Annotated in this window: 99 protein-coding genes, 1 tRNA gene and 1 pseudogene (1 of these 101 running past the window's edge); 39 read left to right on the top strand and 62 right to left on the bottom strand. The window is 63.7% G+C overall.

Annotated features, from left to right (window positions below; all coding sequences use genetic code 11):
• The 6 genes from KNN17_RS07015 to KNN17_RS06990 form a co-directional block, all read right to left on the bottom strand.
• Positions 1–972, bottom strand: partial view of an inositol monophosphatase family protein gene (locus KNN17_RS07015; protein WP_241708081.1) — the 5' portion only. It extends 576 nt beyond the left edge of the window; only the first 972 of its 1,548 coding nucleotides appear in the window; it begins with the start codon at positions 970–972; the stop codon falls past the left edge of the window.
• Complete coding sequence (locus tag KNN17_RS07010; RefSeq protein ID WP_241708080.1) at positions 969–2,048, bottom strand: ABC transporter ATP-binding protein; 1,080 nt, start codon at positions 2,046–2,048, stop codon at positions 969–971. The genes KNN17_RS07015 and KNN17_RS07010 overlap by 4 nt, the downstream gene beginning before the upstream one ends.
• Before the next feature lie 35 nt (positions 2,049–2,083).
• Positions 2,084–2,935 carry an ABC transporter permease gene (locus KNN17_RS07005; RefSeq protein ID WP_241708079.1) on the bottom strand — a complete coding sequence of 284 codons (852 nt, stop codon included), beginning with the start codon at positions 2,933–2,935 and terminating at the stop codon, positions 2,084–2,086.
• Complete coding sequence (locus tag KNN17_RS07000) at positions 2,935–3,897, bottom strand: ABC transporter permease (protein WP_241708078.1); 963 nt, start codon at positions 3,895–3,897, stop codon at positions 2,935–2,937. Before KNN17_RS07000 ends, KNN17_RS07005 begins: the two co-directional genes overlap by 1 nt.
• A complete protein-coding gene (locus KNN17_RS06995) occupies positions 3,894–5,054 on the bottom strand; it encodes an extracellular solute-binding protein (RefSeq protein ID WP_241708077.1) in 1,161 nt (386 codons plus the stop codon). Before KNN17_RS06995 ends, KNN17_RS07000 begins: the two co-directional genes overlap by 4 nt.
• A gap of 164 nt (positions 5,055–5,218) precedes the next feature.
• Entirely contained in the window at positions 5,219–6,037 is an 819-nt protein-coding gene (locus KNN17_RS06990) for a COG4705 family protein (RefSeq protein WP_241708076.1), read from the bottom strand.
• A 116-nt stretch (positions 6,038–6,153) separates the two neighbouring features.
• On the opposite strand from KNN17_RS06990, the gene KNN17_RS06985 reads away from it, so the two are divergent.
• Positions 6,154–6,468, top strand: coding sequence for a hypothetical protein (locus KNN17_RS06985; RefSeq protein ID WP_241708075.1), 315 nt, complete (start codon positions 6,154–6,156; stop codon positions 6,466–6,468).
• 19 nt (positions 6,469–6,487) lie between these two features.
• On the opposite strand, the gene KNN17_RS06980 is transcribed toward KNN17_RS06985, so the two are convergent.
• The 8 genes from KNN17_RS06980 to KNN17_RS06945 all read right to left on the bottom strand — a co-directional run bounded on the left by KNN17_RS06980 (position 6,488) and on the right by KNN17_RS06945 (position 13,957).
• Positions 6,488–6,805: an ArsR/SmtB family transcription factor gene (locus tag KNN17_RS06980; RefSeq protein ID WP_241708074.1), complete on the bottom strand. Its 318-nt coding sequence runs from the start codon at positions 6,803–6,805 to the stop codon at positions 6,488–6,490.
• A complete protein-coding gene (locus KNN17_RS06975) occupies positions 6,802–7,284 on the bottom strand; it encodes an SRPBCC family protein (protein WP_241708073.1) in 483 nt (160 codons plus the stop codon). Before KNN17_RS06975 ends, KNN17_RS06980 begins: the two co-directional genes overlap by 4 nt.
• Before the next feature lie 66 nt (positions 7,285–7,350).
• Entirely contained in the window at positions 7,351–8,532 is a 1,182-nt protein-coding gene (locus KNN17_RS06970; protein WP_241708072.1) for a hypothetical protein, read from the bottom strand.
• A gap of 84 nt (positions 8,533–8,616) precedes the next feature.
• On the bottom strand, positions 8,617–9,288 hold the full coding sequence (locus KNN17_RS06965) for a response regulator (RefSeq protein WP_241708071.1): 672 nt from the start codon (positions 9,286–9,288) through the stop codon (positions 8,617–8,619).
• On the bottom strand, positions 9,285–10,913 hold the full coding sequence (locus KNN17_RS06960) for an ATP-binding protein (protein WP_241708070.1): 1,629 nt from the start codon (positions 10,911–10,913) through the stop codon (positions 9,285–9,287). Before KNN17_RS06960 ends, KNN17_RS06965 begins: the two co-directional genes overlap by 4 nt.
• Before the next feature lie 80 nt (positions 10,914–10,993).
• The gene (locus tag KNN17_RS06955; RefSeq protein ID WP_241708069.1) at positions 10,994–12,376 is read right to left on the bottom strand and encodes an amidase; all 1,383 of its coding nucleotides are present in this window, start codon (positions 12,374–12,376) and stop codon (positions 10,994–10,996) included.
• The gene (locus KNN17_RS06950) at positions 12,369–12,557 is read right to left on the bottom strand and encodes a hypothetical protein (RefSeq protein WP_241708068.1); all 189 of its coding nucleotides are present in this window, start codon (positions 12,555–12,557) and stop codon (positions 12,369–12,371) included. Before KNN17_RS06950 ends, KNN17_RS06955 begins: the two co-directional genes overlap by 8 nt.
• Positions 12,554–13,957, bottom strand: coding sequence for an amidohydrolase family protein (locus KNN17_RS06945; RefSeq protein ID WP_241708067.1), 1,404 nt, complete (start codon positions 13,955–13,957; stop codon positions 12,554–12,556). The genes KNN17_RS06950 and KNN17_RS06945 overlap by 4 nt, the downstream gene beginning before the upstream one ends.
• Before the next feature lie 95 nt (positions 13,958–14,052).
• Here KNN17_RS06945 and KNN17_RS06940 point away from each other — a divergent pair, with 95 nt between their 5' ends.
• Complete coding sequence (locus KNN17_RS06940) at positions 14,053–14,973, top strand: polysaccharide deacetylase family protein (RefSeq protein ID WP_241708066.1); 921 nt, start codon at positions 14,053–14,055, stop codon at positions 14,971–14,973.
• On the opposite strand, the gene KNN17_RS06935 is transcribed toward KNN17_RS06940, so the two are convergent.
• The 15 genes from KNN17_RS06935 to KNN17_RS06865 form a co-directional block, all read right to left on the bottom strand.
• Entirely contained in the window at positions 14,963–15,643 is a 681-nt protein-coding gene (locus KNN17_RS06935; RefSeq protein WP_241708065.1) for a maleate cis-trans isomerase family protein, read from the bottom strand. The genes KNN17_RS06940 and KNN17_RS06935 overlap by 11 nt on opposite strands.
• Before the next feature lie 41 nt (positions 15,644–15,684).
• Positions 15,685–16,302: a helix-turn-helix domain-containing protein gene (locus tag KNN17_RS06930; protein ID WP_241708064.1), complete on the bottom strand. Its 618-nt coding sequence runs from the start codon at positions 16,300–16,302 to the stop codon at positions 15,685–15,687.
• Positions 16,303–16,460: 158 nt separating this feature from the next.
• On the bottom strand, positions 16,461–17,195 hold the full coding sequence (locus KNN17_RS06925) for an aldolase/citrate lyase family protein (RefSeq protein WP_241708063.1): 735 nt from the start codon (positions 17,193–17,195) through the stop codon (positions 16,461–16,463).
• Complete coding sequence (locus KNN17_RS06920; RefSeq protein ID WP_241708062.1) at positions 17,195–17,596, bottom strand: cupin domain-containing protein; 402 nt, start codon at positions 17,594–17,596, stop codon at positions 17,195–17,197. The genes KNN17_RS06925 and KNN17_RS06920 overlap by 1 nt, the downstream gene beginning before the upstream one ends.
• Positions 17,597–17,625: 29 nt before the next feature.
• Positions 17,626–18,549 (bottom strand): polysaccharide deacetylase family protein, encoded by a 924-nt coding sequence (locus KNN17_RS06915; protein WP_241708061.1) that lies wholly within the window; start codon positions 18,547–18,549, stop codon positions 17,626–17,628.
• 85 nt (positions 18,550–18,634) lie between these two features.
• A complete protein-coding gene (locus tag KNN17_RS06910; protein WP_241708060.1) occupies positions 18,635–19,459 on the bottom strand; it encodes an MBL fold metallo-hydrolase in 825 nt (274 codons plus the stop codon).
• Entirely contained in the window at positions 19,456–20,181 is a 726-nt protein-coding gene (locus KNN17_RS06905; protein WP_241708059.1) for a hypothetical protein, read from the bottom strand. The genes KNN17_RS06910 and KNN17_RS06905 overlap by 4 nt, the downstream gene beginning before the upstream one ends.
• Before the next feature lie 29 nt (positions 20,182–20,210).
• Positions 20,211–20,885 carry a cysteine hydrolase family protein gene (locus tag KNN17_RS06900; RefSeq protein WP_241708058.1) on the bottom strand — a complete coding sequence of 225 codons (675 nt, stop codon included), beginning with the start codon at positions 20,883–20,885 and terminating at the stop codon, positions 20,211–20,213.
• 103 nt (positions 20,886–20,988) lie between these two features.
• On the bottom strand, positions 20,989–22,581 hold the full coding sequence (locus tag KNN17_RS06895; RefSeq protein WP_241708057.1) for an ABC transporter substrate-binding protein: 1,593 nt from the start codon (positions 22,579–22,581) through the stop codon (positions 20,989–20,991).
• Positions 22,582–22,654: 73 nt separating this feature from the next.
• Entirely contained in the window at positions 22,655–23,470 is an 816-nt protein-coding gene (locus tag KNN17_RS06890) for an MBL fold metallo-hydrolase (protein ID WP_241708056.1), read from the bottom strand.
• A 10-nt stretch (positions 23,471–23,480) separates the two neighbouring features.
• On the bottom strand, positions 23,481–24,305 hold the full coding sequence (locus KNN17_RS06885) for a hypothetical protein (RefSeq protein ID WP_241708055.1): 825 nt from the start codon (positions 24,303–24,305) through the stop codon (positions 23,481–23,483).
• Positions 24,306–24,369: 64 nt separating this feature from the next.
• On the bottom strand, positions 24,370–25,431 hold the full coding sequence (locus KNN17_RS06880) for an ABC transporter permease (protein WP_241708054.1): 1,062 nt from the start codon (positions 25,429–25,431) through the stop codon (positions 24,370–24,372).
• The gene (locus tag KNN17_RS06875; RefSeq protein WP_241708053.1) at positions 25,428–26,240 is read right to left on the bottom strand and encodes an ATP-binding cassette domain-containing protein; all 813 of its coding nucleotides are present in this window, start codon (positions 26,238–26,240) and stop codon (positions 25,428–25,430) included. Before KNN17_RS06875 ends, KNN17_RS06880 begins: the two co-directional genes overlap by 4 nt.
• Position 26,241: 1 nt before the next feature.
• The gene (locus tag KNN17_RS06870; RefSeq protein ID WP_241708052.1) at positions 26,242–27,132 is read right to left on the bottom strand and encodes an ABC transporter ATP-binding protein; all 891 of its coding nucleotides are present in this window, start codon (positions 27,130–27,132) and stop codon (positions 26,242–26,244) included.
• Entirely contained in the window at positions 27,129–28,031 is a 903-nt protein-coding gene (locus KNN17_RS06865; RefSeq protein WP_241708051.1) for an ABC transporter permease, read from the bottom strand. The genes KNN17_RS06870 and KNN17_RS06865 overlap by 4 nt, the downstream gene beginning before the upstream one ends.
• A 273-nt stretch (positions 28,032–28,304) precedes the next feature.
• On the opposite strand from KNN17_RS06865, the gene KNN17_RS06860 reads away from it, so the two are divergent.
• The 5 genes from KNN17_RS06860 to KNN17_RS06840 all read left to right on the top strand — a co-directional run bounded on the left by KNN17_RS06860 (position 28,305) and on the right by KNN17_RS06840 (position 33,630).
• On the top strand, positions 28,305–29,282 hold the full coding sequence (locus tag KNN17_RS06860) for a branched-chain amino acid transaminase (RefSeq protein WP_241708050.1): 978 nt from the start codon (positions 28,305–28,307) through the stop codon (positions 29,280–29,282).
• Between the two features lie 32 nt (positions 29,283–29,314).
• Positions 29,315–30,220, top strand: a complete 906-nt coding sequence (locus KNN17_RS06855; protein ID WP_241708049.1) for an acetamidase/formamidase family protein — start codon at positions 29,315–29,317, stop codon at positions 30,218–30,220.
• Positions 30,221–30,253: 33 nt separating this feature from the next.
• Positions 30,254–31,678 (top strand): amidohydrolase family protein, encoded by a 1,425-nt coding sequence (locus tag KNN17_RS06850; protein WP_241708048.1) that lies wholly within the window; start codon positions 30,254–30,256, stop codon positions 31,676–31,678.
• Positions 31,679–31,863: 185 nt separating this feature from the next.
• Positions 31,864–32,862 carry an aldo/keto reductase gene (locus KNN17_RS06845; protein WP_241708047.1) on the top strand — a complete coding sequence of 333 codons (999 nt, stop codon included), beginning with the start codon at positions 31,864–31,866 and terminating at the stop codon, positions 32,860–32,862.
• A gap of 153 nt (positions 32,863–33,015) precedes the next feature.
• On the top strand, positions 33,016–33,630 hold the full coding sequence (locus KNN17_RS06840; protein WP_241708046.1) for a PepSY domain-containing protein: 615 nt from the start codon (positions 33,016–33,018) through the stop codon (positions 33,628–33,630).
• Positions 33,631–34,177: 547 nt separating this feature from the next.
• Here the strand turns inward: KNN17_RS06840 and KNN17_RS06835 are convergent.
• Genes KNN17_RS06835 through KNN17_RS06825 form a run of 3 tightly spaced genes read right to left on the bottom strand, consistent with a single transcriptional unit; the run spans position 34,178 to position 36,563 of the window.
• The gene (locus KNN17_RS06835) at positions 34,178–34,465 is read right to left on the bottom strand and encodes a YciI family protein (RefSeq protein WP_241708045.1); all 288 of its coding nucleotides are present in this window, start codon (positions 34,463–34,465) and stop codon (positions 34,178–34,180) included.
• 8 nt (positions 34,466–34,473) lie between these two features.
• Entirely contained in the window at positions 34,474–34,938 is a 465-nt protein-coding gene (locus KNN17_RS06830) for an SRPBCC family protein (protein ID WP_241708044.1), read from the bottom strand.
• A complete protein-coding gene (locus KNN17_RS06825) occupies positions 34,938–36,563 on the bottom strand; it encodes a putative bifunctional diguanylate cyclase/phosphodiesterase (RefSeq protein WP_241708043.1) in 1,626 nt (541 codons plus the stop codon). The genes KNN17_RS06830 and KNN17_RS06825 overlap by 1 nt, the downstream gene beginning before the upstream one ends.
• Positions 36,564–36,825: 262 nt before the next feature.
• Here KNN17_RS06825 and KNN17_RS06820 point away from each other — a divergent pair, with 262 nt between their 5' ends.
• Complete coding sequence (locus KNN17_RS06820; RefSeq protein ID WP_241708042.1) at positions 36,826–37,449, top strand: PadR family transcriptional regulator; 624 nt, start codon at positions 36,826–36,828, stop codon at positions 37,447–37,449.
• Positions 37,450–37,506: 57 nt separating this feature from the next.
• On the opposite strand, the gene KNN17_RS06815 is transcribed toward KNN17_RS06820, so the two are convergent.
• Genes KNN17_RS06815 through KNN17_RS06785 form a run of 7 tightly spaced genes read right to left on the bottom strand, consistent with a single transcriptional unit; the run spans position 37,507 to position 46,511 of the window.
• Positions 37,507–38,046 (bottom strand): hypothetical protein, encoded by a 540-nt coding sequence (locus KNN17_RS06815; RefSeq protein WP_241708041.1) that lies wholly within the window; start codon positions 38,044–38,046, stop codon positions 37,507–37,509.
• 28 nt (positions 38,047–38,074) lie between these two features.
• A complete protein-coding gene (locus tag KNN17_RS06810) occupies positions 38,075–39,955 on the bottom strand; it encodes a glycoside hydrolase family 3 protein (RefSeq protein ID WP_241708040.1) in 1,881 nt (626 codons plus the stop codon).
• 31 nt (positions 39,956–39,986) lie between these two features.
• A complete protein-coding gene (locus KNN17_RS06805; protein ID WP_241708039.1) occupies positions 39,987–41,903 on the bottom strand; it encodes an ABC transporter ATP-binding protein in 1,917 nt (638 codons plus the stop codon).
• Position 41,904: 1 nt separating this feature from the next.
• Positions 41,905–42,810, bottom strand: coding sequence for an ABC transporter permease (locus KNN17_RS06800; RefSeq protein ID WP_241708038.1), 906 nt, complete (start codon positions 42,808–42,810; stop codon positions 41,905–41,907).
• Complete coding sequence (locus KNN17_RS06795) at positions 42,810–43,802, bottom strand: ABC transporter permease (RefSeq protein WP_241708037.1); 993 nt, start codon at positions 43,800–43,802, stop codon at positions 42,810–42,812. Before KNN17_RS06795 ends, KNN17_RS06800 begins: the two co-directional genes overlap by 1 nt.
• Before the next feature lie 15 nt (positions 43,803–43,817).
• A complete protein-coding gene (locus tag KNN17_RS06790) occupies positions 43,818–45,476 on the bottom strand; it encodes an ABC transporter substrate-binding protein (RefSeq protein WP_241708036.1) in 1,659 nt (552 codons plus the stop codon).
• 36 nt (positions 45,477–45,512) lie between these two features.
• On the bottom strand, positions 45,513–46,511 hold the full coding sequence (locus KNN17_RS06785; protein WP_241708035.1) for a LacI family DNA-binding transcriptional regulator: 999 nt from the start codon (positions 46,509–46,511) through the stop codon (positions 45,513–45,515).
• Positions 46,512–46,629: 118 nt separating this feature from the next.
• Here KNN17_RS06785 and KNN17_RS06780 point away from each other — a divergent pair, with 118 nt between their 5' ends.
• The 3 genes from KNN17_RS06780 to KNN17_RS06770 all read left to right on the top strand — a co-directional run bounded on the left by KNN17_RS06780 (position 46,630) and on the right by KNN17_RS06770 (position 51,528).
• Complete coding sequence (locus KNN17_RS06780) at positions 46,630–49,122, top strand: beta-galactosidase (protein WP_241708034.1); 2,493 nt, start codon at positions 46,630–46,632, stop codon at positions 49,120–49,122.
• A 3-nt stretch (positions 49,123–49,125) separates the two neighbouring features.
• Complete coding sequence (mgrA, locus tag KNN17_RS06775; RefSeq protein ID WP_284762511.1) at positions 49,126–50,169, top strand: L-glyceraldehyde 3-phosphate reductase; 1,044 nt, start codon at positions 49,126–49,128, stop codon at positions 50,167–50,169.
• A gap of 135 nt (positions 50,170–50,304) precedes the next feature.
• Positions 50,305–51,528 carry an amidohydrolase gene (locus tag KNN17_RS06770; protein WP_241708033.1) on the top strand — a complete coding sequence of 408 codons (1,224 nt, stop codon included), beginning with the start codon at positions 50,305–50,307 and terminating at the stop codon, positions 51,526–51,528.
• A 384-nt stretch (positions 51,529–51,912) separates the two neighbouring features.
• Here KNN17_RS06770 and KNN17_RS06765 read toward each other — a convergent pair whose 3' ends face one another.
• On the bottom strand, positions 51,913–53,526 hold the full coding sequence (locus tag KNN17_RS06765; RefSeq protein ID WP_241708032.1) for a phospholipase D family protein: 1,614 nt from the start codon (positions 53,524–53,526) through the stop codon (positions 51,913–51,915).
• Positions 53,527–53,636: 110 nt separating this feature from the next.
• On the opposite strand from KNN17_RS06765, the gene KNN17_RS06760 reads away from it, so the two are divergent.
• The gene (locus KNN17_RS06760; RefSeq protein ID WP_241708031.1) at positions 53,637–54,494 is read left to right on the top strand and encodes a phosphatase PAP2 family protein; all 858 of its coding nucleotides are present in this window, start codon (positions 53,637–53,639) and stop codon (positions 54,492–54,494) included.
• Between the two features lie 36 nt (positions 54,495–54,530).
• Here KNN17_RS06760 and KNN17_RS06755 read toward each other — a convergent pair whose 3' ends face one another.
• The gene (locus KNN17_RS06755) at positions 54,531–54,722 is read right to left on the bottom strand and encodes a hypothetical protein (RefSeq protein WP_241708030.1); all 192 of its coding nucleotides are present in this window, start codon (positions 54,720–54,722) and stop codon (positions 54,531–54,533) included.
• 63 nt (positions 54,723–54,785) lie between these two features.
• On the opposite strand from KNN17_RS06755, the gene KNN17_RS22390 reads away from it, so the two are divergent.
• Positions 54,786–54,908 (top strand): hypothetical protein, encoded by a 123-nt coding sequence (locus KNN17_RS22390; protein WP_264637437.1) that lies wholly within the window; start codon positions 54,786–54,788, stop codon positions 54,906–54,908.
• On the opposite strand, the gene KNN17_RS06750 is transcribed toward KNN17_RS22390, so the two are convergent.
• The 6 genes from KNN17_RS06750 to KNN17_RS06725 form a co-directional block, all read right to left on the bottom strand.
• On the bottom strand, positions 54,905–55,882 hold the full coding sequence (locus KNN17_RS06750) for an NAD-dependent epimerase/dehydratase family protein (protein ID WP_241708029.1): 978 nt from the start codon (positions 55,880–55,882) through the stop codon (positions 54,905–54,907). The genes KNN17_RS22390 and KNN17_RS06750 overlap by 4 nt on opposite strands.
• On the bottom strand, positions 55,879–58,575 hold the full coding sequence (locus KNN17_RS06745) for an alpha/beta fold hydrolase (RefSeq protein ID WP_241708028.1): 2,697 nt from the start codon (positions 58,573–58,575) through the stop codon (positions 55,879–55,881). Before KNN17_RS06745 ends, KNN17_RS06750 begins: the two co-directional genes overlap by 4 nt.
• Complete coding sequence (locus KNN17_RS06740) at positions 58,569–59,621, bottom strand: 3-oxoacyl-ACP synthase III (RefSeq protein WP_241708135.1); 1,053 nt, start codon at positions 59,619–59,621, stop codon at positions 58,569–58,571. The genes KNN17_RS06745 and KNN17_RS06740 overlap by 7 nt, the downstream gene beginning before the upstream one ends.
• Positions 59,622–59,706: 85 nt before the next feature.
• Complete coding sequence (locus tag KNN17_RS06735) at positions 59,707–60,999, bottom strand: MFS transporter (protein ID WP_241708027.1); 1,293 nt, start codon at positions 60,997–60,999, stop codon at positions 59,707–59,709.
• Positions 60,996–61,454: a MarR family winged helix-turn-helix transcriptional regulator gene (locus tag KNN17_RS06730; RefSeq protein ID WP_241708026.1), complete on the bottom strand. Its 459-nt coding sequence runs from the start codon at positions 61,452–61,454 to the stop codon at positions 60,996–60,998. Before KNN17_RS06730 ends, KNN17_RS06735 begins: the two co-directional genes overlap by 4 nt.
• Before the next feature lie 93 nt (positions 61,455–61,547).
• On the bottom strand, positions 61,548–62,432 hold the full coding sequence (locus KNN17_RS06725; protein ID WP_241708025.1) for an SDR family oxidoreductase: 885 nt from the start codon (positions 62,430–62,432) through the stop codon (positions 61,548–61,550).
• A gap of 84 nt (positions 62,433–62,516) precedes the next feature.
• Here KNN17_RS06725 and KNN17_RS06720 point away from each other — a divergent pair, with 84 nt between their 5' ends.
• On the top strand, positions 62,517–63,089 hold the full coding sequence (locus tag KNN17_RS06720) for a TetR/AcrR family transcriptional regulator (protein WP_241708024.1): 573 nt from the start codon (positions 62,517–62,519) through the stop codon (positions 63,087–63,089).
• Positions 63,090–63,397: 308 nt separating this feature from the next.
• Positions 63,398–63,925 (top strand): hypothetical protein, encoded by a 528-nt coding sequence (locus KNN17_RS06715; RefSeq protein ID WP_241708023.1) that lies wholly within the window; start codon positions 63,398–63,400, stop codon positions 63,923–63,925.
• A 1,241-nt stretch (positions 63,926–65,166) separates the two neighbouring features.
• Here KNN17_RS06715 and KNN17_RS06710 read toward each other — a convergent pair.
• The 4 genes from KNN17_RS06710 to KNN17_RS06695 all read right to left on the bottom strand — a co-directional run bounded on the left by KNN17_RS06710 (position 65,167) and on the right by KNN17_RS06695 (position 69,296).
• The gene (locus KNN17_RS06710) at positions 65,167–66,129 is read right to left on the bottom strand and encodes a carbohydrate kinase family protein (protein WP_241708022.1); all 963 of its coding nucleotides are present in this window, start codon (positions 66,127–66,129) and stop codon (positions 65,167–65,169) included.
• A gap of 118 nt (positions 66,130–66,247) precedes the next feature.
• Positions 66,248–67,042 (bottom strand): ATP-binding cassette domain-containing protein, encoded by a 795-nt coding sequence (locus KNN17_RS06705; RefSeq protein WP_241708021.1) that lies wholly within the window; start codon positions 67,040–67,042, stop codon positions 66,248–66,250.
• Positions 67,039–68,085 (bottom strand): ABC transporter permease, encoded by a 1,047-nt coding sequence (locus KNN17_RS06700; protein WP_234750546.1) that lies wholly within the window; start codon positions 68,083–68,085, stop codon positions 67,039–67,041. Before KNN17_RS06700 ends, KNN17_RS06705 begins: the two co-directional genes overlap by 4 nt.
• A 95-nt stretch (positions 68,086–68,180) precedes the next feature.
• Complete coding sequence (locus tag KNN17_RS06695) at positions 68,181–69,296, bottom strand: substrate-binding domain-containing protein (protein WP_241708020.1); 1,116 nt, start codon at positions 69,294–69,296, stop codon at positions 68,181–68,183.
• 166 nt (positions 69,297–69,462) lie between these two features.
• Here KNN17_RS06695 and KNN17_RS06690 point away from each other — a divergent pair, with 166 nt between their 5' ends.
• Together KNN17_RS06690 and KNN17_RS06685 are read left to right on the top strand one after the other, a co-directional pair.
• Positions 69,463–70,461: a LacI family DNA-binding transcriptional regulator gene (locus KNN17_RS06690; RefSeq protein ID WP_241708019.1), complete on the top strand. Its 999-nt coding sequence runs from the start codon at positions 69,463–69,465 to the stop codon at positions 70,459–70,461.
• Positions 70,462–70,507: 46 nt separating this feature from the next.
• Positions 70,508–70,801, top strand: coding sequence for a putative quinol monooxygenase (locus tag KNN17_RS06685; RefSeq protein WP_241708018.1), 294 nt, complete (start codon positions 70,508–70,510; stop codon positions 70,799–70,801).
• Between the two features lie 543 nt (positions 70,802–71,344).
• Here KNN17_RS06685 and KNN17_RS06680 read toward each other — a convergent pair.
• Positions 71,345–73,951, bottom strand: coding sequence for a GH32 C-terminal domain-containing protein (locus KNN17_RS06680; protein ID WP_308196776.1), 2,607 nt, complete (start codon positions 73,949–73,951; stop codon positions 71,345–71,347).
• A gap of 377 nt (positions 73,952–74,328) precedes the next feature.
• Here KNN17_RS06680 and KNN17_RS06675 point away from each other — a divergent pair, with 377 nt between their 5' ends.
• From KNN17_RS06675 to KNN17_RS06640, 8 genes are all read left to right on the top strand, one after another.
• Entirely contained in the window at positions 74,329–75,399 is a 1,071-nt protein-coding gene (locus KNN17_RS06675) for a LacI family DNA-binding transcriptional regulator (protein ID WP_241708017.1), read from the top strand.
• A 78-nt stretch (positions 75,400–75,477) separates the two neighbouring features.
• Positions 75,478–77,154, top strand: a complete 1,677-nt coding sequence (locus tag KNN17_RS06670; protein ID WP_241708016.1) for an ABC transporter substrate-binding protein — start codon at positions 75,478–75,480, stop codon at positions 77,152–77,154.
• A gap of 127 nt (positions 77,155–77,281) precedes the next feature.
• Positions 77,282–78,259 (top strand): ABC transporter permease, encoded by a 978-nt coding sequence (locus KNN17_RS06665; protein ID WP_241708015.1) that lies wholly within the window; start codon positions 77,282–77,284, stop codon positions 78,257–78,259.
• Positions 78,260–78,269: 10 nt separating this feature from the next.
• Positions 78,270–79,196, top strand: a complete 927-nt coding sequence (locus KNN17_RS06660) for an ABC transporter permease (RefSeq protein WP_241708014.1) — start codon at positions 78,270–78,272, stop codon at positions 79,194–79,196.
• On the top strand, positions 79,193–80,155 hold the full coding sequence (locus KNN17_RS06655; protein WP_241708013.1) for an ABC transporter ATP-binding protein: 963 nt from the start codon (positions 79,193–79,195) through the stop codon (positions 80,153–80,155). Before KNN17_RS06660 ends, KNN17_RS06655 begins: the two co-directional genes overlap by 4 nt.
• The gene (locus KNN17_RS06650) at positions 80,152–81,222 is read left to right on the top strand and encodes an ATP-binding cassette domain-containing protein (RefSeq protein WP_241708012.1); all 1,071 of its coding nucleotides are present in this window, start codon (positions 80,152–80,154) and stop codon (positions 81,220–81,222) included. The genes KNN17_RS06655 and KNN17_RS06650 overlap by 4 nt, the downstream gene beginning before the upstream one ends.
• Complete coding sequence (locus KNN17_RS06645; RefSeq protein WP_241708011.1) at positions 81,219–82,775, top strand: glycoside hydrolase family 32 protein; 1,557 nt, start codon at positions 81,219–81,221, stop codon at positions 82,773–82,775. Before KNN17_RS06650 ends, KNN17_RS06645 begins: the two co-directional genes overlap by 4 nt.
• A gap of 233 nt (positions 82,776–83,008) precedes the next feature.
• Entirely contained in the window at positions 83,009–84,502 is a 1,494-nt protein-coding gene (locus KNN17_RS06640) for a glycoside hydrolase family 32 protein (RefSeq protein WP_241708010.1), read from the top strand.
• Positions 84,503–85,174: 672 nt separating this feature from the next.
• On the opposite strand, the gene KNN17_RS06635 is transcribed toward KNN17_RS06640, so the two are convergent.
• A complete protein-coding gene (locus KNN17_RS06635; RefSeq protein WP_241708009.1) occupies positions 85,175–86,161 on the bottom strand; it encodes a response regulator transcription factor in 987 nt (328 codons plus the stop codon).
• 358 nt (positions 86,162–86,519) lie between these two features.
• Here KNN17_RS06635 and KNN17_RS06630 point away from each other — a divergent pair, with 358 nt between their 5' ends.
• The 4 genes from KNN17_RS06630 (at position 86,520) to KNN17_RS06615 (ending at position 92,359) form a co-directional block, all read left to right on the top strand.
• Positions 86,520–87,683, top strand: a complete 1,164-nt coding sequence (locus KNN17_RS06630) for a LamG domain-containing protein (protein ID WP_241708008.1) — start codon at positions 86,520–86,522, stop codon at positions 87,681–87,683.
• Positions 87,684–87,806: 123 nt separating this feature from the next.
• Complete coding sequence (locus tag KNN17_RS06625) at positions 87,807–89,213, top strand: APC family permease (protein WP_241708007.1); 1,407 nt, start codon at positions 87,807–87,809, stop codon at positions 89,211–89,213.
• 438 nt (positions 89,214–89,651) lie between these two features.
• The gene (locus tag KNN17_RS06620) at positions 89,652–89,999 is read left to right on the top strand and encodes a hypothetical protein (RefSeq protein ID WP_241708006.1); all 348 of its coding nucleotides are present in this window, start codon (positions 89,652–89,654) and stop codon (positions 89,997–89,999) included.
• Positions 90,000–90,004: 5 nt separating this feature from the next.
• Positions 90,005–92,359 (top strand): N,N-dimethylformamidase beta subunit family domain-containing protein, encoded by a 2,355-nt coding sequence (locus KNN17_RS06615; RefSeq protein WP_241708005.1) that lies wholly within the window; start codon positions 90,005–90,007, stop codon positions 92,357–92,359.
• A 432-nt stretch (positions 92,360–92,791) separates the two neighbouring features.
• On the opposite strand, the gene dctA is transcribed toward KNN17_RS06615, so the two are convergent.
• Positions 92,792–94,102 carry a C4-dicarboxylate transporter DctA gene (dctA, locus tag KNN17_RS06610; RefSeq protein ID WP_241708004.1) on the bottom strand — a complete coding sequence of 437 codons (1,311 nt, stop codon included), beginning with the start codon at positions 94,100–94,102 and terminating at the stop codon, positions 92,792–92,794.
• A gap of 57 nt (positions 94,103–94,159) precedes the next feature.
• Positions 94,160–95,299, bottom strand: coding sequence for a PrpF domain-containing protein (locus tag KNN17_RS06605; RefSeq protein ID WP_241708003.1), 1,140 nt, complete (start codon positions 95,297–95,299; stop codon positions 94,160–94,162).
• Between the two features lie 125 nt (positions 95,300–95,424).
• Between KNN17_RS06605 and KNN17_RS06600 the strand changes: the two genes are divergently transcribed.
• The 5 genes from KNN17_RS06600 (at position 95,425) to KNN17_RS06580 (ending at position 102,301) form a co-directional block, all read left to right on the top strand.
• The gene (locus KNN17_RS06600) at positions 95,425–96,360 is read left to right on the top strand and encodes a LysR family transcriptional regulator (protein ID WP_241708002.1); all 936 of its coding nucleotides are present in this window, start codon (positions 95,425–95,427) and stop codon (positions 96,358–96,360) included.
• A 167-nt stretch (positions 96,361–96,527) separates the two neighbouring features.
• The gene (locus KNN17_RS06595; protein ID WP_241708001.1) at positions 96,528–96,818 is read left to right on the top strand and encodes a single-stranded DNA-binding protein; all 291 of its coding nucleotides are present in this window, start codon (positions 96,528–96,530) and stop codon (positions 96,816–96,818) included.
• Positions 96,819–97,087: 269 nt separating this feature from the next.
• Positions 97,088–100,762: a MobF family relaxase gene (gene mobF / locus KNN17_RS06590; protein WP_241708000.1), complete on the top strand. Its 3,675-nt coding sequence runs from the start codon at positions 97,088–97,090 to the stop codon at positions 100,760–100,762.
• 107 nt (positions 100,763–100,869) lie between these two features.
• Positions 100,870–101,082, top strand: coding sequence for a helix-turn-helix domain-containing protein (locus KNN17_RS06585; protein WP_241707999.1), 213 nt, complete (start codon positions 100,870–100,872; stop codon positions 101,080–101,082).
• A 25-nt stretch (positions 101,083–101,107) separates the two neighbouring features.
• Complete coding sequence (locus KNN17_RS06580) at positions 101,108–102,301, top strand: site-specific integrase (RefSeq protein WP_241707998.1); 1,194 nt, start codon at positions 101,108–101,110, stop codon at positions 102,299–102,301.
• A 116-nt stretch (positions 102,302–102,417) separates the two neighbouring features.
• On the opposite strand, the gene KNN17_RS06575 is transcribed toward KNN17_RS06580, so the two are convergent.
• Positions 102,418–102,491: transfer RNA gene (locus tag KNN17_RS06575), tRNA-Thr, on the bottom strand.
• A gap of 150 nt (positions 102,492–102,641) precedes the next feature.
• Positions 102,642–103,520 (bottom strand): DsbA family protein, encoded by an 879-nt coding sequence (locus KNN17_RS06570; protein ID WP_078106406.1) that lies wholly within the window; start codon positions 103,518–103,520, stop codon positions 102,642–102,644.
• A gap of 181 nt (positions 103,521–103,701) precedes the next feature.
• Here KNN17_RS06570 and KNN17_RS06565 point away from each other — a divergent pair, with 181 nt between their 5' ends.
• The 4 genes from KNN17_RS06565 to KNN17_RS06550 all read left to right on the top strand — a co-directional run bounded on the left by KNN17_RS06565 (position 103,702) and on the right by KNN17_RS06550 (position 108,792).
• Positions 103,702–105,192 (top strand): alpha,alpha-trehalose-phosphate synthase (UDP-forming), encoded by a 1,491-nt coding sequence (locus tag KNN17_RS06565; RefSeq protein WP_274619670.1) that lies wholly within the window; start codon positions 103,702–103,704, stop codon positions 105,190–105,192.
• Positions 105,182–106,006: a trehalose-phosphatase gene (gene otsB / locus KNN17_RS06560; protein ID WP_241707997.1), complete on the top strand. Its 825-nt coding sequence runs from the start codon at positions 105,182–105,184 to the stop codon at positions 106,004–106,006. Before KNN17_RS06565 ends, otsB begins: the two co-directional genes overlap by 11 nt.
• A 194-nt stretch (positions 106,007–106,200) precedes the next feature.
• Positions 106,201–107,283, top strand: a complete 1,083-nt coding sequence (locus KNN17_RS06555; RefSeq protein ID WP_059388327.1) for an ABC transporter ATP-binding protein — start codon at positions 106,201–106,203, stop codon at positions 107,281–107,283.
• 99 nt (positions 107,284–107,382) lie between these two features.
• Positions 107,383–108,792, top strand: coding sequence for a DUF4032 domain-containing protein (locus tag KNN17_RS06550; RefSeq protein ID WP_078106409.1), 1,410 nt, complete (start codon positions 107,383–107,385; stop codon positions 108,790–108,792).
• Positions 108,793–108,801: 9 nt separating this feature from the next.
• Here KNN17_RS06550 and KNN17_RS06545 read toward each other — a convergent pair whose 3' ends face one another.
• Positions 108,802–109,473, bottom strand: a complete 672-nt coding sequence (locus KNN17_RS06545; RefSeq protein WP_241707996.1) for a GntR family transcriptional regulator — start codon at positions 109,471–109,473, stop codon at positions 108,802–108,804.
• Positions 109,474–109,754: 281 nt separating this feature from the next.
• On the opposite strand from KNN17_RS06545, the gene KNN17_RS06540 reads away from it, so the two are divergent.
• The gene (locus KNN17_RS06540) at positions 109,755–110,981 is read left to right on the top strand and encodes an amidohydrolase family protein (protein WP_241707995.1); all 1,227 of its coding nucleotides are present in this window, start codon (positions 109,755–109,757) and stop codon (positions 110,979–110,981) included.
• A 53-nt stretch (positions 110,982–111,034) separates the two neighbouring features.
• Here the strand turns inward: KNN17_RS06540 and KNN17_RS06535 are convergent, their stop codons facing one another.
• The 4 genes and pseudogenes from KNN17_RS06535 to KNN17_RS06520 form a co-directional block, all read right to left on the bottom strand.
• Positions 111,035–112,366 (bottom strand): MFS transporter, encoded by a 1,332-nt coding sequence (locus tag KNN17_RS06535; protein WP_241707994.1) that lies wholly within the window; start codon positions 112,364–112,366, stop codon positions 111,035–111,037.
• A 121-nt stretch (positions 112,367–112,487) separates the two neighbouring features.
• Positions 112,488–113,906, bottom strand: a complete 1,419-nt coding sequence (locus tag KNN17_RS06530; RefSeq protein WP_241708132.1) for an FAD-binding oxidoreductase — start codon at positions 113,904–113,906, stop codon at positions 112,488–112,490.
• Positions 113,907–113,960: 54 nt separating this feature from the next.
• Positions 113,961–114,326: pseudogene (locus tag KNN17_RS22385) on the bottom strand (GNAT family N-acetyltransferase); the annotation flags it as partial.
• 73 nt (positions 114,327–114,399) lie between these two features.
• Entirely contained in the window at positions 114,400–114,894 is a 495-nt protein-coding gene (locus tag KNN17_RS06520; RefSeq protein ID WP_241707993.1) for a hypothetical protein, read from the bottom strand.
• Positions 114,895–115,343 lie beyond the last annotated feature (449 nt).

Genomic DNA, 115,343 nt, shown 5'->3' with positions numbered 1-115,343 from the left:
TGCGCCGGGCACCGCGACTCCACCCATTTCCTCGCCAACCACTGTGTGGCCGGGAAGGCGGGCGGCAATCACTTCGCGGACGTGGCGCTCGACGGCGACATCGACTTCCGTGACCAGGTCGGCAGGGTGCGCCTTGGTCGAGACCTGGCCGCGATCGGCGTCGCGCATGTACCCGACGACCCATTCGGCCAGCTCCAACGCGACTTTCCGGGACTCAAGAACTTCATCTCCGGCGAGTCCCCCGGGAGCCCGGGCCGAATCCCACACCTGCGGGTCTTCGGCGATGGCGCTTTGCAACAGGTCCAGCTGGTTGCTCGTGATCGAATCCACGCCGAGTCCCAAGGCCCAGCGCATTGTTTCGAGATCATCAATGGTCCAGCACGCAACTTTGGCCCCCGCGGCGTGGATCTGTTCCACCATGTCCTTGCTGAGGACCACGTGCTCGGAATTGACGAACTCGGGATTCAGCTCGGCGAGCAGCTCGTCCGGCGGGGCCGTCCTCTTGCTCCAGGGCAGCCAAATCCGGGCGTCCTGGTCGAGGGCACGGATGATCCGCATTCCGTCCAGGTTCCCGCACCAGGCCACTTCGATGCCGCTTTCGCGCACGACGGCGGCAGCCGCCCCTGCGGGGCCGGGCTCGTCCATGTCGATGAGCAAGGTTGACCGGCGGCCGCGGAAAAGCTCTATGGCTTCGGAAAGCAGGGGAATCCGCTCCTCGCCGGCGCCCAGTTGCCTGATGCGGTCATAGTCGACGTCTGCAGCGTCGGCGTCGAGGCTCCAGATCCTGAGCAGGGAGGCATCGTGGAGCAGGATCACCTGCCCGTCCTTCGTGACCCGGACGTCCACCTCCACCAGGTCCGCACCCGCGTCGACGGCAGAGGCGATGGCGGGCAGCGTGTTCTCCAGATGTTTGCTGGAGTCGCCGCGATGGGCCGTGGCGCGGGTCCTTGTGGTGTCAATGGTGTTGCTCACAGTGAGGCACCTGCCTCTGCTACCAGGCGTCCGTCCCGGAAGGTCATGGCCTTGCGGATGCCGGCATAGAGCTGTTGGCCTGGCCGCATGGGCTCGCCGCTGACAAAGCTGCGGAGCTGGGCGTCGGCCCTGCGCACGTACACTTCCTGGAAGTGTCCGCGCGGGACAACCCTTTCGACCGTCGCCGGAACCGCACCCGCGAAGGGCGCGTCCGCCAGGATGACGTCCTCGGGTCGGATCCCGAGAATGTCCGGGCCCGTGGCAATAAGTCCGTTGTTGAGCGAGCCTTCGATGCGGTTCATGCTGCCGATGAACGTGGCCACAAACTCGGTTTCCGGGCGGGCATAGAGGGCTTCCGGTGTGCTGTATTGCTCGATCCGGCCAGCATTCATGACGGCGATGCGGTCGGACATGGACATCGCTTCTTCCTGGTCATGGGTGACGATAACCGTGGTGATGCCCAGTTCCTGCTGGATCTTGCGGATGTCTTCACGCACTTTGACCCGCAGTTTCGCGTCCAGGTTGCTCAAGGGTTCGTCCAGGAGCAAGAGCTTCGGCTCCTGAACGAGTGCCCGGGCCAAAGCCACGCGTTGCTGCTCGCCGCCGGAAATGCGGGCGGGCTTGGAATCCCTGTGATGCAAAAGGCTGACCAGCTCCAGGACGGCTTCCACCCTGTCCTTGATCTCCGCCTTGGACATTTTGCGGAGCTTCAGCGGGAAGCCGACGTTTTTGGCCACGGTCATGTGGGGCCACAGCGCGTAGTTTTGGAACACCATCGCGCTGGGGCGGTTCTCCGCGCCGAGGTGCGATACCTCTTGGCCTTCCACCTCGATGGAGCCGGAGTCCGGTTCCAGGAAGCCGGCGATCATGCGCAGCGTGGTCGTCTTGCCGCAGCCGGAGGGCCCCAGCAAGGACACCAGTTCGCCCTCCTTGACCGAGAGATCGAGGTTGTCGATGATGGTGCGGCCGCCGAGGACCTTGTGGAGGCCGCGGATGGCCAGGCCACCGCCCGACGCCGGTGTGCCCGGCTTTGTGGGGCTGGCGGGCAGTTCGGTCAATGGTTCATGGATTGTCATGGGTAGGTTCTCTGTCTGACATTGAGCGCGGGGCGCTATTTGATCTGGAAGCCTTCGGCGAGCTGGCCGCCGAGGATGTGCTTGTGCGCCGCGAGCATGAGGGCCACGGAGGGGATGGCCAGCAGGATCGAGAACACGGCGGCCACTTGGGTGGGGTAGTTCAGCACCAGGCTGTACATCTGGGTCGGCATGGTCATGAACGCCGGGGCACCCACCAAGTACGTTCCTTGCGCTTCGTCGAAGGACGCCAGGAAGGACATCACGGCCGCGACGATAATCCCGGGCAGTGCCATGGGGAGAGTCACTGAGGCGAACACGCGCAATGTGGAGGCTCCGGCGTCGCGGGCTGCTTCCTCAAGGTTCCGCGGCACGGCAGCGAACGCTGCAGCCGGGATCCACGTCATGAAGACCACTGTGCCCAGCACGTGCACCACGAGGATTCCCAGCACCGTGTTCATCAGGTTCAAGGCGTAGAAGAGCGCCGCAAGGGTAACGAACAAGCCCATCTTGGGAAAGGCGTTGGTCGCGAAAAGGCTGATCAGGAAGAAGCGTCGGCCGGGAAAATCGAAGCGGGCGAAGGCGTAGGCGGCGGGCAAGCAGATGATCGCGGACACGAGCACCGTCAGCGGGGCGAAGAACAACGAGTTCTGCACCGCGATGCCGAGCGCGCCGTCGTTGACCACCACCTGCCACCAGCGCAGCGTCCAGTCGTCGGGAAGGAGGTTGGGGAAGGTCCAGTTGCCCGCGAAGGCGCGGACGCCCAGCCAGAGCAGGGGGCCGAGGATGAACACGACCATAAGGACCACGAACAGGCCCACGACGGCACCGCGCACAATCGAGCCCAGCGTGAGCGGCCGGCGGGTGCGTGAGGCAGTAGTGACAGCCATCAGGCTTTCCCCTGTTCCTTGGCCGAGCGGAAGTTTGCCCACACGTAGAGCGCGGCGATTCCGGAAGCGATCAGGAAGACAGTGAAGGCCATGACCGCGGACTGCTGGGGCTGGTTGAAGGCAGAGAAGTAGTTGGACATGTCCACTCCGAGCATGTTCGGTGAATTGGGCCCGGTGAAGTACGGCACCGTGAACGAGCCAACAATTCCAATGGCCGTAAACGTCGTCGCGATGATGATGGGAACTGCCGCCATGGGAACGATCACCGAGACGATCGTGCGCAAGGAGCCGGCACCGGCGTCGCGGGCTGCTTCGATCATGGCGTTCGGCACGGACTGCAGTCCGGAGGAGACCATGAGCACGGCGAACGGAAGCGACGTCCAGACCGAGCCGATGATGACCGTGACCATGGTGAAAGCCCATACCGGGAAGTCAAGCCCGAACAGGGCAAAAACGCTCCGCAGGAAACCCGTGCCGGAGTAGAAGGTCAGGATCGCCCACGAGGCGATGACCACCGGGATGAACAGCGGCACGATCGCCAGTCCGGAGAGGAGCCGGGCCATTCGACCGCCCTTGAGCTTGAGGTAGAGCCCAATGCCGAGGGCCAGGAAGATGACCGTTGCCGTGCTGGCCAGCGTCACGATGACCGTGACCAGAAGGTCTCCGAGGAAACGCTTGTTGGTGAACATCTCCTGGTATGCCGCCAGCGTTCCCCACCATGAGTCCGCCTCGTGCACGTTCTGGCCAATGGTGGCAATGGTGTGGTTCAACCCACCGGTGAGGCCGATGCTGAAGCCGAAGGCAAGCACGATCGGGAAGCCGACGAAGATCGCGATCAGCAGGATCGGCGGCAGGGCCATGAAGAATCCGACGGCGCGCTGGCCCAGGCGCTTAGGGCGCGTGGTACGGGCCGGCGGAACTGTTTGTTCCAGTTCCGCCGGCTTGTGAAGCGTGGTTGTCACTGGCCGGGAACCTTCTGGTCCCAGAGGTTGTTCAGGTCTTTGCCCATCTGGTCGAAGTAGCCCTTGCGCAGGTTGTTGGTGTCTGCGTCCTTGAACTTGTCCTTCACGTCAGCCGGCAGTTTGTCCAGGCTGATGGCCGGGAAACCGGACATGTCCTTGATGATCATGGTCTGCGCGTCCGGAGAGAGGACGAAGTTGGCAAGCTTCAGTGCCGCTTCCTGGCGGGGCGAGGACTTGGGAATGCCGAGGTAGGCGGCACCGCCGGTGAAGGACGGGTTGCTGATCTGCGTGGCCTTCACGGTGGACGGGATCTGGCCATTGGTCAGGCCGGTGATGAACTGGTCGGACCACACCGGGGCCATGGAGATCTGTCCCTTGGCGAGCAGGTCAAGGGTCTGCTGGTTGCCGTTGGGGTAGACACCGCTCTGGAAGACGGATGAGTTGAGGTCCTTCAACGTCGCGAAGCCCTGGTCCCAGTACTTCTCGAGGTCCTTCTCGTAGCCCACCGTCATCTTGGCGCGGGCGTCGGCGGGAACGAACTTGTCCAGGACCGTGGCAACGAATGCGCCACCGGACCCTCCCGACTTGGGCGAGTTGTAGGTGAACTTGCCCGGGTTTGCCTTGATCCAGGCGAGCAGATCGTCGAGGGTCTTCGGCGGAGTGGCAACTGTCTTGGTGTCATATGCGAGGAGCACCGCGGAGCCGCGGTACGGGATGCCACCGGTGCCGCCGGCCTTGATGACATCCTGCGGTACATCGTTCAGTGCCGGAATCGTCTGCGAGCTCACGGAGGTCAGCAGATTGGCCGCAGAGGCCTTGGAGACAAAGCCGCCGTCCACGAGGTCGAAATCAGGTTCCTTGTTCTGCTCCGTGGCGCTGGTCAGTTTCGCCAGGGTCTGGGCATCGTGCTCGCCGTGCAGATCGAGGGTGACCTTCACGTTGTAGCCGGGGTTGGCCTTCTCGAAGGCGGGAACGAGGCTCTTTTCCCACAAGTTCTGGACGTTCGTGTCCCCGCTGATGAACACGGTGATCGTCTTGTCCGGAGATGCGCTGGCGCCATTGTTCTGCGCCGAAGCAGTACTGCTTTGCGCGCAGCCGGTCACAGCGGTGGCTGCAACGACGGCGACGGCGGCCGCTGCTAGAAAGCGGTTGGTCATGGGTGTTCCTTCATCTTGTCTCGAAAAGTCCCCCAAGTGCAGGAACTACCTTCCAAGGGCAAGGTGAAGGAGCGGGTCTTCCCCCATGAATCCGTGGTGAACCGCAGACAGAATTAACGCAAATATGTCAGGACATACGAACAACCATAAGAAGCCGGAAATCCCTACTTTTCGGCACGCTTCCACTTGATGGTCAGGAACGTGACGAGGACGGCTATCGCCGCAGCGAGGGCCAGGCTGACGGGGCCGGTGCCCCAGTCGAGTCCCCCTCGGTCAGGGGAAACAGCGGTCCAGTCAGAGAAGGACGCCCCCAAGGGACGGGTCAGGATGTACGCGAACCAGAAGGCGGGGATCGCCGCCAGCAGGCGACGCCAGTGGGCCAGCGCCGGGATGGCGATGACAACCGCGAACATGATGCCCGAGGCAAGGTAGCCCAGGCCCAGCGAGTAGGCGGTCAGGTCTCCGGTCGCCGTTCCGAGCGCGAACGTGGTCAGCACCGCAGCCCAGTAGAAAAGCTCCCGACGCCGGGTGGTGATGCTGTGGATGGAGAGGGTCTTCTCGCTCCGGTGCCAAAGCAGGAAGACGACAGCGAGCGCCACGGTGAAGAAGAGGGTCGACGCCAGATAGGGGACGCCAAGTCCGACGTGGACTGCGTCGGCAGCCATGGTCCCGAACACGCTGACCATCGCGACGGCGGTCCAATACACCCAGGGGATGTACCGGCGGACGCGGAACTGCAGGACCAGCGAAATCGCCAATGCCGCGAACCCGAGGCCCAGGGCGATCTCGGGTTCGAATCGGTGCACCAGGAAATCGGACGTCGTTTCGCCCATCCCGGTAGTGAGGATCTTCACGACCCAGAACAAGACGGTGACCTCGGGTACTTTCGAGGCGGAGGCTCGTGAGACGGCGTTTTGCAGTTGATCGCCAACAGCTACGGTGTCCTTGGCCCGCGGGCTAGCGGTGACTTCTTCGGGCATCATGGCCCCCATTGTTCACGGCCTTCCCGAGCGTTTCCCGAATGTGACGCATGTGGCCACGCCTTGACACGGTGACGAAGCCCCAAGCCACCCGGCCCCATTCGCGGGATAATGGAGCCATGGCCGATCAGGATCAGGATCCTTGGGATGAGTTCGACAGGCTCAAGCCCGCAGGACACGATCGCGTCCAAGGCTATCCCGGAGGAGAACCCTTGGGCTTTGGCTTCCGCACGGGCGTGCGGAGCGCACGAGTGGCCCTGGGTTTCGCCGTCTACGCGCTGGTCCTTGGCACCGTGCTTGTCCTCGTCGGGATCATCGACTTCATCGGCACGGGCGAGGTGCTCTGGCTGGCGTTGATGGTGCTTATCGAGGCCGTCTTCATCTATGGCTTCATCCAGTTGGCGCACCAGGCGCGCAACCGGCGTTCGACGTAGAGCACTCTGCTCCGAAGAACTACAGTCCTTCCGCGATCTGCTTGATAGTGGACAGGCGGCGGTCCCATTCGGCGCCGATGCGGTCGAGGTTGCGTGCCGTTTCGCTCAGTTGCGAGCCGAGCACCCTGTAGCGCAGTTCGCGGCCCACGCGCAGCGATTCAACGAGCCCGGCCTCCTGCAGCACGGCGAGGTGCTTGGCGATGGCTTGTCGCGTTACCGGGAGCCGCCCGGCGAGGGCCGACGCCGATGCGTCGCCTTCGCCGAGGGCAGCCAGAATGCTCCACCTCGTCTCGTCTCCGAGCGCGGCGAATACTGGAACCAGGGTGCTCGTGGTCACGACCCACCCTCGACATAAGCGGCCAGTTCGTCCAACTCCGAGTCCCAGCCTTGGCGGTGGCTCTCCATGTTGAAGGCCGGATCGCTCGTCGTGTCGAAGCCGGTCTCGACGACGGTGAGTTGCGTTCCGCCGTCGAGCACTTCAAGCGTGAAGCGGAACACGGTCGAGTGGTCAGGGTCGACCTCGGCCGGCCGGGTGCCGCGCGCGTCGTCGTTGCTCCAGCGGTAGGCGATCGTTCGCGGCGGGTCGAGTTCCTCGATCAGCACCGGGAAGGCGCCGTATCCCTCGAAAGAAAAGACACCGCGGCCTCCAACGGCCACCTCGTCAAGGACGGCGGTTTGTCCGAACCAGCGCGCAATGTGCTCGGCTTCGGTGATCGCAGCCCACACCTTCTCGATGGGTGCCGCGATGGTGATGGTGCGCCTCACGGTGAATTCGCCGGCGTCGACGACGGAGGCCTGGTTTGCAGTCATAGTCATGATTCTGGTCCTTTCTTTCAGTTACTGCAACTAAAGGGTTGCAGTAACTGAAAGAAAGAGCAACCCTTAGGTTGCAGATCGAGGCTTACTGGGGTCGCCAAGGGCGGATCTCCTGCGGCGTCCCGCGGCCACGATGAAGACCGCGACGGCGATTGCCACTATCGCGGCGCCGCCGCCGATTGCGGTGATGATGCTCCAGGGGCTGAGAGTCCCGACGCCCGATGGCGTTCCGGGGACGGCGGGTTTCGAGGCTGTGGAGGTTGTTGCGCCCGGGGCAACCGCGGCGTAACGGGACACCGAGCCGTCACCGATACCGCTGCCCGGGCTTGTCACGATGAGCGTCCCGTCCGGGGCCACCGCCAGATGCCCGGAGTTCTTCTCAGTTGGGATGGCGGATCCCACAGCTGTTGCGCCCGGCGGGATGACTGACAACACGCGGTCTTGGACCGTGGTCACAAAGACGGTACCGTCCTGGCCGACGACTGCCTCTTGGGGTCCTCCCGGGACGAAGATACGGTATGCGACCGTGTCAGCGCCCGGTTTGATGACCGCGAGCTGATTGGAACTGATGTTGGTGACATAAATTGTTCCGTCAGGGCCCGCGGCGATCCCGTGGGGATTCTCTGTGCTTCCTGACGTCGCGCTGACCTGAATGGTCCGGGAGACGGCGCTCGCTCCGGAAGGAATGACCGAGACAGTCCCCGCGATTTGGTTTGCTACGAACGCGGTGCCGTCCCTCGTGACCGCGACCTCCACCGGTCCTTCTCCGACAGGTACCGTCCGGTCCACGGTCGATCCGTTCGGCGCGATGACCGACACGGTGTGCTCCAACGAGTTCGGAACATAGATCGTCCCGTCAGGTCCGGCGGCGATCAGATGGCTCCCGCTGGAAACCGGAATTCGTCGCGCGACACCGGTCGCGCCGGCAGGAATGACGCCCACGTCGTACTGATTGCTGGCGCTGTCTCGTTCAGCGACGTACAGGGTGCTGTCCGGGGCCATTGCCAGGCCTGACGTGAACCCTCCCGTGCTGATGGTCCGGGATGGCCGGACCGCTCCGGGAGGTATCACGCTGATGCCGCCGGCCGCTCCGTAGTTGCCGACATACGCAGTGCCGTCAGGACCGACCACCACGCCAACGGGCACCCCGCCCACGTCAAGAACGTCCGAAGGTGCCGCCATCGCAGGCACAGCGCCCAGATAGGCGAACGCGGTCGCGGCCACGACGGCCAGGCTCCAAATTTTCACTTTCTCCCCCAAGAATCCCCAACGGCGCTCGACGCCGACCCAGCGGAGCGAGCTCCGCGTCTGCAGCATATCCCGCCGCCGCCCTCAACCCTTGCGCGGCAAGTACGTGTTCACCGGCCGCCCGGTCGATCCGTAGGCCAAATGCAGGTCAACGAGTCCTTTGCGTTCGAGTTCACTGAGATAGCGCTGCGCCGTAGGGCGGCTGATTCCGACGCTGCCCGCGATCTCCGAGGCACCCAAGGGTTCCGTGGAATGAACAACCATGTCGAGGACTTTTTGCATCGTGGGTGGCAGCCGCCGGGTCGCTTTGGAGGGCGGAGCCGTCCGGCGCAGGCTGAACAGCTGGTCAACGGTCGCCTGGTCGGCCACCGTCCGGGATTCCGCCTCCTGCCGCCAACGCCGATATGCTTCGAGCTGGGTCTGCAGCTGCTCGAAGCCAAACGGCTTGACGAGGTAGTACACCGCTCCCCCGCGCATGGCGGCCCGTACGGTCTCAAGGTCGCGCGCGGCGGTGATCATGACGGCGTCGAGTTTTTCCCCGGCCCCCTGAAGGGACCGCAACAGGCTGATTCCGTCTTCATCGGGGAGGTAGACATCGAGGAGAAGAAGGTCCGGTTTGAGCCGCTGCACGGCTTCCCTGGCCTCTGCCGCGGTGTGGGCCTCGCCGACGCATTCGTATCCCTCGATTTTGGCCACGCGGCTTGCGTGGATGCGGGCTACGCGGAAGTCGTCGTCGACCACCAAGGTACGGATCATTCGATTGATTGTCCTGTCATGACCGGGGTTTCGGATTCCATGTGGGGTTCCGGCAACCAGATTTCAAAGCGTCCCCCGGGGCCCGGGAAAACATCCATGGTGCCTCCTGCACGGTGAACGATCCTGCTCACCAGCGCAAGGCCTATCCCGCGTCGCATTCCCGGCCGCGGTTCCTTGGTGGTGAACCCGTCGGCGGTGATCGTGCCCACCAATTCTGCGGGGACACCGGGCCCATTGTCGGTCACGCAAATGAAAATGCCCGAGGAATCGTCCAACTGGATGCTCACCTCACGGGGCGTGGGCTGCTCGGCGAGGATCTCGACAGCGTTGTCGAGGAGGTTCCCCACGATCGTCAGCAGCGCTTGCGTTTCGAGGAACGGTTGGCGCAGCTGCGAGTCGTCAGTGACCGATATCGTGACGTCCTGCTCAGCAGCCACGGTGATTTTCGCGAGCAGCAAAGCCGCGAGCTCCGGCGGCTCGATCCGCGAGCGCAGGCCTTCGCCCAGCGAGCGCGAGGTGTCCGAAATCCGCGAGACGAAATTCCGCGCCTGGTCCACATCTCCGAGTTCCAGGAGTCCGTCCACCACGTGGAGACGGTTCGCGTACTCGTGCTCCTGGGCGCGCAGGGCCTCCATGAGGCCTTCGACAGAGCGAAGGTCTCGCACCAGCCCCTCAACCTCGGTGCGGTCGCGCAGGGTGACCACCGAGCCTATGCTCCTTCCGGCCAAGGCAACGGACATCCGGTTCACCACCAGCAGGGCGTCCTCGGTGATGACGATCTGGTCGGTTCCGCTGATCTGTCCGGTCAACAGGGAACGCAGCCTCCCGGCCGGCAGCAGATCCTCGATCTTCTCCCCCAGCACGTTTTCTTCCAAGTGGAGCAGGGAGCGCGCTTCGGAGTTGATGACGGTGACCCGGCCGTCGTCGTCGAACCCGATCATCGCTTCGCGGATGCCGTGCAGCAAGGCTTCGCGCTCCTGCAACAGGGACGCGATCTCCACCGGTTCGAGATCGAAGGTGACCCTCTTGATCCTGCGCGCCAGCAGGGCAGAACCCATGGCGCTGATCACGAGCACAACGGCTGAATAGCCGGCAATCAGCAACACCTGTTTGGTGAGCTCGCTGCTTTCGGTGGTCTCCAGGATTCCCACTGAAACCTGCCCGACGACGGTCCCGTCTGCCGCGCGCACCGGCGCCTTGGCGTTGACTGAGTCGCCGAGGCTGCCTTTGTCGATGCCGACATGGGTCTGCCCGTCGAGGACTGCGACGGGTTCTTCCAAGGTCTGCCCGATGAGGTTTGGATTCGGGTGGGAGTACCGGACACCTTTCCGGTCGGTGACCACGACGTAGTCCGGCTGTGCCTGGGACTGGACCTTGCTCGCGATCGCCTGAATCGAGTGCGTGGGATCTCCGTTCCCCAGGGACGTCACGATTTCCGGCATCTGCGCCACCGTCGTGGCGATCCCCAGCGCCCGGAGCCGGTATTGGTCCTCGAGGGTCTGGTTGCTGATCTGGGTGTAGAGAAGCGCGCCCAACGTGACTGTCACAAAGAGGATGCAGAGCAACCACACGAGGATCTGGGAGGCAAGGGGCCGCGCCTTCCAGCGCGCGCCGAAAAATCGCAAGCCACGCAACTCTGGGTGCACCGCCAACCTCTTCCTACTCTCCTAGTAGCTTATGTGACAAAGTTCACGGCTACTACGGATCAGTGCAGGACCGGCACACGGGCGTGCCACGAAGTGTGTTTCTCGTAGACGTGCGCGATGCCCAAGAGATCTGCCTCCGCGAATTCCCGGCCCAGGAAATGCATCCCGACCGGCTGTCCTCCGGCAAATCCGCAGGGGATGCTCAATCCGGGCATCCCTGTGAGGTTGGCCGGCGAGAGCATCATGAGTGCGCTGGAGAGGGAATCCTTCCCCGTTGAGCCGGTCAGCGAATGGGACATGTCCGCTTCGATCGGCGCGATGGACGGCAGCGTCGGGGAAACCAAGGCCTGGACCCCTGCGTTGTCCATGGCAGTCCGCAGGGAGGCCCGAAGATACGAGCGCACCTGATGCGCGAACTGGACGTCCTCGCGCGGCACCAAGGCACCGGTTTCGATCATGATGCGGGTTCCGCGAAGATACTTGTCAGCGCTCCCGGCCAGCAGTTCGCGATGGTGCTCGACCGATTCGGACAACGAAATCGCCAAGCTCGCGGGCAGGGCCATCTTCAGTTCGGGGAGGGACACCTCAACTACCTCCACTCCGAGTCCTTGCAAAACAACCAAAGCCTGTTCAAGGACCGCATCCACTTCCGGAGTGACCTCCCACTCGGCCCAGGCGCCACGATCCACCGCCACGCGGGTCAGGGCCGGCATCGCCTGTGGGAGCACCATCTCCGGCAGCCGGGCCGCGTTCTCCGGCCCCACCATGCCACGGAGCATGGCCGCACAATCCGCCGCGCTTCGAGCGATGGGACCGATGTGGTCGAGAGTATGGCTGACGTTGAGCACGCCTGAACCGTCCACCAGTCCGGCCGTGGCTTTGAGGCCCACCAGCCCATTCACCGAAGCCGGATTCCGCACCGATCCGCCGGTATCCGTGCCCAGGGCGCCCGGCGCACTCCCGACGGCCACGGCCACACCCGAACCGATGCTGGACCCGCCGGCGTAGCGCTCCGCCCCCCAGGGATTTTTCGACGGCGGGGTTCCCTGTCCGAAGGCGAACTCATGGGTCACCGTCTTGCCCAGGATCACCGCCCCGTTCCGCCGCAGGTGCCGGACCACGCCGGCGTCGTCGGACGCAACGCGGCCCTTGAGCGCCGACGAGCCGCCTTCAGCAGGCATCCCCCGCACATCGATGACGTCCTTCACACCCAGCGGAATCCCGTGGAGCAATCCGAGGAACCCGCCGCGCGCCGCGCTATTGTCCGCGGAGCGCGCCGCGTTTCGAGCGCCGTCCCGGTCGACGTAGGCCCAGGCATGCACTGCATCTTCCGTGGCTTCAAGCCGTCCGATGACGGATTCGACGAGTTCGGCCGCCGAGAGCTCGCCGCGGCGCAGGAACCCTGACGCCTCGGCGATTCCCAATTCCCATGCTTCAGTCATTCGCTCCACCTTCCGGGGCTTCCTGCAAACGTCCGGGGTCGAAATCGGCCCTCAACGCGGCCATGCCGCGCTGAAAGTCATTGAATGAGCGTTCGACGGCGGCGGCGTCCTCTTGCTGGATCGCCTCGCCGACCAGCTCGATGAGCCGCGCGGACTGCTCCGGAGTCAGCTGCCCGCTCACCGGCGCGCCGCCGGAGTCAGGCGACCGTCCCGCACCACGCAGACGCCACCGACGAAGACGAAGCGTACGTCCCGGAAGTCCGCAGCGCTGGCGATGACGACGTCGGCATCGCGCCCGGGCTCAATCCGCCCACCGTTCGGCGCAATCCCCGGAATCAACCCGGCCACTGCCGACGTCGCCATGGCCACCGCTCCGGCCAAGTTTCGGTAACCGCGCTCGGCCACATCCTGCACGGCCGAGATCAGCTCGTCGTGATGGCCCTCGTGGCCGTAGTCGGTGGCGAGGACCTCGACGAGTCCGGGCTCCTGGAGCAAGACATCCCAGTGCTCCCGCGTGGTCACGGTCTGTTTACGGTGCAGGAGGTCGAAAACGGAAACTTCGGCATACCAGCCACGGTCCCTGCCTAGCTTGGCCAGCGCGAGGGCTTCCGCCGGAGTGTGCGAGGGGTGGTTGGCGTGGGAAGCGATGACACTCGCCGCCGCCCCAGACGTCTTGGGGCCGCCTGACGTGATCCCGGGTGCCCCATCCATCAGTTCGCGCATGACCCGAGCTGTCGCGGCTGCACTGTGCAGGATCACCGGCACGCCATATCGCGCCGCGGCCTGGACGCCTTCCCGGATGCCGTTGAGTGCCGGTTCGATGGAAGGCAACACGGAATCCGCGATGATGTTCCGCAATTCGACGAGCTCGATCTGACCCTCCAAGCCGGCTTCGGCGGCCGCGACGCGGAGTTCGGCCATGTCGCATGCGTCCGGGTCGATGAACCGGCCAAGCACGGCTTCCTTCATGCGCCGGGCCTGCGCCGAGTGCACGCGAACCCCGCTCGCACTTTCAATGGCGCGAGGGATGTAGCTCAGGTCCTGCCCTCCCCCGCCGAGGGTCTGACCGCCGCCGAGCTCACCGATCGCAATCGCGCCATCGTCGAGCATCTTCTCCACAGTGCTGTGGCCGGACTGCGCAGGCAGCCCCCTGCCGTCGGCCATACGGGCGGCCCGCTCGGCTTCGGGCAAGTAGGTCGTCGCTCCCCGGACGTGGACAGCATGGCGCCGGTCCGCCTCCCGGACATGGTCCATGGTGCAAAAGCCGCAAAGGTTCAACACCGTGGTGGTTCCCGCAAGAAGGTGGCGGTCAAGATTCGCCAGCCACTCGTCGTCGGGCAGCGCGGGGGCACCGCTGGGCATGAGCGGGCCCGGAGTCACCCCGTGGACGTGGCTATTGATGAGACCGGGCATCACGACGCATCCGCTCGCATCGATGACCTCGCCGTCGAAGGCGTGATCGAGGTCCCAACGCTCAAGAACGTCGGCGACGCGCCCGTCACGCAGGATGACCGCTCCTGATTCGACCACCGTCTTGCCTGTACCTGGCACGACGGTGCCACCGAGGATGAGCGTAGACATTCGACTCCCTATCGATTACGTTCATAATATCGAAGTATCTTCACTATAACCACAGAGTGCAAGTACCAGGGTATAAGGACAGAGGAGATTCCACAGTGCCACTCCCCACCACCGCTCGGGATTTCGTAGGCTACGGCGAACATCCACCGGAGTTCAGCTGGCCTGGCGGTGCGCGCGTCGCCGTGTCCGTGGTCATCAATGTCGAAGACGGAGCCGAGCGCAGCATCGCCCGCGGAGGACCTGCAGACGATCTTGGCGCCCACTGGATCAAGCACCCCGCCCACCCTACGGTCCGGAACCTCACGCTGGAATCGGCTTTCGAATACGGATCCAGGGCAGGCATTTGGCGGGTGTTGCGCATTTTGAGGCACCACGACGCAAGAGCAACCGCTTTCTGCTGCGCCACGGCACTCGAGCAAAACCCGCAGATCGCGGCTGCGCTCGTCAGGGATGGCCATGAAATTGCCGACCACGGCTACAACTGGGACACGCACGCCGGGCTCGCTCCCGAGGAGGAGCGCGCGCTCATTGCCGCGTCCCGCGACTCGATCTCCAAGAGCACCAGCGTTCCGCCCACGAGCTGGTACTCCCGAGACGGACTCAACCCGGGCACGCGGGACACTCTCGCCGCCGCTGGATTCACGTATGAGTCCAATTGCTTCAACGATGACTTGCCGCATTTTGGAACCGGGATGGACAACGCGGGGAAGGACGGAGCCGGGTTGCCGGTGTTGCCCTACGCCGGTGACACCAACGACTCGGGCCTCTTCAGGCAGTTCCCCACGGCCACCGATTTCGCCCGCCAATTGTGCGGCACGCTGGACATGATGCTCACTGACGGCAGGCCCGGCCCGTCCGTCATGAACGTGGGCCTCCACCCGCGCCTTATTGGCCGGCCTGCCTACGCAGCCGCCCTGGACACGTTCCTGTCCCATGCGGGCAGCAGCCCGGCGTGGATTGCAACCCGATCGCAGATCGTCCAGGCCTGGCTGCTCACAACGAGCCCTAGGCGCTAGCGAGCAGCGCGCCCCATCCCGTGATCCGGCGCGCAGTTCCGGCCAGCCGGAGGAGATGCCACAGGGTCGCTGTTGCGCTGTCGACGACGGGCACTCCGAATTCGGATTCGAAGCCGGCCGCCAGATAGGCCGAGCGAAGGTTCGTCCCAATACAGACGACGGCATCGACGTCGGAGCCAAACGCGGGCCTCATCAGCGCGCCGATTTCCGCGCCGGACAATCTCGAGATTTCCGGGTTGGACATTGACGTCATGGGCACCGAGGAGCGGACTACTTCGAGGCCGCTGGCGGCGTACTCACGTTCAATAAGCGCCATGATGCTCGCGGGGCCGGGAAAAACGACGGCGACCCGTCCGGCGTCGAGCGCGTCGAGTGCGGCCACAAGAGCCAAGGATGCGGTGGTGGCCGGCGCACCGGTGGCCGCCGTCAATGATTTGGCGAGTGCCCGGTCCCCTTCGAGGCCGGTCCAGGAACCCGACGTTCCGTGGAACGCGATGGCATCCAGCTCCGCATCGCTGAGCAGTGACGGCGCATCGCCGAGAACCTTCGCATCGATGCGGTCATCGAGGTCTGCCGGGAGCCGGAAACGGCTGTAGTGGACCCCGACGTCCGGCGATCCGGCCAGGATATCGGAAGTCAGCGACTCCGCGTTGGAGTTCGACGACGGCACAAGCATCCCCAAGCGGGAAGAGGGGCCGGGCGGGCGGTTCGTCAATGGGACTTACCCAGCGACGGCGGCGTCGAGATCGCCACCATGACTGCCGCGGTGTCCGTGTGGTTGCTCCACCAATGCGGCAGGGTTGCGTCATAGGTCAGGCTGTCGCCCTCGCCTAAGGTGAATTCCTGCCCGCCGACGCTCGCCACGAGCGTGCCGGTCTGGACAACAACACATTCCTCACCCTCGTGCGAGTGCGGAACCTCTGCGCCGTCGAAATGCGCAGGGATAGTCATGTTGATGACGCCAAGCTTCCGGTCTGCATCGGGCACGATCAGTTCCATAACGATCCCTTGGGAAGGAATCTCAATGCGGCGGCGATCGGCTCGGCGCACCAGCATGTGGTTCTGCGTCTCGCTGGGGTCGGTGAACATGCTCGCCAGCGGCACCCCGAGGGAATTGGCCAGGCGAAGGAGCGTGGCGAATGACGGATTACCGATACCGCGCTCGATCTGGCTAATCAGGCCGGCGCTCACACCGGCCCGGTCGGCCAACTCTTCCACCGTGAATCGCCCGGCACGCTGCTCCTTGAGCATGGCGCCCAAGTGGGTGATCCACAGGTTGCGGTGCAGAGTGTCATCGTCGTCGACTTTAACAACTTCCGTGCTTCCCAATACAGCTCCTCAGTGTTTCAGCACTCATCAGTATATCGAAGAATCGTCAACTAAACGAAGAATCCTGGCAGGATCCTCCGGCGTCGAGCCCGTCTTCATCGTCACAGCATGCCAGCATCGGTGTCGCTGCAGAAGAACCACGCGGCTCATTTTCGGGACTAACACCTCGTCACGCGCGTCTCGGGAGCGACGGCATCAGCCAGCTGCGCGATCCTCGAGGCAAGCTCCCGCTCCCAATACACCGCGGCCCGATCGGCGCCCCGGGCATGGACATCACCGGCACTGGCAATGTCGGCCGCGGGAAGGCCCACGCTTTGGCCGGCAGCCCCGAGGATATCGACGACGCGCTGGACGGATTCTTCGAGGGGGACCGCCCCCGGCCTCCCTTGTTTCAGCAATTCGCCGGCAAGGTCCGTGGGACCCACCCAGCCGCCGTCGAAACACTCCAAAGCCACGAAATCCTCGACGGCATCGACGGACTCCGTTGTCTCAAAAAGCACCGTGAGCCGGGGCTCCAGCGAATAGTCCGCACCAAACGCCGAGGCGAAGGAAGCCTGTTTCGGCCTGGACCCGTGAGGACCGAACCTCGTCGCCCGGTGAGCCCGTTCAAGTTCTTTCGGATGCCGCACCCTGGGCAGGACAATCTCGTCCACGCCGGTGTTGGCGAACGCCACCAGGGTCATGTCATCAAGGTCAGGGACACGGACAGCGACCCGGGTATTGGCGCCGGACAGCCGCTGCACCGCATCCGCGCATTGCTGCAGCGTCAACGTTGTCTGCTCTGCGTCGAGGACCACGAAATCCAGGTTTCGGTAGGCAACCACGGACAACAGCGTGGGAGTCGGCTCGGCCGTAATGAGTCCGACCTGGCGGACCAGCGATGGCGCCGCCATCACTCGTCCGCCACGAACTGCCAGTCGGCGGGCTTGCTGACGCCGACAACCATGTTCACGTCGTCGTCGCCGTCGTTGGTAATGCCATGGGTGGTGCCTCGGGGAATGTAGATGCCATCGCCAGGCTTGGCCCGGTACTCGGCATCGCCCAGATGGACGAGGGGCTCGCCCGAAATGACCACGTAGAATTCCGAGGCATCGGGGTGGTGATGGCACAAGTGATGTTGCCCGGGGAGGATCCTGCCCCAACTGACGCACAGATCGTCGGAGCCGCTCAGGTCACGCGAGATGAGCGTGGAGACGAGGCCTTGGTCCCTTTGTCCGCGAAGTCCCGTTTTCTCCAGCGCCGTGAAGCCTTGTTCATCCACGTTGTGGACCAGGCGTGAAATATCCGTGGCCATCGGAGTCCTTTCTCGCGGCATTGACGTCTTCACGCGCGGCCTTCGTACGCTGCTTCGAGCTGGCCGGCGGCAGGCGGGTTGGCGATCCACCATCGGGCAATTTCCTCCCTTGTGGCAAACCAGACATCGTTCCGAGCACGGGCATACTCCAGGAAGCGCCTGACCCCCAAGGCGACGCTCGGCCGCCCGCCGATGCGCAAGTGCACTCCCACAGACATCATCCTGGGCACGGTTTCCCCTTCGATCAGAAGGCAGTCGAGGCTGTCCTTCAGTACGTTGAAGAAATCATCCGCGGTTCCGAGGCTTCCCGGGCCCCAAAACCTCGCATCATTCGTGTCGCCCGAGTAAGGGACAACGAGGTGGCGGGATTCCCCGGCGGAGACGAAGTACGGCAGGTCGTCCGCATAGGAATTCGAGTCATAGAGAAAGCCCTCGTCCTTGAGGATCGCGCGGGTGTTCTCCGTGATTCCCTCGCGGACGTACCAACCCACGGGCCGGACACCCGAGACTCCCTCTATCGCCTCCACGCAGGCACGGATTTCGGCGAGTTCTTCGGCCGGAGTCATCCCGACGGTTCCGCGCCATTTATAGCCGTGCGCGCAGATCTCGTGTCCATCGCGGACGATCGCCTGGGCGGCCTCGGGATTTCGTTCCAGGGCTGCGCCGCACGCCATGAATGTCGCGGGGACGTTGTAGTCACGGAGCAAAGCCAAAAAGCGCCAGATACCCACCCTGCTGCCGTACTCGAAGAAGGATTCCTTCATCAAGCTCCGCCGGCCCGGATCCGAAGACCAGCCACCGAAAATCGTGACGTCCTCATCGTTTTCATCACCGGCTTCTATGGAGCTCTCCGCGCCTTCCTCGTAGTTGATGACCATGGAGATGGCCACCTTGGCACCATTCGGCCACGTCACGACCGGGGGGTTTTCCCCGTATCCAATGAGGTCTCGCATTGACTCACTCCTTGCCGTTCGTCGCTACCAATCGAAGCGTCGAGTTTCTTGAATTCATTATATTGAATCAAATTTCACTATACAATCAGTGGCCTTCCGCATAGACCTTTCTGTGCGCGGCCAGTGACGTCCTGAGCATTCCGTCGACGTCGTCGATCACGTTGCCGTGAGCCGGGCCGATCAGTTTCGTGGGAAGCGTGTCCAGTACCGCTTCGATCGCCTCGAAGGCATCGCTGACGTCCACGAACTTCGTCCAGTAAAGAGCCCGGCCCGTGCCATACGCCGCTTGGTCCACGGTGGGAGGTACAGGCATCTCGCCCGACAACAAGCGGCATTGGCCCGGAAGATGGACCGGTTCGTCGTCCTCCTCTGCGTCCACGTCTCCGCCTAGAGCGGGGACATCGTGGATAAAGGAGAAGCCGTCCGAAACGAACATCATCCGGGCGCCGTCGTCGTGGCCCCAAAGGGTGTTCTCCAGGTCCCGGATGAAAGCCGGGAGGAAGCGGAACTCACGGTCTCCGAGATCGATCCGGCTGCCAGCCGCCTGTGTCCGGAACCTGGAGCGGTATTCCGGGAAATGCAGGTGATAATCGCGGACGTCACCCACCACGAGCGCCTCGGGATACCTGTCAAGCAGGGCAGGAAGGTTCCCGGCGTGCGGGATCTCGGGATGGGTCGGGAAGACATAATCCAAGGGCCGTCCATCGAGAACCAATTCCAGCTGGGCAAGAAGGAGGGTCCGGTGAGCCGGATCCCCAGTGTCCACCAAGAGCGTCGCTTTGGAACCCACCACCAGGTAGGAGGACACATGGTAGTGGACCTCCTGCCCCTGGGCGTTGGCCGAAAGGCACCCACCCAGCCAGTAGGTTCCGTCGGCAAGCCATCGGAGATCGACCGCATCGTTCTTCACTGGATCCCCATCTCCTCGATTGCCCACGCAAGCTCCGAAGCTTGCTCAAGGCACACGTCCGCGCCAACAAAGGGAGCCCCGTAGCCGGGGCCGACGGCGCGGACTTCGCGGTCCCGGAAGATGTCCCTGATATTCCTGGCGATGGGCCCGGTATCCGCCCCGGTGAGCCAGCGGAATTTCCGGAGTCCCTCGCGGGTCTCCAGCTCGGCGCTCCCGCCGTGGGTAAACGCATCCGAGGTCAGGAGCCCGCCGGATTCCGGATCGAAGACCCAGAGCGTCGGCAGGAGCCTGAGCAGCGGTGAGATGAGTTCGACGACGACTCCGTCCAGCACTTCTACACGCCTCGATGTCCCAGGATCCACGGCAATCCGCTTGGATTCGGCCTTCGAACGGGGCACCGTGATGCCGCCGGTGTACCAGACCGAGCCAACCGCGAAGTGCTCCTCGATCGCCGGGATGTTGAGGCAACATTCCATTTCGGTCCGGGTGAGGACAATGGATAACGGCTCTCCGGGTGAGAGCAGCCGGTCAAGCTGTTCGATGATCTCCTCTTGGTGAAGGCGAATCCCGGTGTCCACCAGCACCGAACCGGACGGCCCCCTGAGCAGGTAGCTGTTCACCGCCTGCGTACGCCGAACGCCGGGCGGGCACCAGCTCACGCGCTCGTCCAGTTCGATGTCTCCGCCGACCCGGTGGATCCGGCCGCTCAGTAAACCGCGCATTGTCACTCCTTCCCCTGGATCCGGATGGTTCAGGAGGTGCTGGCTGTCTCCCAGACAGCAATTGCTTCATCGAGGGTGCAGACGTCGTGCCGGGCCCGCATGACGGTCAACGCGGCGTCGTGCACCACCGTGTCGTAGGCTCCCACCGCGTCCTCGAGCAGCACAGCGTAGAAGTCGTTGTGCACGGCGTCGCGCAGGGTTGCTTCCACGCAGCCACCGGTGGAAACGCCTACGAGCGCCACCGATTCAATCGCTTGACTGCGCAGCAGCAAGGCAAGTTCGGTGGCGATGAAGGCGCTCGGGCGTCGCTTGGTGATCACGACTTCCCCGTCTTCGGGCATGCAGGGTCCGCAGAATTCCGTCGCGGGGTCGCCTTTGGCACTGAGCTTGCCGAGGTCTATGGGGCGTCCGTTCGCCGCGGTATAGAGTGCACGCAGCCAAGCGGCCGGGGAGCTCGCGCCGTCGGGAAGGTTCTCGACGCGAATGTGGAAAACCGGTACCCCATTGGCACGTGCCGCGGTAATGGCCCGCCCGCATTTTTCGACAACGGACGGCATCATGCTCATGTCATGCCCGGAGTCCCCGATTGCGCCTCCGTGCGAAACAGCTCCTACCTGCATGTCGATGACAACCAGGGCCGTGGTGGCGGGATCGAGCAGTTCCTCGAGGGTGTCGCGGACGGTTTTGCCGCAGATTTCAATCATGGCTTTCTTCCTTCAGGGGATCTGGGGTCAAAGCGGATCCGGGGTCGGGTGAGTCCTGGCCGGCGGTCGCCCGCCGGCCAGAACCAGGTGTTTCTTGGGGTTGCTACTTGCCCAGACCGGCGAAATACACCTGGTCGTTGGTGAGCGGGACCGCGCCCGTCAAGGTGTCCTGCTTGACGATCAGGTTGCGGACCTCCACCAGGGAAAGGATCGGAGCGCCTTGGTCCACCAGTCCGGCCATCTTCTTGAGCAGGGCTGCCCGCTGGTCCGTATTGGTGCTCGGGGTGGCGGCCAGCTGAGTCCGGGTGGCGTCGAATTCAGGATTGGACCATCCGGTGCTGTTGCTCGGAGCTCCCGTGGAGTAGAACGCGTAGGTGTAGAACGCGGGATCGGCAATGACGATCGGCTCTGAGTACAGGACTGCCTGGAAGCGGCCGTCAATGAGCGCCGAGGAGAAGTCGGTCGGGCTCGCCACGTTCAACAGCTGCACCGTGATGCCCACCTTAGCCAACATCGATTGGATGAGGACGGCTGAACTCTTCGCGACGGGGCCCGGGCGGCTTACGCTGTAGCTGAGCGTCAGCGGGAAACCGTTCGCGTACTGGGTCTGAGCGAGCAGCTTCTTGGCCCCGTCGGGGTCGTATTTGTAGGTGGGCGAATCCTTCACCGTGGGAAAGATCGAGCCCGCGGGGTCCGCGAGGCCGGCGTAGGCGCCCTTGGCCAAGGCAGCACGGTCGATCGCCATGGAAACTGCCTGGCGAACCTTCTCATCAGCCAGCGGACCGGTCTTCGTGTTGAACATCATCGTGTCGCGGGTCTGGCTGGTGCACTTAAGGACACTGACTCCACTGACGCCCGTCATGGAGCTGTATTGGTCATATTCGAAGCCGTTGGCAATCTGGGCCTCGCCCATCTTCACCAATTGGGTCCGGGTAGCGGTGTCGGGAACAGCCTTGACCACAACCCTCTTCACCGAGCCCCGGTCGCCGCCCCAGTTCGGGTCAGCGGTCACCGTCAGGGACGTACCGGGAGTAAACTCCTCGAGCTTCCACCCGCTGTAGTCGGCCAGGTTTTTCGAGAGCCACTTGTTGGCCGTGGGGTCATCCGGGGTGACGTGAAGTTTCGCTTCCTTGCTGTCGTGGATGTAGAAGAGATTGTTCTGAAGTGACTCGAGCGTGTATGACGTCATGCCCAAGGTGTTGAGTTCCACAGTGCGGTCATCGATCACGGTGACGAGGTTGTCCACGTTGAATCCGCTGCTCTTGAGCGTCCCCTTCATGACGGGCTGCCGGACCATGCCGATCGCCAGGCTCCATTTCACGTCTTCGGCCGAGAGTGTGTTTCCAAATTGGCTCGTCAGCTTCCGTAGCTTGACGATGACACCCTTGCCGTCCGGTGCTGGTGCGGCGCTCTCGGCGAGCCGACCGGTGACCGCGGTAGACGGCGTCGAGCATGATTGGTCATCCGTCGCGCCGGATTTGTACTCCAGCAACTGGGAACCGAGGCCACTGAGCACCACGTGCGATGCACTGCCGCCCCAAGGGGCGGGGGTGAGGCTGTCCGGGAGGGCGCCGACTGCGATGACGACCGACTCCGGCTTGGCCACCGCCGCGGTGGGAGTGGCTCCCCCGCATCCGGTGAGCGACACAGCTGCCGCGGCTGCGACCCAGCCGAGCAATAAACGCGAATTCTTCATAAGCCTGGTTCCAATTTCTGTACAGAGGGAAAGGACGTTTTACGAGTAGTGCGCTGCTGATGTGGGCAGTGGATTAGTAACGGTAGGCGTGCTTGTGGCCGGCCCGGATGATGGGCGCCACCTCCGGAATATTGGTGATCACGTTGCCGTGGGTGGGCGCTACGATCTTGACCCCAAGGTCGTCCATCAGCTTGCCGACACGGTCGTAAACCTGGTCGGCGTCATTGGCGAATCTGGCCCAGTACAACGCGCTGCCGGTAAAGAAGGCCGCGTTCTCGACCGCGATGGGTGCCGAGAGTTCATCTGTTGTCAGGCCACATTCGCCGGGGAGGTGCACCGGATCCTCATCATCGAGTTCCGGGCGGTGCATGTAGCAAAAGCCGTCGGCCGTGAAGAGCACGCCCGACTTCGGGACGAAGCCCCATTGGGTATTCGGCAGGTCCCTGATCATGGCCTCAACGATCACGAACTCGTATCCGCCGCCGAGATCTACCTTGTCCCCGGGAACCCGGGCGTGAAGGTTGGGCACGATCTGCGGGTAGAAGAGGTGGTAGTCCCGGATGTCGCCGACAACCATGATGTCGGGGTACTTCTCGACGAGGCGGGGAAGGTTTCCCGTGTGCGGAAGCTCCGGATGGGTCGGGAACACGTAGGTCAGCGGCTTGTCCCCCAGCAAACCGTCGAGGGTTTCCGAAATGATGTTCCAGCTGGAGGGGTTGCCCGTGTCAATGAGGATCGACGACTCGGTCCCCTGCGCGAGGTACGTGGAGGTGTGCCCGTGGATTACGCGGTCCTGGAGGTGGAACGGCAGGCAGGAACTCATCCAGGTGACGCCGTCGGCTACCTCACGCGGAAGGTCGCGGCTCATAGTTTCTACTAGTTCTTCCATGGGAATCCTCCTAAGCCTTTTCCGGTGCCAATGCGGCGAGCATGAAATCGAGGTGCCGGCGGACGAGTTCACGCCCGCGGATGACGCAACCGCGGGAAGGGGCGATCGTCTCGGGGTCCAGGGTCTCGAACTTGTCGGCGAGCCATTCCCGGAGCGGCTCGCATGTGGCCCGCGGGATCCACTCATATTTCGCGTAGAGGTGCTCGGCGACTTGCTCGGCGGTGGTGGTGTCTTGGGTGATCGAGCCAATGATGCGGGAACCGTCCGGACTCGCCATGGTGCCATGGGTGAAGGTGTCTGAGGTGAAGATTGTTCCGGTATTCGCGTCCCAACCCCAGAAGGTCGGGAGGAGCCGCAGGAGGGGCGATTCGATGGTCAAGCGACGTCCCGGCGCCACCTCGATCTCCGGAGTGCGGGCCATGGAATCTCCGCCCTCCCCCTTCTGGTCGATCTGCTGCCGACGGCCCCTGAGTGCGAGCCGGCTGAGGTCATCGAAGGCATCGAAGGGGTTGATGGCACCGCCGGTGAAGAGCCGCTCGATGTCGAATTTTCCGGCAATGGGTTCCAGGTTCGAAACGCAGTCCATCTCGCTCCGCGTGAAGAACATGGAGAGCCGGCCGTCGTCGTCGAGCAACTCCACCAGGTCATCGAGGATTTCCTGGCTGTGGACTGCGAGCCCGGTGTCGACCAGCAACCGGCCGGAGCCCTCGCTGAGGAGATAGCAATTCGACGGCTGGAAGCCGGTTGCTCCGGCCGGTACCCAGCTCACGCGGCCGTCAAGCGGAATGGTTCCACCGAGGGCGATAACTTTATCTTCATGAACTTTAGTGAACATATCTTCAATCTATTGAAGTCGGGAGATGTCTGTCAAGACTTCTCGGGAGGTGGCTAAGCGATTACTAGGAGATGGCTGCCGGTGTTTCGGCCAAGCGCTTCTGACGGCGTCCGGCCACGGCTTTGCTGCGAGTGCGGGGATCCAGAAGGGTGATCAAGGCATCGAGAAGGACGTAGCCAAGCAAGCTTGTGGATCCCATGATGAGGACGAAGCCTTGAATGACGGGCACGTCGCCTTTGAGCACACCGTCGAGTGACCAACCGCCCACTCCAGGCCAGGAAAAAACACTTTCGACAATGGCCGCCCCACTAAGAGACGCGGCGAAAAGAAGTACCAAGTAAGTCATGAGTGACCCGCGGATGTCGCTGAGGGCATATCGGAAGACCTGGGCAGGACGCAGTCCGCAGGCCCTCGCGAACTCGATTTGAGGTGATTGGAGCACCTGCAAGAGCCCTGAGCGCACTGTCTTTCCGAACGGGGCGGCGAAGAACAAGCCCATCGTCACGATGGGAAGGACGGCGCGGCCAAGTATGGACGAAAATGTTCCCCACTGGCCGGCAATTATCGCGTCGACAGGGATTGATCCTGTGACGTGCGGCGGAGTGATTTGCGTACTTGAGAGCATCCCGATCGGCGCGGGCGCGATCCGCAGCTGTTGATAGAAAACAAACAACAACACGAGCGCCAGCACGAATTCCGGCATGGCCATAAGGATGGATATCCAGAAGGTGAAGGCCTTGTCGGCAAAGCGCCGGTAGCGATAGGCCGCGAACGTTCCACTCGCCATGCCGATGATCAGGGCCAGGACGAGTCCCGGGACCAAATAGACCAAGGTATTGGGGAGCCGGGTCAGGATTTCACTGGATACCGAACTGCCCGTGAAGAGGGAATGGCCAAGGTCGCCGCTCAGGGTCCTGGACATATAGCCGAGATAGCGGTCCCAGAAGGGCAGGTCCAGTCCAAGTTCCGCGTGGATGCGTGCGACGTCTGCCGGAGTTGCGTATTCACCCAAAAGGGCCACCGCCGGGTCTCCGGGAAGAAGGGATACGAGGCCAAAACTGAGGGTGATGAGGCCACACAGCAGTAAGGCCGCAAGCAGGAGCCTTGAAATGATGTAGCGGATCATGAAGTCTGTCCCTGGGAATTCGTAGTGCCAACGGCGGCGGAATAGGGAACCACAGGCAACGCGGCGGAAATGAGCGATTGCGTGTAGGGGTGCTGCGGGGCGATCAAGACGTCCCGGGTGGGGCCGACTTCGACGATTTTCCCGCGATGCATGACAGCCACCGTGGAACAGAAATGCCGCACGGTTTCGATGTCATGCGAAATGAATACATAGGTGAGGCCCCGGGAAGCCCTGAGTCGCGCGAGGGTACGCAGGATCGAGGCCCGGATGGTCAGGTCCAGCGAGGACGTTGGCTCGTCAAGGACCACCAGACTGGGATTCGTGACCAAGGCGCGTGCGATTCCTACGCGCTGTTGCTGCCCTCCGCTCAGGTTCGCCGGGCGCCGGTCCATGAAATCGGCCGAGAGTCCGACTTCTTCCAAGGTCGCCAGGACCCGCAAGCGCCGCTCGGCACGATCGCCCATCCGGGCGACAATGAGCGGCTCCTCGACGATTTGCCGGATCGTCAGGCGCGGATTCAATGAGGCGAAGGGTTCCTGGAAGACGATCTGCCAATGGCGCCGCTTCCGGCGGAGTTCGCCCCGGCCGAGGGCCAACACGTCCTGCCCCTCGATGACGACCGATCCGGAATCCGGTTCGGTCAGTCTCAGGATGAGTCGGCCAAGCGTCGACTTGCCGGAACCACTTTCGCCGATGATGCCGAGCGTCTCGCCGGCTTCCACGGACAGGGTAATTCCATCCACGGCACGGGCTTCTCCATGGGGAGTGCGGAAAATTTTCGTAAGTTCCACGAGTTCAAGGAGCGGCATCTCACGACCTCCGGGCTTCGGACAATTGGGCCTCCGAGGGGTCCGGCGTTTCCGGTTCGGCCGAGTCCGGGCCACCGGCGCTCTCCGGAACGTATTGCATCTCGTCTTCGGGGCGCACCACGGAGTTGAGCAGGGAGATCGTGTAAGGATGCTGCGGACGGACGAAAACGTCGTCAACGAGTCCTTGTTCCACGATGTTTCCTCGATACATGACAAGGACGCGGTTGCAGTAGGAGGCCACCACCCCGAGGTCATGGGTCACGATCAGCATCGAGCGGCCGCTCCCGACCGTCAGGCGGCGAAGGGTATCCAGGACCTGGCGCTGGACGGTGAGGTCGAGCGCCGTCGTCGGCTCGTCGGCGATCACGAGCTGCGGGTTGAGGTAGAGGGCCATGGCGATGACGACGCGCTGCGCCATGCCGCCGCTCAGTTCGTGCGCGTAGCCGCGCATGACGCGTTCCGGATCGCGGACGCCGGTCGATTCCAACAGCTGCAATGCGCGGCTGCGCTCGGAGGCATCCACCTTCACTCCGTGCGCCTTGGCGATATGGGCAAACTGCTTTTCGATGCGGGTCACCGGGTTGAGGGCGCTGAACGGATTCTGGGCGATGAATCCGATCTCCTTGCCCCTGATTCGACGCATTTCCCTTTCGGGCAGGTCCAGCAGGCTGCGTCCGGAGAAGTCAATGTTGCCCGCAGACACCTTGCCCGGCGGCATCAACAGCTTCGTGATGGAACGGACCACAGTCGATTTGCCAGAGCCGGATTCGCCGACGATCCCGACAATCTCGTTGTCCTGCACCTCAAAGGAAACGCCATGCAACGCCCGGACCACACCCCGGGGAGTATGGAACTCGGCTTCGAGTTCCCGGACTTGGAGGGTCTTGTTCATCGGGTGTGCTCCACTCGTTCCATCTTGTCCTCAATGGCACCGGCGATGATGTTGAGCGAGCCGATGACCAGGAGGAGGGCCAGCGCCGGAAAGGCGACTGCCCACCACTGACCCCGGATGAGCATGCTCACGCCGTCTTCGATCATCGCGCCCCAACTTGGCTGGGGCGGCTTGACCCCGACGCCGAGGAAGTTCAAGGCGGCAATCGTGCTCAGGGCGCCGGCCGTGGTCAGCGTGGCCTGCACGAGGATCACACCGTAGGCGTTCCTGAAGATGTGGTTGAAGGCAACGCGGATGGGCGAGCACCCGATGGCCACCGCTGCCTCTACGTACCGTGACGAGCGGAGCGAAATCGCCGCAGCGCGGGACAAGCGGACAAAGCGCGGAGCCGCAACAAGGGCGATGGCGAGGATGACGTCGGTGGCTCCGCCGCCCATGAGCTGGATGGACACCACGGCAATCACGATGATGGGGAGGGCTGCGAAGGCGTCGACTACGCGCATTATCGCCTCGCCCGCCACGCCGGTAGTAGCGAAGAGGCCCAATGGAACGCCGATGACAAGGGCAATGGCCGTCGCCGCCAGCGAAATGGGAAGGTCGAGCCTCGCCGATTCAATCGTCCGGGAGAACACATCCATGCCGTTGCCGTCCGTGCCGAACCAATGAACGGAGTTGGGAGCCAGGGCCATGGATTCCACGTCCGGTTGCAGCGGGTTTTGGGGAAGGTGCAGAAAAATCGCCGCAAGCGGGAGCGCCACAATGATCCCCGCGGCGACGACGGCGAGGACCATCCCTGATCGCTTGTACGCCCAGGCCCTGCCTTGCTTGGCCCAGCTCGACGCACGTCCGCCCAGGGACGTCACCGGAGTCCGGGACTCGGCTGTCGTAGTTTCACTCAATTGGCACTCGATCCGGTTGACGGGTGTAGGTGAAGGCCTTCTTTTGACTGGCGCATCCAGGGCTCCAGCCACTCGACATCATGCCGAGAATTTGCATATCGAAGTTTCATCACTTTATTGAAGTCTTTGATTGTGTGTCAATGGTCACTGTTGACAGGATCATCAAGCGTCTTCATTATGGTGACAACGCCAACAGTAAGATGAAGACGGATGGCAAACTTGGTGTGAAGCCGAGCCACTGATCTGTTTTCCGAACACGTTTTGGAGACAACAATGACCAATCTGAGCGAATCCGCAACTGTGACCGACACCAAGGAACCCGCCTTCGAGCCCAGCGTTCGCTACCTGCTCCGTGACGGCGAACTGGTGGAATACGCAGATGCCAAGCTCCATGTCCTGAGCACCACGTTGAAGTACGGCGTCGGCGTCTTCGAAGGGTTCCGCGCCTATTGGAGTGATGAGGACCAGCAGCTCTACGCCTTCCGGGTGGCCGACCACATGCGCCGCTTGATTGACTCGATGCGGGTAGTGGAAATCGACGGGCCGCGCGACATTGGCGTCTTGGGTGAACAATTGCTCGGTCTGGTGCGTGCGAACGGGCTGCGCGGGAACCTCCACATGCGCGCACAAGTATTCGTCGACTCGAGCGATGGCAAGCCGGAGGACACCGGTCCCGTTAGCGTCTTCATGGCGGCCATCCCCATGGGCAACTATTTCGGGGCCAGCGGACTGGATGTTCAGATCAGCAGTTGGGCCCGTTTGTCCGATCGCTCCATGCCGCCCCGGGTCAAATCGATCGCCAATTACCAAAACGGACGCCTTGCCATGCTGGAGGCCCGGCGCAACGGGTACGACGCAGCCCTTCTGTTGACCGAGGACGGCCACGTTGCCGAAGGTGCCGGCTACAACGTGTTCATGGTCCGCCAAGGCCGGTTGTGCACTCCCCCGGCAACGGACAGCATCCTGGAGGGGATCACCCGGGACAGCGTCCTGCATCTGGCACGCAACGTCCTCGGCGTCGAGGTCGACATCCGGGCGATCGACCGGACGGAACTCTACTCGGCCGACGAAATCTTCGTGTGCGGCAGCGCCGCCGAAATCAACCATGTCTCGTCCGTGGACCGCACGCCGATCGGCGACGGTAGTGCCGGCGAACTCACCCGGAAACTGCAGCACGCCTACCGGCAGGCCGTCGTCGGACGCGCAGCCGCCGATCAAAAGTGGGCACAGCCCGTCTACCCCACCGCATAGCTTCATCCACCGCCTCAAACGAAAGGGGCACCATGCTGAACATGCTCCACGCAAGCCATGAATCGGCGGCGGGATCCTTTGACCGCGACGCCGCCCCCGTGATTGAAGTCGGCCAGGGCGAGCAGTTCTCCCTCGGGGCCAGGAGCCTGCTGACCGGCGGCCTTTTCGAGAGCACCGGGGAGTACGAGAAATTGTCCATCCCCGTGACCGGGCCGGTCGCGGTGCGAGGCGTCAACCCCGGGGACACGCTCCGCATTGACGTCCACGAGATCCGGATAGCGGACCGGGGTGCCATGGTCACGCTTCCCGGGCGCGGCGGTTTCACCGGCGGACTGGGGCGGTCCGGCCGGGTTGTCGACATTGCGGACGGGAGTGTCCGGTTCGACGACGACATCCGGATTCCCATCCGCCCGATGATCGGCAAGATCGGTGTTGCACCTGCGGAGGATAATCCCAACTCCAGCACCGTCGGATCGCACGGCGGCAACATGGACTGCAAGGACGTCACCGCCGGTTCCGCCGTGATCCTGCCCGTGCAGAGCGCCAACGCTTTGCTCTATGCCGGCGACCTTCATGCGGTACAGGGCGACGGCGAGTGCTCCCTTACCGCCGTCGAGGTCGAGGGCAGCGTTGTCCTCTCCTGCCACGTCTTGCCCGGGGTCGCCGTCAAACGGCCGGTGGTCTTGTCCGGGGGTTCCGTCATCACGATCGGCGACGGGGAGACGCTCGACGACGCCGCGCGGCTGGCGCTCGACGACATGCTCGAACTCCTGCAGGCGGACCGGAAGTGGACGCGTGAGAAGACAGCGATGCTGATGAGCGCAGCCGCAGATGTTTCCGTGTCCCAGCTCGTCAATGCACGCGCCTCGGTCAAAGTCTCCCTCGCCGCCAGCTACTTCACGTCCGCTCCGTTTTCCCTGAACGCTCACCACTCCTGAACCGTTACCAACTTTGAAAGGCGCGACCCCCTGATGCTTGATCTCGTTCTCTCCAACGGCCTGGTCGTTACCCCGTCCGGCGCCAAAACCCTGGACATCGGCATTGCGGGGGGAAAGATTGTGTCCCTCCGCGAGACCGGCCTCGGCCCCACCGAGGTAGGAATACGTACAGTCGATCTCCGGGGCCAATTGGTTGTCCCCGGCGGCGTGGATCCGCATGTCCACACCAACTCCGTCCTCCCGACGGCGGCCGAAAGTGGAATCAAGTGTTTTGGCCCCGACCGGGTGAGCGAAGGTGCCATCTACGGCGGCACCACCACCCTGGTGGACTTCGCGCACTGGCAGCCCGGCGATGAGCTCTCGGAGTCCTTCGCCCGCAAATCGGCGGAGTGGGCCGGGTCGAGCTACACCGATTACGCCCTGCACGGCACGTTCAAGGAGCCGGAAATTCCGTTCGAAGTACTTGAACAGATTCCCGACGCCGTCGCGGCCGGCCATGGAAGCTACAAGGTCTGGATGACCAACACCACCCCGACGCGCCCCAAGCAGAAGACGGACCTCGGCAATATGTGGGGACTCATGCAACAAACCGCCCAGGCCGGGGCGATGCTGGCGGTGCACGCCGAGGACGACGACATCGTCATGTACGCCTACAAGCAATTGCAGCGCGAAGGCAGGATCGGGCTGGAGAACATGCACCACGCCCATAACAACCTCTCGGAAAAGTTGTCCTTCCAGCGGGTCATCACGCTCGCCGAGCACGTCGGAGCGCCCATCTACCTCATGCACGTCAGCGCCCGCGAGGGCGTGGACGCCATCCGCGAGGCACGCGGCCGGGGTCAGGCGGTCTACGGCGAGATCCTCCCGCACTACGCGTACTTCACGGCCGAGGACTACAAACAGAAGAACGGCGCGATCTATCACACCTACCCGTCGTTGAAATCGGAGACCGACCGCGATTCCATGTGGGAATCGCTGCTCGAGGGCTCGCTCAGCACCCTGGCGACAGACGGAGTGTGCACCGACCTCGAAGTGAAGACCCGCGGCAAGACCATTCTTGACGCCACCGGCGGCCATGCCGGCGTCGAGATGCGCATGGCTGTCGCGTACACCGAAGGGGTGGCCAAACGCGGGCTTGATCTGAACCGCTTTGTTGACATCACCTCCGCCAACGCGGCGAAGATCCTCGGACTGTACCCGCAGAAGGGCGTGATCGCGGTGGGCAGTGATGCCGACTTGGCGGTCCTGGACACCACAGTGAAGCGGGCCATCCACGCCGAAGACCTGCACGAGGCCGACTACACGCCGTGGGACGGTTACGAAGTGGCGGCTTGGCCCAGCATGACGGTCCTCCGAGGGCAGGTCATGGTTGAAAACCGGGAACTGAAGGCGGAAGCCGGCGGCTCGCTGCTCAAGCAGCATGTCTCGAGCGACGTCCGGAACCGGCCGGCCTGCTGACATCCAGCGCCCGGCGGCGGCAGCTCACCCGAGCGCCCGACGGCGGCGGCCCGCCGTCGTCGGGAACTCACCTCCGAGAGAGGTACTGGCAGGGACTCCCTGCCGTGCCGAGCTATCCCTAGTGTTGACGGCAAAGCTGGATCTTGCTTCACGACGCAGGGATTCACAACTCGGAGGGACGAACGATGGAAAAGCGCACCTTGGGCACCCATGGCTTGGAGGTCTCCGCCGTCGGGCTGGGCTGCATGAGCATGACCGGTGGGTACAGCGACAAGCCGGACCGGCAGGAAATGATCTCGCTGATCCGCGCCGCAGTGGATCGGGGCGTGACCTTCTTCGACACTGCCGAAATTTATGGCCCGTACGCCAACGAAGAGCTCGTCGGCGAAGCCCTCGCCCCGTACAAGGGCCAAGTAGTTATCGCTACCAAGTTCGGTTGGGACATCGATGCCGCCGAACGCAAGCCGAGCGGGCGCGTGAGCAGCCGCCCCGAGGTCATCAAGGACGTCGTGGACGGTTCATTGCGCCGTCTCGGCGTCGACGCGATCGACCTTTACTACCAGCACCGGGTGGATCCCGACGTTCCCATCGAAGACGTCGCGGGTGCGGTCAAGGAGCTGATCGAGGCCGGCAAGGTGAAGCACTTCGGTATGTCCGAAGCGTCTGCGGGAACAATCCGCCGGGCGCATGCCGTCCAGCCCGTCAGCGCCGTCCAAAGCGAATACTCCCTCTGGTGGCGCCGGCCCGAGGAGGAAGTGCTGGCCGCGTGCGAGGAACTGGGCATTGGTTTTGTCCCCTATAGCCCTCTCGGCAAGGGCTTCCTGACCGGAACCATTACCGCGGACACCAGCTTCGATGCGGGCAACGACATCCGCAGCACCATCCCCCGGTTCGCGCCGGAAGCGCTGCAGCACAATGCCGCCGTCGTCGAACTGCTTGCGAACATCGCGGAACGCAAGGGGGCCACGCCCGGCCAGATCGCCTTGGCCTGGCTCCTGGCCCAGAAGCCCTGGATCGTCCCGATTCCCGGCACCCGAAAACTGCACCGCCTGGAGGAAAACATCGGTGCCGCCGCCGTCGAACTGTCCGCTGCGGAACTGGGCGAGATCGAGGACGCTGCCTCCAAGATCCAGGTGCAGGGCGGCCGCTACAGCGACGCGGCAGAACGGATGACCAACCTTTAGGTGTTCGCGCGGTGCCACGCTCCCGGATCCTGTGAGCCAGGCGGAATTGTCACAGTTCAGGCACAGCACAGGTAAAGAGGCGCCAAAGTGTGGGGTTCGAGGATGGGATACAGCTTCGAACCCCTCGGAGTTGAACCTCTAAGGAGCAACATCGTGAACAAAGTCCGGAAAATCGCAGTGGGCGCCGCACTCATTGGCGCGGTCGCAGGCGGCGGAGCCCTCACCGCCATGGCCCTGCCCGCGAACGCAGCAACCACCGACACGTCGACCGCCAGCCCGTCCGCGCCCGCCACGAACGGCGGCAACCACGGAAACGAAACGGACCTGACGGGTGACACCGCCACCAAGGTGAAGGCCGCTGTCCTGGCCGCCAACTCCGGCGCCACGGTGGAGAACATGACCACCGAAGACGACGGCAGCGCCGCCTACGAAGCCCACATCACCAAGTCCGACGGCACGCACGCCACCGTCAAACTCGACGCCAGCTTCAAGGTCACCGCAACCGAAACCGGCGGCCCGGGCGGCGGGAAGGGCGGCCACGGCAACCACGGAAACGAAACCGACCTCACGGGTGACACCGCCACCAAGGTGAAGACCGCTGTCCTGGCCGCCAACTCCGGCGCCACGGTGGAGAACATGACCACCGAAGACGACGGCAGCGCCGCCTACGAAGCCCACATCACCAAGTCCGACGGCACGCATGCCACCGTCAAACTCGACGCCAGCTTCAAGGTCACCGCCACCGAAACCGGCGGCCCCGGCCACTAACCCCAAACCGACCGAGGACTGTGGGCGGATACGGTACCCTGCCGCATCCGCCCACTTGTTCGTTCCCGCTCCGGCCGCGCAGCCCGGGTCCGCTCGCCGGCGTCGATCTCCGACTGAGCGCGGTGAGGGTAGGACCGCCAGTCCTAGGAAAAGCAGGGAGCGGCTCAGCTGCTGACATCGTCTTCCGGAGCGTTTAGCGTCTTTAACAGAACCTTGAACGACGGCGGTTCCGCCTTTGAGTATTCGGGTTTCTTCCAGCCGCTAACTGATTCACCAGTTCAGGGCTCCGCGCTTAGATGAGAAGAAGATGACAATGGAATTTTCGTTGATGATGGCTTGCGCAGTCATCAGCATCGTGAACAACGACAGCCGCAGTGCTTTGCCTGGGGCGCCTGTTGTGCCGGCACGCCCGGCCGGACGCCTGAGGCTGACCCGGCTGCGGGGTTGGATCGCGACCGCTTTACACCGTGCCGCATGGTGCATCGAGCCCCGGGTGCAGCCTGTCTTGGAGACGTGCCGGTGAGGTGCGCGGAAGGGTGTCCGAATGTCAGGCAGAGTCCTGCGGTCCGAACGTTAGCGCGTTCCACTCCCGGATCTCGCTGGGAACCGCAAGTCCTTCAAGAACGAAGGGATCGCCTGCAATGAACTCCTCCGCCCTTTCCCTGCTGGTGAAGATGCCCATCGAACCGTTCACGGCGGGATTGTCGAAGGTCCCGATACCGATCAGGCCGCCCTCAGCGGCGAAGGCCTGAAAGTATGCGGCGTGACGGGGGTAGACGGCTTGGAGCCCCGGAAACGCCGAAGGATCCGAGCTGTAGAAAACGACGAATTGCATTGTTTGCCTTAGCTGTTGGATTCGGTGCTGTCGAGTTCGGCGAGGGTCTGGCCCAGGCGCGGGAGCACGTGGTTGCGCCATCCGCCGCTCATGATGCGGTGCGATGCCACGTGCGTCGGTTCGCTGGGATCGAAGCCGTCGTGGACGAGGGACAGGCGAGTGCCCGTGTCCTCAGCGGCAATTGACCAGGTCACTGTGCTGTCGAGGTTGTTTCCGGAGTGTGCGTCCCGCCATGAAATCCGCAGCACCTTCTCCGTTTCCACGTCAAGGACTTCGCTGGCCACCAAGCCGCTGAAACCCACTGCCGGAACGGGAATCCCGCGCATGTGGAACTTGTGCCCCACGATCGCCTGGAAGTCATTTTCCATCAACCAGCGGGCGATCAGCTCCGGTTCCGTCAGGGCCCGCCAAATCGTGGCAGGCGCGTGCGGCAGGAATTCTTCGACCTCGATGGTTGTCAGTTGTTCACTCATCAGTTGTCCTCTATCTTGTTCGTGACCATGCTAAATTCCGCGGGAGCCATCGGCCGGGCGATCAAATAACCCTGCGCAGTGTCGCAGCCCAGGTCCCGCAGAATGTTCAATTGCTCCTGGCGTTCCACTCCTTCGGCGGTGACCCGGACCCCCATGGCGTTGACCGTTTGAATCAGCCCTCGGACAATGATCGCAGTGTGCGGATCGCTATCTATGTCCCTGATGAACGCTTTGTCGATTTTCAGCGTAGTCAGCGGAAGGACCCGAAGCATGGCCAAGGACGAATAGGCGCTCCCGTAATCGTCCAAGGCGACGCCAAGGCCCATATCCATCAGTTCACGCAGCTGCGATGCCACCGAGGGGACGTCCACTATCGCTGTCCCCTCGGTGATCTCGATTTCCAGCATTCGGGCAGGAATTCCGTGCCGGTTCACGGCTGCCTGGATCTCGGACGGAAGCGTCCCGCCCGCGAACTGGACCGGGGAGACGTTCACGGCGATGTTCCGTGGTGTGCCCGCGTCAATCCAGGAGCGGGACTGGGCGCAGGCCTCGTCCAGTACCCAAGCCCCGATCCTATGGATATCCCCGGTGTGTTCTGCGAGCGGGATGAACTCATCCGGAGCGATCGGACCGATCTCCGGATCGTTCCAACGCAAGAGCGCTTCGACGCCGGCGTCCTCCCCGGTCGCAAGATCCAGGACTGGCTGGTAGTGGAGAGTCAGGGCCGAATCCTCAACGGCAGAGGAAAGCCGACGCCGGATGTGCGCCTGGCGCGCGAATGGAGCCGGTTCCTGGCACGGGCCGATGCGGCCGATGCGCCGCTTGCCCTCTTGCTTGGCCCGGAGCATCGCACCGTCGGCGTGCCGGAGCAGGACTTCGGGACCGGCGAGCATGTCCTCCGCGATGATGTCGACTCCGAGCGCCAGGCCGATGGTCGCACTGATATGCAGTTCGCACCCATCGAGCAGGAAAGACCCTTCGAGGCTGTCCAGGATGCGGGTCGCGACCGCAAAAGCGGCGTCCTCGTCGACGTCGGCGAGGAGGACAGCGAACTCGTCGCCGCCCAGGCGCATCAGGGATCCGCGGCTTCCGACGCTGCGTGCCAGGCGCCGGGCGAACTCGGTGAGCGCGGCGTCACCGGTGCGGTGGCCGTAGGTGTCGTTGACGGACTTGAAGTCGTCAAGGTCGATGAACAGCATGCCGACGCCGGGCAGTCCCGCGCTAGCACCGATGTCAGGGCAATGCTCTTCGAGCATCCTCCGGTTGGGCAACCCTGTCAGCGGGTCGTGAAGCGAGGCGTGGCGGAACTGCGCGGAAACGGCGGCGAAGATGTCCGATACCGTGACAATCCGGGGGCCCGTGGCGCTCAGAACCAACAGATCCTGGTACCGCTCGTACTCCGGCCGCTCCAGGACGGCTTGCGCGGCGGACTGCAGGTCAAGCTCGGCAGCCATGGACGAGCCCGCTGCAGGCAAGAGTTCCGAAGCCGTCCGTCTCGTATTCAGTGCCCGCCCGTAACCGAGCCGGCCGGTCAGCTTGAACTCCAGGTGGTCCCGGGTGAGCAGACCGAACGATTCTCCCTGTTCCACCACGACTGCCCTCAATCCGCGGTCATTCCGGAACATGGCGTCAATCTCCGTGGCCGACACGGTAGATGGCACAACGAGGGCCGCCACCCCCAGGTCCCCTAAACAGGACGGGAGCGGACGCAAGAGGGAAGGTACGGGGCTACCGCCTTTCGAACACACGATCTTCTTCTTACCACCCGGACATGAACCTGCTTGACGGACTCTTGTTTAACGACAGTCAGCGATATATCGTTAAGTATCGCAGAACAAACTGCGGCCCTCCGGGGCACCTGCACAACACCGAAAGGACGATGCCGTTATGAAAGGCATTCACGACAACAAGCACACAGATTGCGGTCCGGACATGGAACGCTTCGGACGCGGCCGGAGCCGTCGCGGACCCCACGGTCACGGAGGATTCGGACCCGGCCGCGGGTTTGGGCCGGGGCGCGGTTTCGGACCGGGATTCGGGCCGGGGATTGGACCAGGCTTTGGTCCCGGCGGCCCGCGCCGGGCCAATAAGGGCGACGTTCGTTTCGCGATCCTCTCCCTGCTGGCCGAAGCGCCATCCAATGGATATGGCCTCATCAAGACAATTGCCGAGAAGACATCCGGATCGTGGCGCCCCAGCCCGGGTTCGGTCTATCCGACGCTGCAGCAGCTCGTTGACGAGGAGCTCATTGCACCCGTCGGCGAAGGCCGGCGGACAGAGTTCACACTGACCGATGCCGGTAAGGCATATGTAGCGGAGCATTCCGAGGAGCTGGAAAATGCGTGGAACACCGATCCGGAGGGATCAGGACCCGCGTTTCACCAGAGCGTCGCAAAGCTCATGGGGGTCATCCACCAATTCCGCTTCGCCGCAACAGACGAGCAGCGCACGGCGGCCATGGAAAAGATCGACGAAGCCCGGCGAGCGCTCTACCACATCCTCGCCGACTAGCACCGATTGGGCTGCCAGGATGGCAGATCACGGCAGTGTCCGGACTGCGGACTGCCGTCAGATGCCCTCTCGGCGCCCAGCCGCGGTGGATGTGACGCCGTGCCGTGTCCAGGACCAGACCTGCGGGCCGGCAGTCAGGCTCCCGGAGAAGTATCCGATATTGAGGCAACTCGGACTGCTTCCCGCGGTCCACCGTTGAAAGATTGCCGTGTAGCGGGCCTCGCTTCCTTCGACGTGGATTTGAAGATTGTGAAAAACATGGACACTTCGAAGGTGGACAGGCGGCGCCAGAACCCGGTAGAGCTCCTTGAGGTCAGCTGGCGCATCGGACGGAAAGGCGCCGTTGAGCGAGGTTGGAGTCCCCCCGAGGAGCTCCAAAAATGCGTCCTCGTCTCCTCCATCGAGTGCGGCGCAGAACGACGCAAGGCAGTTCTCGACGTGGTGTCGGACCGTCGCTTCGTGATGTGCACCCAACTCCATGCCGTACATCCGGCCGCGCGCGGGAGGCGCGAAAATGCCGAGGTCCGTCGAAACGGGACTTGACTGGGCGGCCTTGCGGACCGGATGCGCCGACAGGCCGCTTACGCTCGTGTGCATCGTACGGCGAGACCCACGGGCCGGGCCATCATGCCTTCACCTGGAGGTCGCGAACCGGCAGGGCCAGTCCGTGGTCGAAGGCAAACAGCGGTACGCCGGTGTCTCCGGGAACGTCCGGTCGCGACGTCCTGACACCGTCCATGGAAGCGGGGATCTCGAAGGGAAGCCTCCCCCGGGCCGGGATGACGCCGGTGATTGCATCAACGAATGCCTTGTCCGAGACTCCGAAGGTGCCGGTCAGGGCGGCTGCGATGTCGACGAGGGGGGTCAGGATCGCGGGGCGGTCCAGCGCGACATCGATGATCAGGGGGACCTTTTGGGCGAGTGTGCGCAGGCGGTGGATGAGTCCTGGGGGAAATTCCAGCGATCCGGCATGGAACCACGCTTCGAGGAAAAGATCATCGCGATGATCCCAGGGAGCGTGGAGCCGGACGATGGCCACATCGGCTGATTCTGGATCAGTGACAGGGGTGGCGAATCCCTCCAGACTGGCAGGGTTCATCCCTTCCAGATAGATGTTCAGTCCCGGGCGCATGGGGAGGGACTGGCCGTTCCCGGTGGATTGATTGGTCAGGATTGTCACCGACTGGGCCTGTGCGTTGTGCCCTTCCTGCTGGAACCGCGGGTTCCCGACTGTTTCGGCGGCGGCATCCTCGTCCACGTAGGGGTTGTCGAAGAGTCCCAATCGGAACTTCACCAGCAAGAGCCTTCGGACCGACTCGTCGAGACGCCCTTCATCGACGAGCCCTTCCCGGACAAGATCGATGAGCAGCCCGGTGCATTCCTCCCCGCCGAACTGGTCGACGCCGGCGTTGAGGATCTTGAGCATGCGTTGCGGTGCCGTGAGGTGCTCCACGCCCCAGGCACGCGCGGGCAGTACCTGATCCCCCACGATGTTGTCGTTGACGAGTTCCCAGTCGCTGAGGACCACGCCGTCGTAGCCGAGCTTTTCCCTGAGGAGGCCCGTGATGATTTGCTTGTTGTATCCGAAGCCCACTTCTTCGACGGGTTCGCCGTCGATTTCGAGGCCCACCGGCATGCCGTAATAGGGCATGATCGCGCTGGTGTTGTGGGCGATCGCGGTCTTGAACGGTTCCAGGTGTTCCCCGAAACGGCCGCCGGTGTATGTCTGTTCGCGGCCGTAGGGGAAGTGAGCGTCCTCGCCGTCTTTCTGCGGTCCTCCGCCGGGAAAGTGCTTGGTGGTGCATGCAACAGAGTCCGCGGAAAGTTTTCCGCCTTGGAGCCCTTCGAGATAGGCCGTCGCGAAGTCCGAAGTCCGTTGCCAGTCCTGTCCAAAGGTTCCGGCCTGCCGCGCCCATCGCGGTTCCGTGGAGAGGTCGACGGTCGGGTGCAGCGCGGCCCGAATGCCGACGGCGGTGTATTCCTGCCGCGCTATGTCGGCGAAGCGCCGGATTAGCGCCCGGTCACCCGTGGCGGCCAGTCCGATTGGTTCGGGCCATTGCGAGAAATGGTTGGCTTTGAAGGACACGCCGGAGTTTTCGATGAAGGCGTGGCGGGGGTCCGTGGAGATGGTGACCGGGATACCGTGGGGGTTTCCTTCCGCGAGCTTCTGGAGAGCGTTGCTCCAGCGCGCGGCTTCCCTCGGAGTTCCGAGGGCATGAACGTTGAAGTGGTTCATTTTCTTGTCGAGGATCACGACGCTCGTGGCGGATTTGCTGATGTTGCCTGGCCGTTCAAGGAGTGTGCCTTCGGGGCCGGTCTCGATCACTGTGTGGAACATGAGGCCGGCCTTCTCTTCGAGGCTGAGCCTTGGTATCAGGTCCGCCACGCGCTCTTCAGCGCTGAGGTGCGGGTTCTCGAAGGGGTCCATGACCCCGTTGCCGTTCAGGTCCCGGAACTTTGTTCCGTCAGGGGCGGTGAGGGTCTGCAGGCCGGTGGTGGGAATCATAAGTTGATGGCTTTCTGTTGAATTTCAGGCGCTAGGCCCGGGCAGAAGTACTTGAGGCTGCGGGAATCGAAGGGACGTTTCGACGGGATTGCCAGGGATTCGGGATCGAGGACAGGAGCAATTTGGTGTAGTCATGGCGGGTCTGGGTGAGCACTTGGTTCGTGCTGCCCGTCTCGACGATCTTCCCTTCGTGGAGGACGAGTATTTCGTCCGCGATCAATCGTGCGCTGAGCAGGTCATGGGTGATGTAGAGCATGGCGATGCCGTTGGAACGTGTGAGTTCGTTGAGGACCTGGAGGATCTCGGCACGAATGGACACATCGAGCATGGAAATGGGTTCGTCGGCGACGATAATCTCAGGCTGCGCGGCCAGGGCTCGTGCGATGACCACCCGCTGTCTTTGGCCGCCGGAGAGCTCGTGGGGCAGCCGGTCACGATATTCGCTAGGCGGTGTCAGTCCGACTTGGCCCAGAATCCTGTCCACCTCCTCACGCACTTCGCTCCCCCGAAGTTTTCTGTGATTCACGAGGGGCCGGGAGATGGCGTAGCCAACGGAGGAAGCCGGGTTGAGCGCCTGGAACGGGTCCTGGAAAATCAGCTGGACTTTGCTCCGGTAGTTCCGGAGGGTCCGACGCTTCAGCGACCCGACATCCACGCCGGCAACGGTGACCGTTCCCGAACTGGGCTTTTCAACGCCAGTGAGAATCCGCCCGATAGTGGTCTTGCCCGATCCGCTTTGTCCAACAAGGGCCGTCACCGAGCCTTTCCTGAGCTCGAAACCGACGCCTATTACAGCGTGGTTCTCGGTGTGTTTCAGGCCCTTGCGCGTCGAGTAGGTCTTGTTCAGGTCCTCGACCCTGCAGACCACTTCGCCGGCGCCAAGAGCTGCGTGATGGACGTCGATCTGTTGGCCGACCTCGTCGAAGATCGTCGGTGCGGGCAATGGATCACTGGTTTCGGATCCGAAGAGCACGCATTTGATGGAGCGGTGTCCCGCCGGGGAGTCGATTTCCGCCGTCGGAATCTTTGGTTCCCGGCACTCCTGCGTGGCCAGGCCGCACCGGTCCGCAAAAGCACAACCGACCGGAACCGAGTCAAGGCTCGGCGGGCGGCCCGGTATGTATCGGATATTGATCTCCGCGTCGCGAGGGTCGGCGTAGGAACCGAGCAGCCCGATCGTGTAGGGATGGGCCACTCCGGACAACGCATCGGCTGCCGGGGAATTTTCGACAACCTCCCCGGCATACATGATCATCACCCGGTCGGCCATTTCCATAACCGTGCCCAGGTCGTGGCTGATGAAGAGCACAGCAAATTTCATGCTCTCCTGCAAGGTCTTCAGCCTGGACAAGATTGACTTCTGGACCACGACGTCCAGCCCCGTGGTGGGTTCGTCGAAGACGATAAGGTCCGGGGACAGGAGCACGGACATCGCCAAAGCGACGCGTTGCTTCATTCCGCCGGAGAGCTGGTGGGGATAGAAGTCGAGGTATTTGTGGTCGATGCTCACCAAGTCGAGGGATTTTTCAACCGTCATCTCCCGTTTCGCGCCAGAGGCACCACGGTGGGCGGCAAAGACGTCCTCCATCTGGGCACGCACAGTCATCACCGGGTTCAAAGACGCCATGGAGGACTGGAAGACGGTCGAGATTTCAGACCACCGCAGGATCCGCAGGTCTTCCGCCGGAATGGTGAAAAGGTTCCTGCCTCTGTACAGCAGCTCTCCGGAAGTAACCCTCGCTGTGGGAGTGAGGAGATTCAGAATGGCGTTGCCAAGGGTGGATTTGCCTGATCCGGATTCGCCAAGGAGACCAACGAATTCGCCAGGACGGATCTCGAACCCGACATTGCGGATGACCTGGCGGTCATCCCGGTACTTGGAGACAAAGGAAATATTCAGATCCTTGACGGTCAGGATCGGTTCATCAATGCTGTTCGCGGCGGGCATCTTATTCCTCACGCAATTGCGGGTTCGATAGCGCGTCAATGCCGAAGTTGATCAGCGTGAGCGCGGTGATGAGCAAGGACAGGGCAAGGCCGGGGGCAAGGAGCCAGGCCCATTGCCCGGTCAACATGGCCCCGTTCGAGTTTGCCCAGTAGGACATGCTCCCCCAGCTCACCGTGGACGGGTCGCCCAAGCCAAGGAAGGACAACCCCGCCTCGGCGCCAATCGCCCCGATGGCAGCGCCCATGAATCCAGCCACCACCAGCGAGACCATGTTGGGCACGAGTTCGCGGAAGACGATGCGCCACAGCCCGTCGCCGGAAAACCGTGCCGCTGTCACGAAGTCCTGGCTTCGCAACAGCAGGACCTGGGCGCGCTTCATCCGGGCGCCCCAGGCCCAACCTGTCAGGGCGATCACGAAGATGATCAGGGACAGGCCGTGAACCGGTGAATAGGCTGCGATGGTCACCATGAGCGGCAGGGCAGGGACCACGAGCGCCAGGTTGATGGAGAAGCTCAGGATCTCATCCACGACCCCTTGGAGCAGGCCTGCGACCAGGCCGATGACCAACGCGATCAGTGTGACCACGACGCCTGCCAACAACCCGACAATCAAGGAAACTTGGGCGCCGTACACCAGTTGGGAAAAGATGTCCTGGCCCAGGTTGGTGGTACCCAGGAGGTAGGCGCCACCTGGCTGCAAACCAGGGGGCAGAGTCGAGTCTTTAGGGTTGAACGGGGCTATCACGGGAGCACAGACGGCCACCGCCACGAACAGCGCCAGAATGACGATTCCGGTTCGCGCTTTGCCGTTTGACCAGACGACCTGCCAGCCGTTGCGGCGTTTGACGGTTTTCGCCGGCCGGTCGGGGGGAGTTTCCCTGGGGACCAGGGTTTCTACTTCGGTCATTATGAACTCTGCCTCCTAACGCGGGGGTCAAGGACACCGACGAGCACGTCAGCCAGGAAGTTGGCCAGCAGGACCGCCACTGTAGTGATGAGGAAAATCGCCTGAAGCAACGGGAAATCCCTGTTGCCTATGGCGTCGTACATGAGTTTTCCCATCCCGGGATAGGAGAAGATCTGCTCAACGATCAAGGTGCCGCCGAAGACGCCGCCGAGGGAAATGGCAAAGCCGGTGAAGTTGGGCAGCAGGGCGATCCTGGCCGCGTAGGTCCAGGCGACGCGCCGTTCCTTGAGGCCTTTCGCGACGGCGAGGCGGGTGTAGTCGCTTCCGAGCGATTGCACCATGTTGTTGCGCATACCCAGGATCCATCCGATGGAGCCGGTGATCAGCAGTGCAAGCGCCGGCAGTACCGCGTGGTAGGCAAGGTCGGCAACGAAGCCACTGGAGAATGCGGGGACGATTTCTCCGCTGTAGGCGCCGCCTTCGGGGAACCAGTGAAGCGTGTTCGCCAAGACGTAAATCAGCATCAGCGCGATCCAGAAGAACGGCAGGGTGCTCAGGAACGTGGACCCCAAGGAAATGAATGAGTCGATTTTGGTATTGCGCCGCCAGGCGGCCCAGGCCCCAAGGCCTGTGCCCGCAACGAACGCGATGATTTGGGTGACTCCCACCAGGGTCAAGGTATAGGGAAGCGCCTCGGCAATCATGTGTGTCACCGAGTATGGAAAGTATCCGTAGCTCAGGCCGAAATTTCCGTGCACCAGCGCGTTCAGATAGTCCCAGTATTGGTTCCAGAGCGAGGTGTCGGGCACGCCAAGCATGAGGCGGATGGCGCGGATCTGTTCCGGATCGACTTGTTGGGCCTGGCCGGCAAGTTTCTGGACGATTGCTTCGGCCGGATCTCCGGGCTGCAGGCGCGGAATCAGAAAATTCAGCGTCACTGCAGCCCAGAGGGTCAGCACAAACAATCCCGTCTTACGCAGGAAGTAAAGCATCTGGATCCGATACCGCTATTTGGCCGGCGTCAGGTGCGTCAGCCAGAGCAGCTGATCTCCTGGATAGGCGTAGGGATCATCCTTGCTGGGCCAGCCCACGGCGTTGGCCGTCCGGTACTCGAACCACACGGCGCCGTACCACAGCGGGATCATCGGAACCTGGTTAACCATGATCTGTTGGATCTGGCTGACGATCTTGTGCTGGCTATCGGCATCCGGGGCGGCGGCGAGCTCGCCGAGGAGCTTGTCGGTCTGCGGGTCCTGCCAGCGGGCAAAGTTGCTGGACGCCTTCTGTCCCACGGGTGCGCTGAAGCTGCTTCCCAGCGGGAAGGCGAAATTGCGGTACATGTTGCATTCCCCGCCCTGCACGCCGAACACCATGTCATAGTTGCCGGTGGCCCGGGCATCCTCAACCACTGATGGAGCCGGAGTCTGGACGTCCACCGAGATACCAAGGTTCTTCATGTCGTTCTGCAGCAATCCGGCCGCCTGGACCCAGTCGTTCCAGCCCTGCGGGACTTTGAAGGACATGGTCAACGGTTTCCCGTCCAGGCCGAGACGGGTTCCCGAGGAATCCTTGGTGTAGCCCGCAGCGGTGAGTGCCGCGTCGGCCTTGGAAGCGTCGAAAGCGACCATACCCTTGTCTGCGACCGAAGGATCAAGCCAAGAATCCTGGATTGGAAGCTTCAGCCCCGTTTGGCTGGCCTGGGTCACATATCCCAGCTCGGCCTTGTCAATCATGGCCTTGCGGTCGATCCCGCCCGAGATCGCCTTGCGGAAGTTCACGTCGTTGAACGGCTTCTTCGTCAGGTTCATGTCCAGGGTGATCGATGATCCGGCAGGGAACCAGTACTTGTTGTGGGCCGGATCTTTCTGTACGTAAGCCTGCTCGACCTGGGGAATGAACATCGCGTTCGTGTCGTAGCCGCCGTTGGCGAGCTTGAGCTGGTCGACCTGGCCGCCGCCGTCGGCCTTGGTGTACTGGATCTGTTCGACCTTGATCTTGTCCGCCTGCCAGTAGTCGGCGTTGCGCTTCATGGTCAGCTGGCGCGGGTTGAATGTGCCCAGAACGTACGGGCCGGTTCCGATAGCGGTCCCGTTGACAAAGGTCTTCGGATCGCCGGCGGTTTCGAATATATGCTGCGGAACGATCATCTGTTCGGTGATCTGCTGCTGGAAGGGGATGCCTGAAGTGTTGAAGCTCATCACGAGGGTGTTCCCAGTGGCTTTGACGTCGGTGAGGACTTTCCAGAGCCCGAAGCTGTCGATGGCCGGGTATTTCTTCATGAGGTTGAACGTGAAGGCGGCGTCGTCCGCGGTGAAAGCCTTGCCGTCGCTCCATTTGACGTTGTCGCGGATGTCGAAAGTGAGTGTCTTGGAGTCCTGGGACCAGGTCATTTTGGTTGCCAGATCCGGTACGCTGTCGCAGTTTGCGTGGTTTGTGGTCATCAGCGATTCGAAGATGAGGTTGGTGCCGGAGAGTTTGTTGGGAGAAAAGGGATTGAAGTTGACCTGAGGGTTGGAACCTCCCCCGAAGTCACCGAAATTCAACTGGGATATCATCCCGGCGTTGCCCGACGACGTCCCGCTGTTCACGGTCTGGGTGGGGCTGCACCCCGTCAGAACCATGGCAAAACCCGTGCACATCAGGACAATCTTGGTGGTTTTTTTCATATTCTTCCTTGAATAGTCTGGCCGAACCCGTGGACGTCAACATCCACAGCTTTGGCGAATGATCAGTTCCGTAGGGAGGCACATGGATTCCATGCCGGTGCCCTGCAGGGCCGGCCGGGCGCGCTCCAACAGGATTTCCGCCGACCGCGCGCCGATGTCATGGAAAGGCTGCCGGGCCGTGGTGAGTGAAGGGGTGATCAGTGAAGCAAGCTCGATGTCATCGAACCCTGTCATCTTGAGGTCGCCAGGCACCGAGATGCCTGCAGCCGAGCAGGCCAGAAGGGCTCCGAGGGCAACTTCATCCGTGGCGCAGACGAGGCCTTCGGGGCGCCCGCCGCGATCCAGAATTGCCCGCATGGCCTTGAAGCCGCCCGCCTCGGTGAGACTGCACGGTTCAGCGGGGCGCCGAACCTCCACCTGGGCCTCGGCAAGGGCATCCTGGAACCCTTGGAGTCGCTGTTGGACATCCGGCGATTGGGCCGCTTCGCCCAGGAAGAGCAGGTCACGCAGGCCGTGCTCCCCGAGCAGATGCCTCGTCAGGCCCCGGGCTGCTTCGAAGTTGGTGACGTTGACGCTGTGAGTGGCTGCGTCGGGGTTTCCGGCAACGCGAACAATCGGCATCCGGTCCGCGATGGTCGACACGATGCCATCTCCGGCGAATGAGCCGAAGACGCACATGCCATCCACCCTTGTTGACAGATCCTTCAGCTGCGTCTGGAAGCGGTCTGGGTCCTGGGCGACGAGGACGTGGAACGTTATCCCGGTCCCAGCAAGTGTGGCTTCGAAGCCCTTGAGCAGGCCGGCGAACAAGGCGCCGCCCAGGCCCGGAAGCACCAGCGCGAAGGCGTTGTGACGCTTCAGCGCCAAGGCCTGGCCCAGCCGGCTGGGCTCGTAGCCCAAGCTCGTCAGGGCGGCGTTGACCCGGTTGAGTGTGTCCTCGGAAACCTTGGCATTTCCGGAAGTTACCCGTGACACTGTGGCCACTGACACCCCGGCCCTGCGTGCTACGTCACGGATCGTGATCGACGGCGTCATGACAACCCCCTTTCAAAATGTGATCTGCGTCTCTAGTATGTAACCGGTTACATGACTATAAAGCGAACTTGGCATCCTGCCAAGGGGCAATCCGGCAACGTGAGGAACCAGTGATTTGATGACTGTTGAATTTGTTCGCCAACAGGTGGTGATCGACGGCAGGCCCACGCTGGTCATCGCCGGGGAAGTCCACTACTTCCGGCTGGAGCGGAGTGAATGGCGTAGACGGCTGGAGCAGCTGGCGGCAGCCGGCGCCAACGCGGTCGCCACGTACATTCCCTGGCTTGTCCATGAACTTCCCGATGGAACCATCGATGTCGAAGGCACTTCGGCGGAGTGGCGAGATGTCGGGGCTTTCCTGGACACGGCCCGGGAAGTGGGTTTGTATGCCATTCCCCGGCCCGGCCCGTTCATCATGGCAGAGCTGAAAAACGAAGGCATTCCCTACAGGCTCTACGGCATCGAGGGAACCCGTGCCCGCAGCTGGGGAGGGGCGGAAAATCCGACCCGGACCCTGGACTATTCCTCGCCGGAATTCCTGGCCGAAGTGGAGGGCTGGTTCGCTGCCATCGTCCCGGTACTGTCCGCAAGGCATATCGACCGGGGCGGCAATGTCATCGCCGTCCAGCTGGACAACGAAATCGGCATGCTCAGCTGGGTGTCCAACTCCCCGGATCTTTCCCCCGCCGTGGCACGCGAATTCGCGGCATGGCTGGCATCGCAATACGGGACCGCCGAGTTGGCCGAACGGTACCCCCTGCTTCCCTTGGACCCTGCTGCCGCCGCAGCACATCTGCAGAGAGGCGGGGGCGGGGCAGGAGGCGCCTCGGACCCGGCCTCGGAGCATCGGCTGGCGCTTGACCTGGCGCGGTTTTCGCGGCATCGCTTTCGAGCCTACTCCCGGGTTCTCGTCGGCCTCGCGGAGAAGCACGGCTGCACCGGCTTGCCCTTCCTGATCAACATCCACGGCACATCAGCGGGCCGTGGCCGCACCTACCCCATCGGTATTTCCCAGCTCCTGGGGACCTGGGCCGGCGAGGAGTCCATCCTGGCGGGCTCGGACATGTACCTGGGTGAGCTGACCACGGGAAACCTTCCGGACTTCGTCACCGGAAACCTCTTTGCGCACGCCACCCAGCCCGCCAACCAGCCCTTGGCGGCGCTTGAATTCGAAACCGGGAGCAGCGACTACGGAGAGGACCTGGCCAACCAGACCTCCCCGAACGCCACCGATCTCAAGACCCGTCTTGCTGTGGCCCTCGGCAACCGGATGCTGAACTACTACTTGTTCGCGGGCGGCCGCAACAAGCCTCTGGAAGCGCCGGTCGGTGACGGCAACAACCGGGTCGCCTTCACCGGAGAACGGCACGGCTTCGCCGCGCCCCTCACGCCTGAAGGCGAAACGACGCCCCACTACTTCGCCATCCAGGATGCCGCGCGGACGCTCCGGGCCTACGAGCGCTGGATCTGCACCAGCCGACCCAGGCGCACAGGGCTAAGCCTGGGATTCATTCCAGACCAGTACCTCACCGAATATCTTGTCCCAGGAGACGACTACGGCAAGAAGATCCGGGAGGACCACGAACGCTACCGGGGCATGGGGCCTCGGGACATCCTCGCCCGTGCCATGTCGCTGTCCTCACTGGATTTCAATGCGGTGAACCTCTCGTCGCTTTCCGAACTCGGCGCGGCGAATCCTGCAGGCGAAATACCGGAATCGACCACCACCCTGATGGTCGCGAGCGGTCACTATATGGCCGCCGATGTCCAGTCCAGGCTTGGAGAGTTTGTCCTTAGTGGAGGGAAATTGCTTGTCGCCGGGGTGCTGCCGACCCACGACCTGGACGGCGCCCCCTGCACTGCCCTCTCCGATGCCTTGGGCATCGGGATCAGCGGCGAGGTGGGGGCCCACCGGATCGATGGTTTCGGGATGACCACCGACTATTACCCGTCCGTCAAGATCGTCGACGGCACGGGACTGCCCTCCCGGGCGGAAGTCCGGGTGGGTTCGGCGCAGCTCTACGATGCCGAGGGGTCCACAACCCTATTGAGGGAGGTCCAGACCGGAGAACCTTGCGCCGTCGAGGTCGCCGTCGGACGGGGACGGGCAATTGTGTGGGGAGCGGACTATCCCTGCGACCTTGAGGTCCATCGGGAACTTTTCCGGCGCCTGGACGCCACGGCAAGGGTGCACTTTTCAGAGTCCGCCCCGGGCCTGATCGCCTACACACAGGTGTCGGACGCGGATCAGTCCGAATTGCTGAACATTTTCAACCTTGCAAGCTATCCGGTCACCACCACCGTGGCCGTGGACGAGCAGCCGGCGTTTGGCGGCGCGAAGATCCGCCTCCCTGCCCGGAGCGGCTTGCTCCTCGGCCGCAACCTGGACCTCGGCAACGGCCGCAGGCTTTTGTGGTCCAGCGCCGAGCTCGTCGGCACGTCCGCCGCTGAACTCACCTTCCGCCTGCACGACGGCGACAACCTTGCGTGCTTGGAACAAGACGGTGTCCGTTCGATCGTCGAACTCGACGCACAGGCGGGGTCGCGGCCGCTGGAGGACCGGAGCCGGTTCGCCACCATTCAACTCCCCGTGCAAGAAAGGAAACACTGACCCGTGTCGTACCAACCTTCCGAGAACCGATACCCATCAGCCGGACAGACTGCCATGCCCTATCGCAGGATCGGCCGCAGCGGATTGCGCCTGCCGGCCGTATCGTTGGGGCTTTGGCACAACTTCGGAGACGAAAAGCCCTTCGAAACGCAGCGGGCGATCCTGCGCCGTGCCTTCGATCTCGGGATAACCCACTTCGACCTCGCCAACAACTACGGAACGCCGGACGGTTCGGCCGAAACCAACTTCGGGCGGCACGTGAAAGAAGACTTCGCTCCCTTCCGGGATGAATTGATCATCTCCACGAAAGCCGGCTACCGCATGTGGCCCGGACCGTACGGGGATGGCGGTTCCCGCAAGTACCTGCTCTCAAGCCTGGATCAGTCGCTCAAACGGATGGGGCTGGAATACGTCGATATCTTCTACAGCCACCGATTCGATCCCGACACCCCGCTCGAGGAAACCATGGCTGCGCTGGACACCGCAGTGCGATCGGGACGTGCCCTCTATGCGGGTATTTCCAGCTACTCGGCGGAATACACTGTCAAAGCCGCCAGAATCCTCCGGGAACTCGGTACTCCCATGGTGATCCACCAGCCGAACTACAACATTGTTGACCGCTGGATCGAAAAGGGCGAACCAAGCCTTTTGGACGTCCTGGAAGACGAAGGCGCGGGGACAATCGCGTTCGCACCCCTTGCAGGGGGCCTGCTCACTGAGCGGTACACGCAAGGCATCCCCCAGGATTCCCGCGCAGCCACGGGGTTCTTTTCCGAAACGTCGTTCACCCAGCAGAAAAAGAAGCTCGTCCACGACCTCGCCGGCATCGCCGCCGGGCGCGGCCAGACGCTTGCACAGATGGCCATTGCCTGGGTATTGCGCGAGCAGCACAAGGGCGCGACTGTGGCGTCTGCCTTGGTCGGTGCCTCGAGCGTGAAGCAGCTGGAGGACAACGTGGGCGCCGTGGCCACGCTTGATTTCCAGGCAGAGGAATTGGCGGCCATCGACTCCCTCCTCACAGGAGACAGGGTCCCCGCTCACAGCTGACGGACGCCTCGCGACCCGGCAGAAACCTGTGGGGCCGAAGAGCACTCCCCTGCTTCGGTTTCCGGGTCTATGCTGGGTTTCCTGGTTGCGCCGCCTCGCCCAGGCGCTCCGAACTTCTACCGGGAGCGATGATCCATGAACAGCTGCGAAACAGTCCTGGCAGGCCTTGAAGCAGAATTAGGCTGGATCCGGGACACGTACATCGATCTTCATAGGCACCCCGAGCTGAGCCTTGAGGAGCAGGGGACTTCAAAGCTCGTCGAGGGCAAACTCGCGGCATTCGGCTATGACGTAACCCGCGTCGGGGGCACCGGCGTCGTCGGAATCCTTGCAAACGGGGACGGCCCAACAGTGCTTGCCCGCGCGGACACGGACGCGTTGCCCGTCGCCGAGGCGACCGGGCTGCCTTATGCCTCGGCCGTGGACGGGGTCATGCACGCGTGCGGGCACGACCTTCACGTCGCCGCACTGCTCGGCGCGGCCAAGCTCATGGCGGACGCCCGCACAGCCTGGTCCGGGACGTACATCGCGCTGTTCCAACCCGGGGAGGAGATCGGAGCCGGATCCCAAGCAATGCTCGACGACGGACTCGTCGCCAAAGTGCCGCGGCCCGACGTCGCCTTCGCCCAGCATGTGATGCCGCTCCCGGCGGGGATGGTCGCCACCACGGCCGGGCCTGTCCTCTCCGCCGCCGATTCGCTCAGGATCACCGTGTACGGGAAGGGCGCGCACGGCTCGATGCCGCATATGTCCGTTGACCCCGTGGTGCTGGCTTCCTCTATCGTGCTACGGCTGCAGTCCATCGTCTCGCGGGAGACCAAGCCGGGCGATTTCGCGGTTGTCACGGTGGGGGCGCTCAACGCCGGAGCGACGGCGAACATCATCCCCGACCGCGCCACCCTCCTGCTCAACATCCGCACGTACGATACCCAGGTCCGCGCGTCCGTGCTCGCGGCCATCGAGCGGATAGTCAAGGGCGAGTGCTCCGCCGCCGGATCGCCGCACGACCCCGATTTCGAGTACTACGACCAGTTCCCGCTCACCAGCAATGACCCTGCGGTAACGGAGAAGGTCCGGGCCGCATTCCTGGACCGCTTCGGGGCGGACTCCGTGCGCCAGGCCATACCGCAGACAGCGTCGGAGGACTTCAGCCGCATTCCCGACGCATTCGGCGTGCCATACACGTTCTGGCTCCTGGGCGGCGTGGACCCCGGAAGCTACCGGGCCGCCGTCGAACGCGGGACAGTGGCCCGGGACATACCGGCCAACCACTCGCCGCTCTTCGCACCGGTGATCGACCCGACCCTGTCCCTAGGCGTCCAAACCCAGGTGGCTGCAGCGCTGTCGTATCTGGCTTAGGAGTACCACTGCCACTCGGGAGGGGCCCAGCCCGCCGGAACCTGATGGCTGTCCTTCGTACCGCACCGTGCGCAGCTGTAGCTTGCCGACGGGGGCCGCAATCCGCTGCCATCGACGGCGTAGACCGCCGGAACATACTCATGGAATGTCAGGGGAAACCCCGGGCCGCACCGCCCGCATGCCGGCACCCTGGGGGGCGCGGCGGGGACACAGGCACGATGAGCGGCCATTCGATGTACAGCACGAGCAAGCGGCATGGTTCTCCCTCACCTCATCCAGCGGGTAGTGGGTCAAACCTTATGCCAGGATTCGCCGAAGGGCCATGGGCACGTCGAAAGAGATGGTTCGCAATCAGTTATGGTGTGGCGCTGTGGTGCTTCCTTGCTAGAACCGGGTAGTGCCGCGCAGCCGGCGGGGACGGCCGTCCGGGTCCACGACGAAGCGGCTGAGCGGATCCGCCCACAGACGTTGGAGGGACGGCACGGGTTCCGGGGTGTGGTGCCGCACGTTTCCGGTGGGGCGGGGCGAGCGGCGCCCGGATTCATGCCAGTGGTCCAGAATGTCGGCGGCGGCGTTCCATAGCTTGAGCCCGGCCGCCGGGTCGTGGAGCACGGGATCGTCCTGGTCCAAGCCCAGGTGTTCGGCCCAGAGCTGGCGCCGGAGCCCGCTGGCCAACGGGCGGGAAGCGTCGCGGCCGTTATCGGATCGAGGCAGTTCCCCCTCGTCGGTAGTCGTGTCGACTACGGCACAGGTGAGCTCGCTGTCAGTGGTCCAGGAACGGCGGTTGAAATTGTCTGAACCGCAGGTGAACCAGATGTCGTCGATGATGCAGATCTTGGCGTGGACGTAGATCGGCGTTCCGGAACTGTTCTCCAGGTCGAACACGCCGACCCTGTCTGGTGCCGTCCGACGCAACATCCTGAGGGCGCGAATTTGCCCGATCCGGCTCGCCGGCCCCATCAGCGAACCGTCGGAGTCGGGGTAGCGGGGCACGACGGCGATCACCCTCAGCTCGGGGTTCCGTTCGAGGGCCGCTGCGATTCCGGCCGCCACCTCTGCGGACCACAAATACTGGTCCTCGATGTAGATCAGCGAGCGGGCGCGGGCGAAGGCTTTCGCGTAGCCGCGGGCAATGCTGCGTTCCCCTTCGGGCGCGAACGGGAACGGCGGACGTTTCACCCCGTAGGTGCGCAGGAGCTGGACGGAATGGGGGCCGGCCGCCGGTGGCGGCGGTGCAGCCGCAGGGAGCGGCTCGGGGTGCCGGGGCATGCGGGCCAGGCACTGCAGCAGCATCCGGTACGGGGTGCGCCGGTCCAATGGATGGGGGTCGTTCCACCGTTCAGCGAACACTGCCAGCACATCCGCCACCACGGGTCCACGCAGTTCGAGCGCGGCATCATGCCACGGGGGACGTTTCCCGTACCACGGATCCATGGTCACCGCCTGCGGGTCCCCCGTATGGCCGGCGTCGTCCCGGCGGCTGTGCGAAAGGTCGAGACCGCCAATAAACGCGACGTCCCGCGACGGATCGTCACGACGCCGGATGACGAACATCTTCTGGTGGTGGGAGCCGAACAGGCGCACACGCTGATCCAACAGCACCTCTCCGCCGGCGTCGTTGATCTTGCGACTCAGGAGTTCGTTGGATCGCCCGCTCATCGGGGCCGATACCCGTTCTCCGTGGGATCTCCAGACAAGGCCCCGCACTTCCACCCCGGAGCGGGCCAGCCCGGCCAGCAAGTCACCGATCGTCGGCCCGTCTTCCAGAAGCCGCTCGTCCGCGTCGCCGCGCCAGTCGGTGAACCACACGCGGTCTCCCGCCCGCAAGGCAGTCAGCTCTTCATGCAATCGGGCAAAGTAGCTCGATCCGTGAATCAAGGGCCGCACGAGGTTGCCGTCGGACCACGATGGAGAACCCGCACCGCCTGAGTGCACCTCCGTGGCCAGATTCCCCCGCTCAGCGCGGCTCAGGAACCAGCTACCAGCGTCGTTGTCCACTCAGTGCTCCTTCCGGGGGCCCGGAGGCCAATCCTCGAATGTCCCGTCTGCAAACAGCATAGAAGGTAACCTTACTGATCAAGTCCATGCGCATTGGAAGGCGGAAGACGATGGGTGTTCACCCCGAAGGCACGTCGGACAACGAGTCAGCCGGAGGCACGGGCGAACTCACTGACGACCGGTTCGTCGGTGACGCCGACCTTGCCCGGTGGAAGACCCCTGCCGGCAGGTGGCTTGCCTCCCGCGCGCAACGCGTCAGCGCCCGGCTCGGCCCCTATGGCGTGCTGATCCTGATCCTGGCTGCCGGAGCCGTGGTCGCATCACTGCTGGCCTTCACGACAGGCCTTGTATATGAGGCGGTAACAGAAGCAGATGGCGTCGCCGCCCTGGACCACCCGGTCCTTGAAGCAGCGATGACCCTGCGCAGCCCCGCACTGGACGCGGCAGCCACTGCATACACCGATCTGGGTGGAGGAATCGGGATGCCGATCCTTGCGGTGATCGCGACGGCCGTTCTGGTTCTGCGGCGCCGTTCCTGGACCCCCGCGATCCTCATCGTGACAGCCGCGGCCGGTTCCCTGCTCATGACAGTCGCCGGCAAGCAGCTCATCGGCCGGGCCCGGCCGCCGCTCAGTGACGCTGTGCCGCCCTACGAGTATTCGCCGTCGTTTCCCAGCGGGCATTCGCTCAACTCGTTCGTGATCGCCGGAATTGTCGCCTATCTGATCATCCTGCGCTGCCGCTCCCGCCGGGCCCGCGCCTGGACGGTGACCGGGGCTGCCCTCTTCGCCCTGACCATTGGGCTGAGCCGCGTGTTCCTGGGTCATCACTGGCTCACGGATGTCCTGGCGGCGTGGACCCTTGGCGCCGCCTGGCTGGTCCTGGTCATCACCGCGCATCGCCTTTACCTCACCGCCCGAAAGACTGAGAAGCAGGGCCATTCCCTGGGCGGGACCGCAGGCGGTTGAAAGCCGGACCCGCTGCGGCCGGGCGACAGGAACACATCATGGGTGCTGTTGGTCCTTCATGGCAGGGTCCGCCTCGTCGAGGGCGGTGATCATCCGTTCCAGGCGGGCCACGCCGGCAAAGCCGCCGGCGTTGTCCGTGACCAGCAGCGGACTGAACCGGGTGTCCTGGGTCCGGGTCATGGAACGCGCCAGCGCCTCGCTGAGCGGTGTGTCGAGATTGACCTTCATTCCCGGAGTGGCGCCGGATCGCAGAAGCTCGCGCTCAACCCGGGCCAGGCCAAGACTGTTGTGATGCAGACTCAGGGCGGCTGGTACGACCTCAAGCTCACCGCTGCGGCGGATCCGAAGCTCCTTCGGATCCTGGCAGGACGGCTCGACGACGGCCGGGCGCTCACGTCCGACCCCCGGCTTTAGCCCCCGGCGCCCCGATAGTGCTCGGCCAGCCGTGCCAGTCCCTCATCAAGGGAGACCGCGGGCGTCCAGTCGAGGAGTTCCCGGGTCTCGCGCTGGTCGAACCAGTGGGCGGTGGAGAGCTGCTCGGCGAGGAATCTGGTCATCGGCGGCTCTTCTTGGCGCCCTGTCCAGGTCCAGAGCCTTTCCACCACGGCTCCCGCCGCCCGCGCCACAGCACCCGGCACGGTCCACGACGGCACGGCGACGCCCCCTGCTGCGCATATGCCTGCGAGCAGTTCGCCGACCGGGCGCGGCTCGCCGTTGCTCACGACGACGGATCGGCCATGGACATGTTCCATGCGGTGCAGCGCGGCGACGATGGCCGAGGCGGCGTTGTCCACGTAGGTGGTGTCGATGAGGGCCGCACCGGCGTCGAGCAGCGGGAGGCGGTTGCGGCTGGCCCGGGCCAGGACCCGTTCCACGAGCTGGGTGTCGCCGGGGCCCCAAACGATATGGGGGCGCACCGCGGCGACCCGGAAGTCCGGAGCGTCCGCTGCTAGCGCCAGCAACTCAGCTTCGGCCTTGGTGCGGGAGTAGTTGCCGTGCGCATGCTGCGGATCGGCTGGCTCCGCCCCCAGCCCGACGATCGAGGTGCCGGAGTTGGCCACCGACGGGGAGGAGACGAAGACTACGTCCCGTACCCCGGCCGCGCGGGCGGAATGGAGCACCTTGCGGGTCCCCTCGACATTCACCTCGTCGAACTCCGCTGCACGGCCCGTGAAGGATACTTTCGCGGCCAGGTGGATGATTCCCTCCGAGCCTTCGACTGCTCTCCGGAGTGCCGCAGCGTCCGTCAGGGAACCGCGGAAGTCCGTCGCGCCGTCGACTCCTGAGGGACGGCGCTGAAACGTGGCCACGACGTGGCCTTGGCGGACCAGTAGCCGGGCAACTTCCCGTCCGAGCAGCCCGCTCGCGCCGGTGACGAGGACCCTCACGGCTCTCCAGGCCGGCCGCCGGCCAACACCCGTGAAGCCCAGCGGGACAGCCGGGTCCTGTCGATCTTGGCGTTGTGTCGGATATCGGTGGGCTGCGCGGGGACCGCGAGCACAGCGGAGACCATGACGCCAGCCTCAAGGGCTGCCTCGCGGACACGTGCGGCGAGCGCCGGCGCAGCAAGGCCGGCTTTGCGGGAGGGAGGGACAGTCTCGACGACGGCGACGACGGCCTGGGTCCCCGCCGGTCCGACGCCGGTGATGGCGGCCAGCCGGACGCAGTTGAGGCTTTCGATCGCCCGTTCGGCACCCACGGGCGTCACCACCGCCCCGGGCGCCGTCACGACATGGGCGAGACGTCCTTCCACCCAGAGCCGTCCGGCGTCGTCGAAGTGGCCCACGTCGCCGGTGCGGTGCCATCCGGGCGGGCTGATGCTCCCCCGCTGGGTCAACCACAGCCTGTCGTAGGCTTCCTTGACGTGTGCGGCGCTGACGAGGATTTCCCCGGTCACGCCAGCTTCCGTCACTGCATGGGATCCAGGTGCGGTCCCATCCGCAGCCAGTGGGACGACGGCCACTCTGGCGCCATGCACGGGCTTCCCGACGCACACGCCGTTGCCTGCTCCCGCAACCGTACCGGCGGCGGCTTCGGCGTCGGCGGCCTGGATTTGTTCGAGGCTGATATCGGTGACAGGCAGCGCCTCGGTCATCCCGTACGGGGTATGCAGCGAAGCCCGGGGCAGCAGCTGCTGCACCTGCGCCAAGAGCCGTTCCGGGACGGGCGCGCCGGCAGAGAGAAGCAACCCGACACCTTCCAGGGCTGGATGCCCTGCCCCGCTCACGTCATCCCGGGTGGCAAGGACGTTGCGCAGCGCAGCCGGAGAAGCGAAGACGACGGTAGCGTCGATGGCCGCTGCTGCGTCCGCCAGCGCGCGGGCCGTCAAGGTGCGGGGCGCAGTAACGTCCATGTCTGGCGTCACCGAAACAGCTCCGAGCGCGGGCCCCAGCAGGGCGAACGGGGCGAAACCCGCCACGAGCCGGGCACCGGGACCGATCCCGAAAGTTTCGGCCAGCGTATCGCGCATCGCGGCCAGCTGCCTGTGCGTATAGAGCACGCCTTTCGCCGGACCGGTGGAGCCTGAGGTGAAGAGCACGGCGGCCGGCGCATCCGGGTCCACAATGTGCACGGGCAACCCTGAACCATGCTTGGCACCGAGCCCGGCCAGGGCGGTGAGAGAGGTTTCGACACCCAGGATCCGGCGGCGGGCAGCCGGTAGGTCCCGGACGCTGATCCGCCGTCCCGGCCAGCCGAGCACCGAGGCGGCTGCCAGCGCTTTGTCGATTCCGATGAGGAAATCGGCGGTGGCGCCCTTCAGCGCCCGGCTCAGGCCTCTGGTTCCCAATCCGGCGTCGGCCACGACCACTACCGCGCCGATCCGCAAGCACGCGTAGAGGGCTACGGTCAGGTCCACTCCGGGCGGAACCATCAGGCTCACCCTGCTGCCGTTCCCTACCCCGGCTTCCCGCAACCCCGACGCAAGGTCAAGGATGTTCCGGTCCAGCTGCTGCCAGCTGAGGGAACGGCCGACGCTGCCGTCCGGAGCCATTTCCGCAACGGCGATATCTTCATTCGCCGGTCCCGTCGCGAGCTCGCCGAGCGATTCCCAAAGCGCCCGGAAACCCGCCTGCGAGCGCTCGGCCGCACCGTTCCGCCCGTGACCGCCGCTCGTTGGCTCTTCGACTGTGTCAGGCTGGCTTGCACTCACACCCCCGTGCTCGGCAAGCCACTGGAAGACAGGTGTGGCAATGTCCCGGTCTTCCGCCACGAGGTGTCCCGCGCCTTCGAAGCGGTGCACGTCGGCGTGCGGAAGCCGCGTGATGAGGTCTTTGAGGTACCGGTCGGAAAAGATGGGATCCCGGGGGCCCCAGAGCATCAGGGCCGGGACCTTCAGCCCGCGCAACCCTTCCGCGACGCATGTGAGCGCAGGGAAGCTCGGATGGGAAGCATCCGCGGGAATATCCGCCACAAAGTTCCCTACCCCGGCCCGGCGGGAGGCTCCGCGGTAGGGGGCCATGTAGGCGTCTCGAATGTCGGCGGGCAGCGGCGGGTTCGCCAGCGAGTGTGTCACCCGCAGAAAGGCGTCCGACGTCGTCGTGCCCCACCGGTGAACGAGCGGGTGCAAGGCAAGCCGGAGGGCTGGCGGGATTGCCGAATCGGAGGGGTGATGCACGGCGGTGTTGGTCAGCACCACGCCCTTGACCTGCCGCGGGTGCGCCAGTGCCCAGCCCAGGCTGATGACGCCGCCCCAGTCGTGACCCACCGTCACCACCGGGCCGTCCAGGTCCAGTGCGTCCGTGAGGTCGCCCAGGTCGTTGATCCGGTCCGCCAGGCGCCGGAAGGTGCCGCTGCGCTCGGAGTAGCCCATGTCCAGTTGGTCTACCGCCACAACCCGCCACGGATGGGCCGCGTCCGATCCGGCGGCCAGCAGGGTCCGCCACAGATAAGACCATGTGGGGTTGCCGTGCACGCACAGCAGGGTGCCGGCGGGAGCCAGGCCGCGGCGGGAGAGCTGGGCGCCGTTGTCCAACACGTGCCAGCGGCGCACGGTGCCTGGCGCATCGACGGCGGAAGTGGACGGGACGCCGATTGTCCGGGACCACTCCGGATCGACCCCGGGCCAGAGGGTGGCTACCAAACGATTTCCACCATTCCCGCGTTCAGCCCTGAACCAACACCCATGCACAACACACGGTCTCCGGAGCTCAGCGACTGCGCCTCGGCTGCCAGGGTCATCGGGAGCGAGGCCGGGCCAACGTTGCCCCAGTGCGGGAACGTGATCGGAACCTTGTCCGCGTCCAGATCAATGGCATTGATGATCGCTTGGGTGTAGGCATTGCTGACTTGATGCGTGACGTAGCGGTCCATGGCGGCCCAGTCCCACTCCGGCTGGGCTTCCTGCCAGGCGTCGACGACCAGCTGGAGGCCGCCATCGAGCAGCCCTTTCGTGTCGGTGGTCATTCCGTCGATGCCTCCCACGCACAATTCGTGGTGTTCCGTGCCGGCACGCATCACGCCGCCAATAAGCCGATGCGCCCCGGGGTGCTCGTCCGCGGGGCCCAAGACTGCTGCGGCAGCTCCGGAACCGAGCGTGAGGGTGGCGAACTCCCGGCCGAAGTCTTCACGGGTGGTCTCAGGCCGCTGCAATCGGGCCAGTGTGGCTTCCTGGGTCACCTGGGCGTCCTCGCCGTTGACGATGACCGCGTACTTGATCTGTCCGGAGTCGATCATGTTGGCCGCCAGGATCAAGGCGTTCACGAATCCAAGGCAGGCGTTGGCCAGGTCGAAGTTCATGGCCGACGACGGCAGGCCGAGTTCGTGGTGGATCTTCACCGCCACGGATGGTTCGAGATTGCGCCGCGTGACCGAAGTATTGATCAGCAGGCCGATTTCGGACGCTTCGACGCCGGCCTCTGCCAAGGCCTTCGCGCCGGCTTCGACCGCTGCGTCATCGAATGATGTCCCGGCGGCCCACCAGCGGCGGTGCGTGATGCCGGCCACGCGCTCAAGCAGCCGCGGCGGGAACTTCAACCGCTGCAGCGTTGAAGCCAACCTGCGGTCGAAATCCGTGGAACTCACGATCCTCGGAGCCTCGATACAGCTCACCGAGAGGAGCGCGGTGTTACTGTGCCTGAAGGTTGCATTCCCTGCCAAGTCAAGCCCCTGTTCGTATCCGTGCTGCATCCATGCGGTGACTGTACCCATAAGTGCAAGCCCAAGAGCTTAACTATGCCCGTCCAACCGCGGATCCCGCGCATTTTGTGTGGAATTACGCAGCTTCCTTGGTTTCGGCGTCGTGAATATTTCGATCCCGGTGAGCCATTCGCACGAAGACGGTCCGGACTTGGCTGCGAAAGGTCAGGTCGTTTTTCCGGCTGACCACGATCACTGCGCAGAAGGCGGTCAACAGCACAACAGTACCGGCGACTGCCACCGCCCACCGCGGACCGAATTCAGTGCCGATCCACCCCATGAGTGGGGCGCCCAAGGCAGTCCCACCCTGCATGACAGCCATGTACAGCGCCAGCACGCGCCCCCGGAATTGTGGTTCCGCCGAGAGCTGGATACTCGTATTGCAACTGTTCAGGAAGGTCATGGATCCGATGCCGACCGGAATCAGCGACGCTGCGTAGAGCCAGAATGACGGAGAGATACTCCCGATGAGGGTGAAGATGCCCATGGTGATGGCCCCGAGCAGCAAAAAACGCATCCGCGGACCGGACCTCCTGGCCGCCATGAGCGCCCCGGCCAGCGTCCCCACCGCCATGATGGAACCCAGAAGGCCGAATTCCCCGGGCCCCATGCCGAACGCCGTCGTGGACATGAGCGCATTGGTAACGGGAAAATTCATGCCGAATGCCCCCAGGATCCCGACCATGACAAGAATGAGCACCAGGTCCGGGCGTCGGCTCACGTAGCCAAGGCCCTCCACCACCGGATGCTTCCCGTTGCCTGCCGGTGCCGAGGGGAACAGCGCGGAAGGCTGAATGCGCCACAATGACACGAGGACGGCGGCGAAACTGGCCGCGTTGAGCAGGAAGACGGGTCCCGTGCCGATCCAGGCGATCAGGACCCCGGCGATGGCCGGTCCAGTGAGCCGGGCGGTGTTGAAGGAAGCAGAGTTCAGTGCCACGGCATTTGCAACATGCTCTTGCCCCACGAGTTCGGAAACGAAGGCCTGGCGAGCCGGCCCGTCAATGGCGCTGGCCACTCCAAGGCAAAGGGCGGCCACATACAGTTGCCACAACTGCGCCGAGCCGGTCAGGACCAGAAGCCCGACAAGCAATCCACAAAGGCCCATGGCCGACTGTGTCCACCGCAAGATCCTCAGTTTGCGGTATCGGTCTGCAATCACGCCCCCGTAGGGACCAAGCAACAGCATGGGCAGGAACTGCAGCCCCGTGGTAATACCCACGGCTGTGCCGGAATGATTGGTCAGGACCGTCAGCACGAGCCAATCCTGCGCGACCCGCTGCATCCACGTGCCGATGTTGGACACCATGGCTCCCGAGGCCCATAACCGGTAGTTGCGGTTTTCCAATGCCCGGAACATCGCGCTCATCGTGCGCTCAACTCCTGCAGGATGTGCGCCGCGCGGCTGAGCGTCAGGCGCTCTTCCTCACTGAGTCCGGCAACCCGATGAGCCAGCCACGCCGTCCGCTGGCTCCGGGCCTCGTCCAGGACTTCCTCACCGGCCGGAGTGATTCCCACCTGGACCTGGCGGCCGTCCACCGGATCCGCTGACCGCGACGCAAATCCCTTTTCGGTCAGCGAATTCACGATCCGGGTCATCGACGGCGCCTGAACATGTTCCCGCTCGGCCAGTTGCCGAAGGGTCTGGGAGCCGCTCCGAAGGTGCGCCAAGACGGTGTACTGGCCCGGCGTGAGGACATCGCCGCTCGCCTCGATCCGCAGCCGCCGGGACGTGCGCATCACGGCAGTCCGCAGATCGATCGCAAGCACGTCCGGTTGGATGTCATCCGTCGGGTGCGGGGAATCTTTGTTGGTGTCAGTCATGGTGCCTCCAGGGGTGGCCGCCAGCCACGGTTAGCGACGCTAATTAGCAATGCTAACTATATTCTAGCCCCTTTCGCCACACGGGGCTTCTCCCTAGGCGCCCGGGTAGTCTCCAGCTGCGATATCCGCGAGCAAGCTGGGGTGCGTCGGTTCCCACCCGAAGGTCTCGCGTGTCCAGACGCTTGACGCGGGCTGGTCGACGCTGAAGATGGCCCCGAGCGGCCCGAAGGTCTCGGCCGGCACTTGCCGGAGCGGAAGGCCGAGCTGCTCGCCGATCGCGGACGCCAGCGAGAGCATCGTGTCGCCCTCGTCCGCAACAGCGTTCACTGTCGTTCCGGGCTCACCCCTCTCCAGCATGATGCGGAACAATGCCGCGGCGTCGCGACGGTGCACGGCCGGCCAGCGCTGGCTGCCGTCGCCGACATAGGCGGACACGCCGGAACGCTGCGCCGCGGCAATCAGGATGCCGGCGAAGCCATACGCGACGTAACGCTCGTGCACCGACCGGGGCAGGCGCACGGTCGACGTGCGCACCCCCTGGGAGGCGAGATCGAGGATCCGTTGCGCGTTGATCCCACGGCCCCCGACCGGCCCCGCCGTGATCAGCGGATCCTGCTCGGTTGAAGAGCGGCCTTCCACCGCCGTCGTACCGGAGACGATCACGAAAGGCTTGTCGGTTCCAATGAGAGCGGCACCGATGGTGTCCATCGCCAGGCCTTCCTCGGCGATGCTCCGCTCGAGATCGGAGAAGTCATTGCTGAAGGCCAAATGGATCACGCCATCAGCGTCGGTGGCGGCGGCCGTGAGCACCTCAAGATCGCCGAGGCTCCCGCGCAGCGGCGTGCCGCCCGCGTCGACGACCTTCTGCTCGGATGACTCCGAGCGGGCAAGCCCGACGACTTCGTGACCGTGGGCGACGAGCTCCTGGACGACCGCCGATCCGATTCCCCCGGACGCTCCGGTGACGAAAACACGCATGGGCAAACTCCTTCCTGATGCGACTTGTATCCCATCACTTTAGCATCGTTATGCGACTAAAGTCTCATCACTTACAATGGGAGAATGCCACGCTGGAAACCGGATGCTCGCGAGCGCTTTGTCGTCGCAGCTCTGCACTTGTTTACCGAACAGGGTTACGACGAGACGACGGTGGCCGAGATCGCCGATCGGGCGGGTCTGACCAAGAGCACGTTCTTCCGTCATTTCAGCGACAAGCGCGAGGTGCTGGCCGCCGGCCAGGAGACCCTGTCGCGACTCCTCGCCGGGGGCATTGCCGCCGCTCCGGCCGGGGCGAGCCCGCTATCCGCGGTTGATGCCGGCCTCGCGCACGCCGCCAGCACGATGACCTCGTTCAACCGCGAACTCGGCCCCCGCCTCGAGGCAGTGATCGCAACCAGTTCCGAACTGCAGGAACGCGCCGCGCTCAAGAGAGTCGGCATGGCCGCGGCGATGGCTGATGCGCTCCGCGACCGAGGTATCGAGGAGACGATCGCCATAATGGCGGCGGAGCTCGGCGTGCTGGCCTTCAAAGCCGGATTCGAAGCGTGGACCGCCGAGGGTAACAAGCAGAGCCTCGGCCAGCTCACCTCGGCCGCCCTGCACCGGCTTCGCTCCGCCGTCACGCAGCTCAGCTAAATGCTTGGCCAGATGGAAAGGGCGATCGGCACGAGGGTTGTCTTCGGCGCGTGCGACGTAGCCAACGAGAGACCAGGAGCGTCTTGGAAGACCACGTCGAAATCCGCAGTCCCTCAACGATCCACCAGCCAAGGGCCGGAGGGGTGATTTCCCTCTTCCCGGGCTACGCGACTACCTGAGGCCATAGCCGCCCAAAAATCAGCCGGTCCAGACCGGATGCTTCGATTGTTCACGGAACCTTGGAGAAACCGACAAATAACCCGGGCCGGGATACTTCGCGAACTCGGCGAAGCCGTACACTTTCGGCCATGGGGAGTGAGTCAAAGTCCACCGCATGGTCATGGCCGGTCATCGGACGGGCCGGGGCTGGCCTCTGCGCGGTGGCCAATCTGTCCATTCTTGGTGTGATCATCGCCGACGCGGAGACCAGCAGCACTGCGGCAGTCCTCGCCGCCATGGCGCCCCCGAAAGGGCCGCTCGGGCTGCTGGCTTTCGGGGTACATGCCTCGATCATCCTCGGCGCTGTTGTCGCGGTGAACTCCCTCCCGGGCCCCGGTTACGGGAAGAGTATCTTCAGGCGCAACAATCTCTCCGGGCTGAGAAAAGCGGCCCCCGCACTACCGCTTTTGGCCGTTTCGTCCCTGCTCTACTGGTGTGGCTACATGGGCGTCACATGCTTCGCCTGGAGACGCAACGAGCCCGCGTCGGAGATTGCGGGCGTCAGCGCAGATGGCGCTGTTCTTGGAGCTGCCGCTTTCGCCCTTTGGCTGATCTTCGTCGCTCTCGGAATGAGGTCACAGCACGCTCCGGGAAACGCGTCGCCGGAACAAACGTAGCCTCACCCGCCGTCGCGCATCTTTCAGCGCCGCCGCTGGCCAATTTGGCCGCTATACCTGCAGCTCAAAGCCGCAATCGGAGCCCCCTGTCGGATTCGAACCGACGACCCCCGCTTTAGGACCCAGGTCCTCTGTGCGCCTTGAATATGTCCCTCTCCCCCGGAATCTAGGGGTTTTTGTAGGCGACGATGGGTGATGAATTGTCATTGGTTGACGCTGATTAAGGTGAGTTAAAGGTGAGTCGGTTGCAATCTCCGGGGCCTCGCTCGGCCAAGTCGCCGCTTGTGGAGCTCGTCCCCTACTTGGACATTCTCGTGCTCGACCACAGGAGCACAGGAGCACAGTAAAGCCCAACAGCTCTGCTGCTTTCCCGCACAGATGTGGCGTCGTGTTTGGGCCCTTACCGCTGACCACAGGCAGCCGTAGTCATCGCTGTTTGTCATTCTGATCGTCGATTATCGCTGGGCCGGCCCTCCGCGCAACCAGGGCGTTTTGCGCCGGCCCCAATCCAAAACTTCGCTCGGCGCTCCGCTTCTTTCCTCGCGAACTTTCGGATCGTTCCCGGTTCCCCAAGTTGCACTCCGGCCCCTCATGCCCAGCGGAGGCGCCTCTATCAGAACGACGCCGGAACCTAACGCCCACTCGCCCACTGGCGACGCCGCCTCGGAAAGAGAAGGACCATGGAAACGCTCATGATCAAAACTGCTGCCGATGTCCTCAGTTTCCCCGGCCACACCCCAAGTTTCTGGCCGCACGAAAGCCTCGTGTGCATCACCCTGGACACCGACCACATCGGCGTGACGGGGTGATAACACCGATACAAACACGGCGAGTACGGGTCCGTCCTGGACCCCGGACAGGACGGAGCCGAGCATTTCCAAATCGAATTCGACGGGTCCAGGGTCCGAACTGCCGCCTCGCTCGACGGGAAAGATGGAACCGGCTCGGGGCCTACTGGATATCAGCTTCATCAGCGACGACCATGCCGGGCTCTTGCGTTTCACAGAAGCTCTCGCTGGGATTGCCGCAAAGGATCTGACGGAGCGCCGACTTTGAGAGCGTCACCTTTACGAGCTGAACCTTGGCCAATGCCCGGGACTCTCAGCTGGGGCTTCCGTCGCAGTGCAGGAACATGAAGAGCATTAGCGTCGTTGAAGATCTCGCTTCTTGGCCTGAATGAGCGCACACACAAGTGGACGGCGGTGCGTCGAACTGACAGCCGAAGATCGGGCGGTGGATGGTTAAGAATAGGCGACGGCGTGCCGACGTCGCCGAGGGCCTGCCAGACGCGTCTGCAACTCTTCGGCGGTCGGCGGGTTGGCGCCCGGGCGGCTCACTGTGATTGCGGCGGCCATCGACGCGGTCTGCCCAATGGCTTCGAGCCCGGGCGGCGTAAACGCTTCGTCGCCCCGGGTCAGCAGTCCGAAGATGAGTGCGGACATGTAGGAGTCGCCGGCGCCGATGGTGTCGGCAACGTCGGTTTTCACGGACGGGATGCTGAAGCGGCCGCCGGGTGTGGCGACAAGGGCACCGTCGGCGCCCTTGGTGATGACGGCCAGGCGCGCGCCATGTTGCAGCAAGTGGGAGGCGACGTCGTCCGGGGACCATCCGGGGTAGAGCCAGTGTGCATCTTCGTCGCTGAGTTTGACGACGTCCGTGAGCGGAAGCAGGTCCTCGAAGATCGTCGTTGCCTCGGTGTGGCTGCCAAGGAGAGCAGGGCGGATATTGGGGTCGTAAGTGACCAGGCAGGACTGGTGGCACTGCTCGAGAAGAGTGCGGACGGTGCCGGCTCCCGGGGCCAGGAACGTAGCGATCGAGCCCGTGTGCAGAATTTTCGGGATCATGGCCGGCGCCACAGGTGCCAGCTGCCAGGCGATGTCGAACTCGTAGCTGGCTGAGCCGTCGGCAGCCAATGTCGCGGTGGCGGTTGCCGTCCGTTCAAGGGAAGCGGATCCGGGAAGAAGCTCGACGCCTGCGCTGTGGAGGTGGTTGGTGATGGCGGTGCCGTGCTCGTCGTCGCCGATTGCCGTGAGCAGCCCGGTCCGGATGCCGAGCCGCCCGAGGCCATAGGCGACGTTGGCCGGGGACCCGCCCGGATAACTGATGGATCCTTCGGGGCCGTTGACGATGTCGATCAGGGCTTCGCCGATGACAACAGCGTCTATCAGCTCGTGGTTGGAGCCGTCCGGTTGGGGTTTGTGCATCGGGGTTCTTTCTTCGGGTTGACTGGTGGGAGCCCGGTATGGATCCGTCCGCGGACCTGTTGGCAGGTCCGCGGACGGAGAAGGGGCTCCGGTGGAGCGGGAGGTGCCGGTGGGCCCGTCAGGCCTTTGCGGCTCCTGTCATGATTGCGACGGCGTCGGTCATGCTGTGGGACTGCGGGGTGATGGTGGCCGCGCACTTGCCCAGGCGCTGGATGTGGATCCGGTCGGCCACATCGAACACGTGCGGCATGTTGTGGCTGATCAGGATGACCGGCAGGCCGCGGTCGCGCAGGTCGCGGACCAGTTGGAGGACCTGGTTCGATTCGCGCACGCCCAGGGCCGCCGTCGGCTCGTCCAGAACGACCACCTTGGACCCGAAAGCCGCCGCGCGTGCCACGGCGACGGCCTGGCGCTGGCCGCCGGAAAGGTTCTCGACCGGAACTGTGACATCCTGCAGGGTGGAGATGCCCAGCCGGGTCAGCTCTTCCTTCGCCTTCCTGCGCATGCCTTTGGTGTCGAGCATCCGGAACACGCTCCCCAGGAGGCCCGGGAGTCGTTCTTCACGGCCGAGGAACAGGTTCGAGGCGACATCGAGGGCCGGGGAGACGGCCAGGTTCTGGTAGACCGTTTCGATGCCGTGGACCCGCGCGTCCTGCGGTCGTTTGAAGTGGACCTGCTGTCCCGATACGTAGAGCTCCCCGGCGTCGGGGACTTCGGCGCCGGTGAGGCACTTGATGAGCGTGGACTTGCCGGCGCCGTTATCGCCGATGACGGCCAGTACCTCGCCCGGGTACAGGTCCAGGCTCACGCCGTCGAGGCCGACGACGCGGCCGAAGGTCTTGACGAGGTTCCTGGCCTTGAGGATGGGTTCGCGGGTGTTGGTGTGGGAGGCTGCAAATTCTGTCGTGGTCATGACTTGACCTTTCGGATCCACTGGTCGATAGACACGGCAACGATGATCAGGATCCCGACGGCGAGAGTCTGGTAGAGGACGTCCAGGCCTGCGAGTGAGAGACCGTTGCGGAAGATGCCGACGATCAATGCGCCAAGCAGGGAACCCCAGATGGAGCCGCGGCCGCCGAAGAGGCTGGTTCCGCCGATCACGACGGCGGTGATGGAGTCCAGGTTCAGGTCGACCCCGGCGTTCGGGCTGGCGGCGTTCGTCCGGCCTATCTGGATCCAGGCACCGACTGCCAGCACCGCCCCGGCGGCAAGGTAGACGCTCATCAGAACGCGGCTCACAGGAATGCCGGCCAACCGGGCGGCTTCCTTGTCATCGCCCACGGCGTAGACGTGCCGTCCCCAGGCGGTCTTGCCCAGGATGAAAGCGACCACGACGTAGAGCAGGATCATCATGACGACGCCGGTGGAGATGCGTACGGGTCCGATCGGGAACGTGCTTCCCAGCCATGTGAGCACCGGCGGCATCGCGGATCCGCGGACCGTGCTGCCGCCGGAGTAGAGCAGCGTCAAAGCGACGAAAATGTTCAGCGTTCCGAGGGTGACGATGAACGGCGGGAGCCGGAATCTGGTCACCAGGAAGCCGTTGAGTGCCCCGGCCGCCAGACCGACGGCGAGACCTGCAATGAGGGCGAGCGGCCCGGGGATGCCGTTGCTGACTGCGAGCTGGGCGATCACCATTGAGGACAGGATCATGACCGCCCCGACCGAGAGGTCGATGCCGGCCGTCAGGATGATCAGGGTCTGGGCGATCGCCAGGGTGCCCACCACCGCGACCTGCTGCGTGATGAGAGACAGGTTCTCCACCCGCAGGAAGCGCTCATTGAGGATCCCGAAGACCACCACCGCGATCAGCAGGACAATGGCGGGGCTGAGGGCCGGGTAGCGGTGGAGAATGTTGCGGATTCTGCTGAGAGGGGTCTGGCGGTCGAGGAATTCCTCGGCCAGGTCAGCATGACCGGCGCTCGGCGGGCCGGCGGTCTGTTGCTGGGTCACTTGAATTGCTCCTGAACTTCAATGTTCTATAACTGTTGTCGTGCTGGGTATTCTGCGGGGAGGCGCTTTTAGCGCGCCCCCCGCAGAGAGAGGCGTTACTTGCCCCAGCAGATCTGGGAAGCAGCCGTCGTGTCGATGCTCTGCAGTCCGGAAACTGCCTTGTCCGTGACGAGTGCGGAGCCGGTGTTGAAGAAGTCCAGGCCGGCTGAGACCGTGGGCTTCTTGCCTGATGTGGCCAGGTCCTGGATGGCCTGGACGCCCAGCTGGGCCATCTTCACCGGGTACTGCTGGGCAGTGGCACCGATGATGCCGGACTTGACGTTGTTCACGCCGGTGCAGCCGCCGTCGATGGAGACGACCAGCACGCCCTTGTCCTTGCCCGCGGCCTTCAGGGCCTCGTAGGCGCCTGCCGCGGCAGGTTCGTTGATCGTGTAGACGACGTTGATGTTCGGGTTCTTGGACAGCAGGGTTTCCATTGCCGTGCGGCCGCCGTCTTCGGCGCCCTGGGAGGCCTGGTTGCCGACGATCTCGTAGTCCCCGCCCTTGCCGCCGGTGTACTTGCCGGTCTTGGCCTCGTCACCGTTTTTCGTCTTGTCGGCGGTGTCGATGCCCAGGCCGGTCAGGAACCCCTGGTCGCGGTTGTAGTCAACCGAGACGACCTTGTCGCTGAACAGGTCCACCAGCGCAATGGTGGCCTTCTTGCCGTCCAGCTGCGCCGCGGTCCACTGGCCGATCTGCTTGCCGGCCGCGAAGTTGTCGGTAGCGAAGGTGATGTCCACGGCACTTGCCGGGTCCGGCGGGGTGTCCAGGGCGATCACGTACAACCCCGCGTCGCGGGCCTTCTTGATCGCGTCGACGACGGCCGGGCCGTTCGGGGTGATCAGGATGCCCTTGTCACCGCTCGAGATGGCGTTCTCGATGGCCTGGATCTGAGTGTCCTCGTCGCCGTCGGACTTGCCTGCAGCGAGCTTCAGGTCAATATTGCCGCCTTCGGCTGCCTTCTTCGCGCCGTCCTCCATCGCCACGAAGTACGGGTTGGAGGTGGTCTTCACGATCAGCGAAACGCCGATCTTTCCTGCGGCACCTCCGCTGGAGGAAGAGCTAGAGGAACTGCCTCCGCAGGCGGTCAAGCTAAGTGCGCCGAGGGTCAGGACTGCGCCGGCGGCAAGAAGGCGGGTCGCGGCCGGCCTCGGGGCTTTGGAACTCAACATTGAAACTCCTGTGTTTGTGGCGCCTTTCCGGCGCCAGACAACGATGTCATGTATCATGTAACCAAGCTCACACTGGGGAGTCAAGTGTTAATCGATGATGAGGAGCAGTTCGTTGACAACGGTGTCTAATCGTTACCAATCCGTTTCCGGGCGGAGGCCTCCGACGATGAAAAACGTCGCGGATCTCGCGGGAGTCGGGATCAAGACGGTCTCAAGAGTCGTGAACAACGAACCAGGCGTTTCGGAGGAAACACGCCAGCGGGTGCTCAGGGCCACGGAACAGCTGCAGTATCACCTTGACATGACGGCGGGCAGCCTGAAACGGTCCGGACGCAAGACCCAATCCATCGGGTTATTGCTGCCCAGTGTTTCCAACCCCTTCAGCGGCGAGATCCACAGGGCACTGGAAGACGCACTGACCGAGCGCGGGATTGCGGTTTTCGCCTCAAGCCTGGATGACGATCCGGAGCGGGAGAAAAAGCTGATTTCCGCTTTCCTGGGGCGCCGGGTCGACGGACTTGTCCTGACCCCGATCGCCAGAAGCCAGGCCTACGTCATCCCGGAGCACTCACGGAACCTGCCCATGGTGTTCATCGACCGCGAGCCGGTAGGCATCGAAGCCGACGCGGTGGTCACGGACAATGAGACGGGCGCCTCAAAGGCGGCCGCGCACCTCATCCGCCACGGCCACACCAGACTCGCCTACCTCGGCGACCGGACAGACATCCAGACGGCAACGAAACGCCGCACGGGGTTCCTGGAGGAAATCGGCAGGGCAGGAATTGCGACCTCGACCATCCCGGTGCGCAACGGACTCCACGACGAGGAGACCGCCCTCCGGGCGGCGATCGAGTTGCTCACCTCGGAGAACCCTCCCACCGCGATCTTCTCCAGCCAGAACCTGATCACCTTCGGTGCCATGCGCGCGCTGAGATCCCTTGGGTTGCATCACAAAGTTGCCTTGATCGGATTTGACGACTTCACCCTGGCCGACATGATGGAACCGGGGATCACCGTGATCGCCCAGCACCCCGAGCGCATCGGCAAACTCGCCGCCGAACGGATCCTCGCCAGAATCGACGGAGACGACGGCGCCCCGAAAACCTACATCGTCCCGTCAGAACTGATCCCTAGGGGATCAGGCGAGCTCCCGCCACTGAACTAACAACCAACTCTGCAAGACATCCGAACCCACCAAGTAAGGACCGGACATGACCAAAACACTGTACGCGGAATTCACCGTCAGACAGGGCAGCGAAGCGAGGGTGGCCGAAATGATGGCCGAGCTCACCGCTCACGTCCGCCGGGAACCCGGGAACGTCATGTTCCTGCCCTACACCCGCGAAACCAACCCGCGGGAATACTTCGTGTTCGAGGTCTACCGCGACCAAGCGGCATTCGAGGAACACATCGGAGCGGAATACGGCCGGAAATTCAACGCCGAACTCGCCGAGCACATCGAAGAAGACGGCTCCGTCCTGACCTGGCTCCACCCACTGATTTAGGGCCCGCCAAGGCAGAAAAGTGCGCAGGGCTGAAAAGCGCCTGCACCCCAGCGGTCGTTGCTGCTCCCGGACTACTTCGGGAGCAGCAACGACCATTGCGCATTTAATACGCAATTCAACTGAAGCCAGGAAGCACAGGCAGCACCACAAGGGATCCGTCCATCTCTATGCCCGGCCACGCTCCAGCAAAGGACACCATGGGGCGGGTGCAGAAGCATACTCAAGAGTGGATGATGCGCCTGGAAATCTGGCACCACCGGGCAGACGACCCCCTCCGTCATGGAAGCGATGGGCACTGGCTGGAAGTGCCATTCGTCGTGTCCCATCCTCCTCAGGAGGACTCGTGGACGCCTGTTTCCTGATGCGGCGCCGCTCCGGCGCATTTTCGTAGCCCGCTCCGGTTGCAGGATGAGGTCTGCTGGCTGCTCTCCTGACCCGGCATGATTGCCCCGGTACGTGCATGATGCAAGGGCCGCTGGGTGCGGCGCCCGCAACGGTGAAGTTGCGGGCGCCGCGGTCTGATCAATGCGATGGGGCTTCCGGTTATTGCCAGGCCGACTTCATCTGCTTGACGTCCAGAGAAGTAAGAACAGCGTTTCCTCCGTTGGCGAAAGCTTCGATGCCTTGGCTGGATGGGTCCGGGAAGATCTGGTCTGTCAGGACGATTTTCCCGTCGTCGGCGAAGACTTCGACCGAGGACCAGTCAACCAGGATCCGGAGTTTGACTGTTCCTCCGCTTGTCGTGAGCGGCGCGGTCTGACCTCCGGGGAAGCTGGGGTTGAATCCCACGGCGCCGGACTTGGTCCGGTCGATGTAGACCTGTCCGGATTTGTTGTCATAGCCGATGAGTGTTTCCTGGCCGGACCCGGTGCGGACTTTCAGTCCGTAGGAGCTTGCAGTACCGGCAGTGAAGGACGCCGAGATGTCGAGCGCCTTCCCTGTGGCCGGCAGGACGATGCTTCCGGCAGGGACGGACATGTTCTCCTTGTGGACGGACGGCCCCGTAGTGAGCTGGTTGAGCTGCTTGACCGGTGTCTGCATCAGGCGGGGTTCGCCGTCGACGGTTTGGAGGGACAGCTCCCGCGGGACGGTCATGGCGCTGCGCCATGGTGAGGTGGGAATGGATCCTCCATAGTCCCAGTTGTTCATCCAGCCGATCATGATCCGCTTGCCGCCAGGGGCGTCATTGAAGGTGACACCGGCGTAGTTGTCCTTGCCGTAGTCGACCCAGTGAGCGCGTTGGACTGCGGATTGTGCCGCTGTGTCTGAGAGGGTGAAGTCGTCGGCCAGGATGTGTCCCCAGCCGCCGGTGTTGTGGTCGACGACCTGGATCTGCGCCTGCTTGCCGATCAGGTCGCTCAGGTCCCACGACGCCCAGTCCAGGTTCTCGCTGTTTGCGCCCGTGGCGGAGCGCACCACCTTGCCGTCGACGACGAGATTAACGGAGGTCTGCGTGTCCCAGGACTTGGCCGGGGCGTTGGCGAAGACGATGTCGCCCACCATGAGGTGGCCCCATCCGCCGGTGGACCCGTCGTTCTGGTCCACGACCTGGATCTGCGCCTGCTGGCCTTGGTACTTGCTCACGTCCCAGTTAGTCCACGTCAGGTCAGGGCTGTTGGGGCCGGTGGTGGTCGCGACGACCTGTCCGCCGATGATCAGGTTGACCGCGGTCGCGTTCGCCTGGCCCCAGGGGTGGTTCCCGCCAGCGACTTGCAGGTCGATGTACGGGCTGTTGACCGTGAAGGTCGGCGAGGTGATGGTGCCCGTGCCGGGATCTCCGGCGGGCGCATAGGTGTCCAGCACCTTGGGGCCGAGCTGGTTGGGCAGGCTCTCTGTCGAGGGCCCGGAGCTGGCGAAGGAACCGGTGGCGGTCCAGCCGGCACCGTAGGTGGTCCCGGAGAAGTCGTTGAACACCTGACCGGCCGGCAGGGTGCCGAACGGGACGGTGTCGGCGGCGTAGGGGTGGTTGCCGCCGCCGACGAGGAAGTTCAGGTGGGATTTGTTGACGGTGAAGGTCTGGGAACTGAGTGTGCCGGTGGGGCCGTCCCCGCCGTTGAAGCTGTTGGCGAAGCCGGTTCCTTCAAAGCCTGTAACGCTGGACTGGCCCGGCAGGCTTCCTGTGGCCGGGGCAGTGCCGAAGGCGGTCCCGGTGGTTTGCCAGCCATCGTAAGTACCGTTATCGAAGTTTCCCAGAGATGTCCCGGCCGGGGGGACGTAGGGTTTGTCATCCGAGGTGAACTTGGTGCCGTCGAAGCTTCCGGTGAAATATTGGACGCCCGAACCTCCTGCGATCCCGCCCGGGTTGAGGTTGACCGTCAGTACCCACTTCTGTTTGCCGGGGTTGGCGGGATCCGGCAGGGGGAACAGGTCAGGACATTCCCAGGCACCGCCCGTGGCACCTGCAGGACCGAAATCACTCAGATGCTTCCACGTTTTCAGGTCAGGAGAACTGTAGAAAGACACCTTGTGCTGGTCGGACAACGCGGCCGACATCAGCCACTCGTGTCCGGCCTCGTACCAGAAGACTTTCGGGTCCCTGAAGTTGTTTGACCCGATGTCCAGCACTGGGTTCCCGGAATATTTGGTGAAGGTCCGGCCTTTGTCCGTGCTGTAGGCGAGTGCTTGGGACTGCTTCCCGGTAGCCTTGTCGGCGGCGGTGTAGATTGCCACCATGGCGGGGTTGCCCGGCCGGCCAAAGCCCGTCGTGTTGTCTTTATCGATGACAGCACTGCCCGAGAAGATCATGTTTTTGTCGTCCTGCGGAATGGCGAGCGGGAGCTGCGTCCAGTGCACCAGGTCCGTGCTGACGGCGTGGCCCCAGGACATATTGCCCCAGGTGTCCCCCGAGGGGTTGTACTGGAAGAACATGTGGTATTCGCCTTGGTAGTAGACCAGGCCGTTCGGGTCGTTCATCCAGTTCGTTGCCGGGCTGAAGTGGAACTGGGGCCGGTATGTCTCGGAGTAGGGCGAGGAAGTTCCGACCGCGCCGGAAGCCGTCGAGGCCGCCCCGGAGGTGTCCGCGGCCAGAGCCGGGCCGGACAGCGGAAGGGCGCTGCCAGCGGCCATGGCGGCGGCGAGGATCAGGGCGTTGAGACGTTTTTTTGATATTGGTCCGGGTGTCAGACCGGGACCGGAATGTGTGCGGCGCACGTATTCACCTTTCGTGTCGACAGTGACAGGCAGGTAATGCCGGTTGTCGCTCGGCTGGTTGTGTGGGGGCCTTGATCGACTCAAATGCTGCACTTGCGTCAGATCCACCGAACGAAGACAACGTTGTCAAAAAGGGAACCTACGGCTTGTCCACCGGACAAGTCAACAGTCAAATCCTCCGACGCCCGGCCTGGCTCAAGTGGTCGTGAACCAACTGTCCGCATGCCGGTGGAAGCCGTTGACAGCCACGAGGTAACGCGTGTAACCTCAATCACACCGTTGAAGGTAACCCGCGTTACTTGCCAACGATTGCGATACGACCTCAGACCGAACCCTTGGTACTGCGCGCAGGATCAACGAAGACACCGGAGCATTCAATGGCGAAAACCACCACCCACCAGAAAGCCGCCGCTGTGCGGCAGCGGGGTGTCACCATGAGTGATGTCGCTCGGCACGCCGGTGTCTCCCGGACGGCGGTCTCGTTCGTGCTGAGCAACCGAGAAAACGCCAGCATTTCTGAGGAAACACGCATCCGCATCAACGACGCCGTTCAGGCATTGGGTTACCGCCCGAATGCCGGAGCGCGCGCACTGGCTTCCCAGCGCAGTGATTGGTACGGACTCGTCACCGAGATCGTGACGGCCCCGTTTGCGGTGGACATCATCAAGGGCGCCCAGGATCAAGCCTGGCTTGACCACCGGTTCCTGCTCATCGCGCCTTCCGACCAGGCCGATGCCGTGGGACCCAACCAAGGGCTGGAAGATGCAGCAACGGAAAAGCTGCTGGAACAACGAGTAGAAGGACTTTTGTACGCGGCAACATACCACCGCGGCGTGCACGTTCCGGAAAGCGCCCACGAGGTTCCCACCGTCCTGATCAATTGTTTCGACGCGGACGGGAAGCTGCCCTCGATCGTCCCGGACGAGCGCGCGGGCGGCAGGGTTGCCGTCGATCGTTTGCTCCGGGCCGGCCACAGCAGGATCGGAGTCATCAATCTGGACCCGCACATTCCCGCGGCCATCGGGCGTTTGGAGGGTGCACGAGAAGCACTCGCGGGCGCCGGGCTGGAACTGGATCCGGAGCTGGTGGTGTCCGGGCATGCGACGGCGGATGGAGGCTATGAGGCGGCGTGCCAAATCCTGGATCGTTACCCCCAGCAGGACAGGCCGACCGCACTGTTCTGCCTCAATGACCGCATGGCGATGGGCGCTTATGACGCCATCAAGGAACGGGGACTGACCATCCCCGGCGACATCGCCGTGATCGGCTTCGACAACCAGGAACTGATTGCGGCCTACCTCAGGCCAAAGTTGACCACGGTTGCGTTGCCGTTCGAAAAAATGGGCGCTCTGGGAGTCCAGACGCTCGCAGCTCTCACAGCAGGACAGCCGATCACTGCCGACCAGCAATTGGTCGACTGTCCGCTGCTAGAACGCTCTTCGGTCTGACCGTGAAATCAATGTCGAAGAGCAAACCCTTACCCACCACTTCACCTTGCTGATGAAGATAGGAAAGAGATACCCATCATGACACAACCCCGATTCTTGAGGTCTGCCCGCATTGCAGCGGCCGGACTGGCTGTGGGTGCAATGCTGCTGACTGGCTGCGCTGCCACCGTCAACAAGTCCGCCGGCACCGACGCCGGAGCCAACGCGAACGCCTTCCTGACCATCCCGCGTGAGGACATGAGCACCTTCGACCGTAACTTCAACCCCTTCGCCCCCACTGTGAACCCCATGGTCCAGCAGGCCATCTACGAACCCCTGATGGTCTTCAACCCGGCCAAAGGCAACACGGTCCCCTGGCTGGGCGCCTCCTGGGACGCTGCCAAGGACGGCAAATCCGTCACCTTCACCCTGCGTGAGGGCGTGAAGTGGTCCGACGGGCAGCCTTTCGTCGCCGATGACGTGGCCTACACCTTCCAGCTGCAGAAGAAGCTCAAGGGCGGCTTCGAGTACCTGGATTCCGTCACTCCGTCGGGCACCGACAAGGTGACATTCACCTTCAACAAGCCCTGGTCCCCCGCGCTCTATGAGATCGGGCAGCTCCCCATCATCCCCAAGCACATCTGGTCATCCATCGCCGATCCCGCGAAGGACACCAACGCCAACCCCGTAGGAACCGGCCCCTACACCCAGGTGGACAGCTTCCAGTCCCAGTCCTTCGTGCTGAAGAAGAACCCGAACTACTGGCAGCCTGACAAGCAGAAGATCGCCGGCATCAAAATGCTGGCAATGTCCGGAAACGATGCCGCCAACCTGGCCAGCGTCAACGGCGATGTGGACTGGTCCACCCAGTTCATCCCGAACATCGAGAAGACCTTCATCGCAAAGGACAAGGACCACCGCCACTTCTGGTTCCCGCCCACGGGCGCCATGATCAACTGGCAGTTGAACACCAGCAAAGCGCCGTTCAACGACGCGACAGTGCGCAAGGCCCTGAGCATGGCGGTTGACCGTGACCAGGTCACCAAGATCGGCATGAGCGGATACGCCACCCCGGCCGACTGCACAGGCCTCTCCGGCAACTACGCGAGCTGGAAGAACGCCGATGTGGCGAACAACTGCACCTGGACCAAGCTGAACGTCGACGAAGCGAACAAGATGCTCGACGCAGCCGGTTACCCCAAGGGCGCGGACGGCAAACGCACCCTCAAGGACGGCAAGCCCTTCGAGTTCAAGATCTCCGTGGGCGCCAGCTCCTCCGACTGGCTCTCCGTAGCAAACGTGATCTCCCAGAACCTCCAGGCCATCGGCGTGACCGCCAAGGTTGACTCCCCTGACTGGGCCTCCGTCGTCTCCAGCTACGAGCAGGGAACGTTCGACACCGGCATCGTCTGGAGCGCGAACGACCCCAGCCCGTTCAAGTACTTCAGCTCCACCATGGGCACCTCCACCGTCAAGCCGGTGGGCGCCAAGGCCACCGAGAACTACCACCGTTTCGGCGATCCAAAGGCCGATGATCTCCTGCAGCAGTTCGCTGCTGCCGGCGACGAAGCCGCACAGAAGCAGATCGCGAGCCAGCTTCAGGCGGAATACAACGCGGTGGCCCCGACGGTTCCACTGTTCTCCGGCCCCGAATGGGGCGACTACACGGACGTTCACTTCACGGGATGGCCCACTCAAGACAACCCCTACGCAACGCTCTCCGACCGCTCCCCCACCACGGTCCTGGTCCTGACCACTCTGGAACCACGCAAGTAGCCGGCACCAGTTCCCGGCCGGTGGCTGCCGTTGCCATATTCCGGTTCCCACCGGCCGAGAACCTTCTCATCTTTCCCGCCCGGGACCACTGTCGTCCCGGACCCCGCCTTTCCCGAACGGAGCAACCGTGCGCTTCATCCTGCGCCGCCTGGGTTTCTACCTGATCGCCTTCTGGGCCTCCATCACCCTGAACTTCCTGCTCCCGCGCTTCATGCCGGGAGACCCCGTCTCACGCATGTTCGCCCGTACCCAGGGCAAGATGCAGCCCGAACAGATCGAAGCCCTGCGCAAGATGCTCGGCGTGGATACGCGGCCGCTCTGGGAACAGTACGTCGACTACATGCACAACATCCTGACCGGCCAGATGGGTGTCTCCATCTCGCGCTTCCCCACCCCGGTCACCGAGGTCATCGCCAGCCAGATCGGCTGGACCCTTTTGCTGGGCGGAACCGCCCTGGTGTTCGCCGCCATCATCGGCAATCTCCTCGGCATCCTGGCCGCCTGGCGACGCGGCGGCGCGATCGACTCCGCCCTGCCACCGCTCCTGATCTTCATTGGATCCTTCCCGTACTTCTGGCTGGCCATGGGAGCCCTGTACCTGTTCGGCGTAGTGCTGGGCTGGTTCCCGATCCGCCACGCCTTCACGGATGGACTGGAGCCCGCCTTCACCTGGGAGTTCATCGGCGACGTCGGCGCGCACCTTGTGCTCCCGGCGCTGACGATCGTCCTGGTGTCCATCGGCGGCTGGATGCTGGGCATGCGGAACACCATGATCGCCACGAACGCCGAGGACTACATCACCATGGCCGAGGCCAAGGGTCTCCGGCCGGGCCGCATCATGCTCCGCTACGCCGCCCGCAACGCGATGCTCCCGTCGGTCACGAGCTTCGGCATGAGCCTGGGCTTCGTGGTGGGTGGTGCAATGCTCACCGAGGTGGTGTTCGCGTATCCGGGCGTCGGCTACCAACTCCTCAACGCCGTCCAAGGCCTCGACTACCCGCTTATGCAGGGCCTGTTCCTGACCATCACCGCCGCTGTGCTGCTGGCGAACTTCCTGGTGGACATCCTCTACGTCCGCCTCGACCCGCGTGTGCGCAGCAACTGAGGGACCCATCATGACAACCGCAATTCTCAAGCAGCCCACTGAGCCCACAGCTGCCCGCAAGCCCAACCGCAGTTTCGTCCACGGACTTATCACCAACAAGAAGGCCCTGGTGGGCATGATCGTGATGCTCGTGTTCATCGCGCTCGCGTTGCTGGCCCCCGTGCTGTTCCCCGGAGACCCATCGCGGATCACCGCGATGGCCTCGCTGGAACCGTCTCCCGAGCACTGGCTCGGCACCACGGCCAAAGGTCAGGATGTGCTTGCCCTGACTGTCCATGGCTCCCGCAGTTCCCTGTTCGTCGGGTTGACTGTGGGCTTCGCATCCACCTTCATCGGCATTTTGGTGGGCCTGGCGTCGGCGTACTTCGGCAAGTTCATTGACGAAGCACTGTCCCTGGTGACCAACGTCTTCCTGCTCCTGCCCGGACTCCCGCTCCTTGTCATCCTGGCCGCGTTCCTGCCGCCGGGTTTGGGAACCGTGATCCTGGTCCTCGTGGTCACCGGCTGGGCTGGTTCGGCACGTGTACTGCGCTCCCAGGCGTTGTCCATCCGCTCAAAGGACTTCGTGGCCGCGGCCGTGGTGTCCGGCGAACGGGCGGGCCGGATCATGTTCCGGGAAATCCTCCCGAACATGGCCTCGATCGTCATGGGAACCCTGCTCGGCTGCGTGATCTACGGCATCGGCGCCCAAGCAGGCCTGGAGTTCCTTGGCCTGGGCGACGTGAGCACCGTTTCCTGGGGCAACAACCTCTTCTGGGCCGGCAACGAGGGCGCCCTCCTGACCGGCAGCTGGTGGGTCTTCGTTCCCTCGGGTGTCTGCATCGCGCTGGTCGCGTTCGCACTGGCCCTCATCAACTATGCCGTGGACGAAGTCACTAATCCGCGGCTACGGAAGATCAAAACCCCAAAGAATACCGAAAGGAGCGCCGGCAAGTGACAGTCTCACAAGTTTCCTTCGGCTCCCATGAGCCCGTCCTGGACGTCAAGAACCTCAGCGTCAAGTACATCGGCGACACCCGCTCCACCACCGCCGTCGACCGTGTTTCCTTCAGCATCGGCACCGGTGAAGTGTTCGGGCTGGCGGGCGAGTCCGGCTGTGGAAAGTCCACCATCGCCAACTCGATCATGCGCCTCCTGAAGGATCCCGCGAAGATCGCCGGCGGCAGCATCTCCTTCGGCGGCAAGGATGTCCTGGCCATGAGCCCGGAGGAACTGCGGGGCTTCCGCTGGCAGGACGTCGCTATGGTCTTCCAATCGGCCATGAACTCGCTCAACCCTGTGCTCACCATCGGCGAGCAGATCGTGGACATCTTCACCACACACGCCGGCTACTCCCGCAAGGAATCCCTCCGACGCGCGGGCCAGCTGCTGGAACTTGTCAGGATCGACCCCGCTCGACTCAAGTCCTACCCGCACCAGCTTTCGGGCGGCATGCGCCAGCGTGCGGTGATCGCGATGGCCGTAGCGCTCAAGCCGTCGCTGCTGATCCTCGACGAACCCACCACGGCCCTGGACGTGGTGGTCCAGCAGGAAATCATGGCCCAAATCAAGGAACTCCAACGCGAACTGGGATTCTCCGTCCTCTTCATCACCCACGACATGTCCCTCATGGTGGAGCTCTCGCACCGCATGGCCGTGATGTACGGAGGCCGGATCGTGGAGACCGCGAAAGCCCAGGACGTCTACGCCAACCCCCGCCACCCCTACACTCAGGCCCTCATGGGTGCGTTCCCACCGCTCACCGGTCCGCGGGTTCCGCTGACCGGACTGCCCGACGGCGTGAAGTTCCGGAACATCCCCGACCTCACCGAAGCAGCACCCGGCCATTTCGTGGCACCTGTCAGTGCCGACGCTTCAGCGGCTGACACCGCCATCATGGAAGGAGCCGCACGATGAGCCACGCTGTGCTGTCATCCCGGCGCCCCTCCGCCGACACAGAAGCTGCGGCCCTCGAGGTCCGCGGACTAGGAAAGTCTTTCCCTCTAGGTGGTTTGTTCTCCCGGGAGTCCGTCCGGGCCCTGCACGGCGTAGACCTGGCCATTGGCCGCGGAGAAATCGTGGCCCTCGTGGGAGAGTCCGGGTCGGGTAAGAGCACCCTGGCCCGCTGCGTTGCCCGGCTGGAACGACCGAGCGCCGGGGAGATCCTGATCGACGGCGTCGACGTCCTCAAGCGCGACCGCTTCCAGGCATCGCGCGCCTTCCGCTCCCAACTGCAGATGGTCTTCCAGGATCCCTTCGGCTCGCTGAATCCTGCCCACAGGGTGGAGCATTTCCTGCGGAGGTCGCTGGCGATCCACCGGAAGGGCGGCAGCTCCGAGACAGAGACACGGCAGCGACTCGAGGAGCTTATGACTACCGTAGGCCTGCAGGCCGACATGCTGAACTCCTACCCGCACGAGCTCTCCGGCGGGCAGCGCCAGCGAGTCGCGATCGCCCGGGCCCTCGCCGTGGAACCACAGGTCATCCTCGCTGACGAACCCACCTCCATGCTGGATGTTTCGGTCCGCATCGGTGTTCTGAACCTGATGCGCAAACTCCGCGATGAGCAGGGAATCTCCATGCTCTACATCACACACGACCTCGCTTCGGCCCGATACCTAGCGGATCGGACGGCCGTCATGTTCGCCGGTGAGCTCGTTGAAGAGGGCGAGTCCTTGGACCTCCTGGCCAATGCGGCCCACCCGTACACGCAACTGCTGGTCTCAGCCGTCCCGGATCCGGCCAGGGCGGGCTCCTACGATCCCGTCCGCCGGGCCGAGCTGCGGCAGGCTGTGATGGCTTCGACCAGCTGCGCTTTCGACGGCGACCCAAACCAGGCCTGCTCGGCCGAGGAACCCGTTCGCCACGGTGTGGGCGACCCCGAAAACCGCCACTGGGTGCGCTGCCACCTCTACCGCCCGCAGGCTGGAGCCGGCGGCCACGCCCTGGCAACTGAACCTACCGATAACAAGGCCTCCGCATGACTGAATCGACGCACCCACTCGGCACCGTTCCCCAGGACGAACTGATTGCCCGCGCCGATGCGGACCCCCTTCGGCCGCGCTTCCATTTCGTGTCCCCGGCCGGTTGGCTGAACGACCCCAACGGCGTGAGCCAGTGGAACGGCACCTATCACCTCTTCTACCAGTACAACCCCGAAGGCGCCTTCCACCACCGCATCCAGTGGGGCCACGCCACCAGCACCGACCTCGTCCGCTGGACGGACCAGCCGGTGGCACTGGAACCTTCCGCAGGTCCGGACGCCGACGGCTGCTGGTCGGGGGTGTTGGTGAACGACGGCGGAACACCCACGTTGGTGTACTCGGGACGGCTGGGCGAGCAGGAGTTGCCCTGCGTTGCCGTCGGATCCGCAGACCTCCTGAGCTGGAGCAAAATTCCTCAGAACCCGGTCATCGCAGCTCCACCGGCCGGCGTGGACATCACGGCGTATCGCGATCACTGCGTCTGGCGCGAGGGTTCCATCTGGCGGCAGTTGGTGGGATCGGGCATCCGTGGGCGCGGCGGAACTGCGTTCCTGTACGAGTCCCGCGACCTGCGCTCCTGGGAATACGTCGGGCCCCTGTTCATCGGCGACGCCTCCCAGGGCGATCCTGCCGAAACCGACTGGACCGGGACCATGTGGGAATGCGTTGACCTGTTCCGGGCAGGCGGGGGCTCGTTGGGTACGGTTCCTACTTCTGGCGACGCGCCCGACGTGCTGGTCTTTTCCGCATGGGACAACGGCGACACCAGACACCCGCTGTACTGGACCGGCCGCTATTCGGAAAACACCTTCGAGCCGACCGGGCTGCATCGGCTCGACTACGGAGGACGGTTCTTCTACGCGCCACAGTCCTTCCAGGATCAGTCCGGCCGACGCATCATGTTTGGCTGGCTTCAGGAAGGCCGCAGCAATGCCGCGATGATCGAGGCCGGGTGGTCGGGCGTCATGAGTTTGCCGCGCGTCACCACCCTGGCCGACGACGGATCCCTGGTGTTCGCGCCCGTGCCTGAAATCGAGAAGCTGCGCCGGGACCACGTCGGCCTGCCGGTACAGGAATTGGTGCCCGGGGCACCTGTGCCGACCGGGGTGTCCGGCAACCAACTGGACCTCGAACTGGATTTGCAGCTCGAGCCTGGTGCCGTGCTGCGGCTGGGCTTGCTGGGATCAGCTGACAATGGTGTCTCCGGCAGTTCCAAGGAGGAAACAGTGATCGAGCTGCGCCGGACCACTGAAGGCGGCAGCCAAGGCACACTCCGCCTCGACCGTACTCAGAGCAGCCTCGATCCAACCGTTGATGTCGACGACAAGGCCGGACCACTCCCGATGCCCGACGGCCGGGTGCACCTGCGCGTCCTGGTGGACCGGTCCGCCGTCGAAATTTTCGCCAACGGCAAGCCGCTCACCGCCCGCGTTTACCCGACCCTGGCCGGCGAGCACGTGAGCCTGACCGCCGAAGGTACCGTGAGGCTGCTCTCCTTCGATGCCTGGACCATGGCTGAGATCTTTGGAGAAGCTCGGAACCTCTTCCCCTAACTCAGGATCCGACCTCTCCCGCCTTTGGAGTCATCACCAAATCGCTCAATCACCTAAGACATCCAGCTCACGGCCGCGGGCATCCCGCCGCGAAGCAGACGTACGACCTATACAAGAGCAACTGCCAACCCCAGCATCCGTCCAGCCGCCGAACAGCGCCCCGCACCGTTCGCCGGCTGGATGGCCGCACCCACCCTTCCTCAGGAAGACGAAATGAAACGAGACTTTGATTCATGACTGCGGTAACCGCGCCCACACGTGAGGCTTTCCGGCCGGCGATGCATTACGCCAGCAAGGACACCTGGCTCAATGACCCCAACGGCCTCATCTACTACGAGGGTAATTACCACCTCTACTACCAGAACAACCCCTTTGGGAATGTCTGGGGAAACATGTCCTGGGGGCACGCCACCTCCACGAACCTCATCACGTGGACAGAGCAACCCGTCGCTATTGCCTGCGACGAATACGAGGACATCTTCTCCGGCAGCGTCGTTTACGACCAGCACAACACCAGCGGCTTCGGCGACGGAACTGCTGCACCCCTGGTCGCCATCTACACAAGTGCCTACAAGGAGAACTCACAGCACGCCGGGATCCAGGCCCAGTCACTCGCGTGGAGCACGGACGGCGGCTACACCTGGTCCAAGTACCACGGAAACCCGGTCCTGAACCGCAATTCCGCGAACTTCCGCGACCCGAAGGTGTTCCGCTACAACGGCCCGGCCGGCGCCTATTGGGTAATGGTCGCTGTCGAGGCACTGGATTTCACGGTCGTGATGTACCGTTCGGATGACCTGAAGAGCTGGGACTACCTCAGCAGTTTTGGGCCGGCCAACGCTACTGGCGGAGTCTGGGAATGTCCTGACCTGTTTCCTCTGCCACTTGACGGGAACGAGGACCTGATCAGATGGGTGCTGACCGTTAACCTCAATCCCGGCGGGCCGAACGGAGGATCTGCTGGACAGTACTTCGTGGGAGACTTTGACGGCGTGACGTTCAGGTCCGAAACCACGGTCACTGGAGGCGACCAGGATCCGGCGCACATGGCCGAGTATCTTTGGCTCGACTGGGGCCGGGACTACTACGCGGCTGTGTCCTTCAGCAACGTTCCGGACGGTCGCCGGCTCACGATGGCCTGGATGAACAACTGGCAGTACGGCAACGACATTCCAACCTCCCCGTGGCGAAGCCCCATGTCGCTTGTACGCGAGGTCTCGCTCGTCACCTCTGAAGGGGCACCGCACCTCACCCAGCAGGCCGTGATTGACCCCGCAGCGCTTACCCGCACAGTTGCCTACACAGAGCTGGACGTCGATGGCATCCGTTCCGTGGCAGGCGGGGGCTCCGTGCAACTCATCGAGGTAACGTTTGTGCCCGGTTCCGCAGAGGAATTTGGCCTCGTGATCCGCGGCAACGGCAACGAAGGTATAAGGATCGGCATCCGTCCGGGTGACGGCAGACTGCTCGTGGATCGAACGGTCTCGGGCAACACGGCGTTCCACAGCGCCTTCGCATCGATCGACACCGCGCCCCTGCGTGCCGTGGATGGAGCGTATAACCTGCGCATTTTCGTTGACCACTGCTCTGTGGAGATCTTCGCCCAAGACGGAGAAATCACCCTCACCGAACTGGTCTTCCCAGACCCCTCCAGCACCGGCGTATCGCTGTACACCACCGGAGGAACAGCAAAGGTCACTTCGCTCAGGCTCATCACCCTCGCCTGACCATGGCTGCCCAACCGCCGGATGGTTTCAGACCCACCCAATCAACGCGGCGGGTGGACGACGGCGGCCCAGCTTGCCGGCCAGGGCACGCGCCTGAAATAGAGAGTCCCCTGGCGCGCGTGGGTTTGAACGCCTTGCCGCTGCCCTGCAGTCACTACCTCCGCCGCGCCGAACTGCTGTTCCCGGTCCTCACCGAGTGGAGGAAAAGAACTCCATCGCGATCGCCAGCAATGAGTCCTTCTCGAGTGACATGTGGACCTGCAACCTGTCCTTGGAAGGTGATTTGGCCCGGGAGGCGGCGCCTGACTTTCAGGTTTCGTGCTGCGACCGACTGCACGCCTCCCGGCCCAAGAGTGTGGGGCTATACACACCGAGGAATCTGTGGAAGCCCGCGCGGCTTTCCTGGTCCGCCTACTTGGAGATGGTGGTTGGTAGCCAGGCGGGTCTGGTTCTCTCAAAGTCAGTAATTAGTTCTTGGTCTTGCAGGGTCAGAAGTCCGATTGACGTGTCTAGTAACCCCTCCGTCTCAAAACGCAAGACTTACAAGACAAAACAACTGGCACGTCAGTCCATATCTTGGAATGCAGGCCCGGACGACGAACCCTTGGCGCCCGATCCTGTTCCAAGGTCCGTGAAGGGCCTGACTGCGTTGCGCCTCCGCAACGACGGTCGCTACCTTAGGTCGAGCCGACGCAGGCCCGCACCGATGGCCACCGAGGCCACACCCGAGCGGGATTCCTGTGCCATCTTGACGAGGATGTTCTCCACGTGTGTTGTGACGGTGCGGATGGAAATACCGAGTTCGGAGGCAATCTGCTGATTTGAGCGCCCCGCCGTTATCCGATCGATGACCTCCGCTTCCCTCGTGGTCAGTCCGAACGGAAGTTCCATCGGTGTTTCAACGATCAGGGCAACGTCACGGTGTCCTGCCCATGCCGCGGCCGTGCGGGTGATTTCCAGCGCGACCGTGCCGTTGTCCGTGGCCCACAGCCCTGAGACGGAAGCTGCGTCGCCTGCGAGGAACCGGGCGACGAATTCGCGGAAATGCGGCCGGAAGACCACGCTGCTCATGGCCCTGGAGATGACGGGGCGGGGATCGTCCTCTCCGTCGAAGAGGGCGGCTTTGCAATCTTCCCGAAGCCGGAGCGTGGGGTAACCCGCGGTTTGACGTCGGCACAGCTCAGCGACGATCGGTGAGAGAGCGCCGATGAGGTCCCGGGCATCATCGTCGAAGTTGTGGAAATGAGCGGCCGAGAGATGGAGCATTCCCGAGTATTGGCCATCGTCGGAAATCAGGCACGTGCTCATCCCATCGGAAAAGCCTGCCGGTGCCAGCGCGGTCTGATACAGACGGGTTTCCCGGTAGTCGTACTTCAAGTCATCAATGCGCAACGGTCGATGCAGTTTCAACAGCTTCCGATGTGCCTTGGTTGCAGCGTAAGGGTCGCCCAACGCGGCCAGGGTTTCCGGCTGGTAGCCATCATTTGCCAAGACATCATGCCGGGCTTGGACTGGGTCCCAGAAGAGCAACGCCGCAGCGTCATGCCTGGTGCCATCGGCCAGGATGTGCAGGATCTGGTCAGCACCGTCAAGGTGATATTGCGCCGCACCGGCAGCAAAAGCCGCCTTGAGTAGAATCCGGGACTTTCCGCTGACCATCAAGGCCTCCAAGACAGGAGGAACGTGTCCTCCGGGTATGCGGCTTAATTATACGGCTCACGATCCGGGTCGCTCATGCCCGGGTTCCAACATCTGAACGGCCCCCGTGATTTCCATGCCTTCGTCCGCCCGGTTGCTCGGCAGTACGTATAAATACCGATACTGCAGGCGCGGCCGCATTCATAGGCTTGATTACACAAAGCGGTGAGCCTTGTATCGGTCGTGAAAGAGCACAAAGTGAAAAGCATTGAGCCAAAACCCGGTGAATCCATCATGGCGTGCGGGCACAGTTGCCTACTCGATCAGCGAATCCGACCCGCCTCGTGCGGCGGCAAGGCCGGAACGAAGGACCTGAGCGATGGCCGCTCCTGAGCTTCACGGGCAGGCGGACCGGTTCACTGTCAGCCCGTCGGCGGGCATCTGTTTCACCATCACTTGCCGGGGCGCATCCAGTTTTGAGACGCAACTGCTGCGTCTCAAAGGCAGCCGAGGCGAAGAAGCGAATCCGGAGCTGGGAGGAACTGCGGTGCGCAGCAGTATCAATGCACGATATGAACGCCGCCGGCATGGAATTTGCCGCCACCCCTACCTGGAAGTGCCAGGCAGCGAAAATGTCTTCAGCGGGGCTGCTGGCGTTACCTTCGGGGCTTTCATACGCTCCGACGCGCCGACGGCCGCCCGGCAAGCGGTTCTCACCGCGTGGGACACAAGCATGGGCGCGGGATTCGGAATATTCCTTCAGAAGGGAAAGCTGACGCTTTTGGCCGGCCACGGCGAGGCCAGGATGGAGCTCAGCATCCCCGAACCTCTCCAGCCGGGCATCTGGTACGAAGTGGCCGCGACCTACGACCTCGCATCAGGTCTCGGGGCCCTGTCTCAGAAACCATGCTCCGCGGGCGTGGGGTCCCGACGTATAGCGTCCCCGAGAGCCCGCAAAACCCGGACAACAACTGATCATTGCAGACTCGCGCAGCTAACGCCCGCGCCGATCATGATCGGCGCCAGCGCCAAGCTCACTTCACACTGGACGGCTGCCGAAGAATCCTTCAGGGGAACGATTGAATCCCCCTACGCCATCGCGAACGCAACAAGTGCCTCGGATCTGCCGGGGCTGCACGCCCGGCGCTTGGACTCTCCTGCCCTACTTGCGGCATGGGATTTCTCCCAAGGGCTTTCCGACGACGGCATCCACCCCGATGAAGTGCCCGACATCACCGGTTCTTTTGACGCCCGCTGCGTGAATGCACCGCTGAGGGCGGTCCAGGGGCATCTTGGCAACGCGATCGAAAACTTCAGGACCGCGCCGGAAAGGTACGGCGCCATCCGTCTGCTGGACAGGCAGCCTGATCCCGAGAGATGGCAGTCGCAGATCACCCTCGCAGTCCCGGAATCCCTGGAAAGCGGGTTCTATGCCGTGCGGATACGCGCCGCGAATACCGAGGAATATGTCCCGTTTGTCGTCTCGCCGCCGAGACAACCGACGTTGCACAGGGCAGACGGCACGGGGGCCGCACCCGATTGAGTTCCGCCCACGAGGCCAAGTCGCATCATTGAGCACCCACCAACCGCTCATCCAACTAACCCAGATCCACTTACGGAATCCACAGCCCAAGTCTAGGATTCTTCCGAGAGGCACAGATAGCCCATGAAAAGCGAAAGTATTGCTACGTCGCCCGACGACGCCGGAGTCAACGACGTCGAAGAGCAAAAACTAGGGGCGCTCGGCTACAAGCAAGAGCTCAACCGCACCATGACCTTGACCGATGTCGTCGTTTACGGCCTCATCTTCATGGTCCCGCTGGCCCCGGTGGCCGTGTTCGGTACCATCTTCAATTTCTCCCACGGCATGGCCGCGCTGGTCTACCTCGTTGCCGGAATTGCCATGTACTTCAGCGCCGTCAGCTACAAGGAAATGGCCAAGGAGTACCCCGTTGCCGGGTCCGTATATTCGTATGTCCGCCTAGGTACCACGAAGTTCGTGGGGTTCCTGTCGGGGTGGGCCATCCTCCTGGACTACCTGCTCCTGCCGGCGCTGCTGTTGATTCTCGCAGCGTCCGCCATGGCAGCGCTCATGCCCGATGTTCCGGGCTGGATCTGGGTCATAGGTTTCCTCGTTGTGGTGGCCTTTATCAATCTCCGCGGCATCGTTGTCACGGCCCGGATGAACATGATCTTCCTGATCATCCAGGGCGCGGCGCTCATCGTTTTCGTCGGCGGGGCCTTGGTCGCGATCGCCCAAGGGCGGGCGCAGTTCAGCCTTGCCCCGTTCTACCAACCTGAATTCTTCTCCTGGGACCTCGTTTTCACGGCCATCCCGGTCGCTGCCCTGAGCTACATCGGCTTCGACGCGATTTCGACGCTCAACGAGGAAGCCAAGGGCGGCGGAAAAACCGTGTCGAAAGCAACCATGATCGTCCTGTGGCTCGTGATCGCGTTATTCGTCGCACAGGTCTATTTGGCGGCCCTGTTTGTCCCCAACAACACGCCATTCGCCGACGGCGACGCGGTGAACAACGCCTTCTACTACATCGCCGAAACCGTAGTGGCCCCCTGGTTCAAGATCGTCTTCACCCTGATCACAGCCATGATCGCACTGTTCGCCAACGTCCTGGTTTCCCACGCCACCACATCGAAGATGATCTTCGCAATGGCCCGTGACGGCCAGCTGCCCCGCCGTCTGGCCGTCGTGAGTAAAAAGCACCAGGTCCCGACAGCGGCCATGATCGTAGTGACGATCCTCACCACCATCATCGGAGTGCTGGGAGTGGGACAGATCGATGTCATCGTCACCATGGTCACCTTCGGCGCCCTCACGGCCTACATCCTGCTTCACATCAGCGTCATTATCCACTTCGGCGTACGTCAGTCCAGCAGGAAGTACTTCATCCACTGGATCTCTCCCGTGCTCGGCATTGTCGTGCTCGGATACGCGCTCTACAGCACCAACATCCTGGCCAAAATCATCGGCATCTCATGGCTGGCCATCGGCACCGTCGTCGCACTCGTTCTGAAACGGTCCGGCCGCACGCTTGAAACGGAAGACGGCCTCTAAATCCCCGCCGAGACCAACCCTGCAGCCGCCTTCTGGGGAAGGATCACCGGTTCTGACTCTCAAGCCAGAACCGGTGATCCGGTACAGCTCGCGGACACCGGGTTCAGCGGGGCCAATCCACGGCTGGGTCCGTGAGAGGGTGCTTCGGCTACATCAATGTCCGTGAAACTCCACGGCCGGGCCACCACCTAAACCAACTCCGTGAGCGACCCGACCGGTACGTACAACTACCGATACCTCCACAGCCAGCCCGGTCATACCGTGGAAGTTATAGCCAACAAACGTCTGGGCACGGTCAACGCAAGCAGGCTGTCTCCCTGCCAGCCAGCCCGTCGCACGACCGGCACCACCTCAACAACGAAAGCGAGACCCTTACATGACTCCGCGGACCAGTCCAAAGCCTGGCTACTTCCACCGTGGCCGAACCGGGGCGAAGTGATGCGTACCAGCGCGGACCGCTCATCCGAGCTCATGAGCATTTTCGAGGAACGTTTCTCATCCCGGCTCCGTCGCGACTTTACAGGTGACGTAACAGCCGCCTACGACCGCTGCCCATTAGGCCCCCACGACGACAAGACAGCCCGCGTCGTGCGGGCACTCGGGAATGCCTCCGCCAACGGCAAGGAGATCATCCTGAACCTTGGCCCCAACGGGCCGTGGGGCATCGGCAGGATCACCCTCGGAGCACCAGGAAATCTCCTCCTCCTGCCGGGAACATTCCACAGTTACGAAGACGCGCTGCGCCGAGTGTTCTCGCTGCGCCGCAAGAATTTTTTGGAGAGCTAAACAAAATGACCGCAGCACCCAAACCAGAGACCCGGCCCGAACCGAAAATCTTCGGCTACACCGACCGCTTCGCTGCCCGCCCCGGAGAGAGCCTCTCCTTCCACGTCAGCTGCGAAGGAGCCTCCGCCTACCAGGCGTCGCTGGTCCGGCTACGCCACGGGTTCACCGGCGAAGCCGGACCGGGATTCCTCGAAGCACCGGTCCGTTCAGAAATCGATGGTGAAAAAAAGGGGACGACGTACGCCTGCCAGCCAGGATCCTACGTCGAGATACCCGACCCTTCCTCACTGCTGACCAGCCCGGAGGGACTGGTCATCCGGGCCAAGGTATACCCCACCCTGCCCTTGAGCTCGCGCTCCGGGAACTTCGGCGCCTACCACGTCACCCAGAACTCGTTCGGGGGCGGAAACGACCGGCAGGTCATCTTGGGAAACTGGGCAGAGGAATCCGCTACCGGTTACGCGCTCGTCCTGGATGCCGGGCGACCCACCTTCATCTGGAGCGAACAAGGGGCCGTAAAGTCCGTTTCACTGGACAGCCCCTTGGAAGGCCATCACTGGTACACGCTCCACGTCGAAGTCGACGCGGCGGCCGGCCGCATCCGCCTCATCCAGGCTCCGCTGTCCAACATCATGAACCGGTACACCGACCAGGCGCTGCCCCTGGAGCCCGAAGAAAAAGTCGTGGCCGCCCGACCGTCCGCAGCCGCAGTCGCGGACGCTCCTTTCCGCATCGGTGCCGGCGCCCGGTCGGACGGGGAACGATGGCTCGCGGCCAACGGCTTCAACGGCAAGATCGGCGGCGTCTCGATCCAGCGCTCCACCCCGGGCACGACCGACACCATCGCTGACTGGCACTTTGGGCGCAGCCGCCGCGAGGACGGACTGCTCCTGTGGGACGTACTCGACCAATCCACAAACCAGCTCCACGGCAGATGCCACAACGCACCCACCCGCGCCGTAGCGGGCCATTCGTTCACAGGTCTCATCGACGACTTCCGGCTGGTTCCCGATGAATACGATGCGATCCACTTCCACGATGACGACATCACCGACGCCGGCTGGCCGGCCGCGTTCACCCTGAACGTTCCCTCGGACCTGCCCAGCGGAGTGTACGCAGCCAAACTCACCGCGGACGGAGCAGAGCAGTACCTTCCCTTCTTCGTCCGGGCAGGCCAAAAGAAAAACGACGTCGCCGTGCTCTTCTCTACCGCCACGTATCTGGCCTACGCCAACGACCGGATTGCCTTCGAAGCAGACGGCGCCGAAATTATCGTCAGCCGCACCCCCATTCTCGACCGCGAAGACCTCACGCTCCAGGACCATCCCGAATTCGGGCGCTCCTGCTATGAGATCCACAACGACGGGTCCGGGGTCGTCTTCGGCAGCGTCCGCAAACCCATCCTGACCCTGCAGCCCAAACACCGTGCATGGTTCCAGGCAGAAGGTGTGTGGGGGCTTCCAGCGGACTTGTGCATCGTGCACTGGCTCGAAGTCGAGAACTGCGACTTCGATGCCATCACCGATGAGGACCTCGACCGCGAAGGCTACGACCTGCTCCGCGACTACCAGGTGGTCATCACCGGCAGCCATCCCGAGTATGTGACGCGCAACGAGCTCACAGCGCTGGAGGAGTTCACATCCAACGGCGGCAGACTCATGTACCTGGGCGGCAACGGTTTCTACGCCACCATCTCCTTCGACCCCGAACAACCACATCTGATGGAACTCCGACGCTCGGACGGTGGCACGCGCCCCCACCAATCCCCGTATGGAGACAAGCGCCACGCCACTTCCGGTGAACTTGCCGGGATCTGGAGGAACAAGGGTCTGCCGCCCCAGAAGCTCGCAGGAGTAGGATTCGCCGCTCAAGGCTTTGACCGTTGCACCTACTATGAGCGGCTCGAGGACAGCCACTCACCGGCCGCCGGGTTCATCTTCCAGGGAATCGGCGAAGACGAACACATCGGCGATTTCGGCATCATGGGCGGCGGAGCCGCAGGCGCCGAGGTCGACTGCTACCAGCCCGGACTGGGTTCACCGCCCGGCACCCTCGTACTCGCCACCTCCGGGCCCCTTTCCGACGCGTACCTCCTGGCCGCAGAAGAAGTCTACGAATCCATTCCCGGCATCGGAGCCACAGAGCAACCCGGAGTCCGTTCCGACATCGTGTACTGCGCGCTGGACGGCGGAGGCGGCTTCTTCTCCGTCGGCTCCATCGCCTACACCGCGGCACTGTCCCACAACAACTACGACAACAACGTCGCTAAGATCACCGGCAACGTCCTCAGGCGCTTCCGCAGGACCGAACCGCTCCGGGAAATCCTCAGCGAAAGCTCATTCCAGCCAGCTGGGAGCTGATTCTCGATCCAAAAACCGGATCGGCGCGCCACCAGCCCGGCCACTTCTAGAAAGCACCTGCTGGACAGGAGTGCAGACGGCGGGCCATCTTCAAGATGAACTGCTCCCCGAAAGTTGGACTGAGAATTCAGTTCTGACTTACGGGGAGCAGTTCAGTTTTGAGCCGGTCCCCGTGGGGACGCGGCGGGGAGCAGCGTTCTGCTCCCCACCGCGTTGGCATCGGACCCGTGCTCCTGCACCCCGACTTTCGGGTTACCTGTTGCGATGGAATATGCAGGGCCTGGTGTCCGATGCGGCTTTGTGGAGGGGACCCCTGAGTGTTGGTTCGCATTTCGCAGGCTCCCGGGGCGGCTGCTCTGAGATGTTTCGGTGCTTCTTACTCTGGCGTCAGGCCCCTGCCAGGGGCAGGAGCCCGACGCGCAGTGGGCTCTCTCAGTGGGCCAGGGCCGGTTCGCTCAGCTGGTGCTTTTCCGCCTCGGCGGGCACGAAGCCAGCTTTGAGTTCGGTTTGGAGCTTGTCGGTGTCGAGCGCGTGCTGCCACTTGGCGATGGCGACGCACGAGACGATGTTGGCCATGGTGCTGGTGAGGGCGCGGGCTTCGCTCATGAAGCGGTCGATGCCTACGATGAGGGCCACGCCGGCAACCGGCAGCGTGGGCATGATCGTCAGGGTCGCGACGAGGGCGACGAAGCCGCTGCCCGTCACGCCCGCTGCCCCTTTGGAGGTCAGCAGCATCATTCCGAGCATGAGCAGGATCTGGTCCCAGCTGAGATGGATGTCGCAGGCCTGGGCAATGAACATGGAGGAGAGCGTGAGATAGACCGCGGTGCCGGTGAGGTTGAAGGAGTAGCCGGTCGGGACCACGAGGCCGACGACACCGCGGTCGCAGCCGAGGCGCTCGAGCTTGGAGAGCAGGCACGGAAGGACGGGTTCGCTGGAGGATGTGGCGAGGACGATGAGGAACTCGTCGCGGAAGTAGCGCAGGATCCGCCAGAGGCTGAAACCGGTGAGCTTTGCGAGGATGCCGAGGGCGAGGACCACGAAGATGATGCACGCGGCGTAGAAGGCGAGGATCAACATTCCAAGGTTGCCGATCGAGTGGGCTCCGTACTTGCCCACCGTGAACGCCATGGCGCCGAACGCCCCGATGGGGGCGACCTTCATGAGGTAGCCGAACACGACGAACAGCAGTTTGTTGAAGCTGTTGACCACGTTCAGGGCCAGCTGGCCGGGTGCGCCGAGCTTACTGAAGGCGAAGCCGCAAAGCAGCGCGATGACGAGTACGGGCAGGACTTCGCCGTCGGCGAAGGCTCCGATGAAGGTGGTGGGGATGATGCTCAGCAGGAAGTCCGCCGGGTTGCTGCTGGGCAGCTGGGTTGTGTACTTCGAGGCGACCGAGGTATCGAGGTGGGCCGGGTTGATGTGCATGCCCACGCCCGGCTGGAAAAGCATGACCGCACCCAGGCCGATGGCCAGCGCCACCAACGTGAGCACGTAGAACAAGCCCAGTGAACGGATCAGGGTCGGGCCGACCTTCTTGGTGTCGGTCAGGGAGGTTATACCGCTGACGATGGTGCAGAAGACGATCGGCGCGATCATGAACTTCACAAGCTTCACGAAACCGTCGCCGAGCGGCTTGAGGGAGGAACCGAGGTCGGGCCACAGCGCGCCGACGAGGATGCCGAGCGCGACGCCGATGAGTACCTGGACATAGAGGTGTCCGAGAATGGATTTGATCTTCATTGAACAACTTCCTGGGTGAATGCCGCATCAAATGATGGCTAGGGCGGATTGAAGGGGCTAGGCAGTCTGTGCCACAGGCTGAGCGACGTCGATGTCGGCGACGGCGAGTTGGCGGGCCGCCCGGTGGAGGCCGACCTCGCTGACGCAACCGTTGTCGTCGCTGACGACCTCGGTGGTGATGACACCGGCAGGCGTTCCGATGCGCAGAAGCCGGCGCCCTTGGTGAGCACTGTCCGCCGGGCGCAGCGCCTTGGCCACAACCGATCCAGGCAGGGCAGCAGCGAGGGAAACTGCCACGGCGGACGTCAGGCCGATGGCGGGGTGGGGCGCGAGCATCGAGAGCATCCGCACCCGCAGATCATGGCTGTCCGCCGCGATCCTCGTTCCGTCGGCCGCGATGTAGTCGCCGGGCGCTGCAACGACGCCGACCTTCGGCACAGCGTTCTGCGGAGGATCTTCAGGCTTCCTCAGCCCCATCTTCAGACCGGCAGACGCGCGGGCTGCCACGAGCCTTGGCAGGCGCTCGGACAGATTGCCCGTCATCGAGGACAGGTCGATGCCTGCCTCGTCAGCCGGAATCAGCACCGCCGGTGCCCCCGCGTCAACCAGGGTCGCCGTAAGAATAAGCCCGTCAGCAGCGATTTTGTCGGCCGCGCTTCCCGTCGGCAGAACCGCGCCCGTGGTCCGCCCCCACGGGGCGTGGAACGAGAGGCTCACGGGCACGCCCGGCGCGCTGCTGCCGGGGACCAGGGCCATGCCCGACGTCGGGATGCTGCCGCCGGGGGTGGCGATCGTGCCGCTCAGCACGGCTCCGGTGTTGAGGTTGCGCATCCTGACCCGTGTTGTTCCCGCCCCGGGGGGAACGACACCCGACTGGACGGCGTACAGGGCGATCGCGGTGGCGCAGTTGCCGCAGTTGGAACCGAGTTCCACGGTAGGGTCACCGATCCCGACCTGTGCGAAGAGGTAATCGAGGTCGGCCGGGCCGTCGGGGGTGGCCCGGACGACGGCTGCTTTGGACGTCGTTGAGGTGCCGCCGCCGACGCCGTCGAGCTGGCGGGCATCCGCTGCGCCGAAGGCATCGGCCAGCAGGTTGCGGATCTCCTCGCGGCTCCCGGCGTGAGGTGCCACGTCTTCGGCGTCGAAGAGCCAGCACTTGCTCGTGCCGCCCCGGTACCAATGACCGCGCAGTTGCATGGTCTTCTTCCTTCACGTGTCGTGGTCGCGCCTCGCGGCGCCTGCTCCTTCTACGATCCACTCCCCGATAGTTCAGCACAATCACAGGATTCTTGATGGGCCTTCACTTTTGCTAAACTCAGTGCATGGCCGACCTTGACCTGCACAGGCTCCATCTGCTCCGCGAGGTAAGCCGTTCCGGCTCCTTGACGTCCGCCGCGGCGGCTCTCTCCTTCACGACGTCAGCCGTCTCCCAGCAGGTCGCGAAGCTTGAACACGAAGTAGGCGTCGCCCTGATCGACCGGCATCCCAGGGGCGTCGTGCTCACCGATGCAGGTCAGGCTCTCCTGCGATATGCGGACGACATCGACAGGACAATCGAGGCCGCTCGGGCCGAGATGGGCGAGTTCGCCGGGCTGAGGCGAGGCCAACTGCACATGGGGACGTTCCCCACCGTCGGGGCTTCCCTCATGCCTGACGTCGTGCTCGCCTTCCGCGCGCGCCATCCGGAGGTCGCCGTCACGGTGGTCAGCGCGCGTCGCGACGGCCTGCTCGAACGGCTGCGGCGGAGGGACATCGAGCTCACGCTGCTGTGGGACTACCCATGGGAGCGCATCGAGGACGAGGACCTGAACGTCGTTCGGCTCATGAATGACCCCACCATGCTGCTCGTACCGCGCGACCACCCTGTCGCGGCGCGTCGCGCCGTGCGGATCGACACGCTGAGAGACCAGGAGTGGATCGTCCGCGACGAACACCCCGTGGCCGACGTCCTCCGACGGGTCTGCCGCGATGCCGGCTTCGAACCGCGCATCGCCTTCGCGGCCAACGACTACCAAGAGACGCAGGGTATGGTCGCCGCGGGCATCGGCATCGCACTGGCCCCGCAGCTCGCCCTGAGCGCGCTCCGTCCAGACATCATCGCCGTTCCGCTCGCCGGCTCCCCGACGCGGAGGATCCTCCTCGCCCACCTTGCCAACCGCAGGCTCAGCCCCGCCGGGCAGCAAGCCTCGTCCGTATTCCGGGCAACGGCGAAACGCTTGCAAAGCACCGCACTCGCATCAGGCAACCCCAGTTCGTAAGTCCCGTGCCGCCACTACGCGCGGATTCTCGTTCCTTGAGCCATCAACGTAGGCACGTGTGCCCTCTGGCGGATCGGTCGGCCCATACCGAAATGACCGCTGCCTGATTCCGAGGGCAGAGGACTTCTGGCATCCCGTGCAGGCGACTTCGGAAACTGACACACATCATGGCCGGCGAAACAACCATTACAGTGATCGAAAATCTAAATGCGGATCCAGAACTGAGATTTTCTCCCGTTTCCCGTGGGTTCGGGAACACTGAAGGCACTCCCGTCGCGAACTTCACGATTGCTTCGACGCCTCGTACCTTCGATCCGGCCTCCAATGAGTGGATAGACGGGGAGACGCTTTTCCTCCGGGCCACTGTGTGGCGGGATATGGCCGAGAACGTCGCCGCGTCCCTGCGGATCTCATCCCACAACTCATCGCGCTCACCCAGGAAACGGTCACGTACCTAGAAAATTCGGTTACGTCGCCCTGGACGCCTTCTACGGTCGCGCCGCATCCGCGTCCATCTAAGCAGGCAACGCAAGCGGTATAACAATCCTCATCCCTCGACCCGCTGAAGGAGCACGTGCATCATTTGAACATCCGCATCATCCGAACATCCGCATCATGCACACCTCTGGCATCCAAGGCCGCCGCCGTGAGTGCCGACTCACGGCGTGTCATGTAGCAGGCGGGCTCGTCGTTGATGAACCGACGTGAATGGGAAGGCTTGCGGTCAATGTGGTCAAGACTGCGAACAGTCTCGCACCTCGCGGCGATTCTGCTCTACGAGCTGCGGCAACGGGCAGCGAGACCGCCGGCGGCGGACCCGGAGACGGCCATGACCATGTCCATCGCCAGGCTCTCCGCGCAGTCGGGTCTGAGGTACCTGTTCAAGACCACGATGAGGGATGATGTGTCGCCGACTCCCCCGGACGCCACAAGCTACTACATGAAGGCCGGGACGCCGCAGGGGCGCTGGCTCGGCTCCGGCGTGCAAGGTATCAACCGCGCCAGCGGCGACCCAGTCACCGAAACCGATGCCAAAGCCATCTTCGACGAAACTGTCCATCCGGACACCGGCGCTCCCCTGGGCCGCCCGCACGGCCAACCCACACTCGTCCAAAACAGCCAGGGACAAGCCGGCACGCGCCGCGCTGTCGCCGGATTCGATCTGACGTTCAGCGTCCCCAAATCAGTCTCCGTGCTCTGGGCGCTGAGCCCAAGGAGCCTCCAGGACCAGATCCTGCAAACCCACCACGACGCCCTCAACGCCACCCTGGAATGGTTGGAAGAGTCCGTCATCCATACAAGATCCGGACGCAATGGCGTTGCTCGCATCGGCACCACGGGAGCCATCGCCGCCGCCTTCGACCATTGGGAGTCGCGCGCCGGGGACCCGCAACTCCACACACACCTGATCATCGCCAACCGCGTCCAGCGGATCACCGACGGCGCCTGGGTCACCCTCGACTCAAGGACGCTCTACAAGGCCGCGGTCGCCGCCAGTGAGCACTATAACGGGCTGCTCTTCGATGCCCTACATCGCCACCTCGGGACCGACATCGACATCCGCGAGCCCGCAACCACCACGCATAACCCGAGTGCGCACCTGACCGGCGTCGACGACGTCTTGATCCGCGAATTCTCCCACCGGTCACGCCTCATCGATCAGGAAACCGACCGCCTCGTGGCCGCGTGGACCGCGGCCCACGGCACTCCCCCAACGGCGACAACCACGATCAAGCTCCGCCAGCAGGCAACTCTCTCCACACGAACCCCCAAAGCCGAGACCATCGAGCCTCTGCACCAACTCTCCGTGCAGTGGCGGGCACGCGCCGAAGCCAAGGGCTTCGACCCCCGACTCGTGCTGGCCAACACCGTCCGGCGGGCACGGACAAACCCGTTCCGCTCGTGCGACTTCACCGCCGAGTGGATGGACGCCGTCGCGTCGCTCACCCGGGAGCGGGTCGCGGCCAAACGCGCCACCTGGAACCGCTGGAACCTCCTCGCTGAGGCCGAACGGGTCTGCGCCGCGATCCGCTGCCACACACCGGAGGATCGCAACGCCCTGATCGACGCCGTCGCCACCGCCGCCGGAAACCAATCGGTCCCCCTCAACGACCACCGCTACAGCGTCCCCGCGTACGCACAGCCGGATCTCCGCATCGGCAAGCAAAGCGTTTTCGATTTTCACGGCTCCCGCCTCTACACCGATGCGTCGACCCTCGCCTTCGAGGAGGCCGTCATGGCAGCAAGGAACGACGACGGCGGCCCCGCCGTCCGGCCAATGGTCGCCATGGATGAACTCGCCGGCTACCAGCACCACGGCAAATTCGGGCTGCACGTCGACCAGCGGGCCGCCGCTGCAGAGATCCTGCTAAGCGGAAATCGGCTCGACGCCGTCGTCGGACCCGCCGGAACCGGTAAGACCACCGCCCTCGGCGCGGTCAAGGCAGCCTGGGAAGCAGAGTTCGGAGTAGGCAGCGTAGTCGGATTGGCGCCCGCGGCGGCGAGCGCCGAGGTTCTCGGGCGGGAACTGTCCATGGTCGCGGAGAATGTCGCGAAGTGGCTGTACGAGTCCGCCGGTGAGGGGGCCAGTCGCCGGGCTGAGCGGTTCTTCGATGCAGAGCGGCGCCTCACAAATCCTGTGGCTAAGTCAAGCCCGCAGACCGCTCTGCTCGCACAGAAAGCCGCTTGGCTCTCCGCAGAGCAGAACCGGTGGCGGTTCCATTGGAACCAGCTGGTTGTCGTCGACGAGGCCTCGATGGTGTCGACCCTTCAGCTCGCCGCGCTTGTGGAACAGGCCCGGGACGCCGGGGCCAAGGTCCTGTTGGTGGGCGATCCCGGGCAGCTGGATGCCATCGACGCCGGCGGTGTCCTGGGCTGGCTGGACCGCCAGGGCAAGACCGCCCGGTTGAGCACCATCTGGCGCTTCGAGAATGCCTGGGAACGGGATGCCTCGTTAAAGCTCCGTACCGGGGACGTCGCAGCCATCAGCGACTACGAGCAGCATCAACGGATCCGGCATGGAACCTATCTGGACATGGTCGGTCAGGCATATCTGCAGTGGCAGTCCGACATCCGTGTGGGAAGGTCGTCCATCCTTATTGCCGCCGACAACGACACCGTCAGCATGCTCAACGAACGAGCCCAGGCGGACCGCGTGATCCAGGGTCTTGTAGACGCCGAACAGACAGCACTCCTGGCGGACACGCAGTGTGCCGGGCGCGGTGACACAATCATCGCTCGCCGCAACGACCGCACCGTTGCCGACAGCAACGGTGACTTCATCCGCAACGGCACTCTGCTCGACGTCGTGCGTGCAGTCAAGCGCGACGGCTCCCTGGTGGCGGTCCGGAGGGACACCGGCGCCATCGTCACACTGCACCGCGAGTATGTCGAGTCGGCCGTGGAACTGGGATACGCGACCACTGCCCACCGCTCCCAAGGAATCACGGTCGACACCGGCCACACCGTCGTCACCCAAGGACGTCTCACCCGCGAACTGCTCTATGTCAGTATGACCCGGGGCCGCCGCGGCAATTACGCGTACGTCAGCGAAAACGACCCCGGCAACGCCGAGCCACTCGACCCGACCTTGCAACCGCAATGGCAGGAGATCCTCGCCGAAGTGCTCGCGGCAGAAGGCGCCGAGCGAACCGCTCACGAAGTCCGCGACGCCGAACAGTCCAGCGCCGAGACGCTCGACCGGCTCAGCCCGGAATACGACTACCTCGCCCAGATCGCAGCCGCCGAAGATCTGACAAGGTTCATCAAGGCGCGCACTCCGGAGATTGCTGAGGTCTTGCAACAATCCCCCTCGTGGGGCGCGGCCGTCGCAGCCTGGCGCCGAGCGACCGCGGCCAGCCGGCCCGGGGCTCAGCGGACTGTCACGGCCGCTTTGGAAACAAGCGGCGATGCAAAGAACGTCGCAGCCGTTCTGCACGCCCGGCTCGTCAATTTCTCATCCCGCCTGCCAGCCGACGATCGTGCGGTCATCCCCGAACCACTTCATACCAACCGGCCCGACCTCGCCGACATGATCAACCAAGTAACCCATAAGATCAGGCAGCGGGCCAAGCAAGTCGCGTCGGCCGCTTTGACGCAGGACATTGAATGGAAACGAAAACTCCTCCAAACGCTCCCGCCGAACGTGACCGCGACAGACACCGCCCGCCTGGTCGCCAGGGTTGCCATCTACAGGGACCGCTGGGGTATCGACGACTCACCCCTCCCTCTGGGACCTGCACCGGCAGACCATGATTGGGAACAGTCATCGCAGTACGAACACCTCAAGCGCGTTGCTGACCAGGCTTCGTCCCAACCCAACCGGCAACAACAACCCGGCCAATGGCTGGAAGATTCGATCTCCCGACAGGCCAGCCCCATTACTGTCGGTTGGCAGCTCTGACATCAAGATCACTCTGCTCCACGGTCATGCCGTCTGCACCTTTGTCTCCCATGAAGTAGGAACACAGCCTGGCCGTACTTCAGGTGACCAAGACCACGGAGACTCCAATGACGACGACCCCAAAACGCAACCAGCCCGTCGAGGCTGACCAACAGTGGCTAACCCCGAAAGAGATCTGCGCACAGCTTCAGATCCCCGAACAGACCTTCTACCAGTGGCGGGCAAAGCACGTCGGACCGCCGGCCTACCGAATCGGCCGACACCTTCGAATCAGCCACGCCGATTTTGTTGCCTGGCTGTCCCTCCACGCGGAGCGTTAGCCCGCACGAGGCCATTGCGCAAGAAATGAGCAGGTATCCCCTCCCGCTCGGTACATGGGGGACAATCCGGACCGAGCGGGCAACAGCAAAGACCTGGCGCGCCCGGACCTACTTCCGCGACATGGACGGAAAACTGCGACAGGTAGAGGCCCGCGGTCCATCAGCCGCGGGCGCCCGGCGGAACCTGCAAATCAGGCTCCAGAAACGCAGCACCCCGCGCAAGGGCCTGATCGCATCCACGGACAAGATCAGCCAACTCGCGGACCTCTACCTCCTGGAACTGGACCGCTCCGACAAAGCATCACGGACCAAGGACAAGTACTCATTCACCGTCAAGAAGTACATCACTCCCGCTCTTGGGTCCATCCGGATCGGGGAAGCGACCCCCGGGGTTATCGACTACTTCTTTCGCGATGTCGTGGACCATGCCGGACCGGCCACGGCCCGGACCTGTGGGGCCGTGCTCTCCTGGATGTTCAAGATCGCCCGCCGGCACGACGCCGTCCCAACCAACCCGGTCCTGGGGATATCCATCCCCCGCACGCCGTCGGCCAAGCCCCAGGCGCTGGCCCCCGATCAATTCCTGGACTTGCGCTCAAAGCTCATTGCCTGGGAAAACGAGCCGGCACTCGGCAGGACGCGGACACAAGAACTCCACGAAATCGCCGATTTCCTCATCTTCACCGGCCTCAGGGCAGGGGAACTCTTCGCCCTACGGTGGGAAGACATCGAGCTCGACGCCACTCCCCCGACCGTCTTCATCAACGCTACAGTCATCCGGACGTCCACCGGTGGGGTGAGGATTCAGGACCATCCGAAGTCACAACATGGCATCCGCCATGTCACGGTTCCCGATTTCCTCGTGGCCAGGCTTTGTGAACGGCTGAGTCGTCAGGACACCGCAACAAATCCGCTCAACCTGGTCTTCCCATCCACGACCGGCACGGTCTGCGACCCGAACAACGTTGGCAAAACCTGGCGGAAAGCGGCTGACGCCATCGGCTACCCCTGGGTGACGCTCAAGACATTCCGCAAGGCAAACGCCACCCTGATCGCCCGGACCATGGGAGTTGAAGCCGCGGCCTACCAAGCAGGCCACTCCAAGGTTTCGATGACGCAGAAACACTACGTCGAGGAATACAAAGAAGCACTGGACACCCGCGGCGCACTCAACGCCTTCAACCCCGATCCGCCAAAGCCCCCGGACATGGGCATGTAGCCTGGCGCAGGCTCACACCGAAACTGATTCTAGTGAGTTTATGGTGAGTCATGGTTGGAATGAGCACTTTTCGCTCTTCCCGCAGGAACATACCCGCAGGTCAAAGCCACAATCGGAGCCCCCTGTCGGATTCGAACCGACGACCCCCGCTTTACAAGAGCGGTGCTCTGGCCAACTGAGCTAAGGAGGCGCGCCCCGGCGAACCGGGACTGGTGCCCCGGCGAACCGGGACTGGTGCCCCGGCGAACCGGAGCTGGTGCGCGCGAGCGCTAGATAAGGGTAGCCCAAGACCTCCCGCCCACGGAAATTCCCAGTGGACGGAAGGCCTCGGGCCAGAGAGCTACTTCTTCGCTGCGATAGCCGCATTCAAGAGGGTCATGAAGTCCGTCTTGTTATCCCACTGCTTACCGTCGATAAACACCGTCGGAGTGCCGGAGATCCCGATATTCTTCGCCTCTTGGGTGACCACCTTGATGAACGGCCGGTACGTCTTGTTGTCGATGCAGGAGTCGATGTTGGCCGATCCCGCCTGGGTGGCCAACTTCTTGAGGTCGTTGTCCGAAATGCCTGCGCTGCCCTCGGCGGGCTGCTGTGCGTACAGCAGGTCCACGAGCGCCGAGTACTTGTCCGGCGAGGTGTTCGCGACACAGGCCGCGGCATTGGCTGCGCGGGACGAGTAGTTGGTGCTGGAGCTGGCGTCGAGGAAGCCGAACGGACGGTACTCCAGGGTGATCTTGCCATCGTTGCGCAACTGGGTCAGCTGCTGGCTGTACGTGGTCTCGAAGTTCTTGCAGATCGGGCAAATGAAGTCGATGTAGGCCACAACCTTGACCGGTTTGCCAGCTTCAGCGTCAGCCCCCGGAGCGGTCACCGTGGCGGGCGGGGTGGCCGGGGCGGACGGCAGAGATGCCAGGCTGACGGTGCCGGCGGCCACCTTCGTCACATCGGTGCCCTTCAGCAGCGTCACGCCGCCGTGCACGTTGGCGTTCGCCGGCGTCGGGCCCTGGTCGGCAATAGGGGCGTTGTTCGCTATGTTCTGGGTGACCACGAGGGCGATGACCGCGAGGATCGCCACAACGGCAACCACAATGCCCCATCCGATGAGCAACTTGTTGCGCTTGTCTTTCTTCAGCTGAGCTTCGCGGATTTCGCGGGCCTTCTCGCGGGCCTGGGCGGTGCGCTCTGCCTTGGACAGGCGTGGTTCGTTTGCGGGGCTCATCAGTTCCTCGTGATTTATCGACGGCGTTGGGTTATTAGCTATGGCAACGGTGCCAGTTTACGGGAGAAGACTGGCAGCTTTGCTGGGGTCTTCGACTCCAGTCTGAGGAACGAGCAAGTGTCCTTGATGATTCCCGCCGGTAGGGTGGGAGAAGAGTCACAGGCAACCCCAGGGGGCAGCAATGCAAGAACCAGCAAGCGAAAAAATCGACAGCGGACCCGAAGGAAATCAGGCTCCAAAAGCCCGGAAACACGATTTCATGGTGGTCTCCAACCGCCTTCCGGTTGACCGCTACCCCAGCGATGACGGGGAAAACAACGAGGAAGGTTGGCGCCGCTCTCCCGGCGGCCTGGTGACCGCCCTCGCACCGATGATGACAAAGACCGACGGCGCGTGGGTGGGCTGGCACGGCGCCCCGGACGAGGCCCTGGAGCCCTTCAGCCACGACGGCATGGACCTGATTCCCGTGGATCTCAGCACCGACGATGTTGAGCTCTATTACGAAGGGTTCTCCAACGCGACCCTCTGGCCGCTCTACCACGACGTCATTGCCCCGCCGGAGTTCCACCGCACCTGGTGGGACAGCTACCGCCGGGTCAACCAACGGTTCTCCGATGCCGTCATCCAGTACGCGGACCACGGAGCCACCGTGTGGGTGCAGGACTACCAACTCCAGCTCGTGCCGAGCATGCTCCGCCAGGCACGCCCGGACCTGCGGATCGGTTTCTTCAACCACATCCCGTTCCCGCCACCGGAAATCTTCGCCCAATTGCCGTGGCGCCAGGCCATCATCGAAGGCCTGCTCGGCGCTGACCTGGTAGGTTTCCAGCGCCCGAGCGACGCGGCAAACTTCATGCGTTCGGCGCGCCGCTTCATCGGTGCGAGCGTGAAGCAGCAACAAGTCCACGTCAAGGGACGGGATGGGCAGATCACCCATATTGCCCGCGCGCAGGCCTTCCCGATTTCCATCGCCGTGGACCACATCAGCGAACTCGCCGAGCGCCCTGACATCATCGAGCGCGCCCGGCAGATCCGCGAGGACCTCGGAAACCCGAAAACGATCCTCCTGGGCGTGGACCGCCTCGACTACACCAAAGGCATCCCCCACCGCTTGAAGGCGTTCGAGGAACTCCTCAAGGAAGGCCGGCTCAAGGTGGAGGACGCCACCCTGATCCAGGTGGCCAGTCCCAGCCGCGAGCGCGTGCGGCAGTACCGGCTCCTACGCGAGGAAATTGAAGGCACCGTGGGCCACATCAACGGCAGCTACGACACCATGCAGAACACGGCCGTGCGCTACCTCCACCACAGCTACCCGGTCGAGGAAATGGTGGCTTTGTACCTCGCCGCCGACGTCATGCTGGTAACGGCATTGCGCGACGGCATGAACCTCGTCGCCAAGGAATACGTCACGGCCCGGACCAACAATACGGGCGCCTTGGTACTCAGTGAATTCACCGGAGCGGCCGATCAGCTCAAGCAAGCGCTCCTCATGAATCCGCACGACATCGACGGACTCAAGAACACCATCATGCGGGCCGTGGAGCTTCCCCCGAACGAATCCCGCCGACGAATGAAGTCCATGCGGAAACAAATCCTCGACCACGACGTCGATCATTGGTCAGCCGAATTCCTCTCGGCCCTAGCAGAAACCGTGGTTCGCGATGACTCCTGAAACAGCCGCCAATCCCCCGTTGAGCCTCCCGCCCGAGCTGCTCGACGCCGTCCGCAGGATAGCGGGAACCGACCACCTCCTGGTGGCGATGGACTTTGACGGCACCATCTCCCCGATCGTGGACCACGCTGACGCCGCCCGCCCGCTCGAGCGCTCAGCCGCCGCTTTCGCCGAACTCGCCAAGCTTCCGAGGACGACGACGGCGCTCATCTCGGGGCGCGCATTGGCCAGTCTGCGGGAGGTCGCCTCACCCCCTGAAGCCACGCTGCTGATAGGCAGCCATGGCGCCGAGGCCTGGTTGGGCCCCGGTTCGACGGAACTCCAACTCGACGACGCCCAACGGGAGCTCCTCGCCGAAGTCCGCGAAGTCTTGGCCGGAATCTCGCAGGAAGCTCCGGGGACCGTCCTCGAAGACAAGCCCGCCGGCGTCGTACTCCACACCAGGCGTGCCGCCGACGACGTGGCGGAGGACGCCGTCGCGGCGGCGAGGTCGGTGCTCGAAGGCCTGCCTGGAGTCTTCCTCAAGAACGGCAAACGGGTCCTCGAGACCTCGGTAGTGCACTCCTCCAAGGGCGATGCTGTCGAGTTCCTGCGCCAGGCCACCTCCGCCACCGGGATCCTTTTTGCCGGCGACGACGTGACGGACGAGGACGCGATCGCCAGGCTCGGCTCCAGCGACGTCGGAGTGAAGGTCGGGCTGGATTTCACCCAGGCCGAGTTCCGCGTCGAGGCCCCTGTCCACGTCGCAGAACTCCTGGAGGCCGTGCTTCGCGAGCGTCGCCGCAAGGTCTCGGGAGACGCATCTCACATGTGACATTCGTAACATTTAGGCGAATAACCCGGACTGCTGCCATACTCTTGGTTGTGATGTGGCGCACAACTACCGTGCGGCGTCACTCAGTCTCCCTTGCCCGGGCTTAGCCCAGGGCGGGGAGTCCAACTGAATAAACATGAACCATTCACAACGGATCGTCCGGCACGTACCTGCCGGTGAAGGGATTGATAACTGTGGCAACAGTTACTTTTGATAACGCTACGCGTCTGTACCCGGGCACAGATAAGCCCGCCGTCGATAAGCTCAACATCGACATCGCCGATGGCGAATTCCTGGTCCTCGTTGGACCCTCCGGTTGCGGTAAGTCCACCTCCCTGCGCATGCTCGCGGGCCTCGAGGATGTGAACTCCGGCCGCATTCTGATCGGTGACCGCGACGTCACGGACGTCCCGCCGAAGGACCGCGACATCGCAATGGTCTTCCAGAACTACGCGCTCTACCCGCACATGACGGTTGCGGACAACATGGGCTTCGCACTCAAGATCGCCGGCGTTTCCAAGGAAGAGCGCGCCGAGCGTGTCCGCGAAGCAGCCAAGCTTCTCGACCTCGAGCAGTACCTGGACCGCAAGCCGAAGGCCCTCTCCGGTGGCCAGCGTCAGCGCGTTGCCATGGGCCGCGCCATCGTCCGCAACCCGCAGGTCTTCCTCATGGATGAGCCCCTTTCCAACTTGGACGCCAAGCTCCGTGTCCAGACCCGTACGCAGATCGCATCCCTGACCCGCCGCCTCGGCGTCACCACGGTCTACGTGACCCACGACCAGGTCGAGGCCATGACCATGGGTGACCGCGTTGCCGTTCTCAAGGACGGCCTGCTGCAGCAGGTCGACACCCCGCGCAACCTGTACGACCGCCCGAAGAACGTCTTCGTTGCCGGCTTCATCGGCTCCCCCGCCATGAACCTGCTCGAACTGCCCGTCGTCGACGGCGGCGTCCAGTTCGGTGGCACCGTGTACCCGGTACCCCACGATGTCCTCGAAGAGGCACACGGCAAGACCGTCACCCTCGGTTCCCGTCCGGAAGACCTCGAGACCGTTGGTGCCGGCGAAGGCCTCGAAGTTGAGGTCGACGTCGTCGAAGAGCTCGGCGCCGACGCCTACGTCTACGGCCACACCACGCTTGACGGCAAGAGCCACGACATCGTGGCCCGCGTCGACGGCCGCCGCCCCCCGATGAAGGGTGAGTCCATCTTCGTTCGTCCGCAGTCCGGCCACGTGCACTTGTTCGACACGAAGTCGGGCCTGCGCCTGGGCGACTGATCCCCACCGGCACCCTAATATCGAAGCGACGGCGGCCCTTCCGAGTGGACGGGCCGCCGTCGTCGTTAACAACAGCCTCCATACGGAAGAATTGACCCCATGACCGAGCAAAGCGGTGCCAAGTGGCATGACGAACCCACCGACTACGCGCAGATCGGCAAACTCCCGCGCACCGAGGCTGCCAGCGCCAACGACACTGCGCCACCAGCGAGCGTCATCGGATCCCTCAACATCACCGCCGCGGCGGCCGATCCCGAACTCCTGGACCTGCCCTGGCACATCGCCCTCGAAGACTGGCCCGCAGCGAACCTGGCCGCCCTGCCCCGCGGCATCTCCCGGCACATCGTACGTTTCGCGCACTTGGCCGGCTCCGTTATCGCCATCAAGGAAACGTCCGAGCACGTTGCCCGGCACGAGTACCACATGCTCCGCAAGCTGGCACGGATGGATGTGCCTTGCGTCGAGCCGGTTGCAGTCATCACCGGCCGGACCACGGTGGACGGGAAGCCGCTGAACCCCGTGCTGGTCACCCGCCACCTCAAATTCTCCATGCCATACCGGGCGCTCTTCTCCCAGATGCTGCGGCGGGACACGCTGACGAGGCTAATCGATGCCCAGGCGCTGCTGTTGGTGCGCCTGCACCTGATCGGCTTCTACTGGGGCGACGTCTCCTTGTCCAACACCTTGTTCCGTCGCGACGCCGGCGCCTTCGCCGCGTACCTCGTGGACGCCGAGACCGGCGAGCTGTACCCCGATCTGTCGGTGGGCCAGCGCGAATACGATCTGGAGATCGCGCGCGTCAACATCGCCGGGGAACTCATGGACCTGCTCGAAGGCGGACTGATCGAAGAGAAGGTGGACCCGGTGGCGACGTCGGAGCTCATCATGGACTCGTACCGCAGGCTCTGGACCGAGCTTACCGAGAAGGAGTCGTTCGAGCTCGGCGAGCGCTGGCGCGTGGGGGCGCGCATCCGCCGCCTCAACGAACTGGGCTTCGACGTCGAGGAATATGCCATCAAGACCACCGCGGACGGCTCCACCATCCAGCTGCAGCCCAAGGTCGTCGACGCGGGCCACCACCAGCGGCGGCTGCTCCGCCTCACTGGCCTGGATGCCCAGGAGAACCAGGCCCGCCGGCTGCTCAACGACATGGATTCGTTCCGGGCGGACAACAATCCGGACATGGACGAAGAAATAAGTGCCCATACCTGGGTCAGCCAGATCTTCGAGCCCATCGTCCGGTCCATCCCGCGCGACCTCGCCGGCAAGCTTGAGCCGGCGGAAGTGGTCCACGAAGTCCTCGAGCACCGCTGGTATATGAGCCAGAAGCAGGACAGCCACATCCCCTTGGCGGAAGCCGTGCAGTCTTACCTGGATACCATCCTGCGCCACCGGCGTGACGAGGCTGCCATCATGCTCAACCCTGACACTGCGATGCTCAAGATCCTGGAAGCCGAAACCGAGGAATCCCGGTACGACGAGGACGAATACCCGGATTCGGACGACTAACGCCGAGGTTTAGGGCTCCAGCGTCTGCGCGAGTCCCATGAGTACGGGTTCGCGTCCGAGCTCGATGTGGGAGTACGCCAGCGTGTAGGCGAGGTCGGCCTTGCCGCCGAGGATGGCGTTGCATAGTTCCATGTGCTCGTCGCGCTGGAGTTCGTTGCTGCGGTTGTGGGCGAGCCCGAAGATCCAGCGCATCCGCCCGAACAACGGTTTGACCGACTCGATGAGCAGCCGGTTGCCGGACAGCCGGACGATTTCGGCGTGGAACGCCGCACTAAGGCGTACGACGTCGTCGGTCCGGTCGTCGTCGATCGCTTGCCTCGTGTCGTCGAGGAGTTCCTGCAGTCGGCTGCCCGGTTCACCCGCCGCGACGCGGACGGCCGCCATGCGGGCGGCGAACGTTTCCAGGCAGAGCCGCACGTCGAAAAGTTCATTCACGTCGGTGAGCGTCAATTGGCGGACCACTGCGCCCCGGCGGGGGAAGGTTTCCACGAAGCCGTCCTGCTCGAGGCGTTGGATGGCTTCGCGTACCGGAATTCGTGAAACGTTGTAGAGCTCGGAGAGCTCCCGTTCGCGCAGCCGCACGCCCTGCTCGTATCTCCCCGCCACGATTCCCTCAAGAACCAGCTGGTAGACCTGTTCGGCCCGGGCTTCGTCGTCGCGGGCTGTCAGCGTTTCGGACATCGCCTTCGGCCACCCTTCCCTTCCCCGTCGTCTTGCATTCCACCCGAGCATACACGGGCAGAAAGATTGCTTTTTGGTATTCCAGATAACGCAATATTTGTGATTTACATCGACCCAAACCTGCTCTAATCTATTTTTGGTATACAAAAGAGCCGGGGGTCCACTCTCTGTCAACCAGCGCCGGAGCGGGTTCGCCCTTGGCCCCGGCCTGCCATCACGCAGGTCTGGAATCCGCGGCCCACGCTGGTGTGCAATAGATCCAACATCAAAGGAGCAATACATTGAACACCTTGATTCGCGCCGTCCGCCCCTGGGGACAAGCATTGAGCGACGTCCTCGTCACGGACGGCAAGATCACCGGCGTCGAACCCCACCACCCGGCGCGCGCAGCGGCCGGCGACGTCACCGTCGTCGAAGGCCGCGGCCGTCTTCTCGTGCCGTCGTTCTCGGACGTCCATGTGCACCTGGACTCGACCCGCATCGGCCTGCCGTTCCGCGAACACACCGGCGGCCCGGGCGTATGGACCATGATGATGAACGACCGGCAGAACTGGCGCAACGCCGAAGTTCCGCTGCAGGAACGCGTCAACGACACCCTCGGCCGGATGATCGCGCGCGGCACCACCCGAGTCCGTTCGTATGCCCAGATCGACGTCGATTGCCGCCTTGAGCGTTTCGACGCCGTGATGGCCGCCAAGGAGCAGTTCAAAGGCCAGGCCGACGTCGACATCATCGCGTTCCCGCAGGCCGGCCTCCTCCTCGAGGAGGGCACCGTGCCCCTCATGGACCAGGCCCTCAAGGCCGGCGCCAATGTGATGGGCGGCATCGACCCCTGCAGCCTGGACCGCGATCCGGCCCGGCATCTGGACATCGTCTTCGGACTGGCCGAAAAGTACCAGGTCCCCATCGATATCCACCTCCATGAGCCCGGCGAACTCGGCGTGTTCAGCACGGACCTGGTGCTTGAGCGCACCCGCGCGCTGGGGATGCAGGGCAAGGTCACCATGTCCCACGCGTACCAGCTGGGCAGCATCTCCGAGGCCACCACGCGCAGCCTCATCGACGAGTTCGCCGAACTGGACATCTCGATGGCGTCCGTGGCGCCGGGTTCCGCCGGGGTGGCGGGCCAGCTGCCCATCCCGATGCTCGCCGAAGCCGGAGTCCGGATGGGCTTGGGCGAGGACGGCCAGCGCGACTACTGGTCCCCCTACGGCAACACGGACATGCTCGACCGCACATGGCAGCTCGCTTTCACCCACGGCTTCCGCAAGGACGAGCTCATCGAGCACTGCCTCGCGATCGCCACGGTAGGTGGCGCAAGCATCCTCGACCCGTCCGCCACCCGACTGAAGGGCACGGCACACCGCCCGGGCGTCGAGGTCGGCGATCCCGCGGAACTCCTGCTGCTCGACGGCGAAACGGTGGCCTCTGCCGTCATGGACCGCGGCACCGACCGCACAGTGATCCACCGCGGCAAGGTCGTGGCGGATCAGCTCGAGCTCGTCTAATTCCGCACAAAAAGTGGCCGTTCCCTCGCGGAGGGACCGGCCGCTTTCTTGGTTTAACGCCCGACGGCGGCAGGCTCGCCACGGCGCTCCGCCTCGGCGGCTGCCACCCTCACGGCGGGCCCGCGCACGGCGGGCCCGCGCACGGCGAGGAAACCGGCAAGCGCAAGGAACACCGCCTCCGCCGCCAAGGCCCAAAACGGAACGTCCCAGCCACCGGACCACTCATGCAGGAATCCCGCGCCCAAGGGCCCCAGGGAGGCCAGCGCGAAACCCAAACCCTGGCTCATGGCGGAAAGGCTGCCAGCGCTCTCCGGCCCTGCCGAACGGATGACCACCAACGCCATTCCCAGCCCGAAGCCGGCGCTCTGGACGATCCCCAACAGGCCGACCATCAGGAACTGCAAAGCTGCGGGCGCCGTCAAGACGCCTATCAAAGCCGCGGCAACGAACAACCCCAAGCCCGGAGCCATGAACTTCAGGACCGCTCGACGCCCCGCGAGGACGGGAGCCAGCAAGCTTGCGGGCAGCCCGGCGATGCTGAACCAGGCCAAGAGCCCGGCCGCGTCCGCCGCGGTCTGGCCCTTCGACACCAGGAAGACAGCCAACCACGAGGTAATGGCGAAATACAGCATGGCTTGCAGCCCGAAGAAAGCGGTCACAGCCCAGGCCGTCCCCTGTTTTCGCAGCGGAATGGCGACGGCCTCGCCCGTGGCGCCGCCCGCCGTCGTCGTCTCCTGTAAACCAGCGCCCGACGCCGGTCCGCCGCTTCCATCGGTCCCGCCGGTCCCGCTGGGGCGCCCTGGTGTTTGATCTGTACGCCGGATCAACGCGGCCGCGAGCACGGCGGGGACGGCCCAGACGGCCAGTGCCCAGGCGAGGCTTCCGCCGAGCGCTTGCTGCAGCGGCTGGACGAGCCCTGCGCCGAGCGCCGCGCCCAGACCGAAGCCCATCGTGCACAGCCCCGTCCACCAGCCGGTACCGCGGTTTGCTTTGACGATCTGTGGCACGAGCACGCTGGCGGTCATGATGGATGCCCCTGCCAGGAACGTTCCGGGCAGCAACAGCCCGGGCACGAATACGCGGCCAATCAGCGCGGCGGCAAGTACCAGAAGCGCCGCAGCCACGGCCCTGCCGGTGCCCAGGCGACGGGCCAGCCACGGACCGCAGGGAGCTGAGACGCCGAAAGCAAGTACAGGCAAGGCACCGAGCAGCGGCAGCAGATGCGCGTCGAGTCCGAAGCCTGCCTGCAGCTGGCCCATCGTGCCGGCGACCGTCGTAATGGCCGGACGGAGGTTGATGGAGACAAGCGCCAGTGCAACGAGTACCCCGGCGGCCCGTCGGGCAGCGTACGCGGAAGCACCGTGGCGCCGGCTTGTTTGTCCCATTGGTCGTCTCCCGGAATCTAATTTGGTATACCAAATAAGATTAGGGGCATTGCTTGGTAAAGTAAACCGGCATGGGTCTAGGGCGCGAGATCTTCACGATCAGATTTGGAATACCAAAGCTCTAAATGGCCTTGCCGGGGTTGAAGATTCCGGCAGGGTCGAAAAGCTCCTTGATCCGCCGCTGCAACTCGCGGATGGGTGCGGGCTGCTCAAGGCCAAGCCAGCGCAGCTTGTACTGACCTACCCCGTGCTCTCCGGTGATGGTTCCACCCATCTCCAGCGCGGCATCGATGGAGTCGTCCAAGGCCTTGTTGAGGCGGGACATTGCATCGGCGTCCACTTCCATGTCCACACGGTCCACCCAGAAGGTCGGGTGCAGGTTGCCGTCGCCGGCGTGGGCCACCACCTTGAGCTGGACATCGTGGGTGACGGCCATGGCTTCGAGCGCGGCCACGTATTCGACAAGCCGGGACCTGGGAACGGCGACGTCCTCCCCTACCCGGTATTCGTTGTCCACTTCGTCGCCGCGGCTTGAGCGGCGCATCTCGATGAGTCGCTCGGCTTCCGCGTTCGATTCCGCCGTCACCGAGGCGCCGCCCGCTGCAAGCACCTCCCGCACGAGCGTTGCTTCCGCGGCAGCTCCGAAACCGTCTGTCTGGATCAGGAGAAGCGCCTGCCCGCGTTCTCCGAGGTCCGAGCCGTACAGTTCATCGAGCTGGGCCAGCGTACCGGCGTCGAGCATTTCCATGATGGCGGGCTGGACGCGTGCCTTTCCGACCGCGAGGACGCCCGCGGCGGCACCGCGGAAGTCCGGGTAGAACGCCGCCACGGTCTGTACGTCGCGGGGAAGGTAGCGCAAGCGCACCGTCACGCCCACCACGATGCCCAAGGTGCCCTCCGAACCCACAAACAGTGCCGTGAGATCGTATCCGGCCACGCCTTTGAACGTCTGGTGTCCTGTGTGGATGAGCGAGCCGTCGGCCAGGACGACGTCGAGCGCCAGCACCGAGTCTCTGGTCACGCCGTACTTGGCGCAGCGCAGGCCGCCGGCGTTCGTGGCCACATTGCCGCCGATCGTGGACATCTTGTAGCTCGCAGGGTCCGGAGCGTACATCAGGCCATGTTCAGCCGCCGCGGCGTTCAGATCCGCGTTAACCACGCCAGGTTCGACGACGGCGGTCTCGTCGTCGGCGTTGAGCTGCAGGATCCGGTTCATGCGTTCCAAGCTGAGCACGATGCACCCTTGGCTGGCATGGGCACCACCGGAAACCCCGGTGCCGGCGCCGCGTGCAACAATCGGAACCCCGTACCTGGCGCAACTGCGCACCACGTGCTGCACGTCATCCACGGACTCGGCGAACACCACAGCCAAGGGCAACTGCAGGTCCAGGACCGGTCCTTGGTCTGCCGCGTAGCTCGTTCGTGTCTCTTCGTCGATGGCGACTTGTCCCTGCGTGAGCGCGGCCGCCAGTTCATCGATGAATCCGCCGGGGCCTTGGCTCTGCGGGGTCGGCCCTGCAGGAGTGATGCGGCGGGCCATGACGATTTCCAATCTGGTTTTATCCTGCGGATACGGCCGGCTGGCACCTGTGTATTCAAAGCCATGCCGGGCGTAGAAGGCCCTGGCGCGGGCGTTGTCCTCGTGGACACCCAGTTCGATCAGGGCCGCGCCGAGCTCGGTGCCGGCGACTGTGCATGCCTCGTCGAGCAACTGGTCTGCCAGGCCCAGACCCCTGTGTTCGGGCGCGACGTAGACGCTGATCAGCATCGCTTGCTGAGCCTGGGAAGGATCCTGTGGCTGCTTGAGGACGACGCGCATGAGTCCGCTGATCCGGCTGCCATCTGTCCCGTCATCCGCCACGAGCGTGATGCTCGAGTCACCCGACATCGTGGCTGCTCGCTCCTGCCACTGAGTATCGGTCTGGCGCCGTGCTGCCGCTAAGCTCTCCACGTAAGCCATCGGGGTGTCCGACAGCATCTCCAACCGGACGTCGCGAAGCAAACGCCAGTCGGCAGCTTGGAGCCGACGGATTCTATTCACTTGCGCCGCCCATGAACCGGACGTAGCGCTCAAGAACTCCAGGCCAGTCGGCAGCGTAGTTTGCACGGGTTTGCGCGGGGTGTTCGGCGCCTTCCCAGCCGTCGTGCACCAGACGGACCTCTGTACCTCCGTCAACCGCCCGGAAGGCTAGTCGGAGTTCAGTGGACCACATCGCGGTGCTGCCCGGATACCAACTCGCGTGGAAGGACAACGGCGGCTGCCAATCGTCGATGGTCCCCCATATCGAGGTACGCCCGTCGTCCGCGGTCTCGAGGATCAAATTCTCCTCGAATTCAACGTGCGAGCCCGCCCCGTAGACGCTGTGGTCCTCCATCGGCCACCAGAGGTGCGGGTGATCGGTGAAGCCCATGAAAGCATGCGCCACCGAAGAAGGCACGACGACGGTGCACACCACCGGGTTCAGCTCGCCGGATGGCTCCGGCTGGGGTTCGGAGTCCGGCGCGAGGTGACTAAAGAGGCTCTCCATGTGCACCAACTTTACCGCCGGGATAAGAGCCCTGCCTCCGGCCCCTCCCAAACGCCCGCTCACTTATGACGGGTCCGGGCCGGACGCCCGCTCACTTATGACGGGTCCGGGCCGGACGCCGGCTCACTTCTGCTGAGGGCAGCTCGGGGATGGGGGTCCGGTCCGGCTCAATGGTGATCCGGTGTTGCCACAACCGTTGATATGTGAGCCGGCGTTTGGGGAAACGGGCGTATATGTGAGCCGGCGTTTGGGGAAACGGGCGTATATGTGAGCCGGCGTTTGGGGAAACGGGCGTATATGTGAGCCGGGGTTGGTGGAAACCGGGTGATATGTGAGCGGGGGTTTTCGTTGATCGCGCGCTCACTTATGGCGGGTCCGGGCCGGACGCGCGCTCACCTTGGGTGGGGTGGGGGTCCCGGGGCCGGGGGGGTGTTGGTGGTGTTTGTTTT

It is taken from the genome of Arthrobacter bambusae (genome assembly GCF_022606295.1).
In the GTDB taxonomy this organism is placed as follows: domain Bacteria; phylum Actinomycetota; class Actinomycetes; order Actinomycetales; family Micrococcaceae; genus Arthrobacter; species Arthrobacter bambusae_A.
Note: the sequence above shows the minus strand (reverse complement) of the source record. Positions and strands in the feature narration are given on the sequence as shown.

Bases quoted from the DNA above. Each gene is read 5' to 3' on its own strand.
- KNN17_RS07010 (WP_241708080.1), bottom strand. From the start codon at position 2,048: ATGACAATCCATGAACCATTGACCGAACTGCCCGCCAGCCCCACAAAG.
- KNN17_RS07005 (WP_241708079.1), bottom strand. From the start codon at position 2,935: ATGGCTGTCACTACTGCCTCACGCACCCGCCGGCCGCTCACGCTGGGC.
- KNN17_RS06995 (WP_241708077.1), bottom strand. From the start codon at position 5,054: ATGACCAACCGCTTTCTAGCAGCGGCCGCCGTCGCCGTCGTTGCAGCC.
- KNN17_RS06990 (WP_241708076.1), bottom strand. From the start codon at position 6,037: ATGATGCCCGAAGAAGTCACCGCTAGCCCGCGGGCCAAGGACACCGTA.
- KNN17_RS06985 (WP_241708075.1), top strand. From the start codon at position 6,154: ATGGCCGATCAGGATCAGGATCCTTGGGATGAGTTCGACAGGCTCAAG.
- KNN17_RS06975 (WP_241708073.1), bottom strand. From the start codon at position 7,284: ATGACTATGACTGCAAACCAGGCCTCCGTCGTCGACGCCGGCGAATTC.
- KNN17_RS06965 (WP_241708071.1), bottom strand. From the start codon at position 9,288: ATGATCCGTACCTTGGTGGTCGACGACGACTTCCGCGTAGCCCGCATC.
- KNN17_RS06955 (WP_241708069.1), bottom strand. From the start codon at position 12,376: ATGACTGAAGCATGGGAATTGGGAATCGCCGAGGCGTCAGGGTTCCTG.
- KNN17_RS06945 (WP_241708067.1), bottom strand. From the start codon at position 13,957: ATGTCTACGCTCATCCTCGGTGGCACCGTCGTGCCAGGTACAGGCAAG.
- KNN17_RS06925 (WP_241708063.1), bottom strand. From the start codon at position 17,195: ATGGCGGCGCCATCGCTGGTCCGCCAGGTCGGACTCATTACGGCCGAG.
- KNN17_RS06920 (WP_241708062.1), bottom strand. From the start codon at position 17,596: ATGGCCACGGATATTTCACGCCTGGTCCACAACGTGGATGAACAAGGC.
- KNN17_RS06915 (WP_241708061.1), bottom strand. From the start codon at position 18,549: ATGCGAGACCTCATTGGATACGGGGAAAACCCCCCGGTCGTGACGTGG.
- KNN17_RS06905 (WP_241708059.1), bottom strand. From the start codon at position 20,181: ATGCGCGGTTTACTGAGCGGCCGGATCCACCGGGTCGGCGGAGACATC.
- KNN17_RS06900 (WP_241708058.1), bottom strand. From the start codon at position 20,885: ATGATTGAAATCTGCGGCAAAACCGTCCGCGACACCCTCGAGGAACTG.
- KNN17_RS06895 (WP_241708057.1), bottom strand. From the start codon at position 22,581: ATGAAGAATTCGCGTTTATTGCTCGGCTGGGTCGCAGCCGCGGCAGCT.
- KNN17_RS06890 (WP_241708056.1), bottom strand. From the start codon at position 23,470: ATGGAAGAACTAGTAGAAACTATGAGCCGCGACCTTCCGCGTGAGGTA.
- KNN17_RS06885 (WP_241708055.1), bottom strand. From the start codon at position 24,305: ATGTTCACTAAAGTTCATGAAGATAAAGTTATCGCCCTCGGTGGAACC.
- KNN17_RS06880 (WP_241708054.1), bottom strand. From the start codon at position 25,431: ATGATCCGCTACATCATTTCAAGGCTCCTGCTTGCGGCCTTACTGCTG.
- KNN17_RS06875 (WP_241708053.1), bottom strand. From the start codon at position 26,240: ATGCCGCTCCTTGAACTCGTGGAACTTACGAAAATTTTCCGCACTCCC.
- KNN17_RS06870 (WP_241708052.1), bottom strand. From the start codon at position 27,132: ATGAACAAGACCCTCCAAGTCCGGGAACTCGAAGCCGAGTTCCATACT.
- KNN17_RS06860 (WP_241708050.1), top strand. From the start codon at position 28,305: ATGACCAATCTGAGCGAATCCGCAACTGTGACCGACACCAAGGAACCC.
- KNN17_RS06855 (WP_241708049.1), top strand. From the start codon at position 29,315: ATGCTGAACATGCTCCACGCAAGCCATGAATCGGCGGCGGGATCCTTT.
- KNN17_RS06850 (WP_241708048.1), top strand. From the start codon at position 30,254: ATGCTTGATCTCGTTCTCTCCAACGGCCTGGTCGTTACCCCGTCCGGC.
- KNN17_RS06845 (WP_241708047.1), top strand. From the start codon at position 31,864: ATGGAAAAGCGCACCTTGGGCACCCATGGCTTGGAGGTCTCCGCCGTC.
- KNN17_RS06835 (WP_241708045.1), bottom strand. From the start codon at position 34,465: ATGCAATTCGTCGTTTTCTACAGCTCGGATCCTTCGGCGTTTCCGGGG.
- KNN17_RS06830 (WP_241708044.1), bottom strand. From the start codon at position 34,938: ATGAGTGAACAACTGACAACCATCGAGGTCGAAGAATTCCTGCCGCAC.
- KNN17_RS06825 (WP_241708043.1), bottom strand. From the start codon at position 36,563: ATGTTCCGGAATGACCGCGGATTGAGGGCAGTCGTGGTGGAACAGGGA.
- KNN17_RS06820 (WP_241708042.1), top strand. From the start codon at position 36,826: ATGAAAGGCATTCACGACAACAAGCACACAGATTGCGGTCCGGACATG.
- KNN17_RS06815 (WP_241708041.1), bottom strand. From the start codon at position 38,046: ATGCACACGAGCGTAAGCGGCCTGTCGGCGCATCCGGTCCGCAAGGCC.
- KNN17_RS06810 (WP_241708040.1), bottom strand. From the start codon at position 39,955: ATGATTCCCACCACCGGCCTGCAGACCCTCACCGCCCCTGACGGAACA.
- KNN17_RS06805 (WP_241708039.1), bottom strand. From the start codon at position 41,903: ATGCCCGCCGCGAACAGCATTGATGAACCGATCCTGACCGTCAAGGAT.
- KNN17_RS06800 (WP_241708038.1), bottom strand. From the start codon at position 42,810: ATGACCGAAGTAGAAACCCTGGTCCCCAGGGAAACTCCCCCCGACCGG.
- KNN17_RS06795 (WP_241708037.1), bottom strand. From the start codon at position 43,802: ATGCTTTACTTCCTGCGTAAGACGGGATTGTTTGTGCTGACCCTCTGG.
- KNN17_RS06790 (WP_241708036.1), bottom strand. From the start codon at position 45,476: ATGAAAAAAACCACCAAGATTGTCCTGATGTGCACGGGTTTTGCCATG.
- KNN17_RS06785 (WP_241708035.1), bottom strand. From the start codon at position 46,511: ATGACGCCGTCGATCACGATCCGTGACGTAGCACGCAGGGCCGGGGTG.
- KNN17_RS06780 (WP_241708034.1), top strand. From the start codon at position 46,630: ATGACTGTTGAATTTGTTCGCCAACAGGTGGTGATCGACGGCAGGCCC.
- KNN17_RS06770 (WP_241708033.1), top strand. From the start codon at position 50,305: ATGAACAGCTGCGAAACAGTCCTGGCAGGCCTTGAAGCAGAATTAGGC.
- KNN17_RS06760 (WP_241708031.1), top strand. From the start codon at position 53,637: ATGGGTGTTCACCCCGAAGGCACGTCGGACAACGAGTCAGCCGGAGGC.
- KNN17_RS06755 (WP_241708030.1), bottom strand. From the start codon at position 54,722: ATGAAGGTCAATCTCGACACACCGCTCAGCGAGGCGCTGGCGCGTTCC.
- KNN17_RS22390 (WP_264637437.1), top strand. From the start codon at position 54,786: ATGCAGACTCAGGGCGGCTGGTACGACCTCAAGCTCACCGCTGCGGCG.
- KNN17_RS06740 (WP_241708135.1), bottom strand. From the start codon at position 59,621: ATGCAGCACGGATACGAACAGGGGCTTGACTTGGCAGGGAATGCAACC.
- KNN17_RS06735 (WP_241708027.1), bottom strand. From the start codon at position 60,999: ATGAGCGCGATGTTCCGGGCATTGGAAAACCGCAACTACCGGTTATGG.
- KNN17_RS06730 (WP_241708026.1), bottom strand. From the start codon at position 61,454: ATGACTGACACCAACAAAGATTCCCCGCACCCGACGGATGACATCCAA.
- KNN17_RS06725 (WP_241708025.1), bottom strand. From the start codon at position 62,432: ATGCGTGTTTTCGTCACCGGAGCGTCCGGGGGAATCGGATCGGCGGTC.
- KNN17_RS06720 (WP_241708024.1), top strand. From the start codon at position 62,517: ATGCCACGCTGGAAACCGGATGCTCGCGAGCGCTTTGTCGTCGCAGCT.
- KNN17_RS06715 (WP_241708023.1), top strand. From the start codon at position 63,398: ATGGGGAGTGAGTCAAAGTCCACCGCATGGTCATGGCCGGTCATCGGA.
- KNN17_RS06710 (WP_241708022.1), bottom strand. From the start codon at position 66,129: ATGCACAAACCCCAACCGGACGGCTCCAACCACGAGCTGATAGACGCT.
- KNN17_RS06705 (WP_241708021.1), bottom strand. From the start codon at position 67,042: ATGACCACGACAGAATTTGCAGCCTCCCACACCAACACCCGCGAACCC.
- KNN17_RS06695 (WP_241708020.1), bottom strand. From the start codon at position 69,296: ATGTTGAGTTCCAAAGCCCCGAGGCCGGCCGCGACCCGCCTTCTTGCC.
- KNN17_RS06690 (WP_241708019.1), top strand. From the start codon at position 69,463: ATGAAAAACGTCGCGGATCTCGCGGGAGTCGGGATCAAGACGGTCTCA.
- KNN17_RS06685 (WP_241708018.1), top strand. From the start codon at position 70,508: ATGACCAAAACACTGTACGCGGAATTCACCGTCAGACAGGGCAGCGAA.
- KNN17_RS06675 (WP_241708017.1), top strand. From the start codon at position 74,329: ATGGCGAAAACCACCACCCACCAGAAAGCCGCCGCTGTGCGGCAGCGG.
- KNN17_RS06670 (WP_241708016.1), top strand. From the start codon at position 75,478: ATGACACAACCCCGATTCTTGAGGTCTGCCCGCATTGCAGCGGCCGGA.
- KNN17_RS06660 (WP_241708014.1), top strand. From the start codon at position 78,270: ATGACAACCGCAATTCTCAAGCAGCCCACTGAGCCCACAGCTGCCCGC.
- KNN17_RS06650 (WP_241708012.1), top strand. From the start codon at position 80,152: ATGAGCCACGCTGTGCTGTCATCCCGGCGCCCCTCCGCCGACACAGAA.
- KNN17_RS06645 (WP_241708011.1), top strand. From the start codon at position 81,219: ATGACTGAATCGACGCACCCACTCGGCACCGTTCCCCAGGACGAACTG.
- KNN17_RS06640 (WP_241708010.1), top strand. From the start codon at position 83,009: ATGACTGCGGTAACCGCGCCCACACGTGAGGCTTTCCGGCCGGCGATG.
- KNN17_RS06635 (WP_241708009.1), bottom strand. From the start codon at position 86,161: ATGGTCAGCGGAAAGTCCCGGATTCTACTCAAGGCGGCTTTTGCTGCC.
- KNN17_RS06630 (WP_241708008.1), top strand. From the start codon at position 86,520: ATGGCCGCTCCTGAGCTTCACGGGCAGGCGGACCGGTTCACTGTCAGC.
- KNN17_RS06625 (WP_241708007.1), top strand. From the start codon at position 87,807: ATGAAAAGCGAAAGTATTGCTACGTCGCCCGACGACGCCGGAGTCAAC.
- KNN17_RS06620 (WP_241708006.1), top strand. From the start codon at position 89,652: ATGCGTACCAGCGCGGACCGCTCATCCGAGCTCATGAGCATTTTCGAG.
- KNN17_RS06615 (WP_241708005.1), top strand. From the start codon at position 90,005: ATGACCGCAGCACCCAAACCAGAGACCCGGCCCGAACCGAAAATCTTC.
- dctA (WP_241708004.1), bottom strand. From the start codon at position 94,102: ATGAAGATCAAATCCATTCTCGGACACCTCTATGTCCAGGTACTCATC.
- KNN17_RS06605 (WP_241708003.1), bottom strand. From the start codon at position 95,299: ATGCAACTGCGCGGTCATTGGTACCGGGGCGGCACGAGCAAGTGCTGG.
- KNN17_RS06600 (WP_241708002.1), top strand. From the start codon at position 95,425: ATGGCCGACCTTGACCTGCACAGGCTCCATCTGCTCCGCGAGGTAAGC.
- KNN17_RS06595 (WP_241708001.1), top strand. From the start codon at position 96,528: ATGGCCGGCGAAACAACCATTACAGTGATCGAAAATCTAAATGCGGAT.
- mobF (WP_241708000.1), top strand. From the start codon at position 97,088: ATGTGGTCAAGACTGCGAACAGTCTCGCACCTCGCGGCGATTCTGCTC.
- KNN17_RS06585 (WP_241707999.1), top strand. From the start codon at position 100,870: ATGACGACGACCCCAAAACGCAACCAGCCCGTCGAGGCTGACCAACAG.
- KNN17_RS06580 (WP_241707998.1), top strand. From the start codon at position 101,108: ATGAGCAGGTATCCCCTCCCGCTCGGTACATGGGGGACAATCCGGACC.
- KNN17_RS06570 (WP_078106406.1), bottom strand. From the start codon at position 103,520: ATGAGCCCCGCAAACGAACCACGCCTGTCCAAGGCAGAGCGCACCGCC.
- KNN17_RS06565 (WP_274619670.1), top strand. From the start codon at position 103,702: ATGCAAGAACCAGCAAGCGAAAAAATCGACAGCGGACCCGAAGGAAAT.
- otsB (WP_241707997.1), top strand. From the start codon at position 105,182: ATGACTCCTGAAACAGCCGCCAATCCCCCGTTGAGCCTCCCGCCCGAG.
- KNN17_RS06550 (WP_078106409.1), top strand. From the start codon at position 107,383: ATGACCGAGCAAAGCGGTGCCAAGTGGCATGACGAACCCACCGACTAC.
- KNN17_RS06545 (WP_241707996.1), bottom strand. From the start codon at position 109,473: ATGTCCGAAACGCTGACAGCCCGCGACGACGAAGCCCGGGCCGAACAG.
- KNN17_RS06535 (WP_241707994.1), bottom strand. From the start codon at position 112,366: ATGGGACAAACAAGCCGGCGCCACGGTGCTTCCGCGTACGCTGCCCGA.
- KNN17_RS06530 (WP_241708132.1), bottom strand. From the start codon at position 113,906: ATGGCCCGCCGCATCACTCCTGCAGGGCCGACCCCGCAGAGCCAAGGC.
- KNN17_RS06520 (WP_241707993.1), bottom strand. From the start codon at position 114,894: ATGGAGAGCCTCTTTAGTCACCTCGCGCCGGACTCCGAACCCCAGCCG.